At 64.6% G+C, this 115,343-nt stretch carries 92 protein-coding genes, 6 tRNA genes and 2 riboswitches (1 of these 100 running past the window's edge); of the genes, 30 read left to right on the forward strand and 68 right to left on the reverse strand.

Annotated features, from left to right (window positions below):
* Nucleotides 1-300: 300 nt before the first annotated feature.
* Nucleotides 301-1,629 (forward strand): hypothetical protein, encoded by a 1,329-nt coding sequence (locus ABEA06_RS03305; protein WP_345310546.1) that lies wholly within the window; start codon nucleotides 301-303, stop codon nucleotides 1,627-1,629.
* A gap of 813 nt (nucleotides 1,630-2,442) precedes the next feature.
* On the opposite strand, the gene ABEA06_RS03310 is transcribed toward ABEA06_RS03305, so the two are convergent.
* From ABEA06_RS03310 to ABEA06_RS03325, 4 genes are all read right to left on the reverse strand, one after another.
* Complete coding sequence (locus ABEA06_RS03310) at nucleotides 2,443-4,167, reverse strand: heparinase II/III family protein (RefSeq protein WP_345310547.1); 1,725 nt, start codon at nucleotides 4,165-4,167, stop codon at nucleotides 2,443-2,445.
* A 524-nt stretch (nucleotides 4,168-4,691) separates the two neighbouring features.
* A tRNA-Leu gene (locus tag ABEA06_RS03315) sits at nucleotides 4,692-4,777 on the reverse strand.
* Nucleotides 4,778-4,947: 170 nt separating this feature from the next.
* Nucleotides 4,948-5,703 carry an SDR family oxidoreductase gene (locus ABEA06_RS03320; RefSeq protein WP_345310548.1) on the reverse strand — a complete coding sequence of 252 codons (756 nt, stop codon included), beginning with the start codon at nucleotides 5,701-5,703 and terminating at the stop codon, nucleotides 4,948-4,950.
* 46 nt (nucleotides 5,704-5,749) lie between these two features.
* On the reverse strand, nucleotides 5,750-6,481 hold the full coding sequence (locus ABEA06_RS03325; protein WP_345310549.1) for a beta-ketoacyl-ACP reductase: 732 nt from the start codon (nucleotides 6,479-6,481) through the stop codon (nucleotides 5,750-5,752).
* A 232-nt stretch (nucleotides 6,482-6,713) separates the two neighbouring features.
* Here ABEA06_RS03325 and ABEA06_RS03330 point away from each other — a divergent pair, with 232 nt between their 5' ends.
* The 3 genes from ABEA06_RS03330 to ABEA06_RS03340 are packed head-to-tail and all read left to right on the forward strand — an operon-like array spanning nucleotide 6,714 to nucleotide 8,441.
* Nucleotides 6,714-7,133 carry a DUF3099 domain-containing protein gene (locus ABEA06_RS03330; protein ID WP_345310550.1) on the forward strand — a complete coding sequence of 140 codons (420 nt, stop codon included), beginning with the start codon at nucleotides 6,714-6,716 and terminating at the stop codon, nucleotides 7,131-7,133.
* A gap of 55 nt (nucleotides 7,134-7,188) precedes the next feature.
* The gene (locus ABEA06_RS03335; RefSeq protein WP_303382783.1) at nucleotides 7,189-7,470 is read left to right on the forward strand and encodes a hypothetical protein; all 282 of its coding nucleotides are present in this window, start codon (nucleotides 7,189-7,191) and stop codon (nucleotides 7,468-7,470) included.
* Nucleotides 7,470-8,441 carry an SURF1 family cytochrome oxidase biogenesis protein gene (locus ABEA06_RS03340; protein ID WP_345310551.1) on the forward strand — a complete coding sequence of 324 codons (972 nt, stop codon included), beginning with the start codon at nucleotides 7,470-7,472 and terminating at the stop codon, nucleotides 8,439-8,441. Before ABEA06_RS03335 ends, ABEA06_RS03340 begins: the two co-directional genes overlap by 1 nt.
* A 3-nt stretch (nucleotides 8,442-8,444) precedes the next feature.
* Here the strand turns inward: ABEA06_RS03340 and ABEA06_RS03345 are convergent, their stop codons facing one another.
* Entirely contained in the window at nucleotides 8,445-10,043 is a 1,599-nt protein-coding gene (locus tag ABEA06_RS03345) for an ABC-F family ATP-binding cassette domain-containing protein (RefSeq protein WP_345310552.1), read from the reverse strand.
* Between the two features lie 112 nt (nucleotides 10,044-10,155).
* Here ABEA06_RS03345 and ABEA06_RS03350 point away from each other — a divergent pair, with 112 nt between their 5' ends.
* From ABEA06_RS03350 to ypfJ, 4 genes are read left to right on the forward strand one after another with little or no spacing between them, the layout of a single operon-like run.
* Entirely contained in the window at nucleotides 10,156-10,788 is a 633-nt protein-coding gene (locus tag ABEA06_RS03350; protein ID WP_303382786.1) for a biotin transporter BioY, read from the forward strand.
* Nucleotides 10,789-10,791: 3 nt separating this feature from the next.
* The gene (locus tag ABEA06_RS03355) at nucleotides 10,792-11,565 is read left to right on the forward strand and encodes an energy-coupling factor ABC transporter ATP-binding protein (protein ID WP_345310553.1); all 774 of its coding nucleotides are present in this window, start codon (nucleotides 10,792-10,794) and stop codon (nucleotides 11,563-11,565) included.
* On the forward strand, nucleotides 11,562-12,182 hold the full coding sequence (locus ABEA06_RS03360; protein ID WP_345310554.1) for an energy-coupling factor transporter transmembrane protein EcfT: 621 nt from the start codon (nucleotides 11,562-11,564) through the stop codon (nucleotides 12,180-12,182). Before ABEA06_RS03355 ends, ABEA06_RS03360 begins: the two co-directional genes overlap by 4 nt.
* 47 nt (nucleotides 12,183-12,229) lie before the next feature.
* Nucleotides 12,230-13,168 carry a KPN_02809 family neutral zinc metallopeptidase gene (ypfJ, locus tag ABEA06_RS03365; RefSeq protein ID WP_345310555.1) on the forward strand — a complete coding sequence of 313 codons (939 nt, stop codon included), beginning with the start codon at nucleotides 12,230-12,232 and terminating at the stop codon, nucleotides 13,166-13,168.
* Nucleotides 13,169-13,320: 152 nt separating this feature from the next.
* On the opposite strand, the gene ABEA06_RS03370 is transcribed toward ypfJ, so the two are convergent.
* The 6 genes from ABEA06_RS03370 to ABEA06_RS03395 all read right to left on the reverse strand — a co-directional run bounded on the left by ABEA06_RS03370 (nucleotide 13,321) and on the right by ABEA06_RS03395 (nucleotide 19,465).
* Complete coding sequence (locus tag ABEA06_RS03370) at nucleotides 13,321-14,547, reverse strand: alpha-hydroxy acid oxidase (protein WP_345310556.1); 1,227 nt, start codon at nucleotides 14,545-14,547, stop codon at nucleotides 13,321-13,323.
* A gap of 168 nt (nucleotides 14,548-14,715) precedes the next feature.
* Nucleotides 14,716-15,078 (reverse strand): metal-sulfur cluster assembly factor, encoded by a 363-nt coding sequence (locus tag ABEA06_RS03375; protein ID WP_303382791.1) that lies wholly within the window; start codon nucleotides 15,076-15,078, stop codon nucleotides 14,716-14,718.
* Nucleotides 15,079-15,115: 37 nt separating this feature from the next.
* Nucleotides 15,116-15,877, reverse strand: coding sequence for a Fe-S cluster assembly ATPase SufC (gene sufC, locus ABEA06_RS03380; protein WP_345310557.1), 762 nt, complete (start codon nucleotides 15,875-15,877; stop codon nucleotides 15,116-15,118).
* Between the two features lie 46 nt (nucleotides 15,878-15,923).
* Nucleotides 15,924-17,228 (reverse strand): Fe-S cluster assembly protein SufD, encoded by a 1,305-nt coding sequence (gene sufD / locus ABEA06_RS03385; RefSeq protein ID WP_345310558.1) that lies wholly within the window; start codon nucleotides 17,226-17,228, stop codon nucleotides 15,924-15,926.
* 1 nt (nucleotide 17,229) lies between these two features.
* The gene (sufB, locus tag ABEA06_RS03390; RefSeq protein ID WP_303382449.1) at nucleotides 17,230-18,705 is read right to left on the reverse strand and encodes a Fe-S cluster assembly protein SufB; all 1,476 of its coding nucleotides are present in this window, start codon (nucleotides 18,703-18,705) and stop codon (nucleotides 17,230-17,232) included.
* On the reverse strand, nucleotides 18,698-19,465 hold the full coding sequence (locus ABEA06_RS03395; protein WP_303382450.1) for a helix-turn-helix transcriptional regulator: 768 nt from the start codon (nucleotides 19,463-19,465) through the stop codon (nucleotides 18,698-18,700). The genes sufB and ABEA06_RS03395 overlap by 8 nt, the downstream gene beginning before the upstream one ends.
* 205 nt (nucleotides 19,466-19,670) lie before the next feature.
* Here ABEA06_RS03395 and ABEA06_RS03400 point away from each other — a divergent pair, with 205 nt between their 5' ends.
* The 3 genes from ABEA06_RS03400 (at nucleotide 19,671) to ABEA06_RS03410 (ending at nucleotide 22,541) form a co-directional block, all read left to right on the forward strand.
* Entirely contained in the window at nucleotides 19,671-20,669 is a 999-nt protein-coding gene (locus ABEA06_RS03400) for an ABC transporter ATP-binding protein (RefSeq protein ID WP_425559489.1), read from the forward strand.
* Nucleotides 20,666-21,448: an ABC transporter permease gene (locus ABEA06_RS03405; protein WP_303382452.1), complete on the forward strand. Its 783-nt coding sequence runs from the start codon at nucleotides 20,666-20,668 to the stop codon at nucleotides 21,446-21,448. The genes ABEA06_RS03400 and ABEA06_RS03405 overlap by 4 nt, the downstream gene beginning before the upstream one ends.
* 79 nt (nucleotides 21,449-21,527) lie before the next feature.
* Nucleotides 21,528-22,541 carry a COX15/CtaA family protein gene (locus ABEA06_RS03410; protein WP_345310560.1) on the forward strand — a complete coding sequence of 338 codons (1,014 nt, stop codon included), beginning with the start codon at nucleotides 21,528-21,530 and terminating at the stop codon, nucleotides 22,539-22,541.
* Nucleotide 22,542: 1 nt separating this feature from the next.
* Here the strand turns inward: ABEA06_RS03410 and ABEA06_RS03415 are convergent, their stop codons facing one another.
* Nucleotides 22,543-23,457, reverse strand: a complete 915-nt coding sequence (locus tag ABEA06_RS03415; protein WP_345310561.1) for a dihydrodipicolinate synthase family protein — start codon at nucleotides 23,455-23,457, stop codon at nucleotides 22,543-22,545.
* Nucleotides 23,458-23,554: 97 nt separating this feature from the next.
* The gene (locus ABEA06_RS03420) at nucleotides 23,555-24,451 is read right to left on the reverse strand and encodes a heme o synthase (protein ID WP_303382462.1); all 897 of its coding nucleotides are present in this window, start codon (nucleotides 24,449-24,451) and stop codon (nucleotides 23,555-23,557) included.
* Nucleotides 24,452-24,866: 415 nt separating this feature from the next.
* On the opposite strand from ABEA06_RS03420, the gene tkt reads away from it, so the two are divergent.
* The 6 genes from tkt (at nucleotide 24,867) to pgl (ending at nucleotide 33,184) form a co-directional block, all read left to right on the forward strand.
* A complete protein-coding gene (gene tkt / locus ABEA06_RS03425) occupies nucleotides 24,867-26,978 on the forward strand; it encodes a transketolase (protein ID WP_345310562.1) in 2,112 nt (703 codons plus the stop codon).
* Nucleotides 26,979-27,060: 82 nt separating this feature from the next.
* A complete protein-coding gene (gene tal, locus ABEA06_RS03430; protein WP_303382456.1) occupies nucleotides 27,061-28,167 on the forward strand; it encodes a transaldolase in 1,107 nt (368 codons plus the stop codon).
* 52 nt (nucleotides 28,168-28,219) lie between these two features.
* Nucleotides 28,220-29,824 carry a glucose-6-phosphate isomerase gene (locus ABEA06_RS03435; RefSeq protein WP_345310563.1) on the forward strand — a complete coding sequence of 535 codons (1,605 nt, stop codon included), beginning with the start codon at nucleotides 28,220-28,222 and terminating at the stop codon, nucleotides 29,822-29,824.
* A 125-nt stretch (nucleotides 29,825-29,949) separates the two neighbouring features.
* Nucleotides 29,950-31,461, forward strand: coding sequence for a glucose-6-phosphate dehydrogenase (zwf, locus tag ABEA06_RS03440; protein ID WP_425559490.1), 1,512 nt, complete (start codon nucleotides 29,950-29,952; stop codon nucleotides 31,459-31,461).
* On the forward strand, nucleotides 31,458-32,417 hold the full coding sequence (locus ABEA06_RS03445) for a glucose-6-phosphate dehydrogenase assembly protein OpcA (RefSeq protein ID WP_345310565.1): 960 nt from the start codon (nucleotides 31,458-31,460) through the stop codon (nucleotides 32,415-32,417). The genes zwf and ABEA06_RS03445 overlap by 4 nt, the downstream gene beginning before the upstream one ends.
* Nucleotides 32,414-33,184 carry a 6-phosphogluconolactonase gene (gene pgl / locus ABEA06_RS03450; protein WP_345310566.1) on the forward strand — a complete coding sequence of 257 codons (771 nt, stop codon included), beginning with the start codon at nucleotides 32,414-32,416 and terminating at the stop codon, nucleotides 33,182-33,184. Before ABEA06_RS03445 ends, pgl begins: the two co-directional genes overlap by 4 nt.
* 323 nt (nucleotides 33,185-33,507) lie before the next feature.
* Here pgl and secG read toward each other — a convergent pair whose 3' ends face one another.
* The 13 genes from secG to ABEA06_RS03515 all read right to left on the reverse strand — a co-directional run bounded on the left by secG (nucleotide 33,508) and on the right by ABEA06_RS03515 (nucleotide 49,376).
* Nucleotides 33,508-33,762 (reverse strand): preprotein translocase subunit SecG, encoded by a 255-nt coding sequence (gene secG / locus ABEA06_RS03455; RefSeq protein WP_190780331.1) that lies wholly within the window; start codon nucleotides 33,760-33,762, stop codon nucleotides 33,508-33,510.
* Nucleotides 33,763-33,843: 81 nt separating this feature from the next.
* The gene (gene tpiA / locus ABEA06_RS03460) at nucleotides 33,844-34,659 is read right to left on the reverse strand and encodes a triose-phosphate isomerase (RefSeq protein WP_345310567.1); all 816 of its coding nucleotides are present in this window, start codon (nucleotides 34,657-34,659) and stop codon (nucleotides 33,844-33,846) included.
* Between the two features lie 84 nt (nucleotides 34,660-34,743).
* Nucleotides 34,744-35,967 (reverse strand): phosphoglycerate kinase, encoded by a 1,224-nt coding sequence (locus tag ABEA06_RS03465; protein ID WP_312395519.1) that lies wholly within the window; start codon nucleotides 35,965-35,967, stop codon nucleotides 34,744-34,746.
* An 89-nt stretch (nucleotides 35,968-36,056) separates the two neighbouring features.
* Nucleotides 36,057-37,064: a type I glyceraldehyde-3-phosphate dehydrogenase gene (gene gap / locus ABEA06_RS03470; protein ID WP_303382040.1), complete on the reverse strand. Its 1,008-nt coding sequence runs from the start codon at nucleotides 37,062-37,064 to the stop codon at nucleotides 36,057-36,059.
* A gap of 250 nt (nucleotides 37,065-37,314) precedes the next feature.
* A complete protein-coding gene (gene whiA, locus ABEA06_RS03475; RefSeq protein WP_303382039.1) occupies nucleotides 37,315-38,301 on the reverse strand; it encodes a DNA-binding protein WhiA in 987 nt (328 codons plus the stop codon).
* A gap of 53 nt (nucleotides 38,302-38,354) precedes the next feature.
* Nucleotides 38,355-39,428 carry a gluconeogenesis factor YvcK family protein gene (locus ABEA06_RS03480; protein WP_303382038.1) on the reverse strand — a complete coding sequence of 358 codons (1,074 nt, stop codon included), beginning with the start codon at nucleotides 39,426-39,428 and terminating at the stop codon, nucleotides 38,355-38,357.
* A 36-nt stretch (nucleotides 39,429-39,464) separates the two neighbouring features.
* Nucleotides 39,465-40,388 (reverse strand): RNase adapter RapZ, encoded by a 924-nt coding sequence (gene rapZ, locus ABEA06_RS03485; protein WP_303382037.1) that lies wholly within the window; start codon nucleotides 40,386-40,388, stop codon nucleotides 39,465-39,467.
* Between the two features lie 60 nt (nucleotides 40,389-40,448).
* On the reverse strand, nucleotides 40,449-42,512 hold the full coding sequence (gene uvrC, locus ABEA06_RS03490) for an excinuclease ABC subunit UvrC (RefSeq protein WP_345310568.1): 2,064 nt from the start codon (nucleotides 42,510-42,512) through the stop codon (nucleotides 40,449-40,451).
* The gene (locus ABEA06_RS03495; RefSeq protein ID WP_345310569.1) at nucleotides 42,505-43,191 is read right to left on the reverse strand and encodes a lysophospholipid acyltransferase family protein; all 687 of its coding nucleotides are present in this window, start codon (nucleotides 43,189-43,191) and stop codon (nucleotides 42,505-42,507) included. The genes uvrC and ABEA06_RS03495 overlap by 8 nt, the downstream gene beginning before the upstream one ends.
* A complete protein-coding gene (locus ABEA06_RS03500; RefSeq protein ID WP_345310570.1) occupies nucleotides 43,184-43,897 on the reverse strand; it encodes an HAD hydrolase-like protein in 714 nt (237 codons plus the stop codon). The genes ABEA06_RS03495 and ABEA06_RS03500 overlap by 8 nt, the downstream gene beginning before the upstream one ends.
* A 49-nt stretch (nucleotides 43,898-43,946) precedes the next feature.
* Entirely contained in the window at nucleotides 43,947-46,949 is a 3,003-nt protein-coding gene (gene uvrA, locus ABEA06_RS03505; RefSeq protein WP_425559486.1) for an excinuclease ABC subunit UvrA, read from the reverse strand.
* 88 nt (nucleotides 46,950-47,037) lie between these two features.
* Nucleotides 47,038-48,825, reverse strand: coding sequence for a DHA2 family efflux MFS transporter permease subunit (locus ABEA06_RS03510; protein WP_345310572.1), 1,788 nt, complete (start codon nucleotides 48,823-48,825; stop codon nucleotides 47,038-47,040).
* Nucleotides 48,822-49,376 carry a MarR family winged helix-turn-helix transcriptional regulator gene (locus ABEA06_RS03515; protein ID WP_345310573.1) on the reverse strand — a complete coding sequence of 185 codons (555 nt, stop codon included), beginning with the start codon at nucleotides 49,374-49,376 and terminating at the stop codon, nucleotides 48,822-48,824. The genes ABEA06_RS03510 and ABEA06_RS03515 overlap by 4 nt, the downstream gene beginning before the upstream one ends.
* Before the next feature lie 233 nt (nucleotides 49,377-49,609).
* Here ABEA06_RS03515 and ABEA06_RS03520 point away from each other — a divergent pair, with 233 nt between their 5' ends.
* From ABEA06_RS03520 to ABEA06_RS03540, 5 genes are all read left to right on the forward strand, one after another.
* Nucleotides 49,610-50,266, forward strand: a complete 657-nt coding sequence (locus ABEA06_RS03520) for an MBL fold metallo-hydrolase (RefSeq protein WP_303382030.1) — start codon at nucleotides 49,610-49,612, stop codon at nucleotides 50,264-50,266.
* On the forward strand, nucleotides 50,263-51,276 hold the full coding sequence (locus tag ABEA06_RS03525; protein WP_345310574.1) for a bile acid:sodium symporter family protein: 1,014 nt from the start codon (nucleotides 50,263-50,265) through the stop codon (nucleotides 51,274-51,276). Before ABEA06_RS03520 ends, ABEA06_RS03525 begins: the two co-directional genes overlap by 4 nt.
* Before the next feature lie 45 nt (nucleotides 51,277-51,321).
* Nucleotides 51,322-53,937, forward strand: a complete 2,616-nt coding sequence (locus ABEA06_RS03530) for a DEAD/DEAH box helicase (RefSeq protein WP_345310575.1) — start codon at nucleotides 51,322-51,324, stop codon at nucleotides 53,935-53,937.
* A 102-nt stretch (nucleotides 53,938-54,039) separates the two neighbouring features.
* The gene (locus tag ABEA06_RS03535) at nucleotides 54,040-54,639 is read left to right on the forward strand and encodes a SatD family protein (RefSeq protein ID WP_303382957.1); all 600 of its coding nucleotides are present in this window, start codon (nucleotides 54,040-54,042) and stop codon (nucleotides 54,637-54,639) included.
* Complete coding sequence (locus ABEA06_RS03540; protein ID WP_303382956.1) at nucleotides 54,636-55,142, forward strand: hypothetical protein; 507 nt, start codon at nucleotides 54,636-54,638, stop codon at nucleotides 55,140-55,142. The genes ABEA06_RS03535 and ABEA06_RS03540 overlap by 4 nt, the downstream gene beginning before the upstream one ends.
* Nucleotides 55,143-55,233: 91 nt before the next feature.
* Here the strand turns inward: ABEA06_RS03540 and ABEA06_RS03545 are convergent, their stop codons facing one another.
* The 5 genes from ABEA06_RS03545 to ABEA06_RS03565 form a co-directional block, all read right to left on the reverse strand.
* On the reverse strand, nucleotides 55,234-56,574 hold the full coding sequence (locus tag ABEA06_RS03545; RefSeq protein ID WP_303382955.1) for a TerC family protein: 1,341 nt from the start codon (nucleotides 56,572-56,574) through the stop codon (nucleotides 55,234-55,236).
* A gap of 219 nt (nucleotides 56,575-56,793) precedes the next feature.
* Nucleotides 56,794-58,935, reverse strand: coding sequence for an excinuclease ABC subunit UvrB (gene uvrB, locus ABEA06_RS03550; protein ID WP_345310576.1), 2,142 nt, complete (start codon nucleotides 58,933-58,935; stop codon nucleotides 56,794-56,796).
* Nucleotides 58,936-58,965: 30 nt separating this feature from the next.
* Nucleotides 58,966-59,553 carry a dephospho-CoA kinase gene (gene coaE / locus ABEA06_RS03555; RefSeq protein ID WP_425559491.1) on the reverse strand — a complete coding sequence of 196 codons (588 nt, stop codon included), beginning with the start codon at nucleotides 59,551-59,553 and terminating at the stop codon, nucleotides 58,966-58,968.
* Between the two features lie 31 nt (nucleotides 59,554-59,584).
* Nucleotides 59,585-61,942 carry a dephospho-CoA kinase gene (gene coaE, locus ABEA06_RS03560; RefSeq protein WP_345310578.1) on the reverse strand — a complete coding sequence of 786 codons (2,358 nt, stop codon included), beginning with the start codon at nucleotides 61,940-61,942 and terminating at the stop codon, nucleotides 59,585-59,587.
* Between the two features lie 155 nt (nucleotides 61,943-62,097).
* A complete protein-coding gene (locus ABEA06_RS03565) occupies nucleotides 62,098-62,592 on the reverse strand; it encodes a hypothetical protein (RefSeq protein ID WP_303382952.1) in 495 nt (164 codons plus the stop codon).
* Between the two features lie 145 nt (nucleotides 62,593-62,737).
* Here ABEA06_RS03565 and ABEA06_RS03570 point away from each other — a divergent pair, with 145 nt between their 5' ends.
* Nucleotides 62,738-63,436 (forward strand): IMPACT family protein, encoded by a 699-nt coding sequence (locus ABEA06_RS03570; protein ID WP_345310579.1) that lies wholly within the window; start codon nucleotides 62,738-62,740, stop codon nucleotides 63,434-63,436.
* Nucleotides 63,437-63,595: 159 nt separating this feature from the next.
* Here the strand turns inward: ABEA06_RS03570 and rpsA are convergent, their stop codons facing one another.
* The 4 genes from rpsA to ABEA06_RS03590 all read right to left on the reverse strand — a co-directional run bounded on the left by rpsA (nucleotide 63,596) and on the right by ABEA06_RS03590 (nucleotide 70,213).
* Nucleotides 63,596-65,071 carry a 30S ribosomal protein S1 gene (gene rpsA, locus ABEA06_RS03575; protein WP_345310580.1) on the reverse strand — a complete coding sequence of 492 codons (1,476 nt, stop codon included), beginning with the start codon at nucleotides 65,069-65,071 and terminating at the stop codon, nucleotides 63,596-63,598.
* Between the two features lie 153 nt (nucleotides 65,072-65,224).
* The gene (locus ABEA06_RS03580; protein ID WP_345310581.1) at nucleotides 65,225-66,619 is read right to left on the reverse strand and encodes a GNAT family N-acetyltransferase; all 1,395 of its coding nucleotides are present in this window, start codon (nucleotides 66,617-66,619) and stop codon (nucleotides 65,225-65,227) included.
* Nucleotides 66,620-66,652: 33 nt separating this feature from the next.
* Complete coding sequence (gene polA, locus ABEA06_RS03585) at nucleotides 66,653-69,553, reverse strand: DNA polymerase I (protein WP_345310582.1); 2,901 nt, start codon at nucleotides 69,551-69,553, stop codon at nucleotides 66,653-66,655.
* 45 nt (nucleotides 69,554-69,598) lie between these two features.
* Complete coding sequence (locus tag ABEA06_RS03590; RefSeq protein ID WP_303381862.1) at nucleotides 69,599-70,213, reverse strand: ANTAR domain-containing response regulator; 615 nt, start codon at nucleotides 70,211-70,213, stop codon at nucleotides 69,599-69,601.
* Nucleotides 70,214-70,399: 186 nt separating this feature from the next.
* Here ABEA06_RS03590 and ABEA06_RS03595 point away from each other — a divergent pair.
* A tRNA-Leu gene (locus ABEA06_RS03595) sits at nucleotides 70,400-70,484 on the forward strand.
* A gap of 567 nt (nucleotides 70,485-71,051) precedes the next feature.
* On the opposite strand, the gene pyk is transcribed toward ABEA06_RS03595, so the two are convergent.
* The 24 genes from pyk to ABEA06_RS03715 all read right to left on the reverse strand — a co-directional run bounded on the left by pyk (nucleotide 71,052) and on the right by ABEA06_RS03715 (nucleotide 97,777).
* Nucleotides 71,052-72,557 (reverse strand): pyruvate kinase, encoded by a 1,506-nt coding sequence (pyk, locus tag ABEA06_RS03600; protein ID WP_303381861.1) that lies wholly within the window; start codon nucleotides 72,555-72,557, stop codon nucleotides 71,052-71,054.
* Between the two features lie 156 nt (nucleotides 72,558-72,713).
* Entirely contained in the window at nucleotides 72,714-74,180 is a 1,467-nt protein-coding gene (locus tag ABEA06_RS03605; protein WP_303381860.1) for a glutamate synthase subunit beta, read from the reverse strand.
* A complete protein-coding gene (gene gltB, locus ABEA06_RS03610; protein WP_345310583.1) occupies nucleotides 74,173-78,888 on the reverse strand; it encodes a glutamate synthase large subunit in 4,716 nt (1,571 codons plus the stop codon). Before gltB ends, ABEA06_RS03605 begins: the two co-directional genes overlap by 8 nt.
* Before the next feature lie 297 nt (nucleotides 78,889-79,185).
* A complete protein-coding gene (lgt, locus tag ABEA06_RS03615; protein ID WP_345310584.1) occupies nucleotides 79,186-80,052 on the reverse strand; it encodes a prolipoprotein diacylglyceryl transferase in 867 nt (288 codons plus the stop codon).
* Nucleotides 80,052-80,909, reverse strand: a complete 858-nt coding sequence (trpA, locus tag ABEA06_RS03620) for a tryptophan synthase subunit alpha (RefSeq protein WP_345310585.1) — start codon at nucleotides 80,907-80,909, stop codon at nucleotides 80,052-80,054. Before trpA ends, lgt begins: the two co-directional genes overlap by 1 nt.
* A complete protein-coding gene (gene trpB / locus ABEA06_RS03625; protein ID WP_345310586.1) occupies nucleotides 80,906-83,080 on the reverse strand; it encodes a tryptophan synthase subunit beta in 2,175 nt (724 codons plus the stop codon). The genes trpA and trpB overlap by 4 nt, the downstream gene beginning before the upstream one ends.
* Nucleotides 83,081-83,226: 146 nt before the next feature.
* Nucleotides 83,227-83,469 (reverse strand): HGxxPAAW family protein, encoded by a 243-nt coding sequence (locus ABEA06_RS03630; RefSeq protein ID WP_303381855.1) that lies wholly within the window; start codon nucleotides 83,467-83,469, stop codon nucleotides 83,227-83,229.
* 146 nt (nucleotides 83,470-83,615) lie between these two features.
* Nucleotides 83,616-84,215: a Trp biosynthesis-associated membrane protein gene (locus tag ABEA06_RS03635; RefSeq protein ID WP_345310587.1), complete on the reverse strand. Its 600-nt coding sequence runs from the start codon at nucleotides 84,213-84,215 to the stop codon at nucleotides 83,616-83,618.
* Nucleotides 84,216-84,249: 34 nt separating this feature from the next.
* The gene (locus ABEA06_RS03640; protein WP_345310588.1) at nucleotides 84,250-85,809 is read right to left on the reverse strand and encodes an anthranilate synthase component I; all 1,560 of its coding nucleotides are present in this window, start codon (nucleotides 85,807-85,809) and stop codon (nucleotides 84,250-84,252) included.
* On the reverse strand, nucleotides 85,810-86,214 hold the full coding sequence (gene hisI, locus ABEA06_RS03645; protein ID WP_303381852.1) for a phosphoribosyl-AMP cyclohydrolase: 405 nt from the start codon (nucleotides 86,212-86,214) through the stop codon (nucleotides 85,810-85,812). It lies immediately after the preceding gene.
* A complete protein-coding gene (gene hisF / locus ABEA06_RS03650; protein WP_312396522.1) occupies nucleotides 86,214-86,978 on the reverse strand; it encodes an imidazole glycerol phosphate synthase subunit HisF in 765 nt (254 codons plus the stop codon). The genes hisI and hisF overlap by 1 nt, the downstream gene beginning before the upstream one ends.
* A 39-nt stretch (nucleotides 86,979-87,017) precedes the next feature.
* On the reverse strand, nucleotides 87,018-87,863 hold the full coding sequence (gene hisG / locus ABEA06_RS03655; protein ID WP_303381850.1) for an ATP phosphoribosyltransferase: 846 nt from the start codon (nucleotides 87,861-87,863) through the stop codon (nucleotides 87,018-87,020).
* A gap of 52 nt (nucleotides 87,864-87,915) precedes the next feature.
* Nucleotides 87,916-88,179: a phosphoribosyl-ATP diphosphatase gene (locus ABEA06_RS03660; RefSeq protein WP_345310589.1), complete on the reverse strand. Its 264-nt coding sequence runs from the start codon at nucleotides 88,177-88,179 to the stop codon at nucleotides 87,916-87,918.
* Nucleotides 88,180-88,235: 56 nt separating this feature from the next.
* The gene (ribH, locus tag ABEA06_RS03665; RefSeq protein ID WP_345310590.1) at nucleotides 88,236-88,715 is read right to left on the reverse strand and encodes a 6,7-dimethyl-8-ribityllumazine synthase; all 480 of its coding nucleotides are present in this window, start codon (nucleotides 88,713-88,715) and stop codon (nucleotides 88,236-88,238) included.
* On the reverse strand, nucleotides 88,712-89,434 hold the full coding sequence (gene ribA, locus ABEA06_RS03670; RefSeq protein ID WP_345310591.1) for a GTP cyclohydrolase II: 723 nt from the start codon (nucleotides 89,432-89,434) through the stop codon (nucleotides 88,712-88,714). The genes ribH and ribA overlap by 4 nt, the downstream gene beginning before the upstream one ends.
* A complete protein-coding gene (ribB, locus tag ABEA06_RS03675; protein ID WP_345310592.1) occupies nucleotides 89,431-90,738 on the reverse strand; it encodes a 3,4-dihydroxy-2-butanone-4-phosphate synthase in 1,308 nt (435 codons plus the stop codon). Before ribB ends, ribA begins: the two co-directional genes overlap by 4 nt.
* 21 nt (nucleotides 90,739-90,759) lie before the next feature.
* Nucleotides 90,760-91,875 carry a bifunctional diaminohydroxyphosphoribosylaminopyrimidine deaminase/5-amino-6-(5-phosphoribosylamino)uracil reductase RibD gene (gene ribD / locus ABEA06_RS03680; protein ID WP_345310593.1) on the reverse strand — a complete coding sequence of 372 codons (1,116 nt, stop codon included), beginning with the start codon at nucleotides 91,873-91,875 and terminating at the stop codon, nucleotides 90,760-90,762.
* Nucleotides 91,872-92,579 carry a nicotinamide riboside transporter PnuC gene (gene pnuC / locus ABEA06_RS03685; RefSeq protein ID WP_303381844.1) on the reverse strand — a complete coding sequence of 236 codons (708 nt, stop codon included), beginning with the start codon at nucleotides 92,577-92,579 and terminating at the stop codon, nucleotides 91,872-91,874. Before pnuC ends, ribD begins: the two co-directional genes overlap by 4 nt.
* A 111-nt stretch (nucleotides 92,580-92,690) precedes the next feature.
* A riboswitch (FMN riboswitch) is annotated at nucleotides 92,691-92,846 on the reverse strand.
* A 106-nt stretch (nucleotides 92,847-92,952) separates the two neighbouring features.
* On the reverse strand, nucleotides 92,953-93,621 hold the full coding sequence (rpe, locus tag ABEA06_RS03690; RefSeq protein ID WP_345310594.1) for a ribulose-phosphate 3-epimerase: 669 nt from the start codon (nucleotides 93,619-93,621) through the stop codon (nucleotides 92,953-92,955).
* Between the two features lie 19 nt (nucleotides 93,622-93,640).
* Nucleotides 93,641-95,143, reverse strand: coding sequence for an RsmB/NOP family class I SAM-dependent RNA methyltransferase (locus tag ABEA06_RS03695; RefSeq protein WP_345310595.1), 1,503 nt, complete (start codon nucleotides 95,141-95,143; stop codon nucleotides 93,641-93,643).
* Nucleotides 95,140-96,075 (reverse strand): methionyl-tRNA formyltransferase, encoded by a 936-nt coding sequence (gene fmt, locus ABEA06_RS03700; RefSeq protein ID WP_345310596.1) that lies wholly within the window; start codon nucleotides 96,073-96,075, stop codon nucleotides 95,140-95,142. The genes ABEA06_RS03695 and fmt overlap by 4 nt, the downstream gene beginning before the upstream one ends.
* 2 nt (nucleotides 96,076-96,077) lie before the next feature.
* Complete coding sequence (gene def, locus ABEA06_RS03705) at nucleotides 96,078-96,683, reverse strand: peptide deformylase (protein WP_345310597.1); 606 nt, start codon at nucleotides 96,681-96,683, stop codon at nucleotides 96,078-96,080.
* The gene (locus tag ABEA06_RS03710; protein ID WP_345310598.1) at nucleotides 96,680-97,612 is read right to left on the reverse strand and encodes a cytochrome; all 933 of its coding nucleotides are present in this window, start codon (nucleotides 97,610-97,612) and stop codon (nucleotides 96,680-96,682) included. Before ABEA06_RS03710 ends, def begins: the two co-directional genes overlap by 4 nt.
* A 93-nt stretch (nucleotides 97,613-97,705) precedes the next feature.
* Nucleotides 97,706-97,777, reverse strand: a tRNA-Val gene (locus tag ABEA06_RS03715).
* A gap of 288 nt (nucleotides 97,778-98,065) precedes the next feature.
* Here ABEA06_RS03715 and ABEA06_RS03720 point away from each other — a divergent pair.
* The 3 genes from ABEA06_RS03720 (at nucleotide 98,066) to ABEA06_RS03730 (ending at nucleotide 98,378) form a co-directional block, all read left to right on the forward strand.
* Nucleotides 98,066-98,138, forward strand: a tRNA-Gly gene (locus tag ABEA06_RS03720).
* 58 nt (nucleotides 98,139-98,196) lie between these two features.
* A tRNA-Cys gene (locus ABEA06_RS03725) sits at nucleotides 98,197-98,267 on the forward strand.
* A 36-nt stretch (nucleotides 98,268-98,303) separates the two neighbouring features.
* Nucleotides 98,304-98,378: transfer RNA gene (locus ABEA06_RS03730), tRNA-Val, on the forward strand.
* A gap of 282 nt (nucleotides 98,379-98,660) precedes the next feature.
* Here ABEA06_RS03730 and nrdE read toward each other — a convergent pair.
* The 7 genes from nrdE to ABEA06_RS03765 form a co-directional block, all read right to left on the reverse strand.
* The gene (gene nrdE, locus ABEA06_RS03735) at nucleotides 98,661-100,820 is read right to left on the reverse strand and encodes a class 1b ribonucleoside-diphosphate reductase subunit alpha (protein WP_312396656.1); all 2,160 of its coding nucleotides are present in this window, start codon (nucleotides 100,818-100,820) and stop codon (nucleotides 98,661-98,663) included.
* Entirely contained in the window at nucleotides 100,817-101,311 is a 495-nt protein-coding gene (nrdI, locus tag ABEA06_RS03740; protein WP_303382847.1) for a class Ib ribonucleoside-diphosphate reductase assembly flavoprotein NrdI, read from the reverse strand. Before nrdI ends, nrdE begins: the two co-directional genes overlap by 4 nt.
* A gap of 120 nt (nucleotides 101,312-101,431) precedes the next feature.
* Nucleotides 101,432-101,668: a glutaredoxin-like protein NrdH gene (gene nrdH, locus ABEA06_RS03745; protein ID WP_303382846.1), complete on the reverse strand. Its 237-nt coding sequence runs from the start codon at nucleotides 101,666-101,668 to the stop codon at nucleotides 101,432-101,434.
* A gap of 347 nt (nucleotides 101,669-102,015) precedes the next feature.
* Nucleotides 102,016-103,086, reverse strand: a complete 1,071-nt coding sequence (locus tag ABEA06_RS03750; RefSeq protein ID WP_345310599.1) for an App1 family protein — start codon at nucleotides 103,084-103,086, stop codon at nucleotides 102,016-102,018.
* Nucleotides 103,087-103,199: 113 nt separating this feature from the next.
* Nucleotides 103,200-104,417, reverse strand: coding sequence for a metallophosphoesterase family protein (locus ABEA06_RS03755; protein ID WP_345310600.1), 1,218 nt, complete (start codon nucleotides 104,415-104,417; stop codon nucleotides 103,200-103,202).
* A 70-nt stretch (nucleotides 104,418-104,487) separates the two neighbouring features.
* Complete coding sequence (locus ABEA06_RS03760; protein ID WP_345310601.1) at nucleotides 104,488-108,024, reverse strand: DNA polymerase III subunit alpha; 3,537 nt, start codon at nucleotides 108,022-108,024, stop codon at nucleotides 104,488-104,490.
* A gap of 31 nt (nucleotides 108,025-108,055) precedes the next feature.
* Nucleotides 108,056-108,421 (reverse strand): DUF6504 family protein, encoded by a 366-nt coding sequence (locus ABEA06_RS03765; RefSeq protein WP_312396650.1) that lies wholly within the window; start codon nucleotides 108,419-108,421, stop codon nucleotides 108,056-108,058.
* 239 nt (nucleotides 108,422-108,660) lie between these two features.
* A riboswitch (SAM riboswitch) is annotated at nucleotides 108,661-108,779 on the forward strand.
* A 46-nt stretch (nucleotides 108,780-108,825) separates the two neighbouring features.
* Between ABEA06_RS03765 and ABEA06_RS03770 the strand changes: the two genes are divergently transcribed.
* Genes ABEA06_RS03770 through ABEA06_RS03780 form a run of 3 tightly spaced genes read left to right on the forward strand, consistent with a single transcriptional unit; the run spans nucleotide 108,826 to nucleotide 112,446 of the window.
* The gene (locus tag ABEA06_RS03770) at nucleotides 108,826-110,205 is read left to right on the forward strand and encodes an MFS transporter (protein WP_345310602.1); all 1,380 of its coding nucleotides are present in this window, start codon (nucleotides 108,826-108,828) and stop codon (nucleotides 110,203-110,205) included.
* A gap of 49 nt (nucleotides 110,206-110,254) precedes the next feature.
* Nucleotides 110,255-111,628 carry an NtaA/DmoA family FMN-dependent monooxygenase gene (locus tag ABEA06_RS03775; protein ID WP_345310603.1) on the forward strand — a complete coding sequence of 458 codons (1,374 nt, stop codon included), beginning with the start codon at nucleotides 110,255-110,257 and terminating at the stop codon, nucleotides 111,626-111,628.
* A gap of 8 nt (nucleotides 111,629-111,636) precedes the next feature.
* A complete protein-coding gene (locus ABEA06_RS03780) occupies nucleotides 111,637-112,446 on the forward strand; it encodes an ImmA/IrrE family metallo-endopeptidase (RefSeq protein WP_345310604.1) in 810 nt (269 codons plus the stop codon).
* 38 nt (nucleotides 112,447-112,484) lie between these two features.
* On the opposite strand, the gene ABEA06_RS03785 is transcribed toward ABEA06_RS03780, so the two are convergent.
* Both ABEA06_RS03785 and efeB read right to left on the reverse strand, forming a co-directional pair.
* Nucleotides 112,485-114,185, reverse strand: a complete 1,701-nt coding sequence (locus ABEA06_RS03785; RefSeq protein ID WP_303382411.1) for a purine-cytosine permease family protein — start codon at nucleotides 114,183-114,185, stop codon at nucleotides 112,485-112,487.
* A 295-nt stretch (nucleotides 114,186-114,480) separates the two neighbouring features.
* A protein-coding gene (gene efeB / locus ABEA06_RS03790) for an iron uptake transporter deferrochelatase/peroxidase subunit (protein WP_345310605.1) crosses the window boundary here: on the reverse strand, nucleotides 114,481-115,343 show its 3' portion. Its footprint extends 394 nt past the window's final position; 863 of the gene's 1,257 nt are visible here — the last part of the coding sequence; the start codon falls outside the window, past its right edge; it ends in the stop codon at nucleotides 114,481-114,483.

The following is a 115,343-nucleotide window of genomic DNA, read 5'->3' on the forward strand; positions in this document are numbered from 1 at the left end:
CCACGTCACGCCAAAAAACGGCTCAGTGCCGATCCGGGATATCGGCCGCCGGCCCTAACCTGAGTCGGTGGATCGAGGCTTAGCTGACCATGCACAAGCGCAAGCGAGCGTCTACGACCTCACCCACCACATCGACAGCCCACCCTCGGGGGCCGCATCCGGTACGTGAGCGCGGAAGGTGAAGGGTGTGCTGCGGGGGGTACGCGCCAGTGTCATGTGGTTGTCGCCTGCGGGGTTGTTAATAGTTGGCTGCATATACTGGCGGTTCCCCCACTACCCCAGATGAATAGGGCCTTTGATATGGCGCAGCGTTTGAGACCTTGGCGAATTACTCAGTATTTAAAGTCGGGACCGTTGGGGGAGGGCCCTGTTCCCTCGACACAGCAAGTCTTAGAGCATGCTCTGGAGTTCCCAGACAAGTATGATTATGCGCTGCTTGTCCTGTATTACCAGTTCGCGGAGACGATGTTCAAGCAATCTCCCGTGGGTCACTGCGCGCGATTTCGGCGATTTGTTGAGCCGTGGATTGGCCAGGTGGATCGAGATACATCTCGGTTCGTGCGTGGTGCCTTGGAAGCCTATGAGGCTGCATGGGGTGCTGGCATGGGGACGCTGTCTTTAGATGCTACCGCCGATCAGGCCAAGGCGGTCTCAGATGCTCTGGCGGAAATCGAGACCACGCCCGGCAGTATTGAGGAATTGCCTGTATTACTATTGCGTGGTCAGGCGGAAAGCCTGTGGTCTCGGGACGTGGCGGGTGAAACCTTCGCTGCCGTGCGCGCGAACCCGCACAAGGACCTCGTACGTCGCACATGGGACCAGGGTGCGCTGAGCTACTTCAACGATGCTCAACTGGCCAATGAAATCGCGACTGGGGACTCTCTGGACCTCGATATCTCCTGGGCTCAGCCAGCCTATACAGACAATAAGAACGCCTTCGTGATTTCTGTTGACCCGGTGTTCTTCCGAATCTACGGGCCAATGATCCTGTTCAACGCCCAGCAGATCCACGAGACAGACTTGGTGCTGCTGTTATGCGCAGACGAGAATACTGTGCGTGAGCTCGTTGATATCGCCGAGGAATACCTCGGGGTGCTTTCAAAATTCAACAACCAGCCCAAGCCCTCAACCGTCTCGTACTACGCCGTGGACACACCCACGTGGGTCACTGAAATGCACACCTACTACGCGTGCGCCAGGTTCCTGGCCCTGCCCAGCCTGCTCGAGCACTACGAAAGTGTGTACTGCCTCGACGCGGACCTGCTGATGCGTGACGACCCCGCGGCGTTCATAAAGAAGACCGCTAATCTCAGGCTGTCCGTCCCACGCAACGAAGGAACCATAGGCATCGTCCCCTGGCGTCGCTACATGGCCGGTAACCTCGTTGCCAATAAGACGCTGCTCAACACCGACCTGCTGGAGAAGTTGAACTCATACATTAGCGTCGGTCTCAAGACGCCGTTCGCCTGGACCCTCGACCAGAACGCCCTATCCTACGTGGCCGAGCAAGCATCAAACAGTGGCATCGAACCGCTCAACAGATTCCCCCGTCCGACCAAAGTATCCAAGTTCATGGCCCGGTGGGAACGCAACTACAAGAAGCATGCGTTGGCCAACCCGGCAATCTAAATGTCAGCTCGGCTGGTTCAATATGGCCGCAGCGGCCCCGCCAGCATCCGCGGCAAGGTGCCCGTAGGGATCAGGAGGGGTCTCGATGGACCCGCGGTCGGGGCCTGGGGGGCACCGCAGCGATAAGTAATTGTTCAGTCTCCTGCAGAAGAAGGTCCCGAACCAGCGTTGCTTGGCCCCGAGTGAGCAGCCAAGAGTCGCGATCGTGACCTGGATCGAACACACTTATCACCCACGGCGTCCAATGACTTCTTTATCTAGGAAAGCTATTGCGGTCAGCAAGCGTTCGACGCACACATCAATGCCGACTACGGCAAGGTCTTCAATGCGGCACTCACCGACCTCATTGTGGGCACCGGATCTGCCGGGACCTTCCAATCGCCCCTGCAATAACCAACATTCTGGGGCTCCAGGACACGAACAATCCCGGTTTAACCTGGGTAAACGGGAATTTTCATGTGCGTGCGCGATAGGGACTTGGGAACCGCTCACAGCGGTTTCTGGGACCAACCTACGCCGGTACTGCGTGAAACTGGTCAACCCGCGCGTGGTGAAATACTGGGGCCCGTTAAGGGCGTCAACGGGCCTAATCGGCACCATTGAGATCGTTTGGGTGCCCGCTGATATATCCCGACTGTACTGCCACGCTCTCTGTGTGGGTCACCTCTGGATCCAAGACCCAGGCAGGAGTTCCCCCAGTCCGACTTCATGACGGAAGCGGGTAAACCCACCTGATGACCTGCCGCTGTGCGAGCATGGGTTGCCGAGCATAAGCCAACCCTCGGGGCAAACTCCGTCAAATAAGGTGGCGGTCTACCAGTTTCGCTTTTGCTCATTGACGTTCACGGTGTCCTCATCGATTCGGACCCGCCACACTCGCGGGCCTCGCATCAGAACCGCATCAAGCACTCCCGTGCTGGTCAGGTATGAACGGACCACGCCAAGTTCCTGCGGCGCAGAGGGAGCAATCAAAGTCACCACAGTTGACGCTCGCGCCGGTGACTCCGCTGTGATCAGCGTCCCAGGCTTCTGCGTTTTCCACCGTGTGCCGACCCAGGCGCGGTGATCGCCGTCGACAGCACGATACCTAGCAAGCCGCGGCATGGCACCCAGCCAGATCATGTTCAGGGATCGTTTACCGTCACGCAGCTCGAACCCCCGATCATGCCGTGCGACAGTCACGTCGATATCGACATGCCAATGTTGCCGCATGACCACCGGCGCATCGGTTTCTGCCTGGTCCCACACAATCCAGCAATCCGGGCTGGTGAGATAGATGACGCGGCGGCTCAGCGCCGTGTTCTTGTATCCACGATCGGCTAGTTCGAAGTCGTGATAATCTTTCTCCACGGTCTGGCGGGTGAGCTCCACAGCAGCGGAGTCATCATGGATCTCGCCCACGACCGTGGCCACATTGTGAGCCTCCCGTGAATGTAAATACGTTCTTGTCGGGTCGTTCTTCTGGTAGCTATGGAAACCACTGTCCACCAGCCAGGGGCGGCCGTTCGCGTAGATGTGTACGCTACCCCGATCTTCATGCGAATGCGCCCGCACGTCTTGCCCATGACGGATGAGTAGGTGCGACTCCTGCTCGACCGGTCGCGTCTCGCCCCAGCCACTACGAGAAAACACGTAACCACCGTCCAAGACATGAACAGTTTTGGCGGGTTTCGTCCCTAAGCGGCCACGTGTAGCAGCGAAATCCGCGACTGGGTTCAGACCCACGTCCACGACACCCCGCGCCGAATCGCCAATCTGAGGTAGACGCCCATCAGGCTGGGCCATATGCGCAAGAACCGTCCCTGCAGCGCAGATTCTCTCCTTCACATCCTCAGGGACTTCAAGGCCTTCTAACGAGACCCGCTGCCAGGACTGGGACCACCATCGAAGATTCAGCTGGTGATACGACGTCGATCCCTCGTCATTACCGCCCTGAGAATCGAACGTGGACTTGAACTGGTCCACCATGCGAGCCCGCGCAACATTCATGCCATCCAAGGCACCGAGGACAGCGCTCACCACCAACAACCCCGCATGCTGATGCAGCCCGTGATTTTTCCCCACAATATGGGCCTCATCCATGAGCCAATCCCGGTGATAGGCCAGCAGCTCAAGGAACCACGGCAGATCCTCCTGGCCAACAAGGCGAGAGCCAAGGCTTAGTTGGATGGCGCGGTTCCCATCGGCCATGTCTTTCCACGCGAACTTGCTCGAGGCGCGATTCGCCGGCGCGTTGTGCACGGCCCAGGAACGCACGACTCGAAGCCACTCTTGGCGAGCACGTTCATCACCATCCAATGCCTTCCAACGCAGCGGATTAAGCCAACGAAGCGTGTGATGCTGGAACTGCCAATTCCGATCCGTGAACGGATCCGCGGCCCAATCCAGAAGATCGCCTCGCCACACGGGATGCGGAGGCAGATGGAGCTCACCGCTCAGGACCGCCCCAGCTAGCTCATCCGTGTTCTTTGTGCGCGCGTATGACTTCCCGAACGCCTGGCGGTCCGCCGTGGCTAAATTCAAATCGATGGTTTCCATGCGGTCCCTCAGCAGACAATAAGACGAATCCATTCCATCACATGAATAAACGCCCCACACCATTCGGTGTGTGGGCGCCACGGTTCAGCCAGGTCAGTGCGCCGCGCCGGGGGCTTTGCGATCCCCTCCCCCGCCGTGTACACCGGACTCAAGATTGGGGTGGAGACCGACCCGAGCGTCAAGAACAAAGCGATGAGCGCGTCGGTGCCAGCTGCTGTTGTCTGCCTCCGAAGAACGGCCCGACCATAGAGACGATCTGAACGAAAGACTCGAGGGCGGGTTCTCGAGCGCCGGATCCCCTGCATTTGACACCGAATGCGAAGATGGACTGCGCCAATCCCTTGACTAACGCCCCGATGTTTACCCCGCGGCCTACCTAGAACCGTCACCTGTTCCCATAGCAGACCACCGGCGAGATCATCACAGACTTCACCCTCGACACCACACGCAACTACCAAGGGCAACAAAAAAGACCCTGGACCAAGGGTTCAGGGTCTTTCCAACGTCCTGAGACAGGACATTTGTGCGCGAGGGGGGACTTGAACCCCCACCCTCTAATACGAGGACTAGCACCTCAAGCTAGCGCGTCTGCCTATTCCGCCACCCGCGCGAGTGTCACAACCACGATTCGAGGACTCGGAGGACCTCGTGTGGCCGTTGGCAACGAGAAGTAACTTACCACATCCGAGAGCCAGACTCGAAAACATCCGACCGGCCCAGGAAGCGGCGTGCCGCCGGTCCGTGAGAACGGACCGGCGGCACAGCTACAGTGCGGGTGCCTTACTTGCCGGCCTGGGCCAGGAAATCCTCGGCGCCGCCCACGAGCTCCACGTGACCGGTCTCCACGTCGGCGGAGACCATCTTGGCGATCTCCTGGGCGAACTCGTTGACCGAGTAGAGCTTGCCGGCGGATTCGCGGCGTTCTTCGAGCGCGCCGGGACGAGCACGGTTGAGCAGAGTGGCGGTCACGGTGCCCTCGATCATGTCCGCGGAGACCACCACGAAGCTCACGCCCCGCTCGGACATCTCGGGCACCCGCGCGGTCAGGGTGTCCTCACCGGCGCGCTTGGACTTGGCCACGGCCTCGTACTCCGGCATGGTTTCCACGTCATTGATGAAGTGCGCTTGGTGGCTCGTCACGAACACCACGCGGCCGCCCTCGGGAAGCACCTTGAGACCCTCGGTCAGGGCGTCGTTCTGGGCATCGCGGTTCAGGCGCAGCGCGTAATCCTCGCCCATGCCCGATTCCATGCCGCCGGAGGCATTGAGGATCAAAATATCCACCCCGCCGAACTCATCCACACCGGCCTGCAACAGACCGCGGAGGGACTCGACGTCGGTCATGTCGGCCTGGACCGCGATTGCTGCGCCCCCGGCCTCGGTGATGTCCTTGACCACCTTGTTGGCACGGGGCGCCTTCTGGCGATAATTGACGACGACGTTCGCGCCCTCCCCCGCCAGAATCTTGGCGGTGTCTGCGCCCACCCCTCGCGAGGAACCCGTAATCACTACGGTTTTACCTGCCACTGAACTCATGCGGTTCTCCTTTGTCGCGCTGCGCTGTTCAAGATTGTTTTGAAAGTCAGTGTCCCATGACCAGGCCGCCGTCCACGGGGATGACGGCGCCGGAAATGTAGGCGGCGGCGTCGGAGGCAACCCAACGAACGGCCTCGGCGACCTCATCCGGCCGACCGAAGCGGCCGGCCGGAATCATCGACAGGTACTCGGCCTTGACCTCGTCGCTGAGAGCATCGGTCATGGCAGTGTCGATGTAGCCGGGGGCCACCACATTGGCGGTCACGCCGCGGGTACCCAACTCACGGGTGATGGCGCGGGCCATACCCACCAGTCCCGCCTTGGATGATGCGTAGTTGACCTGACCCGGTGCGCCCACGAAGCCGACCACGGAGGAGATCAGCACGATCCGGCCCTTCTTCAAGCGCATGAAGCCCTTGGTCGCGCGCTGCACCACACGGAATGCACCGGTGAGGTTGGTGTCGACAACGTCCTGGAAGTCGGCTTCCTTCATGCGCAGCAGCAGGGTGTCCTTGGTGACGCCGGCGTTGGCCACCACGACCTCCACGGGACCGAACTTCGCTTCGATCTGCTTGAACGCGGTGTCCACGGACGCGGAATCGGTGACGTCCGCTTGGACGGTGAAGGCGCCGTCGGGCCCCTCATCGCCGGAACGCGAGGTGACCACCACGTTGTCGCCGGCGGCCACGAACGCCTCGGCAATGGCGCGGCCAATGCCGCGGTTGCCTCCCGTGACCAGTACGGTGCGGGCGCCTTCGGTGGTGGGCTGATCAGCCATGGTGAACCTTTCATCGAAACGACGGCGCGGCAAGGGTCAACGCCAGATAACACGCTAATAGTGAACTGACAGGCCATCTTATCCGGACACCCACAGAACTCGGTTCCGTGGGTTGGGGAGTTGACACAACGGTGAGATAATTAAAGGAAGTGCTCAGCGCTCTCCCCGGAACCCATGACATCATAATGCGTCTGCGATTTTCCGGCCATTGACTTCCAAGGATCGGTTCAGCATGCCACGCACGCCCACGCCTTCGCGAGACGCCACCGGAGTTCACTCGATTACTTCGGCGGCGGGTCCGCACACGCAGGACATGTCTCACCGCATGAAGGTGTATGCCCTCCAACAGGGTCTGCGCGTCGTGTGCATCGTTGGGGTGGTTTTCATCGACATCCTGTGGGTACGCGTCCTGCTGTGTATTGGTGCGGCAGTACTGCCCTGGATCGCCGTACTGATGGCCAATCGCGGCGCGGACCGCTCTGAGCGCACCAGCACGTATTATCGGCCGCCGCAGCGCATCGAGCTGCCCACGGTCGCCGAGACTCAGGCCAAACCCGAGGATCCGGAGACGGTGGTCGTGGATGGCGAGTTCCGCACACATGAACCGCCCAAGGCGATCACGTATAACCGGATGGGTACATCGCGCAATTGAGCCCCGGTTGCCATCCGGGCACCGAACATCTGCCACACCGAGGAGTAGTTGAACCGTGGAATTTGATCTGCTGGGTTCCCTGAGTCCCCACGAGGGCTCCCCGAAACCGGCCACGAACTCCACGGACCACCCCGCGGTTCCGCAATGCTCACGTCGCGGGTGCGGTCGCAACGCCGCGTGGCAACTACTGTGGAACAACCCCAAGGTCCACGCCCCGGAGCGCCGCAAGGTGTGGCTCGCCTGTGATGAACACCGCGAATACCTGGGTGAGTTCCTGACCCAGCGTGACTTCCTCAAGGCCGTGGAGCCCTTCACCGGCGCGGAGGACCAGTCCTGATGCGCAAATACTCGTTCCTTTTCTCCGGCACCTGGATCGCGTGGTTCATGATGTGCGTGGTCGCCGCGATCGTGTGCGCGTTCCTGGCCCAGTGGCAGATGTCCCGCAACGATCACCTGGTGGCGGAGAACGACAAGATCGAGAACAACTACGACGCGCCCGCGCTCAGTGCCGCCGAGGGCCTCCCGTTGTTCGCGGACTACGACGACACCCAGACCTGGCAGCCGGTGACCCTGGAGGGCCAGTACCTGCCCCAGGACACCACACTCGTGCGTAACCGCCCCCAGGACGGCCGCGTGGGCTACGAGGTGCTCGTCCCGTTCCGCGCGGATGACGGTCGCACCGTGGTCATCAACCGCGGCTGGATCCCGACCGGCGACGGCGCCAACGGCCTTCCCGGGGTGGTTCCCCAACCGCCGTCGGGCGAGGTGACCGCAACGGTGCGGCTACGTCCGGGAGAGGTCGCCGTGGACCGTGGCGCGCCCGAGGGCCAGATCGCCTCAATCGATCTCGAACAACTCAACGAGCGCCTGACGTACCCGATCGCCACCGGGGGTTATGGCCTGCTGGCCTCGGAGAACCCGCCCGCGGCCGAGCGGCCCGCGGCTCCGGCCAAGCCCGAGATCAACTACGGCCCGCACCTGTCGTATTCACTGCAGTGGTTCGCGTTCGCGTTCTTGGTCTTCGTGGCCTTCGGCTACGCCGCCCGCCAGCACGTGCGCAACGAGGAATGGGACCGCGCCTACGCCGCCGAGGTCGAACGCAAACTCGCCCAGTACTACGACGCCCAGGGCAACTACATCGGAGACGTGGACGAAGAACTGATCATTCGCGAACTCCAAATGGCGGACGACATGCCCGCCCACCTCAAATCCCTGTACCGGCCCAAGACGACTCGCCGCTCCAACACCGTGACCAACGAAGACGAAGAGGACGCCCTGTTGGACGCCCTCGAGTCGCAGCGCAACTGAGCCTCAGGCCAGCGAGATCAGGTCCTGGTACTCCTGGCTCCACAGGTCCTCGATGCCGTCCGGGAGCATGACCACGCGCTCGGGTTCGAGTGCTTCCACCGCGCCCTCATCGTGGGACACCAAAATCACGGCGCCCTCGTAGTTGTGCAGGGCGTTGAGGATTTCGCGGCGCGAGGCCGGGTCCAGGTTGTTGGTGGGCTCATCCAGCAGCAGCACATTCGCCGACGACGCCACCAGTGTGGCCAGCGCCAGTCGCGTCTTCTCACCGCCGGAGAGCACCCCGGCGGGCTTGTCGACGTCGTCGCCCTGGAACAGGAACGACCCCAGGATGGTGCGCACCTGCGTGTCCTGAAGCTCCGGCGCGGCGGACTTCATGTTTTCCAGCACCGTGCGGCCGGTGTCCAGGGTGTCGTGCTCCTGGGCGAAGTAACCGAGCTTGAGCCCGTGGCCGGCAATGACCTCGCCGGTGTCCGGTTGGGCCTGCCCGGCCAGCATGCGCAGCAGCGTGGTTTTACCGGCGCCGTTGAGCCCGAGCACCACCACGCGGGAACCGCGGTCGATCGCGAGGTCCACGTCCGTGAAGATCTCCAGGGAGCCGTAGGACTTGGACAACCCCTCCGCGGTGAGCGGGGTCTTGCCGCAATCGGCGGGTTTGGGGAAGCGGATCGCGGCCACCTTGTCCTGCTGGCGCTCACCCTCAAGCCCCGCCATGAGGCGCTCGGCGCGGCGAATCATTTGCTGAGCGGCCACGGCCTTGGTGGCCTTGGCGCGCATCTTGTTGGCCTGGTCCATGAGGGCCCCGGCCTTCTTCTCCGCGTTCTGACGCTCGCGCTTGCGGCGGGCCTCGTCCTGTTCGCGCTGCTGCAGGTAGTTCTTCCAGGACATGTTGTACACGTCGATCACGCAGCGGTTGGCGTCCAGGTAGAGCACCTTGTTGACCACCATGTTCATGAGTTCCACGTCGTGGGAGATCATGAGCACGCCGCCCTGGTAGTTCTTCAGGAACTCCCGCAGCCACACCACGGAGTCAGCATCCAAGTGGTTGGTGGGCTCGTCCAGGAGCATGATGTCCGCGTCCGAGAAGAGGATCCGGGCCAGCTCCACACGGCGGCGTTGACCACCGGAAAGCGTGTGCAGCGGCTGTTCGAGCACGCGCCCGGGCAGGTCCAGGTTGCTCGTAATGGTGGCCGCCTCGGACTCCGCGGCGTAACCGCCGCCGGCGAGGAACTCGGTCTCGAGGCGGTCGTAACGTCGCATGGCCTTGGACCGCACGGCGTCGTCCTCGGAAGCCATGTCCTGCTCGGCCTGGCGCAGCTTGGCCGTCACCCCGGCGAGGTCGCGGGCGGAGAGGATCCGGTCGCGCGCGAGCTGGTTCATGTCATCGACCTTGGGGTCCTGGGGCAGGTAGCCAATGGTGCCCGAACGGGTCACCTCACCGGCGGCCGGCAGGGCCTGGCCCGCTAGGACCTTGGTCATGGTGGTCTTACCCGCTCCGTTGCGGCCCACCAGGCCGACCTTGTCCCCTCGATCCACCCGGAAATTCACTTCGTCCATGAGCAGGCGAGCTCCGGCGCGCAATTCGAGGTTTGTAACGGTGATCAAGAGGGAAAGGCCTTTCCGAAGACATGAGGGGGCAAACCAGATGCCCCGAACCTGCGGGGCACCGACCCAGTCTAGCCGCGGTGAGGCGCTGGCTGAACTAGACTCCGTGAACATGAGCGAAACCACAGGTTCCCCCCGAAAAATCAACTCGTTCGACCTGGCCAACATCGCGGTTTTCGCCGCGCTGACCAGTGTTCTGGCGTTGGCCCCGGCCATTCCCGTGGGCGCGCTCGGGGTGCCCATCACACTGCAGACGCTCGCCGTGTTCCTCACCGGCATGATCCTGGGTGGCTGGCGCGCGTTCCTGGCCATTGCGCTGTACGTGGTGGTCGGACTGTTGGGCGTGCCGATCTTCGCCGGTTTCGTGGGCGGGCCGGGCGTGCTGGCCGGCCCTTCGGTCGGATACCTGCTCTCGTTCCCGCTCGCCGCCGCCCTGGTCGGGTTCCTGGCCCACCGGTCCGTGCGTGAGGAACACGTACGACGCCGCGCCGGCTCCACCTCCGCCACGCCCGACAAGCGCCGCGGGCTGGGTCTCAAGCTCTTCCTGGCCGGTGTGGCCGGGCTGATCCTGTCTCACGTGCTGGGCATTATCGGCATGATGCTGGTAGGCGGCCTGAGCCTCAATGCCGCGGTGATCGCTGACCTGGCGTTCATCCCCGGTGACCTGATCAAAGCCGCTGCCGCCGCGCTGATTGCCGTGGCCGTGCACCGTGCCTTCCCGCGCATGGCCGGAGCCGTTCTCTAGTACATGGCCCGTACCTCCGGATCTTCCCATTACGACCCCCTGGTGCCCCACGCATCCCCGGGGTCGCTGTACTGCGCCAACGTGAGCCTCACGGTTGACTCCCCCGCGGGCCCGTTCACCGTACTGGACCGTGTCAGCTGCGAATTCACTCATCCCCGCACGGCGGTGATCGGGCTCAACGGCTCCGGCAAATCCACGCTGCTGCGCTTGTTCAACGCCCTGGTGGTACCGCAGTCGGGGGTGGTGCGGGTCAACAGCATTGATCCGGTGGCCTTTCCCCGCGAAGCCCGCGCGGCCGTGGGATTCGTGTTCACGGACCCCGCATCTCAGATCCTGATGCCCACCCCGATCGAGGACATCGAACTGTCCCTGCGCCGCCACGTGCCCGACCGGCACGAACGCACGGAGAAAGCCCGCGACTGGTTGGTGCGGATGGGGCTGGAGCACCGTGCCCACCACAGTGTGTTCGATCTCTCCGGGGGCGAGCGGCAACTCGTGGCGCTGGCGGCCGTCCTCGCCGCCGAACCACAGGTGCTGATCCTGGACGAGCCCACCACACTGTTGGATCTGCGCAACCAGCTCAAACTCATCGACATGCTCGACGACCTGGGGCAACAGCAACTCATCAGCACCCACGACCTGGACCTCGCCGCCACCGCTCAACACGTGGCCGTGGTGCATGAGAGTCGCATCATTGCCCAGGGTCCGCCGGCCGAGATGATTCCCCGGTACAAGAGCTGGTGTGCCCATGGCTTCCCGGAGTGGGAGTCCCCGTGAGGCGTAAGGTGCGCCGCGACGATCTCCTGGGAACCTACGTCCCCGGCCGATCGCTCCTGCACCGCTGTCCCCTGGCTCTGAAGGCCGTCCTGCTCCTGGGACTCTGCATCACCGTGATGCTCATTCGCGACTGGCAGTTCTCGCTGGCGGTTCTGGCGCTCACGGCGCTCGCCTCCGTGGTGAGCGGGCTGCGACTGCACCGGTGGGCGGCGTCGTTGCGGCCGCTGCTGTTCCTGGTGCTCCTGCTGGGCGGCTACCACCTGATCTTCAACGGGCCGGCTCGGGCGGCGTCCATCGTGCTGTCCTTGCTCGCGGTGGTGAGCCTGTCGCGACTGCTCATCAGCACCACGCCGCTGCCCCGACTCATCGACGGCCTGGTATGGCTGTGCACCCCGCTCTCGTGGTGCGGGGTCAACACCGAACGCATCGGGCTGGCGGTATCGCTCATGATCCGTTCCGTCCCGTGGCTCTTCGGGTGCCTGGGCGAACTGCGCGACGCCGCCACCGCTCGCACCATCCGGGCCAACCCCGTGCGTCTGGTCACCCCGGCAACCATTGCCACGGTGCACTATGCCCACCAGACCGGTGAGGCGCTCGCGGCCCGCGGGTTGGATTAGCCGCGCCATGGGACCCGAAACGCACGGGCACGACTTATGCTTCGCTCATGAGTTTCAATGACAATTCGCGGCTGGACACGTCGCAGGTGGGGTCCGGCGGCGGGCGCGGTGGTCGCGGTGGACGTGGTGTGGCGGTCGGTGGTGGCCTGGGCGGCATCATCGTGCTGGTCGTGGCCGGATTGCTGTTCGGTCAGGACGGTATCGACATGGTGACCGGCGGAGGCCAGCAACAACAGCAGCAGGGGTCGATCACCAGCGTGGCGGAACAGGATCAAGAGCTGGCCGAACGCTGCCAAACCGGTGCCGATGCCGACCGTTACGATGACTGTCGCCAGATCGCGACCGTCAACTCCCTCAATGAATTCTGGGGTTCCTACTACCCGGAGGCCTCCGGTGAACGCTACACGCAACCCGGCGTGATGCTTTACGAGGGTGTGGAGCAGTCCGGTTGTGGTCAGGCATCGGCGGCCGTGGGACCGTTCTATTGCCCGGCGGACACGTCCGTGTACCTGGACGTGGGATTCTTCGACCAGATGCGTGAAAGCTTCGGGGCCAGTGCCAATGCTTTGGCGCAGGAGTACGTGATGGCGCACGAGGTCGGCCACCACATCCAGAACTTGCAGGGCAACCTGGGCATTGCGCAGCAGAACCCGCAGGGTGCCGATTCCGGTGCCGTGCGCGTGGAACTGCAGGCCGACTGCTACGCCGGTATGTGGGCCCACCACGCGTCCCAGCCCGGTGGCAGCGTGAGCTTGGAACCGATCACCCAGGAGCAACTGGCGGATGCGCTGAACGCTGCCGAGGCCATTGGCGACGACCGGATCCAGGAAACCACACAGGGTCGCGCCAACCCGGAGTCCTTCACCCACGGCTCCTCCGCACAGCGCCAGGCCTGGTTCCTGACCGGCTACCAAACCGGTGAGATTAACCAGTGCGACACCTTCAGCGCCCGTGACTTGAACCGACCGGCGGGGTTGCAGAGCTAGACAGTCTCGGCCGCGGCGGTGGCGGGCCGCGCAGTCTCATGTGAGGAAAATGCAGTGTCGCAATCTCAGGGGAGGCAAATGCTGGATCGGTGCTGATTTTGTGCAGGTTCCTCACCTCAGGCTCCGCGGCTGCGGTTTCCTCCCCTGAGACTTCACGCGGATCGACGCAGCCACGGCGCCCGCATGCAGTGGGGGTCGAGGTCCGCGATGGAGCCGGCACCCATGAGCAGCATGGTGGTCCGGATCTGCTTCTCCAGGAGCTCGATTGCTCGGGTCACACCCTGCTGTCCCCCGGCCATCAGTCCGTAGAGGTACGCACGACCGATCAGCACGAAGTCCGCGCCGGCGCACAGTGCCGCCACAATGTCGGTGCCGGACATGATGCCCGAATCCAGGATCAGCGGCACCTCCGGACCGACTTCGGCGCGGATCTCCGGCAGGCTCGTCAGGGTCACGGGTGCCCGGTCCAGCTGGCGTCCTCCGTGATTGGACACGATCAGCCCGTCCGCACCCACGCTCATTGCGCGGCGGGCGTCCTCAGCCGTGAGGATGCCCTTGACGAACAGTTGCCCGTCCCACTCCTCGCGGATCCATACGAGGTCATCCAGTGACAGGCTCGGATCGAACATCTTGCCGATCAGCTCTGCCACCATGTGGGATGTATCCGACAGGGACGCGAACTTCAGGGAGTCCGTGGTCAGGAAGTTGAACCACCATTCGGGCCGGTACGAGGCGTCCAAAACTGTCTTGGGTGACAGCTTGGGCGGGATGCTCATCCCGTTGCGGTCATCGCGCAGGCGAATGCCCGCAACGGGGGTGTCCACGGTGACGATCAAGTTGGTGTACCCGGCGGCCTTGGCGCGAGCAATCAGATCCCGGGAGGCCTCGTGGTCGCGCCACAGGTACAGCTGGAACCAGCGGGCGGCATCCGGGGCGGCGTCGCGGACCTCCTCGATCGAGCGCGTGCCCATGGTCGAGAGTGAAAACGGGATCCCGGCCTCGGCCGCGGCCTTCACTCCCCCGATTTCACCCTCGCTGTGCATGAATCGCGTGAAACCGATGGGCGCAATCCCGAACGGCAGGGCGCTGCGGTACCCGGCAATCTCGGTCGAGAGGTCCGCCTCCGCGATGCCGTGCAGAATCTTGGGCAGCAACTCCACAGACTCGAAGGCCTCTCGGCTGCGTTTGTAGGTCAGTTCTTGTCCGGCCGCGCCGTCCACGTAGTCGAACGCGGGTTTGGGGGTACGACGCCGCGCAATCGCCCTGAGTGCCTCGATATCGGCGGCCTTGGCGAGCCGGGCGGCCCTGCGGTCCGGATTGAACGTGCCGAACTGCATCAGTGGCCTGAGTTCGGAAATGTTGGGTAGGCGCCGGTCCACGGCCACGTCCTCTCGTCTTTCACATCCTGTGGGTCCGAACCTAACACCGGCGGTGCGGCGAGACGGGACAGGAAGCGAGCGGCGTCGTCGTGAGGAATGCGAAAGGTCCGGGCACGCGAAAGGGCGCGAGGTCAGAGACCCCGCGCCCTTACGTCGGCGAGAACCGGACTAAATGTTGAAGCCCAGGGCGCGCATTTGATCGCGCCCATCCTCGGTGATCCGCTCGGGACCCCACGGGGGCATCCAGACCCAGTTCACGTGCCACTCGTCAATGATGGTTCCCAGGTTCTGCGAAACCTGTTCCTCGATCACGTCCTGCAGCGGGCACGCTGCCGTGGTTAGGGTCATGTCCAGGCGCAACGAGTTGTCGTCCTGGTAGACCAGGCCGTACAGCAGGCCCAGGTCGACAATGTTGACACCTAGCTCGGGGTCGATCACGTTCTCCAACGCGGTCTTGACCTCGGCCAGGGACGGCTGCCCGTTGGGGCCCGGGGCCTCGGCGGACAGTGTTTCTTCAGTGGTTTCGCTCATCTGGAACCCTCCTCAAGCGACGTGGTGAAAGGGCAGGTTACTTGGCCACGCTCATGTAGCGGTCGTAACCCTCTTCTTCAAGACGATCGGCCAGCTCGGGGCCGCCCTCATCCACAATGCGACCGTCCGCAAAGACGTGCACGAACTGCGGCTTGATGTAACGCAGGATGCGGGTGTAGTGGGTGATCAGCATGATGCCGGTGTTCTGCTCGGTGAGCGCACGGTTCACGCCTTCCGAGACGACCTTGAGCGCATCCACGTCAAGACCGGAGTCGGTCTCGTCCAGCAGAGCGATCTTGGGGCGCAGCAGTTCCAGCTGGAGGATCTCGTGGCGCTTCTTCTCGCCGCCGGAGAAACCCTCGTTGACGTTGCGTTGGATCATGGCCGGATCGATCTTCAGCTTCTCCATGGAAGCTTTCATGTCCTTGGTCCAGGTGCGCAGCGAGGGTGCCTCGCCGTCAATAGCGGTCTTGGCCGAACGCAGGAAGTTCGAGGTGGTCACACCGGGGATCTCGACCGGGTACTGCATGGCCAGGAACAGGCCAGCGCGGGCGCGCTCGTCCACGGACATCTCCAGGACGTTCTGGCCGTCCAGGGTCACGGAACCGGAATCGACCTGGAACTTGGGGTGACCGGCAATGGTCGAGGCCAGGGTGGACTTACCGGAACCGTTGGGGCCCATGATCGCGTGTACTTCACCGGCATTAATGGTGAGGTTCACGCCCTTGAGGATGGGCTTGGTGGTCTCGTCGTCCAGGATGACGGACGCGTGGAGGTCCTTGATCTCCAGTACAGACATGTGGTGATTCTCCTTGGGTAAAAGTGTGTACGGGCGGGTCTACGAGTCAGTTCTCGTGACGCGCGAGCTCTTCTTCAACGCTGTGGCGCAGCTGTTCCTCGATGGACTCCACGCCGATCTGCTGGATGATCTCGAACAGGAAGCCACGAACCACCAGGCGGCGGGCGTCCTCCTCCGGGATACCGCGGGACATCAGGTAGTAGAGGTGCTCATCGTCCAGCTGACCTGTGGTGGATGCGTGACCGGCGCCGGCGATCAGGCCGGTCTCGATCTCCAGGTTGGGAACGGAGTCCATGCGGGGTCCGTCGTTGAGGATCAGGTTGCGGTTGAGCTCGTAGGTGTCGGTGCCCTCGGCCTCGGCGCGAATCAGGACGTCGCCCACCCACACGCCGTGCGCGTTCTCGCCCTGCAGCGCGGACTTGTAGGTCACACGGGAGCGGCAGCGCGGCTGGGAATGGTCCACGAACAACCGTGATTCGAGGTGCTGGCCCTCGTCCACGAAGGTCAGGCCGTACATCTCCACGTTGCCACCCTGGGCGGCAAAGCGGGTCGACGGCGTGACGCGCACCAGATCCCCGCCGAGGGAGATCAGCACGTGCTTGAGGGAACCGTCACGCTGGATCGTCGCCTGCTGCGCGGAGGCGTGCACCGAGTTGTCGTTCCATTCCTGGATCGACACCACGGTCAACTTGGAGCCCTCGCCCACCTGGAACTCGATGTTCTGGGACAGCACGGCCTGACCGCGGTGGCGCAACACCACCAGGGCGCTGGAGTTGGCACCGGTCTCGATCACGATGTGCTGGGCAGCCGGGTCCATGGACGAGCCGTTGATGTCGACCAGCAGGGGCTGATCGGCTTCCGCGTTGGCCGGAACGGAAATGACGGTGGCCTCGGTGAAGGCGCTCCACGCGTTCGCGGAGACACGGTCCTCGGGGATGCCCGCCCGACCGATGCGGGCATCGTCGCGCCCCACGGTGGTCACGGTGACCTGGCCCTCGCCCGAAACGACCTCCACGGCGGGAGCGGCACCGCTCAGCTCGACCTCATCCAAGCCCTTGAGGCGCTTGATCGGGGTGAACCGCCAGTCCTCGAGCTTGCTGCTCAGCTTGGGGAACTCTTCCACCTTGTAGGAGGTGAAACGGCCCGCGCGCGAGGAATCGGGAACACCGGAGATGTCACCGTGCTTGGTGTGCTTGATCTCCGGCTCGCCGGCCTGGTTGCGGCCCTGCTGGAGGACCTCACCTTCCTGGCTCATGCCCGGAATGGCCACGCGCTCCTCACCCGTGGGGACACCGTCCACCTTGTCGGCGGTTTCTTTGCCGTGTCGTACGGTCTGGTCGGTTGTGGACATATCAGCCAACGGATCCTTCCATCTGCAATTCGATCAAGCGGTTGAGTTCAAGGGCGTACTCCATGGGCAGTTCGCGGGCAATGGGCTCCACGAAGCCGCGCACGATCATGGCCATGGCCTCTTCTTCGGCCATACCGCGCTGCATCAGGTAGAACAGCTGCTCCTCGGAGACGCGGGACACCGTGGCCTCGTGGCCCATGGTGACGTCGTCCTCGCGGATGTCCACGTACGGGTAGGTGTCCGAACGAGAAATCGTGTCCACCAGCAAGGCGTCACACACCACGTTGGACTTGGAGTGCTTGGCACCCTCGCGCACCTGAACCAAACCGCGATAGGCGGAACGACCACCGTTACGGGCCACCGACTTGGAGACGATGGAGGATGAGGTGTTCGGGGCGATGTGTACCATCTTGGAACCGGTGTCCTGGTGCTGGCCCTCGCCGGCAAACGCGATGGACAGGGTCTCACCGCGAGCGTGCTCACCGGTCATGTACACGGCCGGGTACTTCTGGGTGACCTTGGAACCGATATTGCCATCGACCCATTCCATGGTGGCGCCCTCGTGCGCAATGGCGCGCTTGGTCACCAGGTTGTACACATTGTTGGACCAGTTCTGGATGGTCGTGTACCGAACGCGGGCGTTCTTCTTGCAAATGATCTCCACCACGGCGGAGTGCAGCGAGTCGGTCTTGTAGATCGGCGCGGTGCAACCCTCGATGTAGTGAACGTAGGAGTCCTCATCGGCAATAATCAAGGTGCGCTCGAACTGGCCCATGTTCTCCGTGTTGATCCGGAAATAGGCCTGCAGGGGGATGTCCACGTGGACGCCCTTGGGCACGTACACGAAGGAACCGCCGGACCACACGGCCGTGTTCAGCGCGGCGAACTTGTTGTCACCCACCGGGATCACGGTGCCGAAGTACTCCTCGAAGAACTCCGGGTGCTCCTTCAGGGCAGTGTCCGTGTCCATGAAGATGACGCCTTGGCGCTCCAGGTCCTCACGGATCTGGTGATAGACCACCTCGGACTCGTATTGGGCGGCGACACCGGCAACCAGGCGGTTGCGCTCGGCCTCGGGGATGCCCAGCCTTTCGTAGGTGTTGCGGATGTCCTCGGGCAGCTCTTCCCACGAGCCGGCCTGCTGCTCGGTGGAACGCACGAAGTATTTGATGTTGTCGAAATCAATCCCGGACAGGTCCGCGCCCCACGTGGGCATGGGCTTGCGATCGAAGAACTTCAACCCCTTCAGACGCAGGTTGAGCATCCATTCGGGTTCGCTCTTCTTACCCGAAATGTCACGGACCACGTCAGCGTCGACGCCTCGGCGTGCCGAGGCGCCGGCGTCGTTCTTGTCAGCCCAGCCGTACTGGTACTGACCGATCCCCTCGAGTTCCGGGTTCATTTCCAGGATCTCGGAGATCACGGTGTCTTCTGGCTTGCTGCCCGCGGTGTCTGCGGGAACGGTGCGCTCAGTCATGACAACCCTCCTTGTCGTGCGGTTGTTGATTAGTGTGGGTGGTCGGTGCCGTTGAGCGGCGCTGCAACGGTACGTGTGTGGTGCAAACGTGGGCGCCGGCGGCCATGGTCGACAGCCTGCGCACGTCCACGCCCAACAGCTGGGCGATCATGGAGGTTTCCAGTTCGCAAAAATCGGGGTACTCCGCGGCGATCTCGCGCACGGGGCAGTGCCCCTGGCACAGCTGGGCGGAGCGCATGCTCACGCCCTTGGGGCCCCGCGGGGTCACTACGGTGTGGGAGGCAGCAAAACCGTCGCGGCTCATCTCGGCGGTCAAGGCATTGAGTCGATCTTCGACGTCGGGCCCGGCCGCGTTGATCACGGGACGGTACCTCTCCGACATTTCCTGGATGCGTTCGGCCACGAAGTCGTGGACGAGTTCCTCGCCACCGGTCTCTTCGAGGGTGTGCATTGCCTTGCGCACCAGGGTCAGGTAGTCGTTGCCGAGCAGATCATGGCCTTCCGCGGCCACCACGTAACGCCGCGCGGGGCGACCCGCGCCGCCCTGGGTGCTGCGGACCAGAGAGACTTCAATGACTTGTTCGGCCTCGAGTGCGTCCAGGTGCCGGCGCACGGCGGCCGGTGTAAGACCAAGGTCCTTGGCGATCTGCGCGGCGGAGACGGGGCCGTGAGCAAGCACCAGAGACAGCACCCGCGAACGAGTGGTCTCGTCGTGGTCTGCGCGCACCGAAGTGGCGTGTTCCGTTGCTTGGGAACTCATGCTGTGTGGGACATCCTCTGGATTGCCTGCGTTGCGGGCCTGATTTCGCTGATCGGCCTCCGGTCACGATCCACGTCGAGGTGGACCTGCAATACACAACAAGGGTATGCGCTAATCCATTCCCAATCCACTAAGGGTGACCTTCCGCCAGTGGGATCCGCCTCACACGGGAGGTCCAGGTGTCACCGCATAGACTGTCGTGGTGCTGAACCACCCTGCTCCCACACAGTCTGCTCCGGACTTCGACCCCGGTTCCCAGGCCCCGGCTCTCCACATCACGGACCTGTCCAAGACTTTCGAGCGCAGGGGCGCACGGGTGCACGCGGTTCGTGGGCTCAGCATGGCCGCCCACCGTGGTCAGGTGACCGCCCTGTTGGGGGCCAACGGCGCCGGCAAGACCACCACGCTGCAGTGCGCGCAGGGGTTGTTGCGCCCCACCTCCGGCGCCGTTCGTCTCCTGAACGAGGATCCGTGGCAGGCCTCGCCCGAGGTCAGGGCCCGCGTTGGAGTCATGCTTCAGGACGGCGGACTCCCCCAGGCCGTGCGGCCCATGGAACTGCTGCGCCACGTGAGCCGGTTGTACCGGGATCCCCGCCCGGTCACGGAACTCGTGGACCTGCTCGGCATCGAACCGTTCGCCACCACGTCCGTTCGACGGCTGTCCGGCGGCCAGCGCCAACGCGTGGGTCTGGCCGCGGCGCTCATTGGCCGGCCCGAGGTCTTGTTCCTGGATGAACCGTCCGCCGGTTTGGATCCCCAGTCACGACAAATCGTGTTCGAACTGATTGCGCAGTTGCGCGATGCGGGCACCTGCATCATTCTCACCACCCATCTCATGGACGACGCCGCTCGGCTGGCCGACTATGTCTACATCGTGCACCACGGTTCCGTGGCCGCCCAGGGCACGGTTGCGGATCTCGTGAGCGCGGAACAGCACGCCCCCGTGGTCATGTCCGTGACCTTGCCCGAGAGTCGGGCGGCCGATCTGCGCGAACAGCCACCGTGGCACACCGAGTCCTTCCGGGAGATCGAGTGGACCGTCAAGGACCGCACGGTGACGCTCACCGGTGAGCTCACGGCCCCGCTGATCCGCGAGATCACCCAGTGGGCGACTCTCGATGACTGGGTGCCCGAGGCGCTCAGTGTGCAACCCCGATCCCTGGAGGACGTGTTCTTGGAAGTCTCAGGAAGTGATCCCAGATGAGCACCCTGGCAGCCGCCGGTGGGCGGCACTCCCGCGCCGCAAGCCTTCCGGCGCGAGTGCTGGCGCAGTCCCGGTACGAAACCGTCACCATGGTGCGCAACGGCGAGCAATTTCTGCTGTTGATCATCCTGCCGATCCTCGCCCTGGTGGGTCTCACCGTCACCGACCTGCTTGATTCGTTCCGGCCCGACGGCGCCTCCCGCCTGGACGTGGCCGTGCCCGGGGTGCTCGTGCTGTGCGTGATTTCGAGCGCCTTCTCCGGACAGGGCATCCAGACCGGTTTCGACCGGCGCTACGGGGTGTTGCGATATCTCTCCACCACTCCCCTGGGCCGTGGCGGCCTGATTGCCGGGAAGCTGCTGGCCATCGTGGCGGTCCTGGCGCTGCAGTACATCCTGATCAGCGGTACGGCCGTGCTGATGGGATGGCGGCCGGAGCCGCTGGCCGTTCTGGCGTCCCTTCCCCTGCTTCTGCTCGTGGCCGTGGCCTTCACCGGTGTGGGCATGCTCATTGCCGGCACCCTCCGCGCGGAAGCCACGCTGGCCATCCTCAATCTCGTGTGGGTTGCCCTGGCCGCGGGTGGTGGCGTGCTGTTCCCCACCTCGGCCCTGCCGGGGTGGATCTCCTGGCTGGTCGACCTGTTGCCCTCGGCAGCAGCCGGCGAGCTGCTCCGCGGCTGCTTCCTGGCCGGGCAGTTCGCCGTGGTCCCCGCACTCATTCTGGCCGTCTGGGCCGTTCTCAGCTGGGCCGCGACGGTCAAATGGTTCAAGTGGGTTTAGGTTCACCTCGTTGAGCCGATTCTCCGGCTGGGCCGATACACTTTCCCTACCTCATTCCTCAGCATCTGGAAGCAACGCCATGTCTGCCACCGTGTCCCCGTCCGTCACCGATACTTTCTGGTGGCCCTCCACCGTGACCCCCTGGGTCCGTGCCATGGCCATCGCCTCAGTGGTGGCCAACAGTCTCCTGATCCTCACCGGCGGACTGGTCCGTCTCACCGGTTCCGGCCTGGGCTGCCCCACCTGGCCGCGGTGCACCGACGAGTCGTGGACCAACACCGCCGAAATGGGAATCCACGGACTCATCGAGTTCGGCAACCGCCTGCTGACGTTCGTGCTCACGGTGGTTGCCGTTCTGACGTTCCTGTCGGTTCTGCGGTTGCGCCACCAGTTCCCCCGCATGTTCTTGTTCGCGTTGCTCCTGGGCATCGGCATCCCCGTGCAGGCGCTGATCGGTGGCATCACCGTGCTGGTGCAGCTGCACCCGCTGGTGGTGGGTGCCCACTACCTCGTCTCGGCCACCATGATCGTGCTGGCCACGCTCCTTGTTCTGGACACCCGCCGCGCCGGCCTGGCCACCGTTGCGTACGCCCAGCGGCCCGGTCAGCTTCCCGGTCGCGAAGTACCGGTCCGGCTCCTCGCCGCGGCCGTGGGCGTTCTGTCCGCGATCATCCTGTACGTGGGCACCCTGGTCACCGGAACGGGCCCCCACGCCGGGGATGAAGACTCCGCCCGTCTCGCCTTCGAGCCCCGCTTGATCACGTTCACCCACGTGGTACCGGTGTACCTGATCGTGGCCACCGTGGTCATTGCGCTGATTCTGGGCATGAAACAGAACTGGCCCAAGGTGCTCGTGCGCGCCTACATGCTTCTGGCGGGTGTCCTGGTGCTGCAGGGCCTGGTCGGTTACTACCAGTACCTCAACAACGTCCCGGTCCTGTCCGTGGCCATCCACATGGTGCTCTCGGCCATCATGATCTGGGCCGCCACGCGCGTGTGCTCAATCAGTTTCCAGATCACCAAGGACCCCACCGAGGCCCTCGCCGATCGTGCCCTGGCCCGCGACAGCGACGTCACAGAGCCGGTCCTCTGAGTCAGTGCGCGATGTGCGGGCTGGCGGCGCGCAATTGCGCCACCGCGTCCGCGAGCATTCGTTTGCTGCGAGAGGGGATCGGCAGCAGAGGTCGGCGCGGAGCTCCCGTGCGCACCCCGCACACCTCGGCCAAGGCGTAGAGCACGGACAGCGGCCGCTCCTGACCCATGAGTTGCATGAGCGGCGCCAGGGTGGCGCTCCACAGGGCCGCCTCGCTGGAGCGGTGATGGATGACCGCGCGGTGGAAGGCCACGAACTCCGGAGCCAACAGGGCCGCCATGCCGGTGTGCCATGCAGCCATGGGGTAATCGGCCACGATGATTTGATCCCCGCTGATTCCGTGCACGGTGGTCGGATCCGCGCGCTGGGCGTAGAGCAGCTGACGCGAGTGGAAGAGCCTGCCGGATAACACCGTGTCCTTGAAGGCCACCACGTTGTCCAACCAGGACAGTTCCGCGGCAAGTTCCACGGGGTAGTTGAAGCCCGTGGTTTCCGGGTTGTTGTACAAACACAGCGGTAGCGACAACGATGACGCCACGGTTTCCACCTGATCGGCGATTTCCTGCGAGACCAGCGGGATGTAGCTGAGTGGATTGAGCACCAGCCCGTCCGCACCGTTGTTCTCCGCCGCGTACGCCATGGTCATGACTTCTCGGGTGGTCATGGCCGAGATACCCACGCCCACGGGGGTTTCCGACCCCGACGCCGCATCCACCGCCACCTTGACCACTCGGGCACGTTCCTCGGCGCTCAGGTACGCAAAGCTGCCGGAGGTCCCCAGGACCACCACGCCGTCCACTCCGCTGCGTGCCAGCTTGGCCACGCTCAGTTCCAATGACTCCAGGTCCAATCCGCCGCCCGGCAAGAAGGGCGTTATGGGATAGGCAATGACACCGGAGAAAGTCATGGACTGCATGGAGTTAGTTTAGGTGACCCTTACACAAATACCTCGGCACGATGGGAGTCACCGCGCGTCAGAGGGGCCACACGTGTCAGGCACGGTCGGAACCGGATCAGAGAATCGGTCCGCCGACGAACGGGTCAAGGGCCACGCCCACGAACACGAAGGTGATGTAGGCAATGGAGCCGTGGAACACGAACATGGCCTGCTTGAGCGTGGCTTTCCCGGACTGGGCCATGGAGTGCAGGGTGTGGCAGTGGTACAGGAACCAGCCGCCGGAAGCCAGAGCGATGAGCGCGTACACCCAGCCCGCGCCGCCCACCGGAACCAGCAGCAAGGAGCAGATCACGGTGGCCCACGCGTAAAGCACCACCTGGGCTCCCACGGAGCGGGCGGTGTCCACGGCGCCCAGCATGGGAACACCGGCGCGGGAATAGTCCTCCGCGTACTTCATGGACAGCGGCCAGTAGTGCGGCGGGGTCCACAAGAAAATGAACATGAACAGCACCAGCGCCGGCCAGTCAATGGTCCCGCGCACCGCGGCCCAGCCGATCAGGACGGGCATGCAGCCGGCAATACCGCCCCACACAATGTTCTGCGCGGTGCGGCGCTTCAAGATGATGGAGTAGAACACGGCGTACAGAGCAATGGCGACCACGCCGAGCACACCGCACAACACGCTGACCCCGAAGGTCAACCAGGCCACGGCCACCGCGGAGAGCACCCACGCGAAGATCAGTGCTTCCCGGTCGCCCACTTCGCCGGTGACCAACGGACGACGCGCGGTGCGCTTCATCAGACGGTCTTCGTTACGGTCGATGTAGCAGTTGAACGCGCCCGCGGCACCGGCGGCCAAACTGCCGCCGATCAAGGTGTTCAGGATGAGCCAGAAATTGGGCATGCCCTGCTCGGCGAAGATCATGGTGGGAACGGTGGCCACCAGCAGAAGTTCAATGATGCGGGGCTTGGTGAGCGCCACGTAGGCCTTGATCTTGCGCCCGGCCGTCATGGGACCCTCGTAACCCACCGGCGCTACCGAGCCGATGGTAGAGCCGGTGGCACCGTGGCCGCGGGAGGCCTGCGATGCGCTTCGACCCGACTGTGCCGCGGTATCAAGGGGGTTCACAGAATCAATGCTCCAAATAATCGAATCCGGCGCCGTGGTATTCCGAGCCGTACCGGGCGGGCACCGCCCTCCGGACGCGTGCCCATACCCGTACAGAAGTATAGCCGTCATAATGCGTAAATTCCGGGTGATGATTGGCACGCCCGGACGCGTGATTCACCAACAGCACAAGACACTGACGCGGCCTCGGCTGCGGGACTAAGGTTAACGCTGAAACCCGTGTGACCCACCCGGCCCAACGACGTCGGATTTCATGGGCCGCAGTGGAGTACCCCACCGATGAAAGGGACTAGCTACCGTGCCGAACCTTGAGCAACCGCTGAACTGGACCGAGCAGGACGCTCGCGCCGTGGACACCGCGCGTGTACTCGCCGCTGACGCCGTACAGAAGGTGGGCAACGGTCACCCCGGCACCGCCATGTCCCTGGCGCCCGTGGCGTACATGCTGTTCCAGAAGATCATGCGTCACGATCCCAGTGATGACCGCTGGACCGGCCGCGACCGCTTCGTTCTCTCCCCCGGCCACACGTCGCTCACGCTGTACCTGCAATTGTTCTTTGCCGGTTACGGCCTGGAAATGAACGACCTGGAGTCCCTGCGTACGTGGGGCTCCAAGGTTCCCGGCCACCCCGAGTACCGCCACACTACCGGGGTGGAGATCACCACCGGCCCGCTCGGCCAGGGCCTGGCCTCCTCGGTGGGCTTCGCCTACGGTCAGCGCTACACGCGCGGGCTGTTCGACGCCGACGCCGCTGCCGGCACCTCGCCGTTCGACCACAACGTGTTCGTGATCGCCTCCGACGGTGACCTGCAGGAAGGCATTACCTCCGAGGCGTCCTCGCTGGCGGGCACCCAGGAACTGGGCAACCTGGTGGTGATTTACGACGACAACAACATCTCCATCGAGGACGACACCAACGTGGCGTTCAACGAGGACGTTCTGAGCCGCTATGAGGCCTACGGCTGGGATGTCGCCCGCGTCGACTGGCGCCAGGGTGGCGAGTACAAGGAAGACCTGGACGCGCTGTACAACGCGATCGTCTCCGCCACCAAGGTCACGGACAAGCCCTCCATCATTGCGCTGAACACCATCATCGGTTGGCCCGCCCCCACCAAGCAGAACACCGGCGCCATCCACGGCTCCGCGCTCGGCGAGGACGAGGTCGCCGCCACCAAGGAGATCCTCGGCGTCGACAAGAACGAGTCGTTCGTGATCGAACCCGAAATCTTCGAGCACGTGCGCTCCGTGGGTGAGCGCGGCAAGCAGGAACGCGCCGAATGGGAGAAGTCCTTTGCCGCTTGGCGCGAGGCCAACCCGGACAAGGCCGCCCTGTACGACCGGATCCGTGACGAGGAACTACCCGAGAATTACCGGGCGGCCTTCCCCACGTTTGAGGCCGGCAAGGATGTCGCCACGCGCAAGGCCTCCGGTCAGGTCATCAATGCGATTGCGGACACGTTCCCCGAGCTGTGGGGTGGCTCCGCGGACCTCGCGGGCTCCAACAACACCACGATCGACAACGCCAAGTCCTTCATCCCGGCCAAGCGCTCCACGGACATGTGGGACGGTTCGCCGTACGGTCGCGTGCTGCACTTCGGTATCCGTGAGCATGCCGCGGCGGCCATCGTCAACGGCATTGTCATGAGCACGCAGACCCGTGCGTTCTCCGGGACGTTCCTGATCTTCTCGGACTACCAGCGCCCCGCGGTTCGCCTCGGTGCGCTCATGCGGGTGCCCTCGATTTACGTGTGGACCCACGACTCCATTGGTCTGGGTGAGGACGGCCCCACCCACCAGCCGGTCGAACAGTTGTCCTCTCTGCGCGCCATTCCCGGCCTGGACGTGGTTCGCCCGGCCGATGCCAACGAGACCGCGGTTGCCTGGCGCACCATGCTCGAACACCACGACCGTCCGGCCGGTATCGCGCTGACCCGCCAGAACCTGCCCACGTTCGCCCGCGTGGACCTGCACCCGGACGCCGAGGGCGAGAAGTTCGCCTCCGCGGAGGGCGTGGCCCGCGGCGCGTACGTGCTCGCGGACACGGACTCCACACCCGACGTCGTTCTGATTGCGACCGGCTCCGAGGTCGAGTTGGCCGTTGCGGCTCGCCGGCAGCTGGCCGAGCAGGGCGTTGCCGCCCGCGTGGTGTCCATGCCGTGCCGCGAGTGGTTCGATGCCCAGGATGAGGACTACCGCGAGTCGGTGATCCCCTCCGGTGTCAAGGCCCGCGTGTCCGTTGAGGCGGGCATCAAGATGTCCTGGAACGACATCCTGGGAGACGCCGGTCGCGCCGTGTCCCTGGAGCACTTCGGCGAATCCGCCGATTACAAGACCCTCTACCGCGAATTCGGCATCACCGCCGAGGACGTGGTCAGCAAGGCCCAGGAGTCCATCGCCGCCGTGCGCTGAGACTCCCCTACCGCCGTGCGGGGCGCAGCGCGCGCCCCGCACGGCACCAGCAGAATTTCCGGCACAACGTTAGGAAGTCACAGTGAGCACTCCCACCAAGAAGCTGTCCGACGCGGGCGTTTCCATCTGGCTCGACGATCTGTCCCGCCAGCGTTTGACCAGCGGCAACCTGCAGGAACTGATCGACGCCAAGAACGTCGTGGGTGTTACGACCAACCCCACCATTTTCGCCGCGGCCCTGGCCAACGGTGAGTCCTACGCGGAGCAGGTCTCCGAACTCGCCCGGTCCGGCGCGGACGTGGACGAGGCCGTCCTCGCGATCACCACCGACGACGTCCGCGACGCGTGCGACGTGTTCGCCCCGATCGCCGAGGCCACCCAGGGAGTCGACGGGCGGGTGTCCATCGAGGTCGACCCCCGCCTCGCACAGGATGCCGACGCCACCGCTGCCATGGCGCAGCGACTCTCCCAGACCATTGACCGCCCCAATGCGCTCATCAAGATTCCGGCCACCGAAGCCGGGCTGCCCTCCATCAGCGCAACGATCGCGGAAGGCATCTCGGTCAACGTGACCCTGATCTTCTCGCTCGAACGCTACCGCGCGGTGATCAACGCCTTCATGGTGGGCCTCGAGGAGGCCCTGGAGAACGGCAAGGACCTCTCCACCATCCACTCCGTGGCGTCGTTCTTCGTCTCCCGCGTGGACACCGAGATCGACAAGCGACTGGACGCGGTGGGCACGGACGAGGCCAAGGCGCTCAAGGGCAAGGCCGGCCTGGCCAACGCCCGCCTGGCGTACCAGATCTACCAGGAGCAGTTCTCCACCGAACGCTGGAGGCGACTGGAATCCGCCGGCGCCAATGCGCAGCGCCCGCTGTGGGCCTCCACCGGCGTCAAGGACCCGTCCCTCCCGGACACCCTGTACGTCACCGAACTGGCGGCTCCCCACACGGTCAACACCATGCCGGAGAAGACCCTGGACGCGACCTACGATCACGGTGAGGTCACCGGGGACACCATTACCGGCACCTACCGGGAGTCCAATGAGCTACTGGATGCGATTGCCGAGCAGGGCATTTCGTACCAGGACGTGGTCGACCAGCTCGAGACCGAGGCGCTGGACAAGTTCGCCACGTCCTGGGATGAGCTGCTGGAAACGGTGCGTACCGCCCTGGACAACGCCCGCTGATTGACCGATCGCCCACCCACCAGCACGCATCGCACCCACGAGGAGGCTCGTTTTGAGCTCACTGTCATTGTCTGCGGCAGGCGCCGCGCGTCAGGCCATTGAATCCGCGGTCCCCGGCTTGGTCGATGAACGCTTCGCGTCCAGACTCTTCGCCAAGGACCCCACCCTGTGGGGACCCGCGGCCCGAGAAGAGGCCGGGATTCGTCTGGGGTGGACCGAGGCCGCCACGGTGTCGCGTCCGCTCGTGGCCGAGATCGTGCAGTTACGCGATGACTTCGCCTCCGAAGGGGTCACGCGGTTCGTGCTGGCGGGCATGGGAGGTTCGTCCCTGGCCCCCGAGGTGATCACCCGCACCGAGGGTGTGGACCTCTTCGTGCTGGACTCCACCGACCCCGACATGGTGCAGCTGGCAGTGCAGGATCTCGACAGGACCGCCCTGGTGGTTTCCTCCAAGTCCGGCTCCACGGTGGAGACGGACTCGGCGCGTCGTGCGTTCGTGGCGGCGTTCGAGAAGGCCGGCATTGATGCGCCGCAGCGCATCGTGGTGGTGACTGACCCGGGGTCTCCCATGGACGGCTCCGCCCGCGAGGCCGGATACCGCAAGGTCTTCAATGCGGATCCCAATGTGGGCGGTCGGTTTTCCGCACTCACCGCGTTCGGCCTGGTCCCCTCCGGGCTGGCCGGCGTGGACATCGAGCGGCTCCTGGACGACGCCGAAGAAGCCTCGGAGTTCCTGCGCGACGACGCCGAGGACAATATCGGCCTGCGCCTGGGCGCGGCACTGGGCGGGACCACACCGTTGCGCGACAAGATCGTGATCGTCAACAACGGCGCTCCGGTAGTGGGTTTTGCGGATTGGGCCGAGCAGCTCATTGCGGAGTCCACCGGTAAGTCCGGCACGGGTGTGCTGCCGGTCGTCGTGTCCGATAACGCTCCCGAGCTGACCAGCGGCGCGGGCGACATTCTGGTCATCTCCCTGGTCCCCCAAGACGCCGAACCCGCGGATCAGGGCGATGCCGTGGCGATCTCCGGATCCCTGGCCGCCATGATGATGGCGCTCGAAGTGGCCACCGCCGTGGCCGGACGGCTCCTGGGAATTGATCCCTACAATCAGCCGGACGTTGAATCCGCCAAGAACGCGACGCGCGCACTGCTGGCTTCGTCCCCGGAGCCCAGCCCCGCGGAAGCCACCGACGGTGCCATTGAGATCCGCGGTTCCGAGCAGGTGCTTCAGGGCGCAACCACGGTGGTCGAGGCGCTCAAGGCCCTGCTCGGTCAGTTGCCCGAGGATGGTTATGTGAGCGTGCAGGCGTACTTCGATCGGCTGGGCTGGGCGGACCTCGAGAAGATCCGTCCGTTGCTGGCCGAGAAGACCCGGCGCCCCGTGACGTTCGGGTGGGGTCCGCGGTTTTTGCACTCGACCGGTCAGTACCACAAGGGCGGACCGGCCCAGGGCGTGTACCTCCAGGTCACGGCCGCGACGGACACGGACGTGGACATTCCCGGTATCCCGTTCTCGTTCGGCGAGTTGATCTCGGCTCAGGCCGATGGCGATGCACAGGTGCTCACGGATCACCACCGCCCGGTGCTGCGCTTGCGCCTCACCGATCGTGCGGCGGGCGTGGAACAACTCCTGAAGGCCACCACCGAGCTCTAAGATCATTACTATTCATATTTTCCGGTCACCGCGGACCGGGGTGTCACGCTCACGTCGTCACACCCCGGTCCGTTGGTCCGGATGAGTCAGGGAGCATTGTGCCTCACCACCCAAACAGCAACCCGTTGCGAGATCCTCGGGACCGGCGCCTGACGCGCGTCGCGGCGCCGTCGTCCCTCGTGCTCTTCGGCGTGACCGGCGACCTCGCCAAGAAGAAGCTGCTACCGGCCATGTACGACCTGGCCAACCGCGGTTTGTTGCCCCCCTCGTTTTCTCTGGTGGGCTTCGGTCGGCGCGACTGGGACGACACGCAGTTCGCCGAATACGTCAAGGAATCCATTGCGGGCAACGCCCGCACGCCGTTCAATGAGGACATGTGGGCGCAGTTCGCGTCCGGCTTGCGTTTCGTACACGGCAATTTCGACGACGACGCCGCCTACGATCGTCTCGCGGAGACGCTTACAGAACTCGACGAATCACGCGGCACCCGTGGCAACCACGCGTTTTATTTGTCGATCCCGCCCAAGGCCTTCGACATGGTGTGCCAAAAACTCGCTGATCACGACCTCGCGGACAGCAACGGCAGCGAGGGTTGGCGGCGCGTGGTCATCGAGAAGCCCTTCGGTCACGACCTGGAATCGGCCCGTGAACTCAACGCGATCGTGGAACGGGTGTTTCCCGCGGACAGTGTGTTCCGCATTGACCACTACCTGGGCAAGGAAACGGTTCAGAACATCCTGGCCCTGCGTTTCGCGAATCAAATGTTCGAGCCGTTGTGGGACACCCGTTACGTGGACCACGTGCAAATCACCATGGCCGAGGACATCGGCATCGGATCGCGCGCCGGTTACTACGACGGCGTGGGCGCCGCCCGCGACGTCATCCAGAATCACCTGCTGCAGTTGCTCGCCTTCACGGCCATGGAGGAACCGCCCGCGTTCTCCGCGCATCACCTGCGTCGCGAGAAGGCCAAGGTTCTGGAATCGGTGATCCTCCCCGAGGACCTGGGCGCGTACTCGGCCCTGGGGCAGTACTCGGGGGGTCTGCAGGGCGGCGCGGAGGTCAAGGGATTCCACCGGGAACAGGACATTCCCGCCGATTCCCGCACAGAGACGTACGCGGCCCTGCGCCTTGAGATCAACAACCGCCGCTGGGCGGGAGTGCCGTTCTATCTGCGGGCCGGCAAACGCCTGGGTCGGCGGGTGACGGAGATCGCCGTGGTGTTCAAGAAGTCGCCCAATTTGCTGTTCCGCTCCCCCGACAAGGACGATTTCGGTCAGAACGCCATTGTGATCCGCATTCAGCCGGACGAGGGCGTGACCATCCGGTTCGGTTCCAAGGTGCCCGGCACCCAGTCGGAGATCCGGGATGTGACCATGGACTTCGGGTACGGCCACGCCTTCACCGAATCCAGCCCGGAGGCGTACGAACGACTGATTTTGGACGTTCTTCTGGGTGAGCCACCGCTGTTCCCGGATCACTCGGAGGTCGAACTGTCCTGGAAGATCCTGGACCCCTTCGAGGAGTACTGGGCGCAACACCACATCATGCCTGACGCTTACGCACCGGGATCCTGGGGTCCGGAATCGGCGGATCAGCTCATGGCTCGCGACGGACGTGCTTGGAGGCGACCGTGATCGTACAAATGGAGAACACCACCACCTCGCTCATCGAGAAGAAGCTGCATGCGCTGCGGGACGAGAACGGCGTGGTGACCCTGGGACGGGTGCTCACGCTGGTGATCCTGGCGCGCGCCGGTCACTCGGAAATGGCCATCGAGGCCGCCAACTTCGCCAGCCACGAGCACCCGTGCCGCATCATTGTGCACGTGGCGCACTCCGCCAACGAGACCACCCGGCTGGACGGTCAGTTGCGCATGGGCGGGGACGCCGGCGCATCGGAAGTGATCATTCTGCACGGCTACGGCGAACTCGCCGAACCCACGGAGACGCTGATCTCGGCGTTGTTGCTGCCGGATGCGCCCATTGTGGCGTGGTGGCCCCACGACTTCCCGGACTCCCCCGGTGAATCGTCCATCGGGAAGATCGCCCACCGGCGCATCACCGACTCCGCCCGCGCTGACGACCCGTTCAAGTCGCTGCGGCAGCTGTCCCAGCAGTACCGACCGGGAGATACCGATCTGGCGTGGACCCGCATTACCAGTTGGCGGATCCAGCTTGCCGCGGTGTTCGATCAGATCGGTTCCGTCCCCGTGCGTGAGGTCATTGTGGAGGGCGCGGAGCGCTCCCCCTCGGTGGTGCTCATGGGCGTCTGGCTGGCCAACGCATTGGGTTGCGAGGCGAAGTTCATCACCCAGTCGGAACGGTCCGGGATGGACAGGGTCACCCTGGTCACGGATGAGGGCCCGATCGAACTGCACCGCCCGGGCAACACCGTGGGCGTCCTCAGACAGCCTGGCCAGCCGGATCAGCAGATCGCCATGCCGGTGCGCGACCTCAATGTATGTTTGGCCGAAGAATTGCGCCGGTTGGATCCGGACGAGGTCTACGGCCATGTCATCACCAAGGCGCTGCAGAGCGCGCGGCTGGAAGAGGCCGTTGAAGATGCTATGGACGGAGAGGTGTCCTCGTGAACCACGCGCGCATTGTCCCCCACGGTAGCCAGGAGAAACTTGCCCAAGAGACGTCCCGCCGGGTCATCTCCGTGTTGGAGCAGGCCCAGGATGAGCGCGGCGAGGCCACGCTGGTGCTCACCGGTGGGAGTATGGGAAACAAGGTGATCGAGGCGGTCGCCAATGACCCGGATTCCGCCCTGGTCGACTGGTCCCGCGTGAACGTGTGGTGGTCGGACGAACGATTCGTACCCGGTTCGGATTCCGAACGCAACGGTGTCCAAGCCGCCGACGCCGCACAGGGCCAGTTGAATCTGGAATGGGACCGCATTCACCCCATTGCGGCATCGGATGAAATGAGTACCGCCGAGGAAGCCGCCGCCGATTATCGCGAGGAGCTCGCCACCGCCGCTCAGCAGGAGGGTGTGGACGGGGAATTGCCCCGCTTCGACCTGCTGCTGCTCAGTCTGGGCCCGGACACCCATGTAGCGTCGCTGTTCCCGGGACGTCATGAAGTGACCGTGACCAACACCCCGGTGATGGCCGTGCACGACTCCCCCAAACCACCACCCACGCGGGTGACCATGAGCCTACCCGCGATCAATTCTGCGGACCGGGTGTGGTTGTTGGTGGCCGGCAGCGCCAAGGCGCAGGCTCTCGCGGCCATCCGTTCCTCGGAGGCCACGGCCCAGTCCGCACCCGGCAGCGCGGTTCGAGGCACCGAAGAAACCCTGCTGCTCGTCACGGAGGACGCCCTCCCGGGTCTTCCCGAGGATCCCGAGGGCTAGCCGCAGCCCCGACATGCACCTGAGGTGGCGGTGGAACCCCTGGCCCGGCCCAGAAGGGTCCCACCGCCACCTCACGTGCGTCGCACGGCTGTTGGTGGCCGGCAGCGCGGTTCGAGGCACCGAAGAAACCCTGCTGCTCGTCACGGAGGACGCCCTCCCGGGTCTTCCCGAGGATCCCGAGGGCTAGCCGCAGCCCCGACATGCACCTGAGGTGGCGGTGGAACCCCTGGCCCGGCCCAGAAGGGTCCCGCCGCCACCTCAGTCGTTAAACGCGCAAGGCCCGCAGACCGAAGTCTCCGGGCCATGCGCGTTGCTGTTGATGATTACACGACGGGGGGTGCGAACCGCAGGGAGAGTGCGTAGCCCACGATGGCCAGGACCCACACGATCGCCAGGACGGTGGTCATGCGCACCACGTTCTTCTGGGCCGCTCCCGAGGTGTTCAAGGACTGAGTCATGCCACCGCCGAACATGTCGGACAGGCCGCCGCCTTTACCCTTGTTGAGCAGCACAAACATCACGCACAGGATGCTGGTGACCACAATGATCACTTGCAGGGCAAGCTGCAGGATCTCCACGTAAAGCCTCAATTCCTGGGGAGTCGCTGATCGAGCGTGGGAGCGATGCGGAATCTCTCCGTGAACCGCTCGTTGAAATGCTTAGTTACTGAGCAGATGCTGCTCGAACCGTGCAATCTTAGCAAACTCCTCGGCATCCAAGCTGGCCCCGCCCACCAATGCACCGTCAACGTCGGAGCCGGCCAGGATGCTCGCCACGTTGGAGGACTTGACCGAGCCGCCGTAGAGAACCCGCGTTGCCCGTGCGAAGTCCGCGCTGTACAGCGTGCCGAGTTCCTCGCGAATGGCCGCGGCCATTTCCTGTGCATCCTCCGGCCCGGCCACTTCGCCGGTGCCGATGGCCCATACGGGTTCGTAGGCCACCACGAGGCCCTCGAGTTCCTTCTCGTTGAGATCCGCCAGGCTGCCACGCAACTGCTCCAGGGTGAAGGCCACGTGATTCCCGGACTGGCGCTCGTCCAGGCCCTCACCGATGCACAGCATGGGGGTCAGGTTATGGCGAATGGCGGCCCGGATCTTGTCCCGGCACAGCTCATCCGATTCCTGGTGCACGGTACGGCGCTCGGAGTGACCCACCAGCGCGTAGCCGCAACCCAGCTTGGCCAGGAACTCACCGGAAATGTCACCGGTGTAGGCGCCGGAATCCTGATCGGAGAGATCCTGGGCGCCGTAGACGATCTGCAACCCATCGCCCTCGACCAGTGACTGCACCGAACGCAGGTCGGTGAACGGCGGGAACACGGCCACCTCGACGCGTTGGAAATCATGCTTGGCGTCCTTGAGGGTCCACGCGAGTTTCTGCAGCAGAGCAATCCCCTGCGCGTGGTCCATGTTCATTTTCCAATTGCCCGCAATCAAGGGTGTGCGGTCAAAGTTTCCATCGGTCTTGTTGGTCATAGCTTCTCCTTCGAATAAAACCGCGCGGGGCCCGTGCCGTCACACGGGCCCCGCCCAGCACTCACGATCGGTTCGGGGCAGGTATCAGGCGCCCAGTGCCACCACACCGGGAAGTTGCTTACCCTCGATGAACTCCAGGGAAGCGCCACCGCCGGTGGAAATATGGCCGAACTGGTCGTCGCTGTAGCCCAGGTTGCGTACGGCTGATGCGGAGTCGCCGCCGCCGATCACGCTCATGGCATCCGAAGTGACCAGTGCGTCCGCCACGGCCTTGGTGCCGTTGGCGAAAGCCGCCATTTCGAACACGCCCACGGGGCCGTTCCAGAAAACGGTCTTGGCGGACGTGATCGCGTCCGCGAAGATCTCGGCGGACTCGGGTCCGATGTCCAGGCCCAGACCCGAATCGCCGATCTCGCCTCCCTCGATGTCCTCCACGGGGCGCACCTCGTGCTGGGCGTCCTTGTCGAAGGCCGCCGCGTAGACGACGTCCACCGGCAGCACGATCTCGGTTCCGGCGGCCGAGGCTTTGTTCAGGTACCCCTTGACGACGTCGATCTGGTCCTTCTCCAGTAGGGAACCACCCACGGAGTAGCCCTGGGCGGCCAGGAAGGTGAAGACCATGCCGCCGCCGATGAGCAGCGAATCGGCCTTCCCGATCAGGTTGTCGATCACGGCCAACTTGTCCGAGACCTTGGAACCACCCATGACCACCACGAAGGGGCGCTCGGGATCGGAAATGACCTTCTTGAGCACGTCCACTTCCGTCTTGACGAGGTCCCCCAGGTACCCGGGGAGCTTCTGGGCAATGTCGAACACGGAAGCGTGCTTGCGGTGAACCGCGCCGAAGGCGTCGTCCACGTAGGCGCCGTTGGCTCCGGTCAACGCGGCAAGCTCGGCGGCGAATTCCTGCCGCTCGCCGTCGTCCTTGGACGTTTCACGCGGATCGTAACGAACGTTTTCGAGCACGAGGATTTCACCGTCCCCGAGTGCCTCGGCCTTGGCCTGGGCATCCTCGCCGACCACGTCGGTGGCAACCGTGACGGGTGCGTCGGCCAGCTCATCGAGCTTTTGCGCGGCCGGGGCGATCGAGTACTTGGGGTCCACCTGGCCCTTGGGGCGACCCAGGTGCGCCATGACGATCACCCGGGCGCCGGCGTCGGTCAGCTTGGTGAGCACGGGCAGCGAGGCGCGCACGCGACCGTCGTCCGTCACGGTGGTGCCATCCAGGGGCACGTTGAGGTCCGAGCGGACGAGCACGCGTCGGCCGGAGACCCCCTCAGAAATCAGTTCGTCCAGCGATTTGGCCATGTCCGGTTCATCCCTTTCAGTGAGACAGCAGGTCCTTATGACAGCGGCGCCGGTACCCACAGGGCACCGGCGCCGCTCCAAGGTCTAACTCAGAGCTTATCTGCCACGAATGACACAAAGTCGACCAAACGAATGGTGTAGCCCCATTCGTTGTCGTACCAGGCAATGACCTTCACCTGGTTGTCCACGACCTTGGTCAGCGGAGCGTCGAACACGGTGGAGACGTCGTAACCTTCGATGTCCTTGGACACCAGGGCTTCCTCGGAGTATTCGATGATGCCCTTGAACGGGCCCTCGGCAGCCTTCTTGATGGCCGCATTGACCGACTCCACGGTGACGTCCTTCTCGACGTCCACGGTGAGGTCCACAATGGACCCGGTGGGGGTGGGAACGCGAACGGCAAAGCCGTCCAGCTTGCCCTCGAGCTCCGGGAGCACCAGCCCGACCGCTGCGGCAGCACCGGTGGTGGTGGGAACCAGGTTCAATGCCGCAGCACGGGCGCGACGCAGGTCCTTGTGCGGAGCGTCATGCAGGCGCTGGTCACCGGTGTAGGCGTGGATCGTGGTCATCAGACCGCGCTCAATGCCGAACTCGTCGTTGATGACCTTGGCGAGCGGGGCCAGGCAGTTGGTGGTGCAGGACGCGGCCGAGACCAGGTTCATGGTCTCGGGGTCGTAGTCCTCCTGGTTGACGCCGTACACGAACGTGCCGTCCACTTCCTTGCCCGGAGCGGACAGGACGACCTTCTTGGCGCCGGCGTCGAGGTGCGCCTGCATTTGCGGGCCCTTGGTGAATACGCCCGTGCATTCCACCACGATGTCCACGCCGAGCTCACCCCACGGCAACTTGGCGGGGTCCTTCTCGGCCAGGAACTTGATCTCGTGATCGTCGACCTTCATGACGTCGCCGTCGAGGGAGACCTTGGCGTTCACGCGGCCCATGACCGAGTCGAACTCGAACAAGTGCTTCAACGTCTCCGGATCGGTCAGGTCGTTGACGGCCACGAGCTCGATGTTGTGTCCGTGCTGCGTCTGCAGGGCGCGTGCGAAGCTGCGGCCGATGCGTCCGAAGCCGTTGATGCCAACTTTGATGCTCACTGCGATCTCCTCTTGTCATTGACAATGTCGGTATGCGGGCCCGCGCGAGATCCGATGTTGGATCAGTCACAATCGGTAAGAATCCAACATCTTCTGGTTCTCACATTGTGGGGCCCGATGTGTTCTACCGGGACCATTCTATCGAGATACCGGGATATTTGACAGTGCGCAGCCGAACTTTTGAACGCTTAGCGCGATCAATTCCCACATAAACCCACATTAACTTTCCGTTCTCGACGGCGTGCTACCGTCAGCGCCGCTGCGACAGCCCCGCGGTCGCTGCGAATTCGCTCGTATTGGGGACTCCCAGGTCCTCGGCACGGCGATCCGCCATGGCGAGGAGCCGCCTGATCCGCCCGGCAATTGCGTCCTTGGTGAGCGGCGGGTCCGACAACCGGCCCAGCTCGTCAAGACTTGCCTGCTTATTGGCCACCCGCAGCTTCCCGGCCGCGCGCAGGTGTTCGGGGGCCTCTTCGCCCAGCAGTTCGAGGGCTCGCTCCACCTTGGCGCCAGCGGTCACCGCGGCCTGTGCGGAGCGGCGCAAGTTGGCGTCGTCGAAATTCGCCAGCCGGTTCGCGGTTGCGCGAACCTCCTTGCGCATCCGCCGGTCCTCCCACTGCAACAGGTTCTGATGAGCGCCCATGCGCGTCAACAGCGCGGCAATGGTGTCACCGTCGCGAACGACCACGCGGTCGATTCCGCGCACCTGCCGCGCCTTGGCCAGAACATCCAGTCGACGGGCCGCCCCGACCAGGGCGAGGGCCGCCTCGGGTCCGGGACACGTGAATTCCATGGCCGCGGCCCTGCCCGGTTCGGTCAGCGACCCGTGGGCGAGGAACGCGCCGCGAATCACTGCGGAGGCGTCCTCCACGGTCCCGTTCACGACCGAGGGGGGTAGACCCCGAACCGGGCGCCCGTGAGCGTCCAACAGGCCGGTCCGACGGGCCAGGGCCTCACCGTCCCGAGCAACCCGCACGATCCAGGTTCGGTCCCGGCGCAGCCCACTACCGGTCATCACGCCCAGTTCCGTGCTGTGACCGTAGACCTCGTTAATGGTGTGCGCCGTACGACGCGCCGCCGCCTCGGTGTCCAGCTCCGCCTCGATCACGATCCTGCCGCCCACAATGTGCAGCCCACTCGTGAAACGCAGTAGCGCCGAGAGCTCCGCGCCTCGAACCGAGGATTTCTTGACCTGCAAGTGTGCAAGCTCGTCTTTGACCGATGCGGTCAATGCCATGGGGGACGTCTCCTTTGTCTGATCGATGAACGGGGTGCCGATGTGTGCGGCACTCAGCCGTCCGCCTTCATAATTTTCTGGTAGGCCGCAGCCAGCTTGAAGTGGTTGTGGACGGCCGATCCGTCGTTGTCCCGCAGGTCCGCCCAGTGCACCGTGGCGCCCAGCTGGGCCGCCGCGAGTTCGACGTCGTGCGGGGACTCGGCCGCGGTGGGATCCGCAAGTACGGCATCCAGGCGCAGCTCGGGCGCATAACGGGCAAGCACCCTCAAGTGGTCCGCGGCGCTCATGCCAAGGGTCTCGGAATCGCGGGACAGGTTCAGGGTGACCAAGCGCTTGGCCGGGGACTTGCAGATCGCGTCACGCAGCCCGGGCAGCAGCAGGTGCGGCAGCACGGAGGTGTGCCAGGAACCCGGGCCCAACACCACCCACGCCGCCTGGTTGATGGCCGAGACCGCCTCGGGGCAGGCCTGCGCCTTGTGCGGGTGGATCCGAACATTGCACACGTCCGCCTGCTTGGCGAGAAGCGACTGACCCGTGATCGTTCGGGCAATGAGTTCCGGTGGGCAGGGCTTGGTGGGATCCGAGTTGGGTGCGATGTCGCCCTCGATCACGAGAGGCTCGCGGGACATCGGGAGCACCTGTCCCCTGGCGCCCAGCAGGGCGCCGGCCCAGCGCAATCCGTCCACGGGATCGTCCAATAATTCCCACAGGGTCACGATCAGAAGGTTTCCCAGCGCGTGATTGTCCAGTCCCTCATGGGGGTGGCTGGCGTTGCTGAAGCGATGCTGCATCACGTCGCGCCAGGTGCGGCCCCATTGCGAGTCGTCGCACAGCGCGGCAAGTGCCATCCGGAGATCACCGGGAGGCAGCACGTTCATTTCGTTGCGCAACCGGCCGGACGACCCGCCGTCGTCGGCGACCGTGACCACGGCCGTGACGGCCGGGGCGAGCAGACGAAGCGCGGACAGGCTCGCGGACAGTCCGTGCCCGCCGCCCAGGGCGACCACCGAATCGGCGTCGGAAATGCCTTCACGCGCCGCGGGGTCCAGCGAATGGTACGGGTCCACGTCGCGCCGGGTACTCAAGGGCAACCTGGGCAACGCGCCGGTCGAGGGAAAGTTACTCATAGTGGTCCGTAGGGGTCTAGGACTCCGGGTCTGCGGCTACTCGCGCCCCAGGTCTCGGTGTTGGATGTTGACGGTCACGCGCGGGGACTTACTGAGTCGCTTGGCGATGTCCTCGGTGACCGCCACGGAGCGATGCTTACCTCCCGTGCAGCCGATCGCAATGGTTGCGTAGTGCTTGTTTTCCGTGCGGTAGCCGGCGAACACCGGCTCGAGCATGGCCACGAAGCGGTCCACGAACGTGGCGGTGCCCGCGTGGCCGAACACGTAGTCCCGCACTTCGGGATCCTTACCGGTGCGCGGACGCAGGGCCGGGACCCAGTGCGGGTTGGGAATGAAACGGACGTCGGACACGAAATTCGCGTCCGCGGGCACGCCGTACTTGAAGCCGAAGCTCATCACGGTCAGCCGCAGCACCACGGGGCCGTTGGTGGAGAACATGTCGGCCACGGCGCGTGTGAGAGCGTGCACATTGAACGAGGACGTGTCCAACACGGAATCAGAAGACTCACGAAGATCCCGCAGTAACGACCGTTCGGCCTTGATGCCGTCCAGAATGCGACCCCCGGCCTGCAGCGGGTGGGGCCTGCGTTGAAGTTCGTAGCGGGAGACCAGAACCTCGTCCGAGGCGTCCAGGAACAGGACCGAGAATTCCACGCCGGAGTTCTCCAGCGCCGCGAGCGTCTCGCGCATGTCATTGAACAGGGCCTTGCCGCGCACGTCGATGACCACGGCCAGTTTGGGCAGGGTCTCCGGGGTGCGTGCCACCAGATCCGCCAGCGTGCTGAGCATCTGCGGTGGCAGATTGTCCACCACGTACCAGCCCAGGTCCTCGAGCGCGTTGGCCGCCGTGGAGCGGCCCGCGCCGGACATGCCGGTGACGATCAGCAGTTCGGAGGTGGGGGGTTTAACCGGTTGCAGTTGGGGGGTGGGGGAATCCGACTCGGGAGTTGGATTACTCATATCCGTCTGCGCCGCCTGACTGTTTGCATGCAATGGGTCCGCCTCCAGGGTAGTCCAGTTTCAATCGAGCAGCTCCCCCGTTCCCACGTCCACGCCCGCCGACGGCGCTTGCCCGCCTCCCAGCGCGGCCACCACCCGTTCGGCGAGACCGGGACCGAAACCATTGACGCGTGCGATGTCCTCGACGGTTGCCGCCCGTATTTTCCTGACGGAGCCGAAGTGTTTCATGAGGGCCTTGTGCTTGGCGGGGCCCAACCCCGGTACGGCGTCCAGGGCCGAGACGGTCATGGACTTGGAGCGCTTCTCCCGGTGGAACGTGATGGCGAACCGGTGGGCCTCGTCGCGCACTCGCTGCAACAGGTACAGGCCCTCGGAGGCGCGGGGCAGGATGAGCGGGAACTCGTCGTCCGGCAGCCACACTTCTTCGAGCCGCTTGGCCAGGCCCACCACGTACACGTCCGTGATTCCCAGATCGTCCAGGGCACGCTGGGCGGCCGCTACCTGGGGCGGGCCGCCGTCCACGATCACCAGGTTGGGCGGGTATGCGAAGACCCGGCCGTTGTCCTCACGGGCCTGTTCCGCGGTCACTTCTCCGGTGGTCACCCCACGTTCGGCGGCCTTGCGCTGCTGTTCGAGGTGGCGGGTGAAACGGCGGTGGATCACGTCGTACATCGAGGCGGTGTCATCACGGGCGGCGTCACCGGTGATGGCGAACTTGCGGTACTCCCCCTTGCGCGGCAGGCCGTCCTCGAAGACGACCATGGATGCCACCACATTGGTGCCCTGCACGTGGGAGATGTCATAACACTCGATGCGCATGAGGGCGTCGGGGAGATCCAGCGCTTCCTGAAGTTGTTGCAGCGAGGCCGAACGAGTGGTGAGATCTCCCGCCCGGCGGGACTTGTGCAGTGCGAGGGCCTGGCGGGCATTTTCCGCCACGGTTTCCAACAACTGCGCCTTGTCACCGCGCTGGGGCACGGAAATGGTGACCCGGGACCCGCGGAGCTCGCTGAGCCAGTTCTCCAGATCGCCGGCTTGCTCCGGTTGCGTGGAGACGTAGACCGTGCGGGGAACGGTGTCCTGCCGGTAGGCCAATTCCGCCGTTCGGCGATGTTTGGCCACGGTGTCCTGGCTGCCCTGTTGAGCTACCTTCCTCCCCCGTCGCTGGGTGGGATTCAGTTCCGCGGTTACCTCGCCGTAGGCCTGTTGCAGGAGGTGCTCGACCAGTTCCGCGGTGGAGACCTCTTCCACCTTTTCGGTGATCCAGCCGCGTTGACCGCGGATCCTCCCGCCGCGCACGTAGAACACCTGCACCGCGGCCTCGAGCTCATCCTCCGCGAGGGCGAAGAAGTCCGCGTCCGTGTTGTCGGCGAGCACCACGGTGTTGCGTTCGAAGGCCTTTTCCAGGGCCACCACGTCGTCCCGGCGGGCCGCTGCCGTCTCGAAGTCCATCCGCTCCGAGGCCTCTTGCATTTGTCGGCCGAGTTCTCGAATGTAGGCCTTGGCGTGCCCGGACATGAAACGGCACAGGTCCTCGGCCAGCGCCCGGTGGTCCTCCCGGGAAATGGTGCCCACGCACGGCGCCGAGCACTTGTCGATGTGGGCAAGCAGACATGGTCGCCCCGTGCGCTCTGCCCGCTGGAACACGCCCTTGGTGCACGTGCGCACGGGGAACACCCGCAACAGGGCATCCAGGGTTTCGCGGATCGCCCATGCTTGCGAGTACGGGCCGAAGTACCGGTTGCCCGGTTTCTTGTCGCCACGCATGACCATGGCGCGCGGAACGGCCTCGGCCATGGTGATCGCCAGGTACGGGTAGGACTTGTCGTCCCGGTAGGCAATGTTGAAACGCGGGGAGAACTCCTTGATCCACGTGTATTCGAGCTGCAGGGACTCGAATTCGGATCCCACCACGGTCCATTGCACGGCCGCCGCCGTGGTCACCATGGCTCGAGTCTTGGGTGAAAGTTGATGCAGCGGAGCGAAGTAGGACGACACCCGGTTCCGCAGGTTCTTGGCCTTGCCCACGTAAATCACACGGCCGTGCTCGTCCCGGAAACGGTACACCCCTGGGTTGGTGGGAATGTCCTGACGAGCCGGCTTGTAGCTCGCCGGATCAGCCACGCCCGGAATCCTTCTCCGCGGACGGCGACTGGTTATAGGTGTCCTTGCGCGGCTGGCCGGACAGTTCGGCGATGGCGTCCATAACCTGCTCCGTGAGCTCCTTACGCATGCGCCCGTTGTGCCTGGGTCCCGCCTTGGGGACCTCGATCGGCTGCCCGACATGCAGCTCGAAACGCGCGGGGCGGATCACGGTGGAACCGGGCGGCTGTAGTCGCTGAGTTCCCACGAGGCCCACGGGGACCACGGGAGCTCCGGTCATATAGGCGAGGTAGGCCACCCCGTTGCGGCCCCGGTACAGGTAACCGTCACGGGATCGGGTGCCCTCGGGGTAAATGCCGAAGATGTTGCCCTGTTCCAAGTGCTCCAGGGCAGGGGCCAGCGCCGCGACCGAGTCGCCCTGCTGTCCGCGTTCCACGGGGATCACATCGATCATTTTGAAGAGCTCACGCATGACGTGTCCCTTGACCCCCGGAGTCGTGAGGTACTCGGCCTTGGCAATGAACTTCACGCGGCGGGGCATCATGACGGAGAGGATCACGGAGTCGAGGAACGAGAGGTGGTTGGACGCGATGATCACGGGCCCGTGATCCGGGACCTTGTCCGTGCCCGTCACGACTGGCCGGCACAGTGCCTTGAAAGCCGTGGTCACCGATGTTTGCAACAACCGATAGTTATCCATGGTCCGACTGCCCCTCCGCGGAATCGTTGTACCGGTCAGTCCATGCTGCCAGCCCGGCGGGAGCACCCACCACCGCCACACACAGGTCGTCGAGTTCACCGGGTTGACCGAAGCCCCAACCGGCACCAATACAATCCAGGCCGTGCGCGTGAGCGCCCTCGGCATCATAGCTGCGGTCACCGATCATGACCGTCCGTTCGGCATCGGGGGTGGACAGACCGAGTCGGTCCAGCGCCTCCCCGATGATCTCGGGCTTGTCGTGCAGGGACACACGGCCGGTTGTGGGCCGGGCGAGATCGTCCGCGGCACCGCTCACGGTGTCGAAGTATTCGCTCAGGCCGAATCGTTGGACCACTTCAACGGCGATCCGTTCGGGCTTCTGGGTGGCCACGACCTGGCGGGCACCCAGCGCGCGCAGCCGATCCAGTTCCTTCTCGATACCCGGATAGACACGCGTTCGCTGCAACCCTTCCGTGAGGTATCCCGCTCGGTACACCGAGATCACCTGCGGAATCTGGTCCTCCGGTACCTCGGTGAAGTGCCGCAGCGACTCGCCGATGGGCGGACCGACGAAACGGTCCAGATTGTCCGGAACGGAAAAACCGCACGTCCACAGCGCATCCGCAAGGCCTTCGGTGATGGCACCGGCCGGATCCAGGATGGTTCCGTCCAGGTCCCACAACACCACGGGAGTTTGAGGGTTCACGGGCGCCTTCTCTCGGTTGCTGCGGAGTTACTACTGGATGATCACCGGGTCAGTGCTGTGCGGCGGCTTTGCGGTCTGCCGAGGTTTGCAGGACTTCCGCCAGGAACTGACCGGTGAAGCTGTCCTTGTTCTTCGACACATCCTCCGGAGTGCCTTCGGCAACGATCGTGCCACCGCCCGAACCACCGTTGGGTCCCAGGTCAATGACCCAGTCCGCAGACTTCACCACGTCCAGGTTATGTTCGATGGTCATCACGCTATTGCCCTTGTCCACCAAGGACTGCAACACCATGAGCAACTTGCGGATGTCCTCGAAGTGCAGGCCCGTGGTGGGCTCGTCCAGCACGTAAATGGTGCGGCCGTTGGAGCGCTTCTGTAGTTCCGCAGCCAGCTTCACGCGCTGGGCCTCACCACCGGACAGCGTGGTGGCCGGTTGTCCCAGACGGACGTAACCGAGCCCCACCTCGACCAGGGTGTTGAGATAACGCGCGATGGCCGTGAACGGTGCGAAGAACTCCGCGGCCTCCTCGATGGGCATGTCCAGGACTTCCGCGATGTTCTTGCCCTTGTAGTGGACCTCCAGGGTTTCGCGGTTGTAGCGGGCGCCCTTGCAGACCTCGCACGGAACGTAGACGTCCGGCAGGAAGTTCATCTCGATCTTGAGCGTCCCGTCGCCGGAGCACGCCTCGCAGCGACCACCCTTGACGTTGAACGAGAACCGACCCTGCTGGTAACCGCGGATCTTGGCTTCCTGAGTGTCCGCGAACAGTTTGCGGATCCGGTCGAACACGCCCGTATAGGTCGCCGGGTTGGAACGCGGGGTGCGCCCAATGGGGCTCTGGTCCACGTGGACCACCTTGTCCAGGTGGTCCACACCGTCGATCCGTTTGTGGCGGCCCGGAACCTGCTTGGCGCCGTTGAGCTTATTGGCCAACGTGGTGTACAAGATGTCGTTGACCAGGGTGGACTTACCCGAGCCGGAAACACCGGTCACGGAGACGAACACGCCCAGTGGGAAGTTGACCGTGAGGTTCTGCAGGTTGTTCTCACGCGCACCCACCACGGTCAGCCGGCGGTTCTTGTCGATCGGACGACGCCGCTCGGGCACCTCGATCGCGCGGCGCCCGGACAGGTAGTCCGCGGTGATGGAGTTCTTGTTCTCGAGCAGACCCTCGTAGGTGCCCGAGTGCACCACGTGACCGCCGTGCACACCCGCACCGGGACCCACATCCACAATCCAGTCGGCCTCACGAATGGTGTCCTCATCGTGTTCGACCACGATGAGCGTGTTGCCCATGTCGCGCAGCCGGGCGAGCGTTTCAATGAGCCGCCGGTTGTCGCGCTGATGCAGGCCGATGGACGGCTCGTCCAGCACGTAGAGCACGCCCACCAGTCCCGCGCCGATCTGCGTGGCCAGGCGAATGCGCTGGGCCTCGCCCCCGGACAGGGTGGCCGCGGCGCGTTCCAGGTTGAGGTAGTCCAGGCCCACGTCGATCAGGAACGTCAGGCGAGCCACGATCTCCTTGAGCACCTGGTCACCGATCCGGGCCTCTCGATCGGAGAGGTCCAGGGACTCGAAGAACGTCAAGGAATCTCGCATGGGGAGGTGAGTGGCCTGGGAGATGTTGAGCCCACCCACGCTCACGCCGAGAACGGTGGGATTCAGGCGCGCGCCGTCGCACGTGGGACACGCCACCTGCCGCATGTACTGCTCATAGCGGTCCTTGGCGTGATCGGACTCGGTTTCCTCGTGCTTACGCTTGATGTACCCGAACACGCCCTCGAAACCCTGCGTGTACCGGCGTTCCCGCCCCCAACGGTTCTTGTAGGCAACCGTGACCTTGTAGTCCTTGCCGTTGAGCACGGCCTTCTTGGCCTTGGCCGAGAGGTCCTGCCACGGGGTCAGTAAATCAAAACCGACCTCTTCGGCCAGTCCCGCCAGCAGGCGATTCCAGTAGTCGCTGGTGGCTTTGCCCAGGGACCACGGTGCAATGGCTCCCTCGATGATGGACAAGTCCGGGTCCGGTACGACCAGACTCTCGTCCACTTCCAGGCGCGAGCCAATGCCATCACAGTCGGGGCACGCTCCGAACGGGGCATTGAAGGAAAACGACCGGGGTTCGATCTCGTCCGTCTGCAGAGTGTGCTCGTTGGGGCACGCCAAGTGTTCGGAGAACATCCGGCTGTTACCGGCCCATGGGGATTCCTCACCCTCGCGCAGCACCAAGTCGATGACCGCGCGGCCCTCGGCCAGGTTCAGAGCAGTTTCCACCGAATCGGTGAGTCGCTGCCGGGCCTCGGCCTTGACCGTGAGGCGGTCCACCACCACATCAATGGTGTGTTTGTACTGCTTCTTGAGCTTGGGGGGATCATCCAGCGTCACGGTTTCCCCATCCACGACGGCGCGAGAGAAACCCTGGGTGCTGAGCTGCTGGAACAGGTCCACGAACTCGCCCTTGCGGCCCTTGACCACGGGCGCGAGCACCATGAAACGGGTCCGCTCGGGCAGTTCGAGCAGCTGGTCCACGATCTGCTGCGGGGTCTGCTTGGTGATGGGCTCACCGCACACGGGACAGTGCGGGTGACCGATGCGCGCCCACAACAACCGCATGTAGTCGTAGATTTCGGTAATGGTGCCCACGGTGGAGCGCGGGTTGCGCGAGGTCGACTTCTGGTCGATGGACACCGCGGGTGAGAGACCCTCGATGAAATCGACGTCCGGCTTGTCCACGCGCCCCAGGAACATTCGGGCGTAGGAGGACAGCGACTCCACATACCGGCGCTGACCCTCGGCAAAAATGGTGTCGAACGCGAGTGACGACTTACCTGAACCGGACAGACCCGTGAACACCACCATGGAGTCACGCGGGATCGTGAGGTCCACGTTCTTGAGATTGTGCTCGCGGGCGCCCTGAACCACGATCTCGGTCAGGTCGGACGCTCCGGACGCCCTCAGCTTGGGCGCGTGATCGGACGCAACCTGCTGGGCAAGAACGGATGAGGAGTGCTTTTTTACGGGGGCTTCGCGGGTTTGCTCGGACACGGCAGTCACTCTATTACTCACCTCAGACATGCAGCGCTGAGCGAGGGGGAATCCTCGCTCAGCGCAACGATCAACGAACGTCTATTCTCTCAGGACCTCACCTCGCGCGCCGACCCCGGCCCGCCCGGCGGGAGCCCGAGGGGGCATCCTCGCGGGCGGGGGCGGCGGCGTCGTCGGCTGCGGCGTGCTCAGCGGGCGTGCGGCGCAAACCCGAGGCGCTCGGGTCCACGACCGGCAGTGAACCCGTTTGGGCGCTCTGCATCCGCAGGCCGGCGGCCTCCACGGGGTCAACACGTTTGGAGACCACGGACAGCTCGCCCGTCTGCGGGTCCACCTCCACGACGTCCACCGTGGTGCGCAGCGGGATTTCCCTCATGAGCAGCACGCACACCAGCGTGACGACGGAGGCAATGGCCGCGATCAGGAACAAAAGACCCGTACCCGAGCCGTAGGCCGAGCGCAAAGCCTCTTCCACGGCCGGCGGCAGACCGGACATGTCGATGGAGGCGGCGTCGCCCATTTGGGACGGGTCCACGTTGTGTTCCCGAGCAAACGATTCCATGGAACTGGTCAGGTGACGTGTGAGTACCGCGCCGAACAGCGACACCGCCAGGGCACCGCCCACGGTACGGAAGAAGGCGACGCCGGAGGAGGCCGCGCCCATGTCCTTGAGGCCCACCGTGTTCTGGACCGCCAGGATCAGGTTCTGGTTGAGCGTTCCCACGCCCAGGCCCACCAGGCAGATGGAGATGCCCACGAGCCAGACCGGGGTCGTATGGGTGAGCGTGGCGGCGGAGAACAGACCGGCTCCCAGGATCACGGTGCCCACAACGAGGATCCGCTTCCACTTGCCGAACTTCGTGATCAGTTGGCCGGCCACCATGGACCCGACGAACGAGCCGACCACCTGCGGCAGCATGAGCAGACCCGACTCGGTGGGCGTGAACCCCTGACCCAGCTGGAAGTACTGGCCGAGGTACGTGGTGGAGGCGAACATGGCGGCGCCGGTGGCAATGGCGGCAATGGTGGCCAGCACGGTGGTGCGTTCGGTCATGACGCTCAGCGGCATCACGGGTTCGGGAACGCGACGCTCCACGAGCACGAACAGCACGGCCGCCACCAGGGTGAGCACCACGAGGCCCAGGGACTGCCAAGACGCCCAGTCGAAGAGCTTGCCGGCAAAGGACACCCAGAGCACGAGCGCCGAGGTCCCAATGGCCAGCAGGACCATACCACCCAGGTCGATGTAGGGCTTGCGCTCCTGTTCACGCGGGGGGATGTGCAGAGTTTTAATGATCAGCCCGGCGGCCAGGATGGACAGCGGCACGGGGATCAGGAAGCACCAGCGCCACCCGAAGAGGTCCACGATCAAACCACCCAGCAGGGGGCCCAGGGAGGTGGCCACGGCCATGACTGCCCCCATGTACCCGGCGTAGCGACCGCGTTCACGCGGCGGGATGATCGTGCCCAGAATCGTCTGGGCGAGGGCCATGAGTCCGCCCATGCCGATGCCCTGGATGACGCGGGCCATCACCAACATGCTGATCGAGGTGGACAGACCGGCGGCCCCCGAGCCGAGCACGAAGATCAGGATGGCCAACAGCAGAAGCTTCTTCTTGTCGAAGAGGTCCGCCAGCTTGCCGAAAATGGGGGTGAAAATGGCGTTGGCCAACAGGGTTCCCGTCACGGTCCACGACAGTGCGGTTTGATCGCCACCCAGGTCCGCCATGATCACGGGAAGGGCGGTTCCGATGATGGTCAGCGTGACCATGGCCATGAAGAATGCGGCCAGGATGCCCGTGAGTGCCCGCAGGACGTTGCGATGGTCCACGTCCCGGGTCTTCTGGTCCTTTCGGGCCGCAGACGATGCGTCGGCTGCTGTCATTGAACGGAGTCCTCCAGACGGCGCGCCGTCTCAGTAGTAGTGGTCTGTGTCGTTGCGTTGCGTGGACGTTGCGGGTCCACCCGGGGTATGTGCGTGGTCATGCGTTCCAGGCCCAGCGAGGTCAGGAATGTCTCGGTCAGGCGATTGAGGTCCTGTCGGGTGCGCGCGGCGTCGTCCTCGCTCAGCGCACCAAGGCGCTCAATGAGTCCCCGGGTGTCCGATTCCAAGTGGTCGGCCACCGCGGTGCGACCCCGCTCGGTGATCTGCACCAGTTGCGCTCGACCGTCCTCCGGATCCGGGGTTCGTTCAATGAATCCGAGTTTCTCGAGGTGACTCAGCTGCCGACTCATGACCGAGGCCCCCAGCCCGGACTCCGCACCGATGTCCTTGGCGCGCCGAGCGGGCACGGACGCCAAGTGGCTCAGCAGGCTCATCTGCACCACCGACAATTCCCGCTCGGTGATGGACGCCTTGAGGACCCGTCGCATGACGCGTTGCAGTTCGAACAATTCTTGGACCAGCGCTGAGGCGGTCTCCTGAGAAACGCTCATGGTCTCCCCCGGGTGAGGAATGGGCAATGATGTGAGGGCGGAAGTCGACTGTTCACGGGTCGTTGCACCGGTGGGATCACCCAGAACAGTTGCTTGCAACATGCAACTATATGCCGAGATTTGTAGGCTGTCTAACTAATTGGGGGTGCGTTCCGTCACGACGCATCGACACCTCGCATGCAATGGACGGGCACCATTGGCTCCGCCGCCGGTAGTAGGCCTACACTCGTGCCATGATCGCCACCCAGACCGAGGTAATCGAGCTTTCTGAGATCACCATCCGCCGCATCTCAGTCAGCGACATGGACAATAATGTCTACCTCCTGACATCCAAAGAACACGGCACACAGGTGCTCATCGACGCCGCCGACGACGCCCGCGCCATCGCGGGTATGGTCGCCGCCGGTTCCACCGACTGCAACGATTGGGCCAACCTCCAGCTCATCATCACCACGCACTCGCACTGGGACCACGTGCGGGCCCTCGGCAGCGTGGCCTCGCATTCCGAGGCCATGACCGCGTGCGGCGCCGCCGACGAGGACGACATCGATGTGCCCATGGACCTCACGTTCAACGACGGTGACACCGCGGAACTGGACGGTTTCGAACTCGAGGTCATTGAACTGCGCGGGCACACCCCCGGTTCCATTGCCATTGTTTACCGCGACCCGCACGGACCGGACCACATCTTCTCCGGTGACTCCCTGTTCCCGGGCGGGCTGGGTAAGACCAACTCGCCGGAGGACTTCCGGCAGCTCTACCAGGACGTCACCGAGCGGATCTTCGATCAGTTCCAGGACGACACCATCGTGCACCCCGGTCACGGCAAGCCCACCACCGTGGGTGCCGAACGCCCGCAGTTAGAGGAGTGGAAGCAGCGCGGCTGGTGAGTTCCGCGCAACCCCCACATGATCCCGCCGCCGCCACCGCAGACCGCGCCGCCTACGTAGCGGTCCTGGTCTTCCCCGTCCTGATTCTTGTCGGCGGCGCCGCGGGATACTTCTTTGCCCCCACCATGCAGTTGGCTTCCGGGTGGGTCAATACTCTGCTCGGTCTGGTGATGTTCGGCATGGGCCTCACCTTGCGTCCCGTGGATTTCGCGCTCGTCGCCAAACGACCGGTGCCCATCGTGGTGGGCGTGGCCGCGCAGTACATCGTGATGCCGCTCCTGGCGGTGTTCGTGTCCTGGCTCCTGCAATTACCGCCGGAACTGGCGGCGGGAGTGATCCTGGTCGGTTGCGCACCGGGCGGCACCGCGTCCAACGTGGTGTCGTACCTTGCCCGCGGCGACGTGGCCGTGTCGGTAACCATGACGTCCATCTCCACGCTGCTCGCACCGGTGCTCACTCCCCTGCTCACACTGTGGTTGGCCGGTCAGTACATGCCCCTGGACGGCCCGTCCATGGCCATGTCCATCGTGACCATCGTGCTGGTCCCGGTGATTGCGGGCATTCTGGTGCGATTGGCTCTGTCCCGTCTGGTGAAGCGACTGCTGCCCGTTCTCCCCTGGTTGTCGGTCCTGGGGATCGCCCTGATCGTGGCCATTGTGGTGTCCGGCTCCGCCGATCGCATCATTCAGGCGGGCCTGCTGGTGCTGCTCGCTGTCGCCATCCACAACGTGCTGGGTTACGCCCTGGGTTACCTCATCGGCCGGGCCACCGGCCAGCCCGTCCCCGTGCGCCGCACCACCGCGGTGGAGGTGGGCATGCAGAACTCGGGTCTCGCGGCCGGTTTGGCCGCGCAGTACATGTCGCCGCTGGCAGCGCTGCCCGGCGCCGTGTTCTCCGTGTGGCACAACTTGTCGGGCGCGGTTCTTGCGCTGCTGTGCCGCCGCGCGGATGCTCGCGCCGCCGCACGTTTGACCACTCCCGACGACGCCGCCGCTCGCACCCGTTCCTGACGGGGCGGTCCGTGCCTGTCGGCAAGTGTCGATAGGCTTGCGGTGATGAAACTCCTGGACGCCCTTGCCCCCGAACTCTCCGCACCCGGTCAGCATTACTTGCGCGGGGACTTCGCCTCCAATCCGCTCAGCGATGACGAGATCTACGAGGGATTCCTCGGCTGGATCTCCTCGCGGGACATGGAGCTCTACCCCGCCCAGGACGAGGCCGTTCTGGAAGTGGCCGGCGGCGCCAATGTCATCCTGGCCACGCCCACGGGCTCCGGTAAATCAACGGTGGCGGTGGCGGCCCACTACGCCGGGCTGGCGCGCGGCCGGCGTTCCTACTACACCGCACCCATCAAGGCGCTCGTGTCCGAAAAGTTCTTCGACCTGTGCGAGATCTTCGGGGCCGAGAATGTGGGCATGGTGACCGGTGACTCCTCGGTCAACCAGGATGCTCCCATCGTGTGCTGCACGGCCGAGATCCTCGCCAACGTGGCGTTGCGCGAAGGCTCCGACGCGGACCTCGGCGTGGTCATCATGGACGAGTTCCACTTCTACTCGGACCCGCAGCGCGGGTGGGCGTGGCAGGCCCCACTCATCGAACTCCCCCAGGCCCAGTTCGTGCTCATGAGCGCAACCCTGGGAGACGTCACCCGGATCCAGGAACGTCTCAGCGAGGTCACCGGGCGGGACACCAAGCTGGTGACGTCCGCGGATCGCCCCATCCCACTGCATTACTACTACTCGGAACGGCCCATTCACGAGGAACTCGAGGAGCTGCTGAGTACGCACCAGGCTCCCGTGTACGTGGTGCACTTCTCGCAGCTTCAAGCGGCGGAACAGGCGCAGAACCTGATGTCCGTGGATGTGCTCAGTAAGGAGGAAAAGCAACGCATTTCGGACCTGATCGCTCAGTTCCGGTTTTCCGCGGGCTTCGGCAAGACCCTCAATCGCTTGGTCCGCCACGGCATCGGCGTGCACCACGCGGGCATGTTGCCCAAGTACCGCCGCCTGGTCGAGCAACTCGCCCAGACCGGGCTGCTCAAGGTCATTTGCGGTACGGACACGCTGGGCGTGGGGATCAACGTACCCATTCGCACGGTGCTGATCACCGCGCTGTCCAAATTCGACGGCGAACGCACGCGCCGGTTGAGCGCCCGAGAGTTCCACCAGATCGCCGGCCGCGCGGGCCGTGCCGGATACGACACCGCGGGCACGGTGGTGGTTCAAGCCCCCGACCACGTGATCGAGAACGAACGGGCCATGGCCAAGGCCCGCGCCAAACACGGCGACGATCAGAAAAAGCTGCGCCAGGTCACCAAGAAGAAGCCACCGCAAGGGTTCGTCTCGTGGAGCAACAAGACCTTCGACGGCCTGGTCGCCGCGCAACCCGAGCAACTGACCTCGTCGTTCACCGTGACTCACTCCATGGTGTTGAACCTGCTGCAGAGACCCGGCAACAACGTGGCCGCCGGCTACCACCTGCTCAGCAGCATTGACGAGACCCACACCAGGAAACGCGATCTGCTCAAGCAGGCCCTCGCGATTCTGCGGGAGCTCATCCGCGCCGAGGTGGTCGTCCGGCTACCCGAACCGGACGAGACCGGGCGCCGCTACAAGGTAACGGTCGAGTTGCAGGACAACTTTGCCCTGAACCAACCGCTGTCCCCGTTCGCCCTGGCCGCGCTCACGATCCTGGACCCCGAGTCCGAGACGTACGCCCTCGACGTCGTCTCCGTCATCGAGGCGACCCTCGAGAAGCCGCGACAGGTGCTCAACCTGCAGGAGAAGAAGGTCAAGGGCGAGGCGTTGGCCGTGATGAAGGCGGACGGCGTGGAGTACATCGAGCGGATGCGCGAACTCGATGAGATCACCTACCCCCAGCCGCTGCGCGAACTCTTGGAACAGGCCTTCGAGACCTACTCCAGTTCTTCGCCCTGGGTGAGCCAGTTCGAACTGTCCCCCAAGTCCGTGGTGCGCGACATGTACGAACGCGCCATGACCTTTGGTGATTACATCCAGTTTTACGGGCTGGCCCGCTCGGAAGGCATCCTGCTCCGCTACCTCTCCGACGCGTACAAGGCGTTGCGACAGACCGTTCCCGTGGACGCCACGACCGAGACACTGACCGATCTGATCGAGTGGCTCGGCGAAAGCATCCGCCAGACGGACAACTCCCTGCTCGACGAATGGGAGAAGCTCGCTGCAGGCGAAGAATCCCCCATGGGAACCAGCGCGGATTCCCTTGAGGAACTTGTGGAGGAACAACCTGAGGGCGTTACCAGAAACCCTCGGGCCTTCCGGGTCATGGTCCGCAATGCGCTGTTCCAGCGCGTGGAACTTTTCGCCCAGGAAAAGGAGAAGGTCCTCGGTGCCCTGGACGAAGGCACGGGCTGGGATCGCGATCGCTGGGCGGATGCCATGGACGCCTATTTCGGCGAATACGACGACATTTACACGGACGCCCAGTCCCGCGGCCCGGCGCTGATTCGAATCAATGAGAAGCCCGAGGGACTCAGCGGGTACTGGACCGTGGCCCAGGTTTTCGACGATCCCGACGGCAACCATGACTGGGGGATCAATGCCCGCATCGATCTGGCCGCCTCGGACGGGGAAGGCTTCCCCGCGGTGCTGGTCGACAACGTGGGCAATATCGCCGAAACGGGTCGTGACTGAAGCACACCTCAGCATATGCAGTTATCAACGCATAAGTGAGTTCTATGCAGTGAGAACCGCATGTAGCATAACGGCAAGCGGACGGACAGCGAGGAGGGCACCGTGTACGCACTGACCGTGGACCGCAGGGGATCACGCGAGGATCCCGAGTCCCTGGCCATGCTCGAACACCGCGACCGCTTCCGGAGCTCTTTTCCGGGGGCAGTCCTCGGCTGGCAGATCAGCGCCGGAGACGAACTGCAAGCACTCTATGACGAGCCGCAGTGCGTCCTGGACGTGGTGCTCGCCCTGGCGGATGAGCAGGAGTGGCACGTCGGTCTGGGCATCGGACACGTGGACACCCCGCTCCCGGAGAACGTCAACGAGGCCACCGGTCAGGCCTTCGTATCCGCCCGAGAAGCCGTGACCGCTTCCAAAGACACTGGCTACCCCGCCGTGCGCGGCTCCGACTGGGCAACCCACGCGGAAGCCGTCCTCAGCCTGGCCTGTGCCGTGCGGGAACGTCGGACCGAGACGGCCAAGCAGGCCACCGTTCTGGCCCAGCAGGGATTCACCCAGCAACGGATTGCCCAGGAGTTGGACATTGCGCAGTCCTCGGTGTCCCGCCGGTTGTCCTCCGCGCTGTGGAGCCAGGAGCAGGCCGTGCACCCGACGGTTCTCACGTTCCTGGAACTGGCCAACGAGCACCCGGAGGCCCCGTGAAAATCTCCCGAATTTTCCTGGACGCGGTTCTCCCGGCTGCTTTGGTCGTGACCGCTTTTGTGTGGACCGCGGTGGCCGGTACGGCTCCCCGTGAAGTGGCCTATCCGGCACTCCTGGTAGCAGGAACACTCTCCGGGGACCTCGTGGTGCGGTGGGTGTTCAATTTGGCGGACGTGTCCCACGAGCGACCCACCCCCGGTCCCGATCCGTGGAACGGTCAGGATCCGCCCCCTGAGCCGGTGACTCCACCGTTGCGCGGCGGTTTGGTGATCGGTTTCCTGGAACGCGCTGCCACCATTGCCTCCCTACTCACCGGCCACGTGGCCGGCATCGGCGTGGTCGTGGCCGTCAAGGGCCTGGCCCGGTACGGTGAATTCACCAATGCACGGCAACGCGAGCAGTTCATCATCGGCACCCTGGCTTCGCTGTTGTGGGCCGCACTCTTCGCCGCCGCGGCCCTGTGGTGCACCACGGACCCCGGGCCGTTCGCCGCCTGGCGCTAATACCCACCCATGAAAACGACGCCGCCCGCGCACCTGAGGTGCGCGAGCGACGTCGTTAATGTGGCGGCCTACTCAGACCGTCTTCGATCCATCAGCGGACCGAGCTCGAGCCTCCGGACGAGTGGCCTTCAGGACCGTTGCCGTCCGCGGCCTTACCGGTGGGCTGCACCGTGGCCGTGGGGGCTGCCGATTCCACATCCTCCTGGTTCAGATCCGGGGACGGGGTCTTGACCTCGCCCGTGGATTCGAACTCGCTCTGCTGGCCGTGCACGGTCTCCACCATCTTGCGGAACTTTGCGCGGGAGTCGATGAGATCTTCCTTGTGCTTCTCCGAGATCTTGGGGAACTGCTGGGTGAGTTCCGCGATCTTGGTGGAAATGCGGTTACGATCCTCGGCGGGCGCGTCCTTGGGCAGAGCCAGGTACTTCTCTGAGAGGTCCTGGGTCTTCTGAATGATCCGCAGGGCACGACCCTTAGGGCTGAACAGAGATGCCAGGACAGTGATGACCAGGATCGAAATGATCACGGTCAGGGAGGTACCAATGCCGATCTCGGCGACCGGAACGTGCTGACCATCGTTGATGAACGAGAGGGTGTTCTCGTGCAGTGCGTGCAGCATCAGCTTGATACCAATGAACAGCAGGATGAGCGAGAGGCCCCACGACAGGTAGATCAAGCGATCCAGCAGGCCGTCGATCAGGAAGTACAACTGGCGCAGACCCATGAGTGAGAACGCCGTGGCCGTGAACACGATGTACGGTTCCTGCGTCAGGCCGAAGATCGCGGGGATGGAGTCCAGCGCGAAGAGAATGTCCGTGCCGCCGATCGCCACCATGACCAGCAGCATGGGGGTCATGACCTTCTTGCCGTTCTCGATGGTGAACAGCTTGTCGCCGTCGTAGTAATCCGTGGTCGGCAGGAGCTTCTTGGCCAACCGCACCACAAAGTTGTCGGCCTCGTCCGATTCCGAATCCGTGACTTCGCCCTTGATGAGCTTACCGGCGGTGTAAATCAGGATCAGGCCGAACAGGTAGAACACCCACGAGAAGGCGTTGATCGCCGCGGCGCCAATGAAGATGAACACGGTACGGGCGATCAGCGCGAACACGATGCCGAACAGCAAGACCTTCTGCTGATCAGCGCGCGGCACCTTGAAGGACGCGATGATGATCAGGAAGACGAACAGGTTGTCGACCGAGAGCGCCTTCTCGGTGATGTAACCGCCGTAGTACTCCGCCGTGAGCTGCAGGCCGTCCATCCACAGGATGACCAAGCCGAAGAGCAGGGCAATACCTACGTACACGGCCGACCAAATCGCGGCCTCTTTGATGGTGGGCTCGTGCGGTTTCCGCACGTGGAAGAAGAAGTCGTAGGCCAGCAGGCCCAAAATCAATGCAAGGGTGATGCCCCATTGCAGGCCGGTAATTTCCATGTGTCAGCACTTTCCGTTGAGAGATCCGGATGATTACCGTGGGTCTCTCCACCGACCGGTGCTCGGTCGACTCACCTGTGACAGTGGTCTTGGCACCATGAGTGATCGGTTGCTGCGCCCGGAGTGACAACTTTGCCGCTCGTGCTGACGTTCACAGCTCTTAGGGATACTCCCCCACGTTTGATGGTTCGACTTAGTTTACACAGCTCGCCCAGCAGGTCAGGCGTGGCCCGCATCCTTCATGCGGCGCAGTTCCTTCTTGAGATCCGACAATTCGTCACGCAGCCGGGCGGCAAGTTCGAACTGCAGCTCGGCGGCCGCGTTACGCATTTGTTCGCTCAATTGCTCGATGAGCTCCACGAGATCCTCCGCGGGTGCCGCCTGCACGCCGTCTCGCAACAGCTTCGATTCGGCCTTGGACGCGGCTTCGCGCTGAGACTCGGACGCGCTCTTCTTCTTGCCGCCCTTGATGGGAGCGGTGTGATCGTTGGCGGCCGCTCGCTGAGCCAGGAGCATGCGCGTGTCCTCGTCCTCGCGGGCCAATTGATCAGTGATGTCCGCAATCCGCTTACGCAGTGGTTGCGGGTCGATCCCGTGTTCCTTGTTGTAGGCCACTTGGATCTCACGCCGGCGATTGGTTTCCTCAATGGCTGTTTCCATGGAATCCGTGATCCGGTCCGCGTACATGTGCACCTCACCGGAGACGTTACGTGCGGCACGGCCGATCGTCTGGATCAGTGACGTGGTGGAGCGCAGGAAGCCTTCCTTGTCAGCGTCGAGAATGGCCACGAGCGAGACCTCCGGCAGGTCCAGACCCTCACGCAGCAGGTTGATACCCACCAGAACGTCGAAGGTACCCATGCGCAGGTCCCGTAGTAGTTCCACGCGCTTGAGCGTGTCCACATCCGAGTGCAGGTACTGAACCCGGATCCCGTGTTCCATCAAGTACTCGGTGAGATCTTCGGCCATGCGCTTGGTGAGCGTGGTGACCAGCACACGCTCGTTGCGTTCCACGCGCAGTTCGATCTGCTCCAGAAGGTCATCGATCTGCCCCTTGGTCGGCTTGACCACAACCTGGGGGTCCACGAGCCCGGTGGGACGAATGATTTGTTCGACCACGGATTCCACCTTGGCCATCTCGTACTTGCCGGGTGTGGCGGACATGTACATGGTCTGGCCGATGCGTTCCAGGAACTCGTCGAACTTCAGCGGCCGGTTGTCCATGGCGGACGGCAAACGGAACCCGTGTTCCACCAGAGTGCGTTTACGTGACATGTCGCCCTCGTACATGCCACCGATCTGCGGCACCGTCACGTGGGACTCGTCAATGATGAGCATGAAGTCATCCGGGAAGTAGTCGAGGAGACAGTGGGGCGCGGAACCGCGTGGACGACCGTCAATGTGCAGCGAGTAGTTCTCGATGCCGTTGCAGTAGCCCATCTGCTCCATCATTTCGAGGTCATAGGTGGTGCGCATGCGCAACCGCTGGGCCTCGACGAGCTTGTTCTGGGATTCCAGTTCTTGGAGCCGGTTCTGCAGTTCGTTCTGGATGGTTTCCACGGCCCGCGCCATCCGTTCCGCACCCGCCACGTAGTGGGACGCCGGGAAGACGTACATTTCCTGTTCTTCGTTGACGATCTCCCCCGTCAACGGATGCAGCGTGTAGATCGATTCGATCTCGTCCCCGAAGAATTCGATCCGGATCGCCAGCTCTTCGTACATGGGGATGATTTCCACGGTGTCACCGCGCACGCGGAACGTGCCACGGTGGAAATCGACGTCGTTACGGGCATACTGCATGTTCACGAATTGACGCAGCAGGTCGTCACGGTCCATCTCCTGCCCCACGGCCAGGGTGACCATCTGCTTGACATACTCCTCCGGAGTACCCAGGCCGTAGATGCAGGACACTGTGGACACCACCACGGTGTCCCGGCGGGTCAGGAGTGAATTGGTGGCCGAGTGCCGCAGTCGCTCGACCTCCTCGTTGATGGAGGAGTCCTTCTCGATGAAGGTGTCCGTCTGCGGAACGTACGCCTCGGGCTGGTAGTAGTCGTAGTACGAGACGAAGTACTCGACGGCGTTATTGGGCAGCAGGTCGCGCAACTCGTTGGCCAGCTGTGCGGCCAGCGTCTTGTTCTGCACGAGAAGCAGTGTGGGTCGCTGGACCGCCTCGATCAGCCACGCAGCGGTGGCCGACTTACCGGTGCCCGTGGCGCCCATCAAGACGACGTCTTTTTCGCCACCCTGAATACGTTCGGTCAGTTCCGCAATGGCCTTGGGCTGATCGCCCGCGGGCTGGAACTCGGAGACCACTTCGAAGGGGGCGACGACGCGATTGATTTTCTGAGCCAGCGACATGCCCCCAGAATACGCGCCACCTCCGACAGGCTAACTGCCCTGTAACCGCCACCATTCATCGACCTGACGGACGAGGTCCTGGACCCTGCCGGAATTGTCGAACACGGTGGTTGCAGCGGCCCGCCGTTGCTCGTCCGTGGCCTGCGCAGCGATCCGCCTCCGGGCGTCGTCGTCGGCCATCCCCCGGTCGGTGACCATTCGACGCACCCGCTCCTCGACCGGCGCCTCGACCACCAGAACCTGGTCCATGTCCGAGTGCTGGCCGGTCTCCACGAGCAGCGGCATGTCGTAGACGATCACCGACCCGGGCGCGGCGGCCTCGATCAAACGTGCCGTTTCTTCGCGGACCATGGGGTGAATGATGCCGTTGAGGGCTTCAAGTTGAACTTGATCGTTGAACACGATGTTGGCGAGTTCTTGCCGGAGAAGCTCACCCGTTGTCGGATCGATCACCGCATCGCCAAAGTGTTCGCGAATGGCACTGTGACCCCGTTCCCCTGGTTGTTGGAGATTGCGGGCGATGGCATCCGCGTCGATCACCACGGCACCCAGCTCGCCGAGGCGCCGCGAGACGGTGGACTTACCGGAGGCTATCCCACCGGTCAGACCCACCGTCATCACGGAATGATCCCCGGCCTTGATGTTGCGATCACTCACGTGCGGCATCCTTTCCCCCGACGATCTCCGGAACGGCCGGCACCACATACTCATCCCAGATCCGCCGGACCTGGGCGCGGAGGTACTCGTTGTCGCCATCGTTAGTCACGACCTCGTCCGCGATCTCGCGGCGCTCGTCGTCGCTGCTCGAATCGTCGACGCGGTCCCAGGCTTCTTCGCGAGTCATGCCCGTTTCCTGGACCATGCGCTGCACGCGGATGTCGGCGGGAGCCTCGACGGCAATGACCACGTCGAACCGTTCCGATTGACCGGATTCCACCAGGTCGCGGACATCCTGGACGAGCACGGTGTCCGGGCCCGCGCGACGGCCGCGGTGACGGGATTCCTCCCGCACCAGCGGCAGCACGAGTTCGTTGATCCGGTCACGGGCCGTCTCGTTGTTCGACTTCAGGTCGGTGAGCGCAGCCAGGTCCACGGAACCGTTCGGTGCCATGACCGTGTCCCCGAACATCCGGGCGATCTCGGCGTGGGCCTCGGTGCCCGGGCGCAGCACATGGGCCCAGATTTCGTCATTGTCCACCACGGTGGCACCCAGATCCTCGAAGGCCTGGGCCACGGTGGTCTTACCCGCCGAGTAGCCACCGATCAGGGCCATTTGCAGAACTGGCTGGCCTTCCTTTTCACGCTGCCAGTGCCACGTACGGGGCTGGTGGGTATTGTGCTCGGGTTCCGTCCCCACCTCGTACTCGGGACGCATGACATAGTCGTCGACCGCAGTGGAACCTTCACGTGCCCGTCGGTGGTACTCCTCAACGGGAAGCACCTGCTTCCACTGCCGCGTTCGGATGGGTTTCGCCGTTCCCGCGTCCTCCCGAATCGCTTGGAACAACATGAACGCTTGTAAGAGGGACATCAGCATGACGGGGGCACCGATCACGATGATCACTTCCTGCAGAGCGGCAAGTCCACCCTCGCCCGAGGTCGTGATGATGGCCGCGCACACGGCACCGACGGACAGCGCCCAGAAAACACGCTGTCGTCGGGGCCCTTGGTCCTCATAACCCGATGCCATCGAGTCCATCACCAAGGCGCCCGAGTCGATGGAGGTGATGAAGAAGATCGTAATGACTACCAGTGCAAGGACCGCCGTGGCTTCGAAGAAGGGGAAGTTCTGCAGCAACTGGAACAGGGCCGCTTCCACGTTGCCCTCTTCGACGATCGTTTCGGTCATGGACCGTTCCGTGCCTTCGGCGCGATCGATCTGGAAGGCACTCAAGCCGTAGATCGCCATCCAGATCACCACGAACACTGACGGCACGCCCAGCACACCGACCACGAACTGACGAACGGTGCGGCCTCGCGAGATCTTGGCCACGAACATGCCCACGAAGGGCGCCCAGGTCACCGTCCACGCCCAGTAGAAGACCGTCCAGTCACCCGACCATTCGCCGTTGCCGAACGTGTCATTGAAGAAAGCCAACGTGGGCAGCGCTTTGAGGTAACTGCCCGCAGATTCGACCATTCCACGCATGAGAGACATGCTGGCGCCGGCCATCAGAATGAAAACGAGCAACGCCACGGCCGCCACGATGTTGATGTAGGACAGCCGCTTCACACCCTTGTCCATACCCGCAATCACGGAGGCGAGACCCACCGCAGTGACCACGGCGATGATCGCGGCCTGGATCCAGCCGGCCATGGGAATGCCGTACACGTAGTTCATGCCACTGTTGATCTGCATGGCACCCAGACCCACGGAGACGCCCAGCCCGAACACCGTAGCCACAATCGCCATGATGTCGATGGCCTTGCCGATCGGGCCGTGAATGCCGTCGCCCAGTAGAGGCTGGAAGGCGGACGACACTCGCGGGGGTAGCTTCCGCTTGTACGTGAAATAGCCGAACGCCAACCCGGGGACAATGAAGATGCCCCACATGTGCAACCCGAAGTGGAAGTTCGAGATGTTCAACGCTTCCACCGCGGCCTGATCCGAGAACGGCTCCGTGCCGTACATGGGCGGATTCGCGTAGTGGTTCATGGGCTCCGCGACGCCCCAGAACATAAGGACCGCGCCGAGGCCCGCCGCGAACAGCATGCCGAACCAGGCGATGCCCGAGTACTCGGGTTCGGAATCGTCGTCGCCTATTCTGAGGCGCCCGTACCGGCTGAGCGCGAGACCGATGGCAAAAATGACCATGGCCGTGACACTGAACGTGAAGAACCAGCCGGCCTGGTACCGCAAGGCGTTGGAGACGGTGCCGAAGAACCCCTGCACCTGCGTCGGAAAGAGTCCCATCGCCGCCGTGAACAGGACGATCAGTCCGGCAGATATGAAAAAGATGGAGGGTGTGGTTCTCAGGCCTAGTCGATCGTGCAAGCGATTGAGCATGTTCCATGACTTCCGAATTGGCGGAACCGCCCGTGATTTCCCTCACGGGCGGTAGATCACGGTCCTCAACTGTACCGACCAGTTTTTTGGCAGCCCCTATTGGCGCACCGGCAACGGAGACCGTTACTTGTTCGTAACGTTCCGTTGTCCCTCTGTCACGGAGCGGTCCGAGTTCGGCCGAGCCCTTCTCTCACGCCCGGGCGGAATGCGACGAACAGCCAGATACCGTTCACGATCACCAAAATGATTCCGGGCAGTCCGAGCAACAGATTTCCCGGTGCCACTATCGCGGACAAGGCCGCATGGATGAGGCCGACGGTTGCGAAGACTGCACCTGCGTACCAGCCTTCGCGCAGTCGCTTGCGCAGCGGAATGTACACGGCCAGGTACATGCCGACCAGCAGAATCAAACCGACCACGGCCCCGACCCAGTACGCGCTCTCGGGTGGTGCGCCGAACGGTGCGTCCTCGAACGCTCGATGGGTGATCTGGCCGGTGACGATGTTGGTCAGGATGGTCGTGAGGTACAAGACGCCGGAGACGATGGTCAGTGTCAGCAGTGTCCTCACGTGTTTGTCGACCTCGGGGTCGATCTGTCTGTTGCGTGCCGATGAACCCTGAGTTTCCGCACGCCGTATTGTCTCGCTCATGGTCGGTACCGCTTTCTCCAGTGCTCTTGCACGACATGTTCCTCCCCGGGACGCCGTGATACAAGACACACGAGAAAGCTTCTCAGTAGTAACCTTGTACGGCTGATCCGGCATCCGCCTCTGACCGCGCCCTAGACTGAAGTACATGCCCAGCGACCCGAACGTCTCCTACACGGTGCTGCGCGCGAACTCGGTGCACACGCACGAGGCCGAGATCAAGAAATCCCGATTCCTCGCACTCCTGAAACGGGTCGATTCGGAAGCAGCTGCGCGCGCTTTCATTGCCGAGACCAAGGCTCAGTACCGCGACGCCCGCCATCACTGTTCGGCTTTCCTGATCGGCCCCACGCGCGAGACCGGTCGCAGTTCCGACGACGGCGAGCCGTCCGGGACCGCGGGCATGCCCATGATGCAGGCCCTGAGCGCTCACAAGGTGCCCTCCCAACGCGACCAGCAGTTCCAAGGCGATCTCTCGGACATCTGCGCCGTAGTGGTTCGCTGGTTCGGCGGGGTCAAACTCGGCGCCGGCGGCCTGGTGCGCGCGTACTCCGGGAGCGTGGCCGCAGCGCTCGAGACCGCTCCTCTCAGGACACGCATGCGCTCCCGCTCCCTCACGGTGCGCTTGGCCCACGCGGATGCCGGCCGCGTCGAGGACGACGTGCGCACGGCCGGCTTCACGGTGCTGCCCACCCGCTACGAAGCCGACGCCGCCGTGCTCACTCTCGCGGTCCCCGATCGTGAGCTCGATGTTCGCCACGCCTTGGACACCGTGACCTCGCTGACCGCGGGACAGTACATCCCGCGCCCCGGGAGCGTCGACTGGCACGACATCCCACTGCGCTGACCGCCCACTCACCCGTGCACTGCACGGCACCGGCCATCGCGGGCATTGCAGCGCTCCGTGGCGCACGTGTTCCTGACATGACAGAACCCCGCACGGTATCGTGCGGGGTTCTGCGATTCAGAGGTCCGAACCGCCGGGGCGGTGCAGCTTATCCGTGAATCAGTTGCCGGTCAGCTTCTCGCGCAGGGCAGCGAGGGCTTCGTCGGAAGCCAAGGTGCCCGCATCCTCGGCCGGAGCCTCGGAGGAGTAGCTGGTCGGAGCGGCGGGGCCACTGTTGCTGCTGCTGCTGGAGTTCGAGGAGGAAACGGCAGCTTCCTGATCCTCGGCCAGGTGCTTCTGCACCTGCTCCTTGTGAGCTTCCCAACGAGCCTGAGCGTCCGCGTACTGCTGCTCCCACGCTGCGCGCTGGTCCTCGTAGCCTTCGATCCACTCGTTGGTCTCGGGATCGAAGCCCTCGGGGTACTTGTAGTTACCCTGCTCGTCGTACTCCGCGGCCATGCCGTACTGAGCGGGATCGAACTCGGTGGACTCGGGGTCCACACCCTCGTTGGCCTGCTTCAGGGACAGCGAGATGCGGCGGCGGTCCAGGTCGATGTCGATGACCTTGACGAACAGCTCTTCGTTGACGGAGACAACCTGCTCGGCCATGTCCACGTGGCGCTGCGCCAACTCGGAGATGTGCACCAGGCCCTCGATGCCGTCTTCCACGCGCACGAACGCACCGAAGGGAACCAGCTTGGTGACCTTGCCCGGGACAACCTGGCCCAGGGCGTGGGTGCGTGCGAACAGCTGCCAGGGATCTTCCTGGGTTGCCTTCAGCGACAGCGAAACACGCTCGCGGTCCATGTCCACGTCGAGTACCTCGACGGTGACTTCCTGGCCAACCTCGACGACCTCGGAGGGGTGGTCGATGTGCTTCCAGGACAGCTCGGACACGTGCACCAGGCCGTCCACGCCACCGAGGTCCACGAAGGCACCGAAGTTGACGATGGAGGACACGGTGCCGGTGCGAACCTGGCCCTTCTGCAGCTGCTGCAGGAAGTTGGCGCGAACCTCGGACTGGGTCTGCTCCAGCCATGCACGGCGGGACAGCACCACGTTGTTGCGGTTCTTGTCCAGCTCGATGATCTTGGCTTCGAGCTGCTGGCCGATGTAGGGAGCCAAATCGCGGACACGACGCATCTCGACCAAGGAAGCGGGCAGGAAGCCGCGCAGGCCGATGTCCAGGATGAGGCCGCCCTTGACGACCTCGATGACGGTGCCGGTGACAACGCCGTCCTCTTCCTTGACCTTCTCGATGTCGCCCCAGGCGCGCTCGTACTGAGCGCGCTTCTTGGACAGGATCAGGCGACCTTCTTTGTCCTCTTTGGTGAGAACCAGAGCCTCGACCTCATCACCCACGGCAACAACATCGTCAGGGTTGATGTCGTGCTTGATGGACAGCTCGCGAGAGGGAATTACGCCTTCGGTCTTGTAGCCGATGTCCAAGAGGACCTCGTCGCGGTCGACCTTGACGACGGCGCCTTCCACGAGGTCGCCGTCGTTGAAGTACTTGATGGTCGCGTCGACAGCGGCGAGGAAATCCTCTTCGGTTCCGATGTCGTTGACGGCAACCTGCGGGGTGGTGGTGGTCATGTAGTAGGGACTCCGATGGATTAGTTTGAATGGTCAGTGTTCACCGCTGGGACCTTGTAAGGCCCGGATTACGGTGAACGAAACGTGCTTTGGGCGCGCAAATGAATACGCACTGCACCATTCTAGGCTTCAAGGGCAACCGGTTCAAGCAGCCTAGAACGGCGAGATGCAATACGGGTGTTCGGACGTGGACATCAGCGATTGCAGGTCATCCAGTGCCGCGAGATCCCGCACCTTGATCAATCCCGCGTAATACAGTGTGGACGCCTTCACGGCACCCAAGTACAGCGAGCCCAGGGCGTCGATATTCATGGCGACGTCCGCCTCCTCCGGCAACTCGACGCGCGGCATAGACTTGCCCGCGACGTCGTCGTCCGTGCGGGGTCGGTCCCCCGTCCGCTCCACGACCGGCCGCTCGCCGGTCGTATCGATCATGTACATGCCGTCCGCGAAACCCAACGAATCCACCAAGGAGATCGTCACCGTGCGGTGCGAACGATAGGGGCGCGCAGACAGCGCGGCGATCGGGTCCAGGATGCGCAACCACAGCCGCTCGTAACGCTTGCGTACCTCGTAGTCGGCCATGTCGACCATGCCCCACATCAAGGGGTCCTCCATTTGGGCATTGGGGTGACGCACCTCGGTGACCAGGTCCAAGCCGCACAGATACTCCCACAGTGCGATGCGCACCTGGGCGCTGGGCGAGACAAGGTCCACCACTTCCAGGGTGCCCTTGAAGCCACTTCCGCGCACGAACTTGTAGCTGACATAGCCGTCCGCCCGCTCGTTCCCGTCGTAGTGGACCGCCGTGCGGATCTCGGGATCGGCCTTGCCGGTATGCCAGTCGTACTGACCACTCACGTAATCCCACCACTTGCCGGTGCGCCTCAGTGAACCGGGGGTCAGCTGGTGGAACTCCTCGAAGATGTGCGGCGCCAGCTGCGCGAGCGCCTTGTTGTCCGCCATTTCCACTCGCCCCACGGACGGTGCCTTGAGCGTCAAGCCGGATTCCGCGGCCACCGCGACCTCGGTGTTGAACGTGCCTGCCCCGAACCCGAACCGGCCGTAAATGGTCGCTTCGGACGCCGTGAGTGCCGCGATCGGGAACCCCGCCTGGTGCGCCTCGGTGAGATCGGCGGTCATCATGCGGCGCAGGATACCGCGGCGGGCGTGCGTGGGACGCACCGTCACCTCGGACACCAACCACGCGGGCAACTGAGTTTCTGCGCCCAGGGTGAGGTTCGAATTCCACGAGCAGTACGTGGCCACGGGTCGCTGCTCACCCAGAGCCGCGGTCGGCACCGGGTCCTGACTGTGGACGGCGCGCAAGCGGATGCGTTCGCTGTGCAGCCACATGAGATCCCTTTCCAGGGACTGCTCGGAGGGCTCCGGGCCGTGAAAACCCTGGTTCACCGCGCGCAACCATTCGACTGCTTCCGGGTTGCCTGCAATTCCGCCCGGTCGCGCGCCGAAGGTCTTCACCTCATAGGTGTTGCCCTTGGCGCTGTACTGCTCGGAGCGGGGTTCGTTGGCCGGGTGCGTGCTCATGCGGAAAGGTCTCCTGGGTGACGTCGAATGATTTTAATGCGCGGCCTGTTGCCACGTGCGGCCGGTGCCCACGTTGACGTCCAGGGGGACTGTCAAATCAGCGGCACCCGCCATCTCCTCGCGCAGGATCTTCTCCACGGCCTCGACCTCTCCGGTGGCGACCTCCACGATGAGTTCGTCATGGACCTGCAGCAGCACGCGCGAACGGAGCTCCTGCTCGTCCAGGGCACGATCCACCCCGATCATTGCCTTCTTGATGATGTCCGCAGCGGACCCCTGAATGGGAGCGTTGAGTGCCGCGCGCTCCGCGGACTGCCGGGCCAGCCGATTGTCACTCGTGAGGTCCGGGAGGTAACGGCGTCGGCCGTCGATGGTCTCGGTGTAACCCTTCTCGCGGGCCTCGTCCACGACACCGCGCAGGAAGTCGCGCACCCCACCGAATCGCTCGAAGTATTCGCTCATCATGGTCCGTGCCTCATCCACGGGAATGCTGAGCTGCTGGGACAGCCCGTAGGAGCTGAGCCCGTACACCAGTCCGTAGCTCATGGCCTTGACCTTGGAGCGCATCTGCGCGGTGACCTCTTCGGGTGCCACGTTGAACACGCGCGAGCCCACGAAACGATGCAGGTCCTCCCCCGCCCGGAAGGCCTCGATGAGTGCCTCGTCCCCGGACAAATGCGCCATGATGCGCATTTCGATTTGTGAGTAGTCCGCGGTCATGAGGGTCTCGAACGGGCCGTCCACATCCGATCCGACCACGAACACGTTGCGAATGCGTTGCCCCTGTTCGGTGCGCACCGGAATGTTCTGCAGGTTGGGGTCGGTCGAGGACAGCCGCCCGGTGGCCGCCACGGTCTGCATGTAGGTCGTGTGGATCCGGCCGTCCTCGGCAATGGCCTTGCGCAACCCCTCGACGATCTGCTTGAGCTTGGAGTACTCACGCCAGTTCATGAGCGCCACAAGAAACCGGGAGCCCTGCGTTTCCGGGTCCACCCGACCCAGCAGGTCCGCCACCGCCGCGGCGTCCGTGGTGTAACCGGTCTTGGTCTTCTTGGTCTTGGGCAGGCCCAGTTCCTCGAACATCACGGTCTGCAACTGTTTGGGTGAACCCAGGTTCACCGTGCCCTCGATCTGCGCCTGCGCCAGCTCCTTGTTCTCGTCAATGGGCTGCTGCAGGTCCTTGTACAACTGGTCGATCCCGGAACGGTCGATGGCCACACCCAGGTTCTCCATGCGCGCCAGAATTACCGCCAGCGGCATTTCCAGCTCCAGCAGCAGCGGCAGTTGGCCGTCCGCCTCGAGCAGGGCACGCAAATGCTGGCTCAGCTGGGCGCAGGCGGCGCCCAGGCTCGCTTCACGCCGCAGTACCTCGTCCGGGATCGCTTCGAGGCCTTGGTCCTCGCCCAGGTCCAGCTCCGTCTGGGCGGCCTTGCCCTTGCCCGACGACGCCGCGGGGTCACCCGCGTCCGGCACCTCGAGTTCCAGGTGCTGGGCGAGCTGGGCCTCGAGGTCGTAACTGCGCAGCGCGGGACGCACGAGGTAGCCGGAGAGCTGGACGTCGTCGTGCACGCCGTCCAGGGTCACACCGCGGTCCACGAGGCCGTGGAACAGGTCCTTGAGGCCGTCCACGATTTTCGGTTCGGTGGGGTCTTCGAGCCAATGGTCCACGGCGGTGGCCAAGTCCTGGTCCGCGGCGAGGACATCCACCACCGCGCTGGTGTTCGCGGTGAACACGAGAGCCGTGACTTCCCCGCCCGACGCCGCTTTGGGATCCGGCAGCAGACGCCGCACCACGGCGGGAGTTTCGGTGTCCTTGTTCTCGTCCAGCCAGTGCCGCCACTGCTCCGCCGTGGTCACGCGCTCGACCGTGCTCACCACGGGAGCGTCCGAGCTGGGCCCGCCCGCACCGGCATTGCCGAAGGCGTCCAGAAGCCGGCCGCGCAGGCCGGCGCCGAATTCGAGTTCGTCGAAGACCTCGTCCACCCTGTCCGTGTCCGGGACGGGGAGCGCGGCGTTGTCGAATTCGATGTCGAGGTCGAGATCGGTTTCCAACCGGTTCAATTTGCGATTGCGTCGCACGAGCTCAATGTTCTCGCGCAGCGCCTCGCCCTTCTTACCGGTAATTTTGTCCGCGTGCTCGAGCACTGACTCCACGGGACCGTAGGTCGTGATCCACTTGGCCGCGAAGCCGGGGCCCACACCGGGCACGCCCGGCAGGTTGTCCGCCTGCTCACCCGTGAGGGCGGCGAGGTCCGGGTAGTTCTGCGGGGCCACCTTGTACTTCTCGTAGACGGCCTGGGCATCCATACGGCGTAGATCGGACGGGGTGCGACCCGGGTACACGATATTGACGTGGTCGTTGACCATCTGAAACGCATCACGGTCTCCGGAGAAAACGAGAACTTCGAAGTCCTCCGAGACGCCGCGCCTGGCCAAGGTGGCCAGAACGTCGTCGGCCTCGTAGCCCTGAAGGGTGACCACAGGGACTCCGAGTGCCTCGAGGATGCGTTCGATATTCGGCACCTGGCCGTGGAAATCCTCGGGGGTCTCGTCACGACCGCCCTTGTAGTCCCCGTACTCCTGGGAACGCAGCGTGGGGCCTTCGAGGTCGAAGGACACCACCAAGTGGGTCGGTTGATAATCGCGAATCAGCTTGACCATGGTGTTCACAAACCCGTAAACACCTTCGGTGTGGACTCCCTCCGAGGTGACGAAACCCGGGCCGCTGCCGTACTCCGCGGCGCGGGACAGCGCGAAGAACGCGCGGAAGGCCAGGGAATGCCCGTCGATCAGGAGCAGGCGTCGTTCCGGGTGGCTCACCGTGCCGGGCAGCGTGATTGATTGGGGGGAATCGGTTTTCTCCCCGATCACCACCACGGGATCGGCGGAGGTGTCCTGGCTTGCGTTGGTCTGGGCGTCGCTCGTCTCACTCACGCGTCCATCCTAGGCGTTCGCCCGGGGCACTCGGAGAAGCCGGCCTCAGGTCACCTGGTTGATGATCGCATCGGCCACTTCACGCATGGACAGTCTGCGATCCATCGAGGTCTTCTGAATCCAGCGGAACGCCTCGGGTTCGGACAGACCCATCTTGGTCTGCAGGAGGGACTTGGCGCGCTCCACGAGTTTGCGTGTGGCGAACTGTTCCTTCATGTCCGCCACCTCGTTCTCCAGCGCGAAGATCTCCTCGAATCGGGACATCGCGATCTCAATGGCCGGCACCACATCGTCCACGGTGAACGGCTTGACCACGTAGGCCATGGCGCCCGCCTCACGCGCACGCTCCACGAGTTCGCGCTGGCTGAAGGCCGTCAGCAGCACCACGGGAGCGATCCGCTCCTCCGCGATCTGCTCTGCCGCAGTGATGCCGTCCATGACGGGCATTTTCACGTCCATGAGAACCAGGTCCGGGGTGTGCTCACGGGCGAGGTCCACGGCACGTTGACCATTTTCCGCCTCGGCCACCACGTTGTAACCGGCTTCACGAAGCATCTCCACGATGTCCATGCGGATCAAGGCCTCATCCTCGGCGACCACCACGGTTTTGGCGGGAGCATTCGAGGGAGCGGGAGTGGACGCTTCGGGCGATTCCGTCACGGGGGAACTCCTTGGTTAGCTGGGAATCAAACTGGATATCGCATCAAACCACGCCATTGCGGCGGGTTGGGCATGAGACACGCCACACGGCAAGCCGTGCGCGGCGCTTTGGTCTCCAGCCTACCGCTCATCGTGTAGGCTGTTACCGCTGCTCACGGCCTCGTGCCGTGAATCTGTAACACGCTAGCCCAAGTGGCGGAATTGGCAGACGCGCTGCACTCAAAATGCAGTATGGAAACATGTGTGGGTTCGAGTCCCACCTTGGGCACCATGAACCGCTTATTGAGAGCGGTGAAGAAACGGCCTCGTGTGCACGGGGCCGTTTTTTCGTACGCGCGGCCGGATCGACACCTGATCTCCACCATCTGAGGTGCAGTTGGAGCCTTCAACCGCACCGCAGGCTTCCTTAGAACCCTTTCGGCCTCGGCCAAAGGTTCTAACGGCGCACCAGGTTTAGTGAGGGGTTCTACCAACGCCTAGAACGTGAACCGTCTACGGGATCAACGTGCCGTGGCGGCGTCGTCGGCGTCGAGGGTAAGAACCGGACTGAGGCGGAGGAACGAGCGCTTGACATCTGGGGACGACGTCCGCAGGCCAGGCCCCGTCAACGCGACGAACCTCTGCCAAAAATGTTCAGCCGGTGCTGTGACCACACCGCAGGCGTCATGAGAACCCTTCCGGCCTCGGCATGAGGTCCTTACGACGCTTCGGACGCAAGGTATGGCTCTGACGCGGCACAGAAGGGTAGGGCCACTCCGATAGGCCCCGTACGCCGACGGCGACCCGCGCACCGAAGTGCCCGGGCCGCCGTGGGCGTACGCGGTGGGAAACTAGCCGATCACGATTCGCGCCAGGGAGCCGAGGCCGGCAGGCTCTCGCGCCACGGACCAACGCGTTCGTGCTGTTCGCGGACGGGTGCCTCACCGGCATCGTCCAGGTCGCCCACGCGGTGGACCTTGACCAGGTTGGTGGAACCTGCCACGCCCGGAGGTGAACCCGCGCAAATGATGACCAGGTCATCCGAGCCGGCCAGGCCCTTCTCCAGCATGTAATGGTCCACCTGCTTGGTCATTTCGTCCGTGTGGTGCACATGCTCGACCAGGATGGGTTTGACACCCCACAGCAACGACAGCAGAGCCATGACGTTCTGCACGGGAGTGAAGGCCAGGATCGGGCGGTCGGGCCGCAACCGGGACAGGCGGCGGGCGGAATCACCCGATTGGGTGAACGTGCAAATGTAATTGACGTCCAACTGACGTGACATGGTCACTGCGGCCCGGGTCACGGCACCACCGCGGGTGCGGGGCTCGGTGCCCAGTGGAGGCATGCGGTCCATACCCTGGGTCTCGGTGGCCTCAATGATCCTGGCCATCGTCTCGATGGTTTGCACCGGGTACTTACCCACGGAGGTCTCACCGGAGAGCATGACCGCGTCCGCACCGTCGAGCACGGCGTTGGCACAGTCGGAGGCCTCGGCCCGGGTGGGGCGCGGATTGTCGATCATGGACTCGAGGACCTGAGTGGCCACGATCACGGGCTTGGCCCACCGGCGTGCCAATTCAATGGCGCGCTTCTGCACGATCGGCACGGCCTCGAGAGGGAGCTCCACGCCCAGGTCACCACGGGCCACCATGATGCCGTCGAAGGCGTCAATGATTTCGTGGAGGCTGTCCACGGCCTGCGGCTTCTCGATCTTGGCGATGACCGGGATGGTCCGGCCTTCTTCCGCCATGATTTCATGCACGCGGGTGATGTCCTCGGCGTCTCGCACGAAGGACAGCGCAATGATGTCGACGCCGCGCTGGAGGGCCCAACGCAGGTCATCCTCGTCCTTGTCACTGAGCGCGGGAACGTTGACGGCCACACCGGGGAGGTTGATGCCCTTGTGGTTGGAGACGGGGCCACCCACGATCACTTCGGTCTCCACGGTGGTGTCCGTGACCTTGGTGGCCCTGAGGGCCACCTTGCCGTCGTCGATCAGCAGCGGGTCGCCCACGTTGACGTCACCGGGTAGACCCTTGTGCGTGGTGGAGGACAACTCCTGGGACCCCTCGACATCCTCGATGGTGATGGTGAACGGGTCGCCCACCTCCAGGCTGTACGGGCCGTTCGCAAAGTTGCCCAGTCGAATCTTGGGGCCCTGCAGGTCGGCGAGGATGGCCACCGTGGTGTCGAGTGCTTCGCTGGCCCGTCGCAGGTTCTCGTAGGAGGCGTTGTGAACGTTGTGATCACCGTGGCTCATGTTCAGGCGAGCCACATTCATTCCGGCCTGAATGGCCTGGGTGAGGTGCTCGTACGAGGAAATAGCCGGGCCAATGGTGGCCACGATCTTCGCTCGACGCATGGGTGAATCCCTTTCGGTCGGAGACTAGAGGGGGAAAACAGAAAAGTGGCCGCGATGAAACAGCGTGTCGCTGTTCCAGCACGGCCACTTTGCCGGAATTCGGTTCCCAGTTTAGCAACGGGGGCCGAGGATTGATACGGCCGGGTATCGCTTTAGCTAAAGGCTCAAGTCAATGGCACGTTCCGACGGCGCCACGGGCTGTGGGAGGCGTGTCTGTCCGGTGAGGTGCCGTTCCACCTCGGCCGCGCACGCGCGCCCCTCGGCAATTGCCCAGACCACGAGCGACTGGCCGCGGCCCGCGTCCCCGCAGGAGAACACGCCGTCGACGGCGGTCATGTACTGCTCGTCTCGGGCCACGTTGGTGCGGCGATCAAGTTCCACGGACAGCTGGGACGTGAGGTCGTCCGACTCGTTCCCGGTGAAACCCAGCGCCAAGAAGACGAGGTCGGCCGGAATGACCTTTTCGGTGCCCTCCTTCGGAACGCGCCGGCCATTGTCCAGGTACTCGGTTTCGGCAACCTTCAGGCCCGTCACGTGGCCGTTCTCGTCCCCCACGAAGTCCACGGTGGACGCGAGGTACGTGCGGTCACCACCTTCTTCGTGAGAGGAGGAGACCTCGAAGACCTTGGGCATCATGGGCCACGGTTCCTCGTCGGCACGGTCCACCGGTGGCTTGCGACCGATGGCCAGGGACGTCACAGACGCAGCTCCCTGCCGGTGGGCGGTGCCAATGCAGTCCGAGCCGGTGTCACCGCCTCCGAGCACGATCACGTTCTTGCCGCGCGCGTCAATGAGATCCGCGACCTCGTCCCCCGCGGACAGCCGGTTGGATCGCACCAGGTAGTCCATGGCGTGGTGAATCCCCTGCAGCTTACGGCCTGGGATATCCAGTTCGCGCGGGCGGGTGGCGCCGGTGGCAACGATCACGGCGTCGTAGCGGCGTCGAAGGACGTCCCAGGTGATGTCCTTGCCGATCTCGATGCCGGTGCGGAAACGCGTGCCCTCGGCGGCCATGACATCCAGGCGACGGTCCACCACTGATTTCTCGAGCTTGAAATCGGGGATGCCGTAGCGCAGCAAGCCGCCGATGCGGTCATCGCGCTCGTACACCGCCACCGTGAACCCGGCCTGCGTCAACTGCTGGGCCGCCGCCAAACCGGCCGGACCCGAGCCGACCACGGCCACGGTCTTACCGACCAGGCGTGCCGGGATGAACGGTTTGACGTAACCCTCGTCGAAGGCCATCTCACCGATCTCGTACTCGATCTGCTTAATGGTCACGGCCGGTTGGTTGATGCTCAGCACGCAGGAGGACTCGCACGGGGCCGGGCACACCCGACCCGTGAACTCCGGGAAATTGTTGGTCGCGTGCATGCGCTCCACGGCCTCATCCTTCTTACCGCGCCACACCAGGTCGTTCCATTCCGGAATCAGGTTGCCCAGCGGGCAGCCCTGGTGGCAGAACGGCACACCGCAGTCCATGCACCGGCCGGCCTGCTCGTGCAGGGTTTGCGAGTTCTGCCGTTCCTGAACCTCGTTCCAGTCCATGATGCGCACGGGAACCGGGCGTTTGGGGCGGTCTTCGCGGTGTCGAACTTTCAGAAAACCACGGGGATCAGCCACGCGTGGTCACCTCCAAAATCTTGTGCCAGGTGCCGTCACCGTCCGGGTCGTCCCCGGCGGCCTCGGCCTGATTACGCAGTGCGAGCACCGCGGAATAATCTCGCGGCAGCAATTTTGTCATGCGCGCGATGACGTCGTCGGGGTTCTCCAACAACTCGGCAGCCCATTCGGACTCGGTTTCCTCACCGTGTCGTTTGATGAGCGACAGGACCAGTTCGCGGTCCTGCGCGTCGAGTGTTGCCAAGAGCAGTTCACCGGAATCCCGTGCCTGCTTATTGATGTCCGACTCGTCCAGATCCAGCACGTAGGCCACGCCACCGGACATGCCCGCACCGAAGTTGCGGCCCGTCTCGCCCAGTACGAGTGCCACCCCGCCGGTCATGTACTCGCATCCGTGGTCACCGATTCCCTCAACCACCGCGGTGGCGCCCGAGTTGCGCACCAGGAACCGCTCGCCCACCGTGCCGCTGAAGAACATTTCACCGCTCGTGGCGCCGTAGCCGATCACGTTGCCGGCGATCACGTTCTCGTGGGAGGCAAAAATCGCCTCGCGCGGCGGGCGCACCACGATGCGGCCGCCGGACAGGCCCTTACCCGTGTAGTCATTGGCGTCGCCTTCCAATCGCAGCGTGATGCCGCGGGGAATGAACGCGCCCATGGACTGTCCCGCTTCACCGGTCAGGGTCACATCGATGGTGTCGTCGGCCAGCTCCTGCAAACCCAGGGCGCTGGTCACCGTGTAACCCAGCATGGTGCCCACGGTGCGGTCGGTATTGATGACGCGCTCCATGACCCGCACCGGTTCGCCCTTCTCGATGGCCGGGGCGGCCAGCGGGATCAGCTTGTTGTCGAAGTGGTCCGCCAACTCGTGATCCTGTGTGCGCGTGTTGCGCAGCCCGTCCTTGAAACCCGGTGACTGGAACGAGTCCAGGATGGGGCTCAGGTCCAGGCCCTTGGCCTTCCAATGCTCAATTGCCTCGCGGGTGCGCAGCACCTCTGCGTGACCCACGGCTTCCTCAATGCTGTGGAAGCCCAGTTGAGCCAGGTACTCGCGCACTTCCTGCGCGATGAACTCGAAGAAGTTCACCACGTGCTCGGCCTTGCCCGTGAAGCGCTTGCGCAGTTCCGGGTTCTGGGTGGCCACGCCCACGGGGCAGGTGTCCAAGTGGCACTTGCGCATCATGATGCAGCCCTCCACCACCAGGGGCGCGGTGGCGAAACCGAATTCCTCGGCGCCCAACAACGCTGCAACCACCACGTCACGGCCGGTCTTGAGCTGACCATCCGCCTGCACGACCACGCGTTCGCGCAACCCGTTCAGCCGCAGGGTCTGCTGGGCCTCGGCCAGGCCCAGCTCCCACGGCATCCCCGCGTGCTTGAGCGAGTTCAGCGGCGCGGCGCCGGTGCCGCCGTCGTGACCGGAAATGAGCACGACGTCGGCCTTGGCCTTGGTCACGCCCGCCGCCACCGTGCCGATCCCCCGTTCGGAGACGAGCTTCACGTGCACCCGGGACCGGGGGTTGGCGCGCTTGAGGTCGTAAATCAGCTGCGCGAGATCCTCGATCGAGTAAATGTCGTGATGCGGCGGGGGCGAGATCAGGGACACACCCGGGGTCGAGTGACGGGTGCGCGCGATCCAGGGGTAAACCTTCTGCGCCATCAGCTGGCCGCCCTCACCGGGTTTGGCGCCCTGGGCCATCTTGATCTGCAGGTCGTCCGCGGTGGCCAGGTACAAGCTGGTGACACCGAAGCGACCCGAGGCGATCTGTTTGACGGCCGAGCGGCGCTCGGGATCCATCAATCGTTCGGGATCCTCGCCGCCCTCGCCGGTGTTGGACTTACCTCCCAACCGGTTCATGGCGATCGCCAGGGTCTCGTGGGCCTCCATGGAAATGGAGCCGTAACTCATGGCGCCGGTCGAGAACCGTTTGACGATCGAGCTCACGGGTTCCACCTGATCGATCGGGATGGGTTCCCGCTCCGAGGTGAAGCTCATGAGACCGCGCAGTGTGGCCAGCTCACGTGACTGATCGTCCACGCGCGCGGTGTAGGACTTGAAGATGTCGTACCGGCCCGTTTGCGTGGCGTGCTGGAGCCGGAACACGGTCTGCGGGTCGAACAAGTGCCGCGGTCCTTCGCGGCGCCAGTCGTACTCACCGCCGATGACCAGGTCGCGGTGGGGTTCGGTGACACCGTCCTCCGGGTAGGCCAGGCGGTGGCGGGACGCGGTTTCCTCCGCGATCACGTCCAGGCCCACACCCTGGATCTGGGTGCGCGTTCCGTAGAAGTACGCGTTCACCAGCTCGCCCGACAGGCCCAGCGCCTCGAAGGTCTGGGCACCGCAGTAGGACTGCACCGTGGAGATACCCATCTTGGACATGATCTTCTGAACGCCCTTGCCGAGCGCCTTGATCAAGTTGTAGACGGCCTCTTCCTCACTCACCCCGGTGATGTCATCGCGGCGCACGAGCTCCTCCGCGGATTCCATGGCCAGATACGGGTTCACGGCGGATGCGCCGTAACCCAGCAGCAGAGCCACGTGATGAACCTCGCGCACGTCACCGGATTCCACGATCAGCGCGACCTTGGTGCGGGTGGCCGAACGCAACAGGTGATGGTGGACGGCAGAGGTCAGCAGCAGCGACGGAATGGGTGCCCAGCCGCCGTTGGAATCGCGGTCGGAAATGATCACGAACTGCACGCCGCGGTTGACCGCGGTGGACACCTTTTCGCAGATTTCGGCAATGCGCGCGCGCAGGGATTCCTCCCCGCCGTCGGGGCGGTACAGGCCGCGCACCTTGAGGGTGAGTGCGGCGCCGTCGTCGTTGTCCAGGTGCAGGAACTGGTCCAGCTGATCGTTGTTGATGACCGGGAAGTCCACCTTGATCAGGCGGGTCTTGGCCTGCTGGGTGGCCAACAGGTTGGCCATGGGGCCCACCGAACCGGTCAGCGAGGTCACCAGTTCCTCGCGGATCGCATCCAGGGGCGGGTTGGTCACCTGCGCGAAGGACTGCACGAAGTAGTCGTAGAGCAACCGGGACCGATCGGAGAGCACGGCCACCGGAGTGTCGGTGCCCATGGCGTAAATCGGCTCGGCGCCGGCCACGGCCATGGGGCCGATGATCTTCTTGAGATCTTCCTCGGTGTAACCGAAGGTCTTCTGACGCAGCCGCACGGAATGCGCGGGATGGACCATGTGCTCACGTTCGGGCAGCTCACTGATCGCCACTATGGAGTCCTGGACCCAGTCGCGCCACGGCTTGGCAGCGGCCAACTCGGCCTTGATCTCATCGTTGTCGACAATGCGGCCCTCTTCGGTGTCGACCAGGAACATGGTTCCCGGGGACACGCGACCCTTGCGCACCACCTTGCGGTCACCGATGTCGATGACACCGACCTCCGACGCGAAGATGACCAGACCGTCCTCGGTCTCCCAGAAACGCCCGGGGCGCAGACCATTGCGGTCCAGCACCGATCCCACCCGCTTGCCGTCCGTGAAGGACACGCACGCCGGGCCGTCCCACGGCTCCATGAGCGTCGAGTGGTACTGGTAGAACGCCCTGAGGTCCGGGTCCATGCTCTCGTTGTTCTCCCAGGCCTCCGGGATGAGCATGAGCATGGTCTCGGTGACCGGACGCCCGGCCAGCTGCAGCAGCTCGGCCACCTCGTCCAGGGACTGGGAGTCGGAGGCGCCTTCCGAGCAGATCGGGAACAGCTCCTCGGGGTTGCGGCCCAACACGGCACCGGACATCGACGACTGGCGGGCGCGCATCCAGTTGCGGTTGCCCATGACGGTGTTGATCTCACCGTTGTGCGCCAGGGTGCGCATGGGCTGGGCGAGCGGCCACGACGGGAACGTGTTGGTCGAAAAACGCGAGTGCACCACGGCCAGCTTGGTGGTGAACCGCTCGTCGGAGAGGTCCGGGTAGAAGGGCTGCAGCTGCGCGGTGGTCAGCATGCCTTTGTACACCAGCGTGCGTGAGGAGAAGCTGGGGAAGTACACCCCGAACTTGTTCTGCGCGCGCTTGCGCACGCGGAAGACCTTCTGGTCCAGTTCCAGCTGCAGGTGCGTGGGATCGAACGACGCCGCCGCGCCGGGTTCGAACAGACTCGCTCCCCTGGCGTTGTGGCGTTCGTCCGCCACGAAGAACTGCACGAACGTGGGCATGACCGCGCGGGCGGACGCACCCACGGCATCATCCACGACGGGGACGTCACGCCAACCGAGCACGCGCAGACCCTCCATCACGGCGAGATCCTCAAGTGCGCGCTGCAGCGGTTCCAGGTGCTGGCCACCGGTGGGCATGAACGCGGTACCCACTGCGTAGGCGCCCGCGGGGGGCAGTTGGAAGTTCACGGTGTCCCGGAAGAAGGCGTCGGGAATCTGGGTGAGGATGCCGGCGCCGTCGCCGGTGCCCTCGTCGCCACCCACGGCACCGCGGTGCTCGAGATTACGCAGGGCCGTCAGCGCGGCCTCCACGATCTCGTGGGTGGAGTTGCCGTCGAGGGTGGCGACAACCGCCAGGCCGCACGCGTCCTTCTCGTCCGCACCGCGGTAGAGACCCTGGTCCTCGGGCTGGGTGGAGAAGGCCCGGAACGGAGATTCCGCGGGGGGTAGCTGGCTGCGCGAGTCAGGGTGGCCCGTGTCGCGGTTGACCGCGTCGGTGACAACGCTGGTCACGGGGGCTACGTGGTTGACTTGGCTCATAGGGAGCTCCTCACCGGGTTGGTGGGCAGGTCTGAAGTGTCAACAATGCCCGGGCAACTGGGGTGAAGTGCGTACGGACATCATCTGATCCAGATGACATATGCGTCCGCGGCGCTGCGAACTACTGGGTCGAACCTCGACGGGCCGACGGATCACCACCGAACGTGGGACTCGCATGATGACGAATCCCCGGTGTGGCGCACGGGTAATTTACCACGATCAGAAATTGTATTGTGAGGGCCACCACCCAGCACAATGCCCCCGGGGTCACCGGGGGCATTTTGTGGTAGCCGGTGCTCAGCGGAGTGCGGAGTGCGCAGCACCGCCCGCGGGCACGTCGGGGCTTTTGCGCATCTTCGCGGATATTGCCATAAATAATGCGATACCGAACAGCACCAGGGCCAATGACGTCCACACGTGGACCCTTTGACCGGCAATCAGCAACGCCGGGTCAATCCGCAGGAACAACTCGATCAGGAGCCTCCCCACGCCGTAATACACCAGGTACAGGGCGAACACGCGGCCGTGGGTGAGGTGCAACCGCTTGCCCAGTGTGATTAATATCACCACTCCGGCGAGGTTCCACAGGCTCTCGTAGAGGAATGTGGGATGGAACAGGGTGTCCGCGGGCAACCCGGCCGGGAAGTTCCCGGAGCTCGGATCGATTTCCAGTCCCCAGGGCAGATCGGTGGGCTTGCCGAAAAGTTCCTGGTTGAACCAGTTGCCCCACCGGCCGATGCCCTGCGCCAACAGGAGCGAGGGTGCTACGGCGTCCGCGAAATACCACAGGGGTACGTTGTTCTTGCGTGACACGAGCCAGGCGGCACCGGCCCCGAAGAGCACGCCGCCCATGATGCCCAGGCCGCCCTCCCAGATCTTGAGCGCGTCCAGGGGATCAGCACCGGGACCGAAGTATTCGCCGGGGTCCGTGATGAGCACGTGGTAGGCGCGGGATCCGATGATGCCCGCGATCACGGCCCAGAACACGATGTCCCACAGGACGTCCGGGTCCTGGCCCCGGTCCTTCCAGCGGCGCATGGTGAGCCACACGGCCGCGGCTATGCCCAGCAGGATGCACAGGGCGTAGAAGTGGATGGTCAGGGGCCCGAGGGAGAAACTACTGATGTCCGGGGACGGAATTGCTGCGGCAACGACCGGCGGCATCAGCCGCGCCCGGACAGTTCGGCGGCCAGGCGACCCACGGCGTCGGGACCGCCCTCGCCCAGGGCGCGCACGAGCGCGGTGCCCACAATGACGCCGTCCGCGTACGCACCGATTTCCTCGACGTGAGCGCGGTTGGAAACACCCAGACCCACGCACACGTTCTGGGCGCCGGCTTCGCGTGCGCGCGCCACGACGTCCTCTGCGGCCGATGACACCTGGTCCCGCGCGCCGGTGACGCCCATGATGGACACGGCGTACACGAAACCGGAGGACGCCTTGACGGTCATGTCCATGCGCTCCCGAGTGGTGGACGGGGCAACCAGGAAGATCCGGTCCAAGCCGTACTTCTGGGAGGCCTCGAACCAGTCGTCGGCTTCATCGGGGATCAGGTCCGGGGTGATGATGCCCGCTCCCCCGGCCTCGAGCAGCCCGCGGGAAAATTCGTCCACGCCGGTTTGCAGCACGGGGTTCCAATAGGTCATCACCACGGGAACGGCGTCCGTGCGTTCGGAGACGGCCCTCACGACCGTGAAGGCATCCGCCACACGCACGCCGTTGGCCAGCGCAAGGGTGGTGGCGTCCTGGATGACGGTTCCGTCCATGACGGGATCCGAGTACGGGATCCCGATCTCAATGATGTCCGCGCCGTTTTGACCCAGGGCCACCGCCGCTTCGACCGATTCGGCCACGGTCGGGTAGCCGGCGGGCAGGTAGCCGACGAGCGCGGGGCGCCCCTCGGCCTTGCACCGGGCAATGCGTGCGACCAGTTTGGAGTCCGGGTTTCGGGTGAGGTTCCGGGGAAGGATACGTTCTGCCAGCCCGCCCACTCCGGGGCGGACGGTTTCGGGGGCGCTCATAGTTGTTCACCTTTCTGACCGACCTGCTCCTCATCGCTGTTCTCGGGAAGCAAATCAAACCATTCCGCGGCCGTCGCCACGTCTTTGTCGCCGCGCCCGGACAGGGACACCAGGATGATTTTCTCCGCTGCGGTCTCGGGGCCGAGTTCCTGGACCCAACGTGCCGCCAGCTCCCGCGCCCCGGCCAGGGCGTGTGATGACTCGATCGCGGGGATGATGCCCTCGGTGCGGGACAGCAGCTTGAAGGCATCCATGGCCTGGGTGTCCGTGATGGCCTCGTACTTCACTCGGCCGATCGCATGCAGGTGCGCGTGTTCGGGCCCCACGGCCGGGTAGTCCAGACCCGCGGAAATCGAATGCGATTCAATGGTCTGCCCGTCCGTGTCCTGCATGAGGAACGTCTTAGCACCGTGCAGCACACCCGGGCGGCCGAGCGTGATGGTGGCCGCGTGACGTTCGGTGTCCACGCCCTCGCCGCCGGCCTCGTTACCGTAGAGCTCGACCTCGGGGTCGTCCAGGAAACCGTGGAAGATACCGATCGCATTGGAACCACCGCCCACGCACGCCGTGACGGCGTCGGGCAATTGCCCGGTCTGCTCCAGGATCTGCGCCCGGGCCTCCTCACCGATCTGCTCGTGGAAGTAGCGGACCATGGTGGGGAACGGGTGCGGACCGGCTGCGGTACCCAGCAAGTAGTGCGTGGTGTCCACGGAGGCCACCCAGTCGCGCAGGGCCTCGTTGATGGCGTCCTTCAACGTGGCCGAGCCGTGGGACACGGGCACGACCTCGGCACCGAGCAGTTGCATGCGGGCGACGTTCAGGGCCTGACGCCGTGTGTCCTCCTCACCCATGTACACGCAACATTCCATGCCGAACAGGGCCGCGGCGGTCGCGGTGGCCACGCCGTGCTGGCCGGCACCGGTTTCGGCGATCAACCGGTTCTTCCCCATGCGCTTGGCGAGCAGGGCTTGGCCCAGGACGTTGTTGATCTTGTGCGACCCGGTGTGGTTGAGGTCCTCACGCTTCAGGAACACGCGGGCCCCGATGGCCTCCCCGAAGCGCTTGGCCTCGGTGAGCAAGGAGGGCCTGCCGGAGTAGTCGCGGGACAGCCGCTGGAACTCCTCGGCGAACTCGTCATCGGTGCGTGCCTTGTCGAAGACCTCGGTCAGCTCGTCCAGTGCGGCCACCAAGGACTCCGGCATCCACCGGCCCCCGAAGTCACCGAAGTACGGGCCCGGTGAGTTCTTCAGGGAACGCCCACCGGAGGCCGGCGCAGCGGCGTCGGCGGCGTCGAGCTGCTCCGCGGCGAACTCGGCCTGGGCGGCCGGTGGCTTATTCCCCGCCAGGAAGTCAACGCGCGCCGCCGCACCCACCTCCCGGAACCGGGCAATGGTGCGGGACGGGTCGTCGGACCTGACCAGTACCTCACCGGTCAGCACCGCATTGGCGCCGTGGCCGGCGTAGAGCTTGATCTGGTCCTCGCCGGACACACCGGATTCGGCAATGATCACGGCGTCCGTGGGGATCTGATCGGCCAGTCGACCGAAGGTGTCCACATCCACGTCCAAAGTCTTGAGATTGCGCGTATTCACACCGATGATTCGCGCCCCGACCGCAACGGCCCGCCGAATCTCCTCGGTGGTGTGCGTTTCGACCAGCGCGTGCATACCCAGCTCATGGGTCAGGTCCAGGAACCGACGCAGCGTGGGATCGTCGAGGGCCGCCACGATCAGCAGCACCATGTCCGCGCCGTGGGCCCGGGCCTCCCAGATCTGGTACTCGTCCACGGTGAAGTCCTTGCGCAATACCGGGATGGTAACGGCCTGGCGCACGGCATCCAGGTCGGTGAGCGAACCACCGAAGCGACGCTTCTCCGTGAGCACGGATATCGCGCTGGCACCGCCTCGTTCGTAGGCCGCAGCCAGTGCGGCGGGATCGGCGATGTCCGCCAGGGCGCCCTTGGACGGGCTCGAACGCTTGACCTCGGACAGCACCTGAACCGAGGCGGGTTCGCTACCGCGCAAGGCACGTTCGGCATCCAAGGCGGGCGCCTGGGTCCGGGCGGTGCGCTGCAGTTGCTGCAGACTGACCACCGCGCGGCGGGCTTCGAGGTCCTCGCGCACCCCCTCGATGATCTGGTCCAGCACCGTGTTGGTGCGTTGCTGCGTCATGGGATTCCTCACTTACGTCTGTTCCGCCATCGGGACGGTCACAACCCGCCCGTATGACGATGACCAGTTCCGTGCCGCTGGGAACTGGTCATGGTCTGGTGAACCGGCCGCGCGCGAGACGCGCACGGGCGCTGAGAGCACGTGGTTCAGTGGTTGAGCTTCTCGCTGCCCTTGCCGTGACCCATGCTCTTGAGCACGGCGCCCACGATCAGACCAACGACGATCAAACCGATTCCTACCACGGTGACGGGGGTCGATGCAATGGTGAAGCCCACGCAACCGACGATCACGCCGACCGCCATGATGCCGACGCAGGCCCACGCGGCAACGGTGTTGCCGTGACCGACGGCGCTCGTGTGGTCCAGGATGACTTGGTTGGTGTTCGACATGTGTGTCAACTCTCCCGTGCCGGTTGAGCCGCAGGGCTCATACAGTGATGGGCGCGCGGTCGAGCGCACCGGTGATTTCCTTGATCCCATTGTGCCATTACCGCGGTCCTTGATGGTTCAGCACCACGCGCAGGTTACTTGACCGGTCACGGCCCCCGCGTGGGGTCCTCGCCGCGTGTGAAAGCATCCCAGGCGTCGATGTCGTCGGAGTGCGTGCTGGTCACGTTCTCATCCGCCGACGCCGCCTTGTTGCCGGCCAGGGCGTCGCGGTCGTAGCGCCGTCCCGCCTTCCGGCCCGCGTTACGGGCCACCAGCATGAGCCAGATGCCGCACAGGATCAGGGCGGCCGCGGCCGCCAGGGCCAACCAGGGGAAGGCGGTGACGGCATACTCGCCGCCGATGCCCACGGCCCCGGTCTGAGTTCCCACCGCCCCGCGGGAGGCATTCTCCGGATCCGCCGTGACCGACAGCACTGCGAAGATCGCGCCGACCCCCGCCAGGGAAACCACGGCACCCACAATGGTGCGCAGCACCCGGCCCGCCAGGGTCGAAGCGACCGCGGCCGCTCCCGCCACGAGACCCAGTGCCGTCACGGCCGGGGCGGCGTCGGAACCGGCGACGTCCACGGTGAGCGGCTGCAGGGTGGTCTCGACCGTGGCGTGGATCCACGTGGCTGCGGAGGCTGCGAACAGACCGATCGCGCACACGAGGGTGGCCAGAACCGCAGGAGCCGTACGACGCAACACGGTGGTCCTTTCTACTGCTGTTGGTGGCGGAAACTCAGCGCGAAAGATCGCGGAGGGACTCGGCCACCAGGGCCGCGCGCAGGGGCGCCGTGGCCTTGTTGAGTGACTCGAGGGCTTCCGTTTCGGGGTCCGAGTCAGCCACGATACCGCCGCCCGCCTGGACGTAGGCCGTGTCGTTGATCAGGAGCGCGGTGCGAATGGCTATGGCCATGTCCATGTTTCCGGCGAAATCCATGTATCCGACCACACCTCCGTAGACGGCGCGACGCAGGGGTTCGTACTCGTCCAGCAGCTGCAGCGCCCGGGGTTTGGGCGCCCCGGACAGCGTGCCCGCCGGGAAGGTCGCGGCCAGTACGTCGTACGCGGACACGTCCTCGCGCATCCTGGCCACCACCGTGGAGCACAAATGCATGATGTGACTGAAACGTTCGATTTCCATGAACTCGCTCACGTCCACGGAACCGGGCACGGACACCTTGGAGAGGTCGTTGCGGGCCAGATCCACGAGCATGAGGTGCTCCGCGCGTTCCTTCTCGTCCGCGAGCAGATCGTGGCCCAGCGCCAAATCCTCCTCCACGGTGGCCCCGCGCGGACGCGAACCCGCGATCGGGTGCGTCATGGCCTGCCGTCCGGTCACGGTGACCAGGGCTTCCGGTGAGGAACCCACAATGGAGTACGGCCGCCCGTCCGCGTCCTCGAAGGCGTACAGGTACATGTACGGGCTGGGATTGATCCGGCGCAGCGTCCGATAGACGTCCAGCGCGTCGGCGCGGCACTCGGCCTCGAAACGGCGGGAAACGACCACCTGGAAGATGTCGCCGTCCACAATCGCCGTCTTGGCGCGGTTGATCGCTTCGATGAACAGCGCGCGGTCCCACGACTGACGGGCCGCACCCTCGACGTCCGTGATGTCCTGGGCGTGGGGGTCCATGACCGAGACCGTGGAACGTTCGAGCGGGGTCGCCAACCGGGTGACCATGTCACGCAGGCGGGAGACGGCGTCGTGGTAGGCGGCGTCCACGTTGTCATCGGTGCCGTTGACGTTGACCGCGTTGGCGACCAGCATCACGGTGCCCTCGGTGCTGTCGTGCACGGCCATGTCCGCGACTAGATTCATGGCCAGCTCGGGCATGCGCAAGTCGTCCTCGGGCGGGTGGGGCAGTCTCTCCCACCGGCGTACGGCCTCCCAGCCCACGAAGCCGACCATGCCCGATGTCAGGGGGGGCACGCCCTCGAAGGGTTCGGTGTGCAATAAATCCATGGTGGCGCGCAGCGCCTGCAACGGGTCACCGTCCACGGGTGCGCCGGCCGGGGCCTCCCCCAGCCAGTGGGCCTGGCCGTCCTGGGCGGTGAGGGTGGCGAACGATCGGGCCCCCACGAAGGAGTACCGCGACCACACGCCGCCCTCGGCGGCGGATTCCAGCAGGAACGTGCCCGGTGCGGGCTTGCCACCGCGCACCACGAGCGAGCGGTACAGACCAATGGGTGTCATGGAGTCCGCGAGCACGGTGGTGCGCACGGGGATCACACGGCGCGTTGTCGCGTACTCGCGGAACTCCTGCAGGGTGGGGGTGATGGTGCCGAGTTGTTGCATTTAAACCGCCTGTTGAGCGTTCAGGTCTCGATCGTCGAAGCACGTGCGTGTTCCGGTGTGGCACGCGGCGCCCGACTGATCGACTTTGACGAGCAGTGCATCGCCGTCGCAGTCGAGGCTGACGGAATGCACCCGTTGAATGTGGCCGGAGGTATCACCCTTGCGCCAGTACTCCTGGCGCGACCGGGACCAGTAGGTCGCCCGGCCTTCGGTGAGGGTGCGGTGCAGGGCTTCATCGTTCATCCAACCGAGCATGAGCACCTCTCCCGTGTCGAACTGTTGGACCACGGCGGCCACCAGTCCGGACGCATCCCGTTTGAGACGGTTCGCGACCTCGGGGTCCAGGTGACTGTCGAAAAATTCTCGGGGCGTGTTTTCCACGGCGTTCACCTCTTCCGTTCGCATCAGCGCACCTCGTATCCGGCTGCGCGCAGGGCGTCCTTGACGTCGGCGATCGCACCCACGGGACCGAAATGGAAGACCGAGGCGGCCAGAACGGCGTCGGCCCCGGCTGCCACGGCGGGCGGGAAGTGCTCGGGGGCCCCGGCGCCGCCCGAGGCGATCAACGGCACCGACACGCGGTCGCGCACCGCGCGGATCATGTCGAGGTCGAAACCCTCGCGCGTGCCGTCCGCGTCCATGGAATTGAGCAGGATCTCCCCCACTCCGCGTTCCTCGGCCTCCCGGCACCAGTCCAGGGCGTCGATACCGGTGAGCTGGCGGCCACCGTGCGTGGTGACCTCGAAGCCCGACGGCGTGTTGGCCGTCCGTTTGGCGTCGCACGAGAGCACGAGCACCTGATTGCCGAAGCGATTGGTGATCTCGTTGATGACCTCGGGCCGGGCGATCGCGGCGGTGTTGATCGACGCCTTGTCCGCACCGGTGCGGAGGAGACGGTCGACGTCATCCGCGGTGCGCACGCCGCCCCCCACGGTCAGCGGGATGAACACCTGTTCCGCGGTGCGGGACACCACGTCGAACATGGTGACCCGGTCGCTCGAGGACGCCGTGACGTCCAGGAAGGTGAGCTCATCGGCACCGGCCAGGTTGTACCGGGCGGCCAGTTCCACCGGGTCACCGGCGTCGCGCAGGTTCTCGAAGTTCACGCCCTTGACCACGCGACCCGCGTCAACATCGAGACACGGGATCACTCGTACGGCCACACCCATAGTGCTGTCCTAACTACTTGCTGAAACGGTGACCGAACCCTAGATCCGGGCTGCCTGAATGGGCGAGACCAGAATGGCTCGGGCTCCCGCCTGGTAGAGGGCGTCCATGATCTTATTGGTGTCGCTCTTGCGCACCATGACCCGCACTGCCACCGAACCATCACGTCCCAGCGGGGAAATGGTGGGGCTCTGCATCCCCGGGGTGATCTGCGTGGCGGCATCCAGGAAATCCTCGGAGATGTCGTAGTCCATCATCACGTACTGCCGGGCCACGAGTACGCCGCGCAACCGACGGCGCAGCACCTCAAGACCCTCGGGCTCCCCCTGATCCTGACGGCGGATCAGCAGGGCCTCGGAGCGCATGATCGGCTGGTCGAAGATGTCCAGGCCGGCGGCACGCAGCGTGTTGCCGGTCTCCACGACGTCCGCAATTGCATCCGCCACACCCAGGCGGATGGATGACTCCACGGCCCCGTCCAAGCGCACGACCTCGGCGTTGACGCCCTGGTCCTCGAGGTACTTGCTCAGGAGCAGTTCATAGCTGGTGGCCACGCGCTTGCCCTCAAGTTCCTTGACGGAATCGAACTGGCCCGTGGGACCGGCCAGGTGAAAGGTCGAGCGGGCGAAGTCCAGGCCCAGGTCCTCCAGGGCCTCGGCCCCGGAATCGAGCAACAGGTCGCGGCCGGTGATCCCCAGGTCCAGGGTGCCGCCGCCCACGTAAATGGCGATGTCCCGCGGCCGCAGGTAGAAGAATTCGACGTTGTTGTCGTTGTCGACCAACACCAGGTCGCGGCTGCTGCGCCGTTGCCGGTAACCGGCTTCGGTGAGCATGGTGATGGCAGCTTCGGACAGCGCGCCCTTATTGGGCACGGCAACTCGCAGCATGGGGTTCCTTTCCGAAAGGCGTGGAATGGGGTGGGCCGTGACCGGCCGCGGATCACAGGTACTTGTAGACGTCTTCCAGACGCAGACCCTTGGCCACCATCATGACCTGCAGGTGATACAGCAACTGCGAGATTTCCTCGGCCGCCTGGTCATTGGTTTCGTATTCGCACGCCATCCAGACTTCGGCGGCCTCTTCTACAACCTTCTTGCCGATGCCGTGGACTCCCGAGTCCAATTCTTTGACGGTTCCGGAACCCTCCGGACGATCAGCGGCTTTTTGGGTGATTTCGGCAAACAGGGCTTCGAAGGTCTTCACCCCTTTAGGGTAATGGGTTCGCGCCCTATCGGTTGAACCGCTGTGGCCTCGGGGTCTCAGACCCCCAGCCCGCGCAGCGTCAGAGCGGTGCGCACGGCGGCCTCGGCGGCCTCGTACCCCTTGTCCTCGTTGGAGCCCTCCAGCCCCGCCCGGTCCAGGCCCTGTTCCTCGGTGTCGCACGTGAGGACACCGAAACCCACCGGCTTACCGCTCACCACGGAGACGTCGGTCAATCCCGTGGTGGCGGCGGAGCACACGTAGTCGAAGTGCGGGGTGCCACCGCGGATGACCACGCCCAGGGCCACCACGGCGTCTGCCCGCTCCGCCACACGACGCGCGGCCACCGGCAGCTCGAAACTTCCCGGCACGCGCACTTCGATCACATTGCCCACGCGGGCGTCCCGGAGGGCGCGCCGGGCACCGTCCAGCAGTCCGGCCATGATCGTGTCGTGCCAGCTGGCCGCGGCGACCGCGACCGTGAGTTCGGTTCCGTCGAGTTCGCCGGCATGGGTGACGGGGGCGCCGTGTCCGCTCATGATTGTTCTCCTGTGCTGTGATTCGGGGTGTTGAAATTCGGGGTGCTGTGCTGTTGGGTGCTCAGTGTCGGGGTGCCGAAGTCGCTCGAGGTGAGCTCGGTCAGGCGGTGATTCATCCGGTCGCGCTTGGTGAGCAGGTACCGGAGGTTTTCTTCCCGGGGTGGTACCTCGTGGGCGACAACGGCCGCCACGGTGATCCCCAGGTCTTCCAGCTTGCGGACCTTGTCCGGGTTGTTGGTCAACAGCCGGATGCGCGTCAATCCCATTTCCTTGAGGATCCTCGCGGCGGCGCTGTAGTCGCGGGCCTCAGCGGGCAGGCCGAGCATCGTATTGGCCTCGACCGTGTCCGCCCCGCCGTCCTGGAGTTTGTAGGCGCGCAGTTTATTGATCAGGCCGATGCCACGCCCCTCGTGGTTGCGCAGGTACAACACGGTTCCGCCGTGGTTGGCGATCCGTTCCAGGGCCAGGTGCAGTTGGGGTCCGCAGTCGCAGCGCCATGAGCCGAACACGTCTCCGGTGATGCATTCGGAATGCAATCGCACCAGGGGCGGCTTGGCAGCTTCCTCCGCGGTCGTGGGCGCAGCGCTCAGGGACACGTGTTCGGCCGCTGCTCTGCCGCTGGGTTCTGGGACCAGCCAACCCATCACGGAGAACGTACCGAATTCGGTGGGGACGCTCACCGCTTCGGAGTGATCCAGTGTTTCGGGGGTCGCACTCATGCGGACAGGTCCCCCCTGTCCGCAGGGGCCTGCGCCGACGACGCCGCGGCCTCACCCACCGCACGCTGGTCCAGGTGCGCCACGAGGTCCTCGATGCTGATCAGCAATAGACCGTGCCGGTCCGCGAACTCGCGCAACGCGGGCGCACGCAGCAGTTCTCCCTGGTCATCCACGATTTCCGCAATGGCTCCCACCGGCTCACATCCGGCCAGGCGAGCCAGGTCCACGGAAGCCTCCGTGTGACCGCGACGCACACGCACGCCGCCGTCCACGGCGCGCAGCGGCAGGATGTGACCGGGGCGGGTCAGCTCGGCCGGTCCGGTGCCGGGATCGGCCAATAAACGTGCGGTCAGGGCGCGATCTGCCGCGCTGATGCCCGTACTCACGCCCGCGCGGGCATCACACGTCACCGTGTAGGCGGTGCCCTTGGCGTCCTCGTTGTGCGCGGTCATGGGCGGTAGGGCCAGGGCATCGGCTCGTTCGTGCGGCATGGGGATGCACACGACCCCTGAACTGTGGCGAATGGTGAACCCCATGAGCTGTTGAGTGGCGTGCTGTGCGGCGAACACCAGGTCACCTTCGTTCTCGCGGTCCTCGTCGTCCACGACCACCACGGCGCGGCCCGCGGCAATCGCGGAGATGGCAGCGGGCACGGGGTCCAGGCGCACCGTGGCCGGCGCCGCAGGTGCCGCGTACGCGGCCAGGCGCTCGGCGTACTTGGCGAGCACGTCCACTTCGAGGTTCACCGCCGACCCCTCCGTGCGGCGCCCCAGCGTGGTGGCGCGCAGCGTCTCGGGAATCAAACCCACCTCGAACCACGCGGGTGACTCCGCGGCGGGGTTGACGGCGGTCACGGTGAGGGACACACCGTCCACGGCAATGGATCCCTTCACGGCGATGTATTTGGCCAGCTCGGTGGGCACCTGGATGCGCAGGGTGTGCCACCCGGTGTGCGCCACGCGAGACACCACCGTGCCCACACCGTCCACGTGGCCCTGCACCACATGGCCGTCCAGTCGGTCACCGGCCGCGGTGCAGCGTTCCAAGTTGACGCTTTCGCCTTCCGCCAAGGCGCCCAGCGTGGTAAGCCGCAGGGTCTCTCCCATGACGTCCGCGGTGAACCGGCCGGTTCCGGCCTGGGGTGCGGGCACGGCCGTGAGGCACACCCCATTGACCGCCAACGACCCACCGTGCGGCAGGTCGGCAATGATCCGACCGGCGGCCACGTGCAGCCGAGCGGCGTCCTCGGCGAGTCGTTCAATCCGCTCCACCGTGGCCTGCGCCGCGACAATTCCGGTAAACATGTGCTGCTCCTTCGTGCTGAACTACTGAGAGGCCGAGACCGGTGCGGGTCGTAAATGCCACGCGACGTCTTCTCCCAGGGTGCGCACCGGAGGTCCGGCCACGGGATCGGAACGCCAACGGGCGGCGTCGGCGAGGGTCTGTGTGGGCGCGGACGCCAGCGACGGTGTGCCGGCGCCCAGAATCAGAGGGGCTTGGTACAGCCACAGTTCGTCCACGAGGTCCGCGGCGAGGAATGCTGCGCTGACCGTGGGACCGCCTTCGACCAGAACGTGGGTAACACCCAACGCGCCCAACCGGGCCAGGGCGTGGCCGGGGTCGTGGGTGTCGAGCCACACGAACCGGCCGTCGGTGGCCGGTTCGCTGCCGCCGGGGGTTCCCACACCGCGCCGGACCCGCGCGTCATGAGCCACCGGGGTGCGGGACATGACCGCTCGCAAGGGCTGGTGATCGAACGGGGTTCCGTCACCGTCGCGGGCCGTCAAGGTGGGGTTGTCCGTACGAGCGGTGGCGCCGCCCACAAGGATCGCATCCACCCGGGCGCGGATCGAATGCCCCGCCTGACGGGCGCACGCGCCGGTAATCCATTGACTGGTTCCGTCCGGGGCGGCCACCTTACCGTCCAGGGACTGGGCGATCTTGAGCGTCACGAACGGCCGGTTGCGGGCCTGCGCCATGAACCAGCGGTCGTTGAGGTCGGTGGCCTGCTCGGACATGAGACCGTGGCGCACCGAGACACCGTGGTCGGCGAGGAACGTTCCTCCCCCGCTGGCGGCATCCGTTCCGTCGTGAACCGCAAAGATGACGCGTTGGATGCCGGCATTCAGGATCGCCCGCGAGCACGGCCCGGTGCGTCCCGTGTGGTTGCATGGTTCCAAGGTGATCACCATGGTCACATCCGTGAGGTCTGTGCCGGCCTGGTGTGCGCGGGCGAGCACATCCGCTTCGGCGTGGGGGGTTCCCGCCCCGCGATGATGTCCCACATGCAGGATCCGGCCGTCAGGGCTGAGCAGAGCGGCACCCACCACCGGGTTGGTGCCTCGCACGCCCAGGGTCGCGGCGTTCAAGGCGGCGGCCATGGCGTCTCGTTCGGCGGGCGAGAAGTCATGGTGTGCGGTGGGCTGGACAGCAGAGGTCACTTGGGGACGTCACCCATTTTCAGGTGCAGGTCCGGGAACCCCGTCTCCACGATGGCGCGTTTGCGTTGGTTGGAGTTCACCCGCCACCACACGAAGAAGCCGGCCAGGGTGAACGCTCCGTAAAAGACGTACATCAGACCCGAAGCGTAATAACCGGCGGAGAACAGCAGCGGGACACCCACGAGGTCCACGGCCACCCAGATCAACCAGAACTCAACCCAGCCCTTGGCCATACCGTAGGTGGCCAGCAGGGAGCCCATGAAGATCCAGGCGTCCGCCCAGACCGGTTCGTAGGAACCCAGAGCCCGGAAAACAGGGGTCAGGAGTGCGGTGCCGAACACCAGGGCGACGATCAGCAGAATGCGTTCCTTACCCGTGGCCCAGCGAGGCGTCACCGCAGCCTGGCTATTCCCTCGTGAACGCCGCCACTGCACCCAGCCGTAGACGGACACGGCGACGAACATGACCTGACGGCCGGCCTGGCCCAGTAAATTGACCGGGTTGGGGGTGTCGAACACCGCTCCCAGGAACACGGTCAACAGGATGAGGTTGCCGATGATACCCACCGGCCACGCCCAGATCTTGCGGCGCATCCCACCGAGTGCGGACAGCAGACCGAACACATTGCCCAGGACTTCACGCCACAGGATGAAACCGTCGCCCACCTGCAGTTGCGCATCGAACAACCAGCGCAAAACGTCCACGGAACTTCCTCTCGCCCTCAAACCTTGTGGCTCCGGGGCGGGGACGACGGTCGTTGCTCACATGACGAGCACCACAACGGGACCCCCGATCTGAGGGCACCGAGCCGACATCCACGTGTTGCCTACCATCCAGACTGTGACTGTCGGTACCGGAATTTCACCGGTTCGGCCGATTCAGCACCGCCGCGTGACTCTGTGCGGCAGGCGTTCCTCGGTTCGCGGACTGTAACCGCCGGTTCGGACTTACACCGACCCCGGAACACGTTGTGCTCAGAATTATGCCACGGCGTGCGCGTCCCGTACGAAAGTTCGCATGCGCACGCGCGGCACCGCATCACCCACGAGGCGTGTGACCGCCGCGGGGGTGCGTCATTCACGCGTTTCGATGGGCCCGCGCGGTTTCGCGCAACGCGTCGATCGCGGCGCTCGGATCGTCCTTGCCGTACACCGCGGAGCCGGCGACGAACGTGTCCGCTCCGGCCTCCGCCGCGCGCACGATGGTCTCCTCCGTGATCCCGCCGTCCACCTGCAGGGCCACCGTGCCCCCGTACGCCTTCACGGCGTTGGCCGCACGCCGCAGCTTGGGAAGCGTCACGTCCAGGAACTTCTGGCCGCCGAAGCCCGGCTCGACCGTCATGATCAGCAGCATGTCCAGCTCGGGCAGCAGATCCAGATACGACTCGATGGGTGTGGCCGGGCGCACCGCCAGACCGGCCTTGGCACCGGCTGCCCGCAGTTCGCGGGCCAGCTTGATGGGGGCGGTGGCGGCCTCCGCGTGGAACGTGACCGAGGCGCAGCCGGCCTCCGCGTAGGCGGGTGCCCAGCGGTCGGGATCCTCGATCATCAGGTGCATGTCCAGCGGAACGGGGCTGACCTTCCGCAAACTTTCGACCACGGGCAACCCCAGCGTCAGATTCGGGACGAAATGGTTGTCCATCACGTCCACGTGGGCGGCATCGGCGCGGGAGATCCGCTGCAGCTCATCGGCCAGGTGAGCGAAGTCAGCGGACAGGATGGACGGGTGGATGGCGCAGCGGCTCATGGTGTCTCCAGGGTGAGGGTCAAGCGGTCTTCCGCAGGGCGATCATGAACATGGCATCGGTTCCGTGCACGTGGGGCCATAGCTGCACGCTGGTGCCGCCTTCGGGCCATTCGAGATCGGCGCGACGGTCTCCCTCGAACGCACCCGGCAGAGCGGCGCGGCGAGCGGATTCGCCGGTGTCCAGAATCTCGGTGTCCTCGCGCGCGGTGACGATGTCCGAGACCACGTCCAGGGTTTCTGCGGTGTGCGGTGAGCAGGTCGCGTACAGCACCACACCACCGGGGCGGGTGGAGTCCAGAGCGGCGCTCAGGAGCTCACGCTGCAGCGAGCCCAGCTCGGCCACGTCCGCGGGTGTGCGGCGCCACCGGGCCTCCGGACGACGCCGCAGCGCGCCCAGTCCCGTACACGGCACGTCCACGAGCACACGGTCGAAACCACCCGGCATCTCTCCGGGGATGTCACGACCGTCCCCCACGCGCAGTGTCCAGGCCCGGTCCGGAACGGCGCCGAGGGCCTGTTCGACGAGGTCCGCTCGGTGATCGCTGACCTCGTTGGCGTACAAGCGAGCGTCCTGCTGATCCGCCAGGGCGGCCAGCAGGGATGCTTTGCCGCCGGGGCCGGCACAGAAGTCCGCCCACTTTCCCTGGTCATCCGCCACCGGCACGTCGGCCATGACTCGGGCCACCAGTTGGGACCCGGCGTCCTGTACGCGCACGGTGCCGTCACGGGTTCCCGGAATCCGGTGCACGTCTCCCCCGGCGCTCTCGGCGCTGTCCGCCACCAGTGTTCCGGGCGTGGCACCCGCATCCAGGGCGGCGGCCAAGCTACCCAGCCCGGGAAGCGCCACCAGGTGCACCCGCGCGGGTGCGTTGTTGGTCTCCAGGAGGTCAACAATTTCTTCCTGGGGGCGTCCACTCATGCGCAGTGCACGGCGCAGCGCACGAACTTCCCACGCCGGGTGCGAGTACCGGACACCCAGTTTGCGCAGGTCATCGGACTCCGCGGCTTCGAGTTGATCCAGCCATTCCTCGGTGCTCTGACGGGCGACCTTGCGGAGCACGGCGTTGACGAGTCCGGCGGGGCCCTGACCGATCTCCCCCCGCACCAGACCCACCGTTGCGTCAAGGGCAGCGTGATCCGGCACGCGCATCGCGAGCAGTTGATGGGCACCGAGCCGCAGCGCGTCAAGAACCTGCGGGTCGAGGTCTTTGAGGGGACGGTCCACGCAGTGTCCGAGGACGGCATCCCACGTTCCCTGGCGGCGCATGGCGCCGTAGGCCAGCTCGGTTGCGAAGGCGGCGTCGCGTTTGTCCAACCGGTTCTTGCGCACCAAGTGGGGCAGCACCAGGTTGCCGTAGGCATCCTCGCCGTTGACCGCGCGCAACGCCTGATAGGCCGTCAAGCGCGCGGGGTCCGACAAGCGACGTCGCTGGCCCGGGGCCTGCGCCGAGAACGGGCGATCTTTCTGTGCGCGCCGGTTGCGCTCATGTCCTTTGGCGTTGCGGTAACCGCGCTCGCTCATTCGAAGACCACCTGTTCACTGCGTTGCTGACCGCGCGCCCAGTCGAGGGCGGCCATGGGTTTCTTGCCGGAGGGCTGCACACGGGTCAATTCCACAGCGTAGGAACCGGTGCCCGCGTAAACCGCGTCGCCCCTCACTGCCACGTGACCGGGGGCCAGGCCCGTGACCTCGGGGGTCGGGATCACGCGGTCGATTTTCATCCGCTGCCCGTGATAGTCCGTCCATGCGCCCGGTTCCGGCGTCACCCCGCGCACGTGGTGGGAAATCGCCACGGCAGGGTGGTTCCACTCGATGCGGGCTTGGGGCCCGGTGAGCTTGGGGGCCTTGCTGGCCTCCCCTTCCTGGGGCACGGGTTTGGCTTGGCCCGTGGCCACGGCCACGAGCGAATCCGCCAGTAACGACGCACCGCTGTGGGACAACCGTTCCAGGACGGATCCGGCGGTATCAGCCGCGCGCACCGGGTCGGTGAGGGTTCCCACGATGTCCCCCGTGTCCATTCCCTCGTCCAGGACGAACGTGGTGGCGCCCATCATCGTGTCACCGGCCATGAGCGCCCGCTGCACCGGGGCGGCCCCGCGCCACTGCGGCAGTAGCGAGAAATGCAGGTTGATCCACCCGTACTCGAAAACATCCAGCACGGGGCGCGGCAGCAGGGCACCGTAGGCCACCACGGCGGCGATGTCGGCACCCGTGGCGCGCAATTGCTCGACCAATTCGGCCGTGGCGCGGTTGGCCTTAAGCGTGGGAATACCCCGTTCCTCGGCACGCTGTGCCACCGGGGACGGGGTCAGAACCTTTTTTCGTCCCACCGGGGCGTCCTCGCGGGTCAACACGGCGACAACGTCCAGGTCGTTGCGTTCGAGAAGCGCGTCGAACGGGATGACGGCGGTTGCCGGGGTGCCGGCGTAGAGAACTTTGAGTGGCTGACTCACGTTCAGGAGTCCTCTCCGCGAGTGAAGGCCGATCCTTTAAAGGACGACCCGGTGAAAGAGGAGTCGTTGGAGACCCCAAGGCGCTGAGTTTCACGTTCCCGGGCCACGCGGTCCACCGTGTCCTGGTACTCGGGTGCACGCATCGCGCGCATGGCCTCTTTGCGCACCTCGCCCTCGAGCCGGTCGATGAACAGCGTGCCGTGCAAATGGTCGGTTTCATGTTGGAAGCAGCGCGCGAGCAGGCCCGTACCTTCGCGGCGCACGGGCTCTCCGTTCATGTCCACGCCCGTGATGAGCGCGTAATCACGCCGTGGGGTGTGATAGCCGGGTCCCGGAACCGAGAGGCACCCCTCCCCGCCCTCCTGGGGTTCGTCACCCACTTCCAGGACGGGGTTGATCACGTGACCGGAATCCTCGCCGATGTCCCACGTGAAGATGTGCAGTCCCACCCCCACCTGTGGTGCGGCCAACCCGACACCCTTGACGGCGTACATGGTCTCGACCATGTCATGGATCAACGTCCGAAGTGAGTCGTCGAAGTCCGTGACAGTGAGTGCCGGTGTCCTGAGGACAGGGTCCCCCTGGGTTCGGATGCGCAGGATTGTCACTGCGAATTACTCTCCTCGGTCGCCTGGGTCTGGGGTTCCTTCAAGTCTACGGTGACGGCCATGGCTCCCCGACCCACCGGGTGGTGCTCCAGTGGTGGCGGGACTATGGCCCGCAGTTGTTGGCCTGCCGCCTCGATTTCGGCCGAGCGGGCCCACACCTTGGCCAGGGCGCAGAACTTGAACCAGTGGGCCGGCAACTGGTCCGGGACGGCCTGGACCGACAGCGCCTCCGTGTCACCAATAGCAACGGCCATCAGAACTTCCGCATTCGCGAACTCCCAGGGCTGCCATTCACCGGCTGCGGCATCCACGAGGGATTCTTCGGCCTTCAAACCGGCTACAAGCTGTGTGACCACCTTGGCGTCCGGGGCCTTGACCCGCCCGTTGCGGTCCGTGCCCCGGGTCTTGTAGTCGATCAGGCACACTTTTCCGCCGATACGCGCCACCAGGTCGAGCGTGCCGGCGTAACCGACGGTGGAATTCCACACGGTGATCTCCGCTGCCAGCGGTTCGGGGCGGTACAGCTCCCACCACTGGTCAGCACTGTCCGCGAACCGGGACTCCTGGTGCTCGGCCAACGTTTCCCGTGCGTGCTCCACACGGTGGTCCTGTCCCATGGCTTGCAGGGCCAGCTGTTCGCAGTAGTCGTGGACACGGTCGCCGCGCTCGGCGGCGCGGTCCCTGTGGCGCTCCGCCGCCTTGGCCGCGTGGTTGACCAGGGCGCGGCGGCGTCGTGCGTCGCGCATTGCCTCGGGAAGTTGCGGGTCCGCGGCCAAGGCCTGTGCGGCGCTGTAGCCATACCAACCGCCCAAATCATTGGCTTGGCACCCGATGACCGTGGTGATGGACGGAACCTGCGGATCCTGCCCCTCCGCACGCGCGTACATGCGTCCGTAGGGAGTTTGTTGGGCCAAGCGTGGTTGCGTCATGGGGCCACCCTACGACCCGCCACCGACAGGGACACCGGGCGTTCCCGGGGATGCACAAGACCCCGATTCCGGCTGGAATCGGGGTCTTCAGTGTGCGCGATACTGGGATCGAACCAGTGACCTCTTCGGTGTGAACGAAGCGCGCTACCGCTGCGCCAATCGCGCTTGCAACGTTGAAAACCATAGAACACTTTTCGGTCACATGCCAATTAATGGCGACTCATCCCCGGCTCGGCCATATGGATCACCGGATGGCCCTTCGTAGGCCGCCGTCGATTTGCTCGAACGAAATTGTGTGGGTAATGTTCTAGCTCGTTGGCACAGCCCGGAAAGGCGAAGCACTCAACCCCCACCGGTTGAAAACTTCCCCGGACAGGCGCTGACGGACTGTGATAGAGTTTCCGCTCGGAAGAACGGCAAACCGGTTTCACGGAAAGTCTTTCAACCAACAATGCGGACGTAGCTCAGCTGGTAGAGCATCACCTTGCCATGGTGAGGGTCGCGGGTTCGACTCCCGTCGTCCGCTCGCAGTAATCGACAGCCATGTCGAGACCTGAGACCCTGTCCTTCAAGGATCTGGTCCCGGTGGGGTGGCCGAGTGGTTAGGCAGCGGCCTGCAAAGCCGTCTACGCGGGTTCGAATCCCGTCTCCACCTCGGCTCCGACCACCCTCGCTCGGCGAGAACGTTTGAGCGCGATTGGCGCAGCGGTAGCGCGCTTCCCTGACACGGAAGAGGTCACTGGTTCGATCCCAGTATCGCGCACCACGGCAAAACCCCGGTACGAATGTGCCGGGGTTTTCGCATGTCCAAACTCCCCCGGCAGCTGAGGCGCCCTGTGAACCTTGCCTCACATCTCATGGGTCGTTGCAGCCCTTTCCCATGGCTGTAAGGGTTCCTAAGAAACATCAGGTGCGCCGGTGACCCTCGGCGGCCAGCTCCCCAAGAGTTACCCCGCCCATAAAGGAACCGCCCCGCTCGAACGCGTGGTCCGAGCGGGGCGGCAATTGTGCGTGAGCGGTCAACCGGTCAGGGCCGACCCGTCACGTGTCAGAGCATGCACGAGACGCAGCCTTCGATCTCGGTACCTTCCAGTGCGAGCTGGCGGATGCGCGAGTAGTACATGGTCTTGATGCCCTTGCGCCACGCGTAAATCTGAGCGCGGTTGATATCACGGGTTGTGGCCGTGTCCTTGAAGAACAGGGTGAGCGACAGGCCCTGGTCCACGTGCTGGGTGGCAGCGGCGTAGGTGTCGATGATCTTCTCGTATCCGACCTCGTACGCGTCCTGGAAGTACTCCAGGTTCTCGTTGGTCATGAACGGCGCCGGGTAGTACACGCGGCCCAGCTTGCCTTCCTTGCGGATCTCGATGCGCGAGGCGATCGGGTGAATGGAAGACGTGGAGTTGTTGATGTACGAGATGGAACCGGTGGGCGGCACGGCCTGCAGGTTCTGGTTGTACATGCCGTCCGTCATGACCTTGGCCTTGAGCTCACGCCAATCCTCCTGGGTGGGCAGGGCGATTCCGGCCTGGTCGAACAACTCACGCACTCGTGCCGTGACCGGCTCCCACGCCCGGTCCGTGTACTTGTCGAAGTACTCCCCCGACGCGTACTTGGAGTTCTCGAAGCCCTGGAAGGACTCACCGCGCTCCTTGGCGATCAGGTTGGACGCGCGAATCGCGTGGTAGGTGACCGCGTAGAAGTAAATGTTGGTGAAGTCGATGCCCTCTTCGGACCCGTAGTAAATGTGCTCCTTGGCCAGGTAGCCGTGCAGGTTCATCTGCCCCAGACCGACCGCGTGCGACATGTTGTTGCCGCGACGAATGGAGGGCACGGAGTCGATGTTGGACATGTCCGACACCGCCGTCAGGCCGCGAATGGCGGTCTCGATGGTCGACGGGAAGTTCTCGGATTCCATGGCCATGGCAATGTTCATGGAGCCCAGGTTGCAGGAGATGTCCTTGCCGACCTCGGCGTAGGTCAGGTCCTCGTTGTACACCGAAGGTTCGGAGACCTGCAGGATCTCGGAGCACAGGTTGGACATGATGATCTTGCCCGCCACCGGGTTGGCCTTGTTGACCGTGTCCTCGAACATCACGTACGGGTAACCGGACTCGAACTGCACCTCGGCCAGCGTCTGGAAGAACTCGCGGGCGTTGATTTTCTGCTTGTGGATCCGGGAGTCCGCGACCATCTCGTGGTACTTCTCGGACACGTTCACGTCCGAGAAGGGCACGCCGTAAATGCGCTCCACGTCGTACGGGGAGAACAGGTACATGTCCTGGTCTTTTTTGGCCAGCTCGAACGTGATGTCCGGGATGACCACACCCAGGGACAGGGTCTTGATGCGGATCTTCTCGTCAGCGTTTTCACGCTTGGTGTCCAAGAAGTTGTAGATGTCCGGGTGGTGGGCGTGCAGGTACACGGCACCGGCGCCCTGCCGGGCACCCAGCTGGTTGGCGTAGGAGAAGGAGTCCTCCAGCAGCTTCATCACGGGGATCACACCCGAGGACTGGTTCTCGATCTTCTTGATGGGCGCGCCGGATTCACGCAGGTTGGTCAGCGCGAACGCCACACCACCGCCGCGCTTGGACAGCTGCAGCGCGGAATTGATGTTGCGGCCAATGGACTCCATGTTGTCCTCGAAGCGCAGCAGGAAGCACGAGACGAGCTCGCCGCGCTGCTTCTTGCCGGCGTTGAGGAACGTAGGAGTGGCCGGCTGGAAACGGCCCGTGATGATTTCCTCCACGAGCTGCTCCGCCAGGGCCTCGTCACCGTCAGCCAGGTACAGCGACACCATGACCACCCGGTCCTCGAAACGCTCCAGGTAACGCTGACCGTCGAATGTCTTGAGCGTGTAAGAGGTGTAGAACTTGAACGCGCCCAGGAACGTCTCGAAACGGAACTTACGGGCGTAGGCCTGCTTGGAGAGCTTCTTGATGAACTCGAAGCTGTACTTGTCCAGTACCTCCGCCTCGTAGTACTGGTGATCCACCAGATACTTGAGCTTCTCTTCCAGGTCGTGGAAGAACACGGTGTTGTTGTTGACGTGCTGCAGGAAGTACTGGCGCGCGGCCTGCTGATCAGCCTCGAACTGGATCTGGCCGTTGGCGTCGTACAAGTTCAGCAGAGCATTGAGCTCGTGGTAGCCCAAGCCGCGGTAGCGCTCGGGGCAGGTGGGGTCTTCGTGGCCCGGTTCAACGCTCAGTCCCGGGGCTGCGTGGATGCTTGCCAAAACTTGTCCAATCCTAGAGTGACTTCTTCTACGTCTTGGTCGGTGCCCATGAGTTCGAACTTGTAAAGCAGGGGCACTTGACACTTCACGGCCACTTTTTCCGCCGCTACGCAGAACAGTGATCCGAAATTAGTATTTCCCGCGCCTATGACACCCATAAGGTGCTGGCGGTTGACGGGCTGGTTGAGGAATTTCACAACCTGAGGGGGAACCGATCCGGCGCCGCCGGGCCTGCCGTAGCTGGGCACGGCCAACACGAACGGCTCAGTGAGTTGGGGGGTGGGTTCAGAAGTTTTCAACGGCAACCGTAAGGACCTGACCGGAAGCTTCTGGATGAATCGGTCGGTGTTGCGGGTGACCGAGGAAAAATACACCACCAGGGGGGATTCCTCCCCCGCGGTGACATCGAGTCGATGGCTTTCGCGTTCTTGAGCCGCGGCCAACACGGTGGCCAAAGTGCTCATGGCGTGTCACTTCGATTCTGGCTGTCGGGCTATGGTGCGGGGGAGAATTCCGACGCCGCCGCGACGGTTCGCGGGCGGGCGTCGGGTTTCTTGACGGCTGCGGGTTTGACGCCAGCGCTCTTAGGCGGACAGCAGAACAGCCAAGGAGTTGATCTTGTCCGGGCGGTAACCGGACCAGTGATCCTGGGCGGTTTCCACGACCGGGACCTGCTGGTAACCCAGGCTCACCACGTGCTGGTAGGCGTCCGGGTCCTCGGTCACGTCGACCACGGTGTAGTCGATGCCCTTCTTGGTGAGGGCACGGTAGGTGGCGTTGCACTGGACACATGACGGCTTGGAGTACACGGTGACGGACATATCCCAATCCCCTCGGAAACTAGTGGCGGGAGTACTGCGCTTCCGCGGCGATCGTGACACATCTGGTGTGTTACCGCTGGTTGCGTCAAGTGCTCTGTATGACTGCGTCAATACTACATCTAGTGCCAGACAAGAGAAGTGCCCCCAAGATGATGTGGTGGCCTTAATCCACAGGTGTCTCTCGGTTATCCCCTCACTGTCCACAGGCCGGTGCGGAAACGGGCGCGAGAACTCGCGGAATCGGCCCGCCCTGTGGACAACGGGGGAGGCGTTGAACACACCCGAAAATTAAAAAACCGGCGTGTCGAGATCGTTCTCGACACGCCGGTTTCGGTGTCAGGTGACCCCTACAGTAGGCCGGCTTCGTGGAGCTGGGAGGAGATGGATGCGCCGTCGTTGCCCTCGATCCACAGGGTGCCTTCCGGAATCGACACCGTACGATCCTCGGTGGCGCGCGCACCGGCCGCCAACACGGCTTCGGTGGGTGACAGGTTGCGGATCACGATGGCCGCCACGGACTCGGGGTGACGCTGGGCGAAACCGGAGTAAATCTGCGGATCGTGCTGTCCGTCGTCGCCAATCAGGATCCACCGCACGTGCGGAAAGTTCTTGGCCAGTCGCCGCAGGTTCTGTACCTTGTGCTGGGCGCCGGAGCGGAACCAGCGGTCCGTGGTGGGCCCCCAGTCGGTGAGCAGCAGCGTTCCGGCCGGGTAGGCGTTGCGGCTCAGGAACCGGCACAACGTGGGTGCAACGTTCCACGCGCCGGTGGAGAGGTAGAGGAACGGCGCCTTGGGATGGTGGTTGCGCAGCCGCTCCATCAGCACCGCCATGCCCGGGGTGGGTGTGCGTGCATGCTCGTTGAGTACGAACGAGTTCCACGCCGCCAGCATGGGGCGCGGCAGGGCGGTGACCATCACGGTGTCGTCCACGTCGGAGACCACGCCGACACTCTGATTCTCCGAGACGATGGTGACCCTGGCCTCGGTGACCTCGGACCCATCGGTTTGCATATAGACGGTGTAGACACCCGGCTCCATGCTCACCTGCAGGTCCGCGTCGATCACGCCGCCCTTGTCGGCCATCAAATGGAACTCGTGATCCCCCAGCCACACGTTGACATGGGCGAAGGCCAGCGGAATGGAGGTGAAAGAACGCCAGCCACGGATGAACTCGGTGGAGTCGTCGGTGGCCGCGATCAATTGCCGGGTCTTGAGCAGCACACGTCCCAGCACGCGGACGTGCCGGGTGCTGCCGTAACCGTCGAACGCGAGCATGGTGGGAAGGTCACCGCGCTGCTCGGCGCGCGCCTGTCGCCACCGGTGCAGCTTCTGCTCCCACCGATAGCCGATGTTGATGGCCTCTTCCGTAACCTGATCTACGGTCTGAAAAAGGTCCCCGCTACCGGTGTGTTTCGCCATGCTTCACAGTCTCCCACAGCTGTTCCCGCGCACGACGCCGCCGCGTACCGTGCCGTGGTTCGGCCCGGCCCGCGGCGGCACCCGGGGGTTCGCGAGCGCCGTCGGCGTCGAACTCAGCCGCGTACGTAGCGCGGGAAGCGTTCGGGGCGTTCGATGGGCTGGGTCTCGGGGGCCATGTCGATGCCGAGGTCCTTGGCGAAAATCAGGCGGGTACCCGTGTAGATGCGATCGGTGCGCTCATCGAGTTCGAACACGCGGGCCCCGCGCAGGGTGTGCTGGTCCCGGGTGCCGTCGTTGAGACCGTACGTGCCGAAGCCCGTGCCCGGCCCGTACCCGAGTTCGATGCCGAAGTAGTTTCCCATGTAGGTGTTGATGTGATCGTGACCGCAGTACATGCCCAGGATGTCGCCGCGTTCCTTGGCTGCGGCGTAGATGCCGGAGTTGATCATGGCGGTGTAGACGTTCTCGTGCTTCTCCCCCACGATTCCGTGGCGTTTCACGGCGGCCGCGTGGCCTTGATCGTCGGAGGTGAACTGCTGGCCGTACCACATGTGGTGGTGCTCCCACGTGGGGATGTGGAAGTACATGAGACCCGGGATCTTCTTCCCGTAGCGGCGTTCGGTCTCCGCGGAGAGATCGTTGTACCAGCGGATCTGCTGGGGTCGGATCCAGTCGTAGCCCATGAGTCCCTCGCGATCCTGGCCGCCGGGCTTGTCTTCCGCGTAGCGGCCGGAATCCAGCAGCCACACCGCGAAGGCGGGGGCGTTACCCCGGGAGGCGCGGATCAGTAACTGGGCATTGGACGAGCCGAAGACCTTCTGGTCGTCACCGGGGTTGAGGTTGTGTTTGTACTGGCGTACGAACTCAACCAACTGGGGTTCGTACATGCTGGTGCCGTTGTCCTCGGTGGAGTCCTCGTCGTGGTTGCCGAACGTCACGGCCCACTTGATGCCCCGGGATTCCATGGGTAGCACCACGTTGTTGATGGCCTGTTTGACCTCGCGGTCGGTGCGCGGGGAGCCGTTGATCACGTCCCCGTTGATCAGGGCGAACTGGGGTTTCTCCCGATCCAAAACCTGGCTCATGAATTCAACGGTGCGCCGATCGGTGAGCGGGCCGTCCTGGGTGTCGTTGAACTGGACGATCTTGAATGTGCCGTTCTTACCGAAGGACAGCGGCATCTGACCGTGCCCCTGGCCGTGACGCTGGGCCACCGTGGCTGGTGCCGCTTGGGCGGCGGTGGGTGCGGCGCTGAGGACGCCTGCGGCGGCGAGCGCGCTGCCTCCGGTGATCAGGTTCCGGCGGCTGGGGCGAGGGGTGTTCTCGGACATGTCTGCTCCTGGTGTGAGGAAATCCTGGCTGCTGATGGCGGCTGCTGACTCACACCGTAGGGAGCGTGAGTTAAGAGGCTGTGACCTGGGGGTTTCGTGCAGGCGCACGGCTGGGGTTGGGTTGGGAACCCAGCACCGTGGTGGGATCGGGCAGTGTCTCCGGGCGGGTCATGTCCCACGCGCGCACCGCTTGCACACCGATGCCCCGGGGGCCGGTACGGCGGGTGTGGCCGTGGATCAGGAGCATGGTGGGGGCGAACAGCACGTGTCCGGACAGGGCCTGCGCCTCGTCGAAGAAGGTGCAGTCCACCGCACCCGAACCGTCGTCCACGGAAATGAACACTACGCGCTTACCGCTGCGCATGGGTGGGGTCATGGTGGAGACCCGTGCTCCTGCCACCACTACTTCGGTGCCGCTGCGCAGTCCCAGCAGCTCCTCTGCCCGGGTGACCCCGTAGGAGCGCAAGAGGGCGGCATGGCCGTCCATGAGGTGGGCGGAGACCTCGATGTTCATGGTGTCCAGTTCCGCGCGCACCTTTTCCTCGGTGCTGGGTTCTGGTTGTTCCGGCGGCAGTCCGGTCAGTTCCAGGTCCCCCAGTGGGAGGCTCAGCTGACCGGGGCCGGGTTGGCCCTTGGCGGAGGCGCTGCGGGTGGTGGCCGGCTGATCGGCCCGCCGGGTCAGGTGGGTCACCAGATCGGCGCGGGAGGCGCGAGCGCCGGAGGTGTTCAGGAGACTGTCCAGGGCCCCGGCCGAGGCCAGTCGCTGCAGGCTCCGCCGGGAGGGTCTGGCCCGGGTGCGCACATCCGTGAGGGTGGTGTAGGGCTGACCGGTCACGATCCGTTCGATTTCCGGGCTGCTGATTCCGGTGAGGCTGGTGAGGGATATGCGGATCCCCCAGGCCCCGCCGCGGGTGTAGGGGATGCCCCCGTCCAGGTCTCCGGGTTCCACGGTGCCCGGCCGGGGGCTCACGGGTTCGATGCGGTGGTGGTCCACGCTGCGGTTGATGTCCGGGCCGAGCACGGGGATTCCCATGCGCCGGGCCTCCCCCACGAGTAACCGGGCCGGGTACATGCCCGGGTCGTGTTCCCAGACCCCGGCCATGAAGGCTTCCGGGTGGTGGGTTTTCAACCACGCGGACTGGTAGGTGGGTACGGCGAAGGCCACGCCGTGGGCCTTGCAGAACCCGAAGCTGCCGAACGCGTGCAGGATGCCCCACACCTTGTCCACGGTCTGCGCGTCGTAGCCGCGGGCGAGTGCCCCGCTGCGGAAGGTGTCCTCCACGCGCTGTTCGGTTTCCGAGCCGAGTTTGCGCCGCCATTCATCCGCGGTGGCCAGTCCGCAACCGGTCATCCGGTCCATCATGCGCATGATCTGCTCGTGGTAGACGGCCACCCCGCGGGTCTCCTTGAGAATGTCCACCAGGTCTGGGTGGGGGTATTCGGGGGTGCTCCAGCCGTGGCGGGAGTTGAGGTAGGGGCGCACCATGGATGCCTGCATGGGCCCGGGGCGGAACAGGGAGATGTCCACGATCAAGTCGTTGAATTCCTCCGGGCCCATGGTGCCGATCAGTTCGCGCTGTCCCGGGGATTCGATCTGGAAGCACCCCAGGGTGTGGGTGGAGCTGATGAGTCGGAAGGTGTCCGGGTCGTCGCGGGGCATGGCGTCCAGATCCGGAGCGGGGCGCTCGGGTTCCATCCGTGCCACTTCCTGGACCGCGTAGGCCAGGGTGGATTGCATGCGCACGCCCAGGATGTCGAGCTTGATCAGGCCCATGGGGTCCATGTCGTGTTTATCGAATTGGGACATGGGCAACCCGATGCCACTGGCCTGCACCGGCGTGCGGTTCAACAGGGTTGCGTCCGAGAGGATCACCCCGCACGGGTGCATGGAGATGTGGCGGGGCAGCCGGTCCAGGCGTTCGGTCAGATCCACCAGCAGGTCCAGTTGCCGGTTGGCCTTGAGTTCATCGGCCAGGCGAGTCAGCTCGGGACGCTGGGCGATTTCTTCGCGCAGGGTGGCCCCCGGGACCCGCCACAGTTGCTCCGCAATATGGTCCACGATCTCCTGTCCCATCCCCAGTGCCAACCCGGCATCCCGCACGGCGCCCCTGGAACGGTAGGCGTTCTGCATGCTCATGAGCGTGACCCGGCTGCTGCCGAAGCGTTGGAAGATCTCGTGGTAGATCCTGTGCCGTTGCGCGCTCTCCATGTCTATGTCGATGTCCGGCAAGGTGCTACGCCGCGGTGAGAGGAAACGTTCGAACACCAGGTCGTATTCGAGCGGGTCCACCGGGGAGATCCCCAGCAGGTGCACCACCAGGGACGACACCGCCGACCCGCGGGCCGCATGCCGGACCTTCAGCTGGGTCATCAGTTCGGAGACCTCCGAGACGGTCAGGAAGTACCCGGCGAACCCCAACTGCGCGATCACGTCCAGCTCACGGTCCATCCGCGAGCGCAGCGATTCCCCGCTCAGGCCGGGGACGGTGCGGTCCCAGTTCTGGCGGGAGTGGAATCGTTCCAGGCCGGTGTAGCAGCGGGTCCTGAGTTGGGCATTGGGGTCTGCGCTGAGGCCGATGACGGAGGCCTCCGGGATCACGGGCTGTCCCGCGTGCAGGTCCGTGACGGGGTCCTGGCTGCAGCGTTCGGCCAGCCGGTAGGTGTCCGCGAGCAGGTGCGCGGCCCCGGGGGCGCCCAGGTCCGCGGCCGAGGAGATCTCGTGGGCGAGCCGGATCATCTGCGCGGTGTCCTTGAGCCAGCCCTGTCCCGTGGGTTGCAGTACCCCGGGGTCCGAACCGGCCAGTTCTTTCAGGGACATCAGTGTGCGAGCGGCGTCCAGCACGTCCGCGGTGACGGCCTGCCCGGGGTGGGCGTAGCGCACGGCGTTGGTGAGGATCACCGGCAGCCCGGCCTCACGTCCCACGGTGAGCATCCGCACGGCGTGACCGGTGCTGAGGGTACTGCCCTGCGGTGCCAGGTGGGTTGCGGTCTCCACAATGAGGCACCCCGCCGGTAGTACGCGCTTCCACGCGCGCAGGGCCGTGCGCGCGGCCCGGTACCGGCGCCGGACCAACAGTGATCCCACGTCCGAGTCCGGGCCCGTGAGCACCACCAGGCCGGGAGCTCCCCCGCCCGCGGCGCGGTGTACGTGGCGGGCGATCTGGTCGCGGGTCAGTCCGATGGGGTGGGCGCCATGGTGGTCGTGGCCCCGGTGGGCTGCGGACACCAACCGGCACAGTGCCGCGTACCCGGCCCCTCCGTTGCCACCGGTGGCCAGCACCACCACGCGCCCGATCACCCGGGGCGGCGGCGCAGTGCCGCGCCGGGGACGACCGTTCTGACCCTGCCGGCCGGTGGCGGCTCCAGCGCGTTTCCCCGACGACGCCGCTACCGGCCCCAGCAGCGCCAGGTCCACTCCCAGCACGGGAGCCACCCCGTGCTGTTGGCAGGCCAGCACGTGTTTGACCACCCCGTACAAGCCGTCCCGGTCCGTGCACGCCAGGATCTGCGCCCCGTGGGACGCCGCTACCTGGGCGAGCTCCTGGGGGCGAGCCACGCCGTAGTGCGCGCTGTAGGCGGTGGCCACGCGCAAATGAGGAAAACGCATACCTCATATTCGAAACTTTGTTCTATTAATGTCAAACCCCCTGGTCAGCCACGAGCCACCAGTGACCGGTGATCTCATGACGCACCAATTCCAGCGTGCGAGGTTCCACGGCCCCGCGTTGAGTCGCCTGGACGCGCCAGTGCTGCCGGTCCACCACGGACTGCCCGCTTTCCCGCGGAACCCTATCTTCCAGCTCCCACCAGCGGCGACGTTCATACCAGCGCTGCGGCGGGGCCGTGATGCGGTGCAGTCTGCCGCGAAACACCAGCTCGCACGGAGCTCCCGCTTCATCGCAGTGCACCTCGCAAGGCTGGCCCCAACCCTCGTCGAGCCGCACCGCGCCGTGCGTCTTGCTCCGCGTGAGGTCCGTATGTTCTACCGCAGTCAGTACCGTCATGACTCGTCCACCCTCCCGGTGTATTCGAAACTTTATTCGACTACCGTGAGAGTGCCAAGGGTCGCTGACACGCATAAGCGGAACATCCCGAAAGGCCCCGGAAAGCCCCGACGGCCACCACGATGCCCGGCGGCCGTGCCGTACGGAACGTCGTCGTACAAGGCGTCGTTGTACCGGCAGTCACAAAACTTCATCATTTACGGTGCTCAACGTTCGTATGGTTAGGTTCACGCCATAAGAATCACGAGTTCCGGTGCGAAGCCCTGGCTGGCCGGACGGCAACCCTCAGACGCTGTCGTGGGGTGCCCCAGGTGATGATTCGGCCCGCCGTCAGTTCCGGCGCGGGCAAGGACGGCGTCCGGCTCACCAGCACTGCTCCGTGACGCCCCGTCATGAGGAGTGTCATGGCCCCCACCACATCCCCGGTGCCCACGGTCACCGATTCATCACCCACCCGACAGGCCCGACCCGCCACGGATCACGCGCTCTCAAACGTAGGAGCGGCGGTGCGCGACAAGAAGCGCGTGCTCGCGGCGTCCTTCGTGGGCACGACCATCGAGTGGTACGACTTTTATTTGTACGGCGCCGCCGCCGCTCTGGTGTTCAGTCATTATTTCTTCCCGCAGGGTTCGGGCGTGGGGTCGATCATCGCCTCGTTCGCGACCTTTGCCATTGCGTTCTTCTTCCGTCCCCTGGGTGGCATCATTGCCGGGCACCTGGGTGACCGGATCGGCCGTAAGGCGTTGCTGGTCGCGTCCCTGTTGATCATGGGCGTGGCCACCACGGTGATTGGTCTGTTGCCGGGCTTCTCACAGATCGGCTGGTTCGCCGTGGCCCTGTTGGTCGCCTGCCGCATTGCGCAGGGGTTGTCCGCCGGCATGGAGTGGGGCGGTTCGGCGGTGCTCTCCGTGGAACACGCACCCAAGGGCCTGCGCGGGTTGTTCGGCTCCTTCACCCAGGTCGGTTCGGCCGCCGGTATGCTGCTGGCCACCTCGTTCTTCGCCGTGCTGCAGGGCCTCACCACCGCCGAGCAGTTCCAGGCCTGGGGCTGGCGCGTACCCTTCCTGTTCTCGGCCGTGCTCGTGATCATCGGCCTGATCATCCGCGCCGGCATTACGGACGCCGAGGAATTCCAGGAGGTCAGGCGCGAAAAGACCGCGGCGGCGTCGCCGGTGCGCGAAGTGCTCACCCAGCACACCCGCGGCGTGATCGTGTGCATTGGTCAGCGCATGATCCAGCCGGCCATTTTCTCCATCCTCACCGTCTACACGCTCACCTACGTGACCCAGCAACGCGGCGCGAGCCAGTGGGTCATGATTTCCATCCTGATCGCCGCCGCCGTGGGTCTGGTGGGCGGCCCGTTCTGGGGTTGGCTCTCGGACCGCGTGGGACGACGCCGCATGTCCGTGATCGCCGCCGCGGCCATTGGCGTGTTCGTGTGGCCGTACTTCTACTTCCTGGACCACGGGCCTCTCGTTCTCCTTCCGTTGGTGTACCTGATCGGCATGGCCGTGCTGCACGACAGCATTTACGGCCCCCAGGCCGCACTGTTCGCCGAGCAGTTCCCCACGCACCTGCGCTACTCCGGGGTGTCCCTGGGCTACCAAGTGGGCACCATCCTCTCCGGGGGCCTCACGCCCATGATTGCCGCGTGGCTCGTGGCCACCGGCGGCTCCCCCTGGTTGCTGTGCGGCTACCTGAGCCTGCTGGCCGTGATCTCCGTGGTCACCGGCCGCCTGGCCAAGGACACCGTGGTGGACGCACCGGAGACCGCCCAGTACTGACCCGGCACCACCCCGCACACGCCCCCGCACCACCCCGAAAGGACTCCTCGTGCCCCGCCCCTTGCTGCTCAACGCCTTCGAAATGCCCGTGCCCGTCCACCAGTCCCCCGGACTGTGGCGCCACCCCGAGGACCGGTCGCGCAATTACGCGCAGCTGTCCCACTGGGAACGGCAAGCACAGATCATCGAGAACGCGGGCTTCCACGGCCTGTTCCTGGCCGACGTCCTGGGACTGTACGACGTCTACGGGGGTTCGGCAGACGCCGCCCTGCGCGGTGGCGTGCAGGTGCCCCAGTTGGATCCGCTGATCCTGGCCCCGCTGCTCGCCAAGGCCACCACCACCCTCACTATCGGTGTGACCGCCTCCGTGACCTACGCGGCTCCCTACGATCTGGCCCGCCGTTTCTCCACCCTGGATGCGCTGACCGACGGGCGCATCGCCTGGAACGTGGTGACCTCCTATCAGGAGTCGGCGGCGCGTAACCTGGGTCTGGGTCAGCAGCTGCCCCACGACCAGCGCTACGACCGCGCCGACGAATACATGGACGTGGTCTACTCACTGTGGGAGGCCTCCTACGCGGACGATGCCTATGTCGCGGACGCGGCCAGCGGCGTCGTCGTGGACCCCGACAAGGTCCGGGGCGCGGGCCATTCCGGGGAGTACTTCGACGTTCAGGCGCCCGCCCTGGTTGCGCCCACCCCGCAGCGCACCCCGTTCCTGTTCCAGGCCGGCGCCTCCCCGCGCGGGCTGAAGTTCGCGGCCGAGCACGCGGAGGCCGTGTTCTTCTCCGGGCCCACTCCGGAGCAGGTCGCCACGTGGACCGCCGGTCTGCGCGAGGCCGCCGCCGGGTACGGGCGCGATCCCCGTTCGGTCAAGGTCTTCACCAACGCCGCGGTGGTCGTGGCCGAAACGTCCGAGGCCGCCCGCGAGCGCCTCGCGTCCTATCAGCAGTACGTGGACGTCGACGCCGCCCTCGCTCTGTTCGCCGGCTGGACCGGCGTGGACCTGTCCGAGGCGGATCCGGACGCCCCGCTCGAGCACGTGGAGACGGACGCGAACCGTTCGGCGCTGGCCTCGTTCACCAAACTGGATTCCGAGGGCGCGTGGACCCCGCGCCGGGTGGCGGAGTTCGTGGCCATTGGCGGGCGCGGTCCCGTGTTCGTGGGTTCCCCCGAGGAGATCGCCGACGAGCTGCAACGCTGGGTCGAGGTCGCGGACGTGGACGGCTTCAACATCAACGCGTGCGTTCGCCCGGCAGACTTCGAACGTTTCGGCCGGTTCGTCACGCCCGTGCTGCGCGAACGCGGTCTCCTTCCCGCCGACGCCGCCGCGTCCGCCGCCACCCACACGGCCCGCGAGGTCTTCGGCGGGGCCGGGCCGCGGCTGCGCGAGGACCATCCGGGGGCAACGTTCCGGAGCTGACTGACTTCTTGTCCGGGAAATCCCAAGAACTCGACGGGCTCTTGGGATTTTCCCGTGCCCTCAAGGGTCACCGTGGTTTCGCGGCCTTGGAACTAGCTCGGCTCGCTGACCTCCTCCACGTGGACATCCACTTTCTGATCACGGGTGAGCCAAATCCTCGTGATGTACTCATCGCGGCACGCCATAGTTATGACCATGTCACTGGCCGTCGCTCCGTTCCCGGTGAGGAAACAGACCGGCAGGACCTGCAAGACGTCGTCCAGTTATATCGGCAGGCCGAGCCCGTTCACTTGCCCACCACGCAATTGCCAGCCGATGTTGCCAAGACACGGGAGCGGCTCGGCCCGGATTTCGTTCAGCCGTTTGCCACTCGCCTCGAGGCCATGAACATCGACGTCGTGCGCCTCACCGGGCTCTCGACCGCGTACTCCTTCACCGTCAACGACCGTGCAGTGATTGTGCTCGGAACTTCGGGTCAGTGGTTCCGGGACAACTGGTCCCTGGCTCACGAGCTCGGGCATCTGGTACTCAGACACGGTGATTTGAGTCAAAGCGAAGACTTACGTCGCACGGCGGAAGTACAGGCCAATGCATTCGCGGCGGAGCTTCTGCTCCCGGAAGCCGAAATCCGCGGGCTGGACTGGAAATCTGTTTCCGCCCCGGAACTGGCGGAGCGGCTCTGGGTCTTTGGCGTGTCCACAGAAGCGCTCGCTCTCCTGCGCTCGGTTCAGCAGAACTATCCGAGCTCCTCGCAGCTGCACGTTCGCGGGAGGACTTTAAGAAATGGCTCGCAGGCTAGAAGATCCTCCGGAGCGTGATGTGTCCGGGGGATCTTCTAGCCTGCGTCCGCTCACAATCAGCGTTGCGCGGGTAACACATACCTCCCGGTCTTATCGGTGGCCAGCGCAAGGGACGAGATGTACTGCTTGGATCCGTCCGGGGCCAGTTCATTGGAGAGCAGCATGTCCGGGCGCTCGAACTCCATGCCGGTCACATGGCAGGTGAGTGTCACGTCCGAAGGGTTGCCATCCGCGTCAACCATGGGCAAGTCGATTCCGTCATCATCGCGCCGTAGGTAGTACCGCCCCTGAGTCAGCACGGCCATGACGGGGGTGGCAATGATCGCTATCAGCACCGCAAAGATCGGCGAATAGGGCGCCACCGTCGGACCAAAAGCACCGAAGAACATAGCGATGGAAACACCCGCCGAGAGCGCCAACGACGTCACGCCCACGGGGTTCCAGTTGTAAAGCATTCCGCGGCGGAATTCCGGGTACTTGGGGGAAAGCTTGAGGATGTATTTATTGACCACGATGTCCGTGGCAACCGTGACGATCCACGCCATTGCGCAATTAGCGTAGAAGCCCAGGATGGTGTTGAGGAAGTCGAACATGTTGAGTTCCATCAACGCCAGGGCGATGGCCAAGTTGACCACCACGAAGACCATGCGGCCCGGGTAGGTACGAGTGACCCGGGTGAATGAATTGGTCCAGGCGAGGGAGCCGGAGTACGCATTGGTCACGTTGATCTTGACCTGAGAGATGACCACCAGGATCACCGCGAGGGTCATGGCCAGCCACGCGGGCATCATGTCCCGGTAGACACCCAAGAATTGGTGAACCGGTTCATTGGCGGTGGCAGAGGCTGCCGGGTCCAATGTCGCAATTAAGTACACCGTGATGAACAGACCGGTGATCTGCTTGATCGCGCCGAAGATCACCCACCCGGGGCCGGCCAGGATCACGGCACGCCACCACGCCACACGGTTCTCGCCGGTCTTGGGCGGCATGAACCTCAAGTAGTCGATCTGCTCGGCGATCTGAGCGATCAGGGACAAGCACACGCCGGCCGCCAACATGACGGACGCGAAGCTTACTCCGGCACCGGCGCCTGATTCGCCTTGATACGCGAAGAAACTCCCCACCGAATCGGGGTTGGCCAGAACCAGATATCCCACGGGAATCACCATGAGCACGAGCCACAGCGGGGTGGTCCAGACCTGCAGTGTTGCCAAGGTCTTCATGCCGTAGATGACCAACGGGATGATCAGCAGGGTGGAAAGGGCGTAGCCAATAGGTTTGGGGATACCCAGTCCGAGTTCCAGGCCCTGCGCCATGATGGAGCCTTCCAGGGCGAAGAAGATGAATGTGAAGGTCGCAAAGATCACGTTGGTGATCACGGACCCGTGGTACCCGAATCCCGAACCGCGGGTAATGAGGTCCAGGTCAATGTTGTAGCGCGCCGCGTAGTACGCCAAGGGAAACCCGGTGACAAAGATGATGAATGCGGCCACGGCAATTCCCAACAGGGCATTGGTGGTTCCGTGCGCAATTCCAATATTGGCGCCAATGGAAAAGTCCGCCAAGTAGGCGATCCCGCCGAGTGCACTCGTTGCAACAACACCGGCACCCCATTTCCGGTAGGAACGCGGTGCGAAGCGAAGGGTGTAGTCCTCCAGGCTCTCGCGCGTGGCCGCTCGTGCGTCCGCGGTGGAGCCGGGTGAGACGCTGGTTGTCGATCCTTCGTGGTCCGGATGTGTCCGAGTATCTAACGACATGTTTTCGATCTTTCTTCTGAGCAGCTCAGGGAGCTGAAAGATGCGTGATGGTCCGGTGGAAGGCTCTGTGTTCGACCAACTGCGAATCCATGAGTCGCCGGCCCATGTTGTGCACCCAACCGGCGGCCCCAGAAGAACTATGGCCCCGGATTATTTCCGGGAAGTTTTCTATCGACGACACTTCTGTGTCAGGAAAAGCCAAACGTGTAACGATTAAAAGAAGGGCCGCCGCCGAATTTTCGGCTGCGACCCTTCAACGCGCCCGATACGTCCGTGGGCATCACCTCGGGTGAGCTCATCCCTCGAACAACTGCTGCCCCACGTAAGCACCGGGTTCATTCGAAACACCGGGCGGCACGGCGAACAGCCCGGAACCGGTGTGGCGCAGGTACTCGCTCAGCGCATCCTGGCGGGCCAGTGTGTTCTGGATCGGCACGTAGCCGGTGCGGGGGTCGTTGACCATGGCAATGAAGAACAGTCCCGCATCCATGTTCCCCAGCCGATCCGTACCGTCCGCGTAGTTGTACCCGCGGCGCAGCATCTGGACACCGTTGTTGGTTTGGGGGTGCGCCAAGCGCACGTGGGAATCGGTGGGAATGATCGGCTGATTTCCCGCGCCTTCCATTGCGAAGTCCGGCGCGGTGAACTCCTCACCCCCGGACAGCGGCGCGCCCGTGCCCTTGGTGCGGCCAATGATGTTCTCCTGGCCCATGAGTGATTCGCGGTCCCAGGTTTCCATGATCATGCGGATCCGCCGGGCCACCAGGTAGGTACCGCCGTCCATCCAGGACCCGTCGCGGACCCACAGGTGATCATCGAGCAGCTGCGGGTCCTCGGCCTTGAGGTTGGCGGTGCCGTCCTTGAACCCGAACAGGTTGCGCGCGGTGTTCTGGGTCTTGGACGTGGACGAGGTCCGCCCGAATCCCAGTTGCATCCAGCGCGTGGACACGATTCCGAATCCCATGCGCACCAGGTTGTGCACGGCGTGAACGGCCACTTGCGGGTCATCGGCGCACGCCTGGATGCACAGGTCTCCCCCGCTGCGCGCCGGATCCAGCGTGTCACCGGGAAAGTGCGGCAGTTCGATGAGCGCCTCGGGCATGTGCTCACGCAGTCCGAAACGGTCCTTGTCGTGCTCGTCCACGAACAGCGAGCGCC

It is taken from the genome of Kocuria gwangalliensis (genome assembly GCF_039544365.1).
GTDB classification, from domain to species: domain Bacteria; phylum Actinomycetota; class Actinomycetes; order Actinomycetales; family Micrococcaceae; genus Kocuria; species Kocuria gwangalliensis.

What these genes read in the sequence shown, in the direction of transcription:
- ABEA06_RS03305 (WP_345310546.1), top strand. Translation starts at nt 301, where the DNA reads ATGGCGCAGCGTTTGAGACCTTGGCGAATTACTCAGTATTTAAAGTCG.
- sufB (WP_303382449.1), bottom strand. Translation starts at nt 18,705, where the DNA reads ATGACTGAGCGCACCGTTCCCGCAGACACCGCGGGCAGCAAGCCAGAA.
- coaE (WP_345310578.1), bottom strand. Translation starts at nt 61,942, where the DNA reads ATGCTCAATCGCTTGCACGATCGACTAGGCCTGAGAACCACACCCTCC.
- ribA (WP_345310591.1), bottom strand. Translation starts at nt 89,434, where the DNA reads ATGAGTGCGACCCCCGAAACACTGGATCACTCCGAAGCGGTGAGCGTC.
- ABEA06_RS03695 (WP_345310595.1), bottom strand. Translation starts at nt 95,143, where the DNA reads ATGAGCGAGCGCGGTTACCGCAACGCCAAAGGACATGAGCGCAACCGG.
- ABEA06_RS03465 (WP_312395519.1), bottom strand. Translation starts at nt 35,967, where the DNA reads ATGGCCAAATCGCTGGACGAACTGATTTCTGAGGGGGTCTCCGGCCGA.
- ribB (WP_345310592.1), bottom strand. Translation starts at nt 90,738, where the DNA reads ATGTTTACCGGAATTGTCGCGGCGCAGGCCACGGTGGAGCGGATTGAA.
- ABEA06_RS03405 (WP_303382452.1), top strand. Translation starts at nt 20,666, where the DNA reads ATGAGCACCCTGGCAGCCGCCGGTGGGCGGCACTCCCGCGCCGCAAGC.
- coaE (WP_425559491.1), bottom strand. Translation starts at nt 59,553, where the DNA reads ATGACGGTGGGTCTGACCGGTGGGATAGCCTCCGGTAAGTCCACCGTC.
- ABEA06_RS03415 (WP_345310561.1), bottom strand. Translation starts at nt 23,457, where the DNA reads ATGCAGTCCATGACTTTCTCCGGTGTCATTGCCTATCCCATAACGCCC.
- ABEA06_RS03340 (WP_345310551.1), top strand. Translation starts at nt 7,470, where the DNA reads ATGCGCAAATACTCGTTCCTTTTCTCCGGCACCTGGATCGCGTGGTTC.
- sufD (WP_345310558.1), bottom strand. Translation starts at nt 17,228, where the DNA reads ATGTCCACAACCGACCAGACCGTACGACACGGCAAAGAAACCGCCGAC.
- ABEA06_RS03785 (WP_303382411.1), bottom strand. Translation starts at nt 114,185, where the DNA reads ATGTCGTTAGATACTCGGACACATCCGGACCACGAAGGATCGACAACC.
- whiA (WP_303382039.1), bottom strand. Translation starts at nt 38,301, where the DNA reads ATGGCATTGACCGCATCGGTCAAAGACGAGCTTGCACACTTGCAGGTC.
- ABEA06_RS03755 (WP_345310600.1), bottom strand. Translation starts at nt 104,417, where the DNA reads ATGTCCGAGAACACCCCTCGCCCCAGCCGCCGGAACCTGATCACCGGA.
- hisF (WP_312396522.1), bottom strand. Translation starts at nt 86,978, where the DNA reads ATGGGTGTGGCCGTACGAGTGATCCCGTGTCTCGATGTTGACGCGGGT.
- ABEA06_RS03760 (WP_345310601.1), bottom strand. Translation starts at nt 108,024, where the DNA reads ATGCGTTTTCCTCATTTGCGCGTGGCCACCGCCTACAGCGCGCACTAC.
- nrdI (WP_303382847.1), bottom strand. Translation starts at nt 101,311, where the DNA reads ATGAGCACTTTGGCCACCGTGTTGGCCGCGGCTCAAGAACGCGAAAGC.
- hisG (WP_303381850.1), bottom strand. Translation starts at nt 87,863, where the DNA reads ATGCTGCGAGTTGCCGTGCCCAATAAGGGCGCGCTGTCCGAAGCTGCC.
- ABEA06_RS03510 (WP_345310572.1), bottom strand. Translation starts at nt 48,825, where the DNA reads ATGACAGCAGCCGACGCATCGTCTGCGGCCCGAAAGGACCAGAAGACC.
- ABEA06_RS03545 (WP_303382955.1), bottom strand. Translation starts at nt 56,574, where the DNA reads ATGGAAATTACCGGCCTGCAATGGGGCATCACCCTTGCATTGATTTTG.
- ABEA06_RS03420 (WP_303382462.1), bottom strand. Translation starts at nt 24,451, where the DNA reads ATGACGGCCGGGCGCAAGATCAAGGCCTACGTGGCGCTCACCAAGCCC.
- uvrB (WP_345310576.1), bottom strand. Translation starts at nt 58,935, where the DNA reads ATGTCGCTGGCTCAGAAAATCAATCGCGTCGTCGCCCCCTTCGAAGTG.
- ABEA06_RS03520 (WP_303382030.1), top strand. Translation starts at nt 49,610, where the DNA reads ATGATCGCCACCCAGACCGAGGTAATCGAGCTTTCTGAGATCACCATC.
- rapZ (WP_303382037.1), bottom strand. Translation starts at nt 40,388, where the DNA reads ATGAGTAATCCAACTCCCGAGTCGGATTCCCCCACCCCCCAACTGCAA.
- ABEA06_RS03570 (WP_345310579.1), top strand. Translation starts at nt 62,738, where the DNA reads ATGCCCAGCGACCCGAACGTCTCCTACACGGTGCTGCGCGCGAACTCG.
- rpe (WP_345310594.1), bottom strand. Translation starts at nt 93,621, where the DNA reads ATGAGCCGCTGCGCCATCCACCCGTCCATCCTGTCCGCTGACTTCGCT.
- ABEA06_RS03630 (WP_303381855.1), bottom strand. Translation starts at nt 83,469, where the DNA reads ATGTCGAACACCAACCAAGTCATCCTGGACCACACGAGCGCCGTCGGT.
- ABEA06_RS03325 (WP_345310549.1), bottom strand. Translation starts at nt 6,481, where the DNA reads ATGGCTGATCAGCCCACCACCGAAGGCGCCCGCACCGTACTGGTCACG.
- ABEA06_RS03350 (WP_303382786.1), top strand. Translation starts at nt 10,156, where the DNA reads ATGAGCGAAACCACAGGTTCCCCCCGAAAAATCAACTCGTTCGACCTG.
- gltB (WP_345310583.1), bottom strand. Translation starts at nt 78,888, where the DNA reads ATGAGCCAAGTCAACCACGTAGCCCCCGTGACCAGCGTTGTCACCGAC.
- ABEA06_RS03765 (WP_312396650.1), bottom strand. Translation starts at nt 108,421, where the DNA reads ATGACGGTACTGACTGCGGTAGAACATACGGACCTCACGCGGAGCAAG.
- ABEA06_RS03355 (WP_345310553.1), top strand. Translation starts at nt 10,792, where the DNA reads ATGGCCCGTACCTCCGGATCTTCCCATTACGACCCCCTGGTGCCCCAC.
- tpiA (WP_345310567.1), bottom strand. Translation starts at nt 34,659, where the DNA reads ATGACCAACAAGACCGATGGAAACTTTGACCGCACACCCTTGATTGCG.
- trpA (WP_345310585.1), bottom strand. Translation starts at nt 80,909, where the DNA reads ATGAGCGCCCCCGAAACCGTCCGCCCCGGAGTGGGCGGGCTGGCAGAA.
- ABEA06_RS03310 (WP_345310547.1), bottom strand. Translation starts at nt 4,167, where the DNA reads ATGGAAACCATCGATTTGAATTTAGCCACGGCGGACCGCCAGGCGTTC.
- ypfJ (WP_345310555.1), top strand. Translation starts at nt 12,230, where the DNA reads ATGAGTTTCAATGACAATTCGCGGCTGGACACGTCGCAGGTGGGGTCC.
- hisI (WP_303381852.1), bottom strand. Translation starts at nt 86,214, where the DNA reads ATGCGAACGGAAGAGGTGAACGCCGTGGAAAACACGCCCCGAGAATTT.
- trpB (WP_345310586.1), bottom strand. Translation starts at nt 83,080, where the DNA reads ATGACGCAGCAACGCACCAACACGGTGCTGGACCAGATCATCGAGGGG.
- ABEA06_RS03770 (WP_345310602.1), top strand. Translation starts at nt 108,826, where the DNA reads ATGGCCCCCACCACATCCCCGGTGCCCACGGTCACCGATTCATCACCC.
- lgt (WP_345310584.1), bottom strand. Translation starts at nt 80,052, where the DNA reads ATGCCGCCGGTCGTTGCCGCAGCAATTCCGTCCCCGGACATCAGTAGT.
- ABEA06_RS03330 (WP_345310550.1), top strand. Translation starts at nt 6,714, where the DNA reads ATGCCACGCACGCCCACGCCTTCGCGAGACGCCACCGGAGTTCACTCG.
- ABEA06_RS03410 (WP_345310560.1), top strand. Translation starts at nt 21,528, where the DNA reads ATGTCTGCCACCGTGTCCCCGTCCGTCACCGATACTTTCTGGTGGCCC.
- ABEA06_RS03480 (WP_303382038.1), bottom strand. Translation starts at nt 39,428, where the DNA reads ATGAGTAACTTTCCCTCGACCGGCGCGTTGCCCAGGTTGCCCTTGAGT.
- sufC (WP_345310557.1), bottom strand. Translation starts at nt 15,877, where the DNA reads ATGTCTGTACTGGAGATCAAGGACCTCCACGCGTCCGTCATCCTGGAC.
- ABEA06_RS03640 (WP_345310588.1), bottom strand. Translation starts at nt 85,809, where the DNA reads ATGCAACAACTCGGCACCATCACCCCCACCCTGCAGGAGTTCCGCGAG.
- ABEA06_RS03565 (WP_303382952.1), bottom strand. Translation starts at nt 62,592, where the DNA reads ATGAGCGAGACAATACGGCGTGCGGAAACTCAGGGTTCATCGGCACGC.
- rpsA (WP_345310580.1), bottom strand. Translation starts at nt 65,071, where the DNA reads ATGACCACCACCACCCCGCAGGTTGCCGTCAACGACATCGGAACCGAA.
- ABEA06_RS03320 (WP_345310548.1), bottom strand. Translation starts at nt 5,703, where the DNA reads ATGAGTTCAGTGGCAGGTAAAACCGTAGTGATTACGGGTTCCTCGCGA.
- ABEA06_RS03530 (WP_345310575.1), top strand. Translation starts at nt 51,322, where the DNA reads ATGAAACTCCTGGACGCCCTTGCCCCCGAACTCTCCGCACCCGGTCAG.
- ABEA06_RS03750 (WP_345310599.1), bottom strand. Translation starts at nt 103,086, where the DNA reads ATGGCGAAACACACCGGTAGCGGGGACCTTTTTCAGACCGTAGATCAG.
- ABEA06_RS03580 (WP_345310581.1), bottom strand. Translation starts at nt 66,619, where the DNA reads ATGAGCACGCACCCGGCCAACGAACCCCGCTCCGAGCAGTACAGCGCC.
- pyk (WP_303381861.1), bottom strand. Translation starts at nt 72,557, where the DNA reads ATGCGTCGAGCGAAGATCGTGGCCACCATTGGCCCGGCTATTTCCTCG.
- ABEA06_RS03395 (WP_303382450.1), bottom strand. Translation starts at nt 19,465, where the DNA reads ATGAGTTCCCAAGCAACGGAACACGCCACTTCGGTGCGCGCAGACCAC.
- nrdH (WP_303382846.1), bottom strand. Translation starts at nt 101,668, where the DNA reads ATGTCCGTCACCGTGTACTCCAAGCCGTCATGTGTCCAGTGCAACGCC.
- ABEA06_RS03515 (WP_345310573.1), bottom strand. Translation starts at nt 49,376, where the DNA reads ATGAGCGTTTCTCAGGAGACCGCCTCAGCGCTGGTCCAAGAATTGTTC.
- ribH (WP_345310590.1), bottom strand. Translation starts at nt 88,715, where the DNA reads ATGAGCGGACACGGCGCCCCCGTCACCCATGCCGGCGAACTCGACGGA.
- ABEA06_RS03710 (WP_345310598.1), bottom strand. Translation starts at nt 97,612, where the DNA reads ATGACGCAACCACGCTTGGCCCAACAAACTCCCTACGGACGCATGTAC.
- ABEA06_RS03495 (WP_345310569.1), bottom strand. Translation starts at nt 43,191, where the DNA reads ATGGATAACTATCGGTTGTTGCAAACATCGGTGACCACGGCTTTCAAG.
- ABEA06_RS03375 (WP_303382791.1), bottom strand. Translation starts at nt 15,078, where the DNA reads ATGAGCGAAACCACTGAAGAAACACTGTCCGCCGAGGCCCCGGGCCCC.